The 115,343-nt window shown below is 36.8% G+C and carries 116 protein-coding genes (2 of these 116 only partly in view); 59 read left to right on the top strand and 57 right to left on the bottom strand.

Annotation, left to right across the window (positions count from 1 at the left end; translation table 11 throughout):
* A protein-coding gene (locus AACT42_RS13210; RefSeq protein WP_094133578.1) for a hypothetical protein crosses the window boundary here: on the top strand, positions 1-2,145 show its 3' portion. Its footprint begins 165 nt before the window's first position; the window shows 2,145 of its 2,310 coding nt (coding positions 166-2,310); its start codon lies off the left edge, out of view; its stop codon occupies positions 2,143-2,145.
* Here AACT42_RS13210 and AACT42_RS13205 read toward each other — a convergent pair.
* Complete coding sequence (locus AACT42_RS13205; protein ID WP_094133577.1) at positions 2,133-3,074, bottom strand: hypothetical protein; 942 nt, start codon at positions 3,072-3,074, stop codon at positions 2,133-2,135. The two genes, AACT42_RS13210 and AACT42_RS13205, sit on opposite strands and share 13 nt — an antisense overlap.
* 65 nt (positions 3,075-3,139) lie before the next feature.
* Positions 3,140-4,798 carry a DNA repair protein RecN gene (locus AACT42_RS13200; RefSeq protein WP_094133576.1) on the bottom strand — a complete coding sequence of 553 codons (1,659 nt, stop codon included), beginning with the start codon at positions 4,796-4,798 and terminating at the stop codon, positions 3,140-3,142.
* A 101-nt stretch (positions 4,799-4,899) separates the two neighbouring features.
* On the opposite strand from AACT42_RS13200, the gene AACT42_RS13195 reads away from it, so the two are divergent.
* Both AACT42_RS13195 and AACT42_RS13190 read left to right on the top strand, forming a co-directional pair.
* Positions 4,900-5,658 carry a hypothetical protein gene (locus AACT42_RS13195; protein WP_094133575.1) on the top strand — a complete coding sequence of 253 codons (759 nt, stop codon included), beginning with the start codon at positions 4,900-4,902 and terminating at the stop codon, positions 5,656-5,658.
* A 75-nt stretch (positions 5,659-5,733) separates the two neighbouring features.
* Positions 5,734-6,039, top strand: coding sequence for a hypothetical protein (locus AACT42_RS13190; RefSeq protein ID WP_094133574.1), 306 nt, complete (start codon positions 5,734-5,736; stop codon positions 6,037-6,039).
* Between the two features lie 139 nt (positions 6,040-6,178).
* Here AACT42_RS13190 and AACT42_RS13185 read toward each other — a convergent pair whose 3' ends face one another.
* The 3 genes from AACT42_RS13185 to AACT42_RS13175 form a co-directional block, all read right to left on the bottom strand.
* Positions 6,179-7,069: a hypothetical protein gene (locus AACT42_RS13185; RefSeq protein WP_094182857.1), complete on the bottom strand. Its 891-nt coding sequence runs from the start codon at positions 7,067-7,069 to the stop codon at positions 6,179-6,181.
* 58 nt (positions 7,070-7,127) lie between these two features.
* Positions 7,128-8,009 (bottom strand): hypothetical protein, encoded by an 882-nt coding sequence (locus tag AACT42_RS13180; RefSeq protein ID WP_094132624.1) that lies wholly within the window; start codon positions 8,007-8,009, stop codon positions 7,128-7,130.
* Between the two features lie 124 nt (positions 8,010-8,133).
* Positions 8,134-9,573 carry an HD domain-containing protein gene (locus tag AACT42_RS13175; protein ID WP_094132621.1) on the bottom strand — a complete coding sequence of 480 codons (1,440 nt, stop codon included), beginning with the start codon at positions 9,571-9,573 and terminating at the stop codon, positions 8,134-8,136.
* Between the two features lie 127 nt (positions 9,574-9,700).
* Between AACT42_RS13175 and AACT42_RS13170 the strand changes: the two genes are divergently transcribed.
* The 5 genes from AACT42_RS13170 (at position 9,701) to AACT42_RS13150 (ending at position 16,449) form a co-directional block, all read left to right on the top strand.
* Positions 9,701-10,924 (top strand): hypothetical protein, encoded by a 1,224-nt coding sequence (locus AACT42_RS13170; RefSeq protein WP_094132619.1) that lies wholly within the window; start codon positions 9,701-9,703, stop codon positions 10,922-10,924.
* A 262-nt stretch (positions 10,925-11,186) separates the two neighbouring features.
* The gene (gene secA / locus AACT42_RS13165; protein ID WP_176432224.1) at positions 11,187-13,820 is read left to right on the top strand and encodes a preprotein translocase subunit SecA; all 2,634 of its coding nucleotides are present in this window, start codon (positions 11,187-11,189) and stop codon (positions 13,818-13,820) included.
* 68 nt (positions 13,821-13,888) lie between these two features.
* Complete coding sequence (locus AACT42_RS13160) at positions 13,889-14,227, top strand: hypothetical protein (protein WP_038129952.1); 339 nt, start codon at positions 13,889-13,891, stop codon at positions 14,225-14,227.
* A 10-nt stretch (positions 14,228-14,237) separates the two neighbouring features.
* Positions 14,238-15,581 carry an adenylate/guanylate cyclase domain-containing protein gene (locus AACT42_RS13155; RefSeq protein ID WP_094132613.1) on the top strand — a complete coding sequence of 448 codons (1,344 nt, stop codon included), beginning with the start codon at positions 14,238-14,240 and terminating at the stop codon, positions 15,579-15,581.
* On the top strand, positions 15,574-16,449 hold the full coding sequence (locus AACT42_RS13150) for a YkgJ family cysteine cluster protein (RefSeq protein WP_094132610.1): 876 nt from the start codon (positions 15,574-15,576) through the stop codon (positions 16,447-16,449). Before AACT42_RS13155 ends, AACT42_RS13150 begins: the two co-directional genes overlap by 8 nt.
* Positions 16,450-16,470: 21 nt before the next feature.
* Here AACT42_RS13150 and AACT42_RS13145 read toward each other — a convergent pair whose 3' ends face one another.
* From AACT42_RS13145 to AACT42_RS13115, 7 genes are all read right to left on the bottom strand, one after another.
* Positions 16,471-16,938, bottom strand: a complete 468-nt coding sequence (locus AACT42_RS13145; protein WP_094132608.1) for a hypothetical protein — start codon at positions 16,936-16,938, stop codon at positions 16,471-16,473.
* A gap of 63 nt (positions 16,939-17,001) precedes the next feature.
* Positions 17,002-17,595, bottom strand: coding sequence for an ATP-dependent Clp protease proteolytic subunit (locus AACT42_RS13140; RefSeq protein WP_094132605.1), 594 nt, complete (start codon positions 17,593-17,595; stop codon positions 17,002-17,004).
* 11 nt (positions 17,596-17,606) lie between these two features.
* Positions 17,607-18,062 carry a hypothetical protein gene (locus AACT42_RS13135; RefSeq protein ID WP_094132602.1) on the bottom strand — a complete coding sequence of 152 codons (456 nt, stop codon included), beginning with the start codon at positions 18,060-18,062 and terminating at the stop codon, positions 17,607-17,609.
* A gap of 117 nt (positions 18,063-18,179) precedes the next feature.
* Entirely contained in the window at positions 18,180-18,569 is a 390-nt protein-coding gene (locus AACT42_RS13130) for a hypothetical protein (protein WP_053318352.1), read from the bottom strand.
* Between the two features lie 115 nt (positions 18,570-18,684).
* A complete protein-coding gene (locus tag AACT42_RS13125) occupies positions 18,685-19,170 on the bottom strand; it encodes a hypothetical protein (RefSeq protein WP_094132600.1) in 486 nt (161 codons plus the stop codon).
* A gap of 145 nt (positions 19,171-19,315) precedes the next feature.
* A complete protein-coding gene (locus AACT42_RS13120; RefSeq protein ID WP_094182856.1) occupies positions 19,316-20,185 on the bottom strand; it encodes a prepilin peptidase in 870 nt (289 codons plus the stop codon).
* 95 nt (positions 20,186-20,280) lie between these two features.
* On the bottom strand, positions 20,281-20,934 hold the full coding sequence (locus AACT42_RS13115; RefSeq protein WP_094182855.1) for a hypothetical protein: 654 nt from the start codon (positions 20,932-20,934) through the stop codon (positions 20,281-20,283).
* Positions 20,935-21,002: 68 nt separating this feature from the next.
* On the opposite strand from AACT42_RS13115, the gene AACT42_RS13110 reads away from it, so the two are divergent.
* Positions 21,003-21,503: a hypothetical protein gene (locus AACT42_RS13110; protein WP_094182854.1), complete on the top strand. Its 501-nt coding sequence runs from the start codon at positions 21,003-21,005 to the stop codon at positions 21,501-21,503.
* Between the two features lie 85 nt (positions 21,504-21,588).
* Complete coding sequence (locus AACT42_RS13105) at positions 21,589-22,155, top strand: DUF3592 domain-containing protein (RefSeq protein WP_053318357.1); 567 nt, start codon at positions 21,589-21,591, stop codon at positions 22,153-22,155.
* A 30-nt stretch (positions 22,156-22,185) separates the two neighbouring features.
* On the opposite strand, the gene mfd is transcribed toward AACT42_RS13105, so the two are convergent.
* The 7 genes from mfd to AACT42_RS13070 all read right to left on the bottom strand — a co-directional run bounded on the left by mfd (position 22,186) and on the right by AACT42_RS13070 (position 32,759).
* Positions 22,186-25,647: a transcription-repair coupling factor gene (mfd, locus tag AACT42_RS13100; RefSeq protein WP_094132939.1), complete on the bottom strand. Its 3,462-nt coding sequence runs from the start codon at positions 25,645-25,647 to the stop codon at positions 22,186-22,188.
* Positions 25,648-25,748: 101 nt separating this feature from the next.
* Positions 25,749-26,987 (bottom strand): DUF6638 family protein, encoded by a 1,239-nt coding sequence (locus tag AACT42_RS13095; RefSeq protein WP_094131984.1) that lies wholly within the window; start codon positions 26,985-26,987, stop codon positions 25,749-25,751.
* Between the two features lie 48 nt (positions 26,988-27,035).
* Entirely contained in the window at positions 27,036-28,940 is a 1,905-nt protein-coding gene (locus AACT42_RS13090; protein WP_094131985.1) for an ATP-binding protein, read from the bottom strand.
* A gap of 97 nt (positions 28,941-29,037) precedes the next feature.
* Positions 29,038-30,153: a hypothetical protein gene (locus tag AACT42_RS13085; RefSeq protein WP_094131986.1), complete on the bottom strand. Its 1,116-nt coding sequence runs from the start codon at positions 30,151-30,153 to the stop codon at positions 29,038-29,040.
* Between the two features lie 64 nt (positions 30,154-30,217).
* On the bottom strand, positions 30,218-31,297 hold the full coding sequence (locus AACT42_RS13080) for a hypothetical protein (protein WP_094131987.1): 1,080 nt from the start codon (positions 31,295-31,297) through the stop codon (positions 30,218-30,220).
* Positions 31,298-31,558: 261 nt separating this feature from the next.
* Positions 31,559-32,398 (bottom strand): hypothetical protein, encoded by an 840-nt coding sequence (locus AACT42_RS13075; protein WP_094182853.1) that lies wholly within the window; start codon positions 32,396-32,398, stop codon positions 31,559-31,561.
* Positions 32,399-32,486: 88 nt separating this feature from the next.
* Positions 32,487-32,759, bottom strand: a complete 273-nt coding sequence (locus AACT42_RS13070; RefSeq protein ID WP_038129974.1) for a hypothetical protein — start codon at positions 32,757-32,759, stop codon at positions 32,487-32,489.
* A 67-nt stretch (positions 32,760-32,826) separates the two neighbouring features.
* Between AACT42_RS13070 and AACT42_RS13065 the strand changes: the two genes are divergently transcribed.
* The 4 genes from AACT42_RS13065 to AACT42_RS13050 all read left to right on the top strand — a co-directional run bounded on the left by AACT42_RS13065 (position 32,827) and on the right by AACT42_RS13050 (position 36,972).
* Positions 32,827-34,101 carry an RNase H family protein gene (locus AACT42_RS13065; protein ID WP_094182852.1) on the top strand — a complete coding sequence of 425 codons (1,275 nt, stop codon included), beginning with the start codon at positions 32,827-32,829 and terminating at the stop codon, positions 34,099-34,101.
* A 419-nt stretch (positions 34,102-34,520) separates the two neighbouring features.
* Positions 34,521-35,030: a DUF3592 domain-containing protein gene (locus tag AACT42_RS13060; protein WP_094131749.1), complete on the top strand. Its 510-nt coding sequence runs from the start codon at positions 34,521-34,523 to the stop codon at positions 35,028-35,030.
* Between the two features lie 25 nt (positions 35,031-35,055).
* Complete coding sequence (locus AACT42_RS13055) at positions 35,056-36,018, top strand: hypothetical protein (RefSeq protein ID WP_094131748.1); 963 nt, start codon at positions 35,056-35,058, stop codon at positions 36,016-36,018.
* A 90-nt stretch (positions 36,019-36,108) separates the two neighbouring features.
* Entirely contained in the window at positions 36,109-36,972 is an 864-nt protein-coding gene (locus AACT42_RS13050; RefSeq protein ID WP_141194976.1) for a hypothetical protein, read from the top strand.
* Between the two features lie 21 nt (positions 36,973-36,993).
* Here AACT42_RS13050 and AACT42_RS13045 read toward each other — a convergent pair whose 3' ends face one another.
* The 3 genes from AACT42_RS13045 to AACT42_RS13035 are packed head-to-tail and all read right to left on the bottom strand — an operon-like array spanning position 36,994 to position 40,571.
* Positions 36,994-37,731 (bottom strand): SIMPL domain-containing protein, encoded by a 738-nt coding sequence (locus AACT42_RS13045; RefSeq protein WP_094131746.1) that lies wholly within the window; start codon positions 37,729-37,731, stop codon positions 36,994-36,996.
* Positions 37,721-38,320 (bottom strand): hypothetical protein, encoded by a 600-nt coding sequence (locus AACT42_RS13040; protein WP_141193145.1) that lies wholly within the window; start codon positions 38,318-38,320, stop codon positions 37,721-37,723. Before AACT42_RS13040 ends, AACT42_RS13045 begins: the two co-directional genes overlap by 11 nt.
* A gap of 43 nt (positions 38,321-38,363) precedes the next feature.
* Complete coding sequence (locus AACT42_RS13035; protein WP_094182849.1) at positions 38,364-40,571, bottom strand: LysM peptidoglycan-binding domain-containing protein; 2,208 nt, start codon at positions 40,569-40,571, stop codon at positions 38,364-38,366.
* A 175-nt stretch (positions 40,572-40,746) separates the two neighbouring features.
* Here AACT42_RS13035 and AACT42_RS13030 point away from each other — a divergent pair, with 175 nt between their 5' ends.
* Both AACT42_RS13030 and AACT42_RS13025 read left to right on the top strand, forming a co-directional pair.
* Complete coding sequence (locus AACT42_RS13030) at positions 40,747-41,511, top strand: hypothetical protein (protein WP_094134099.1); 765 nt, start codon at positions 40,747-40,749, stop codon at positions 41,509-41,511.
* A gap of 122 nt (positions 41,512-41,633) precedes the next feature.
* On the top strand, positions 41,634-41,969 hold the full coding sequence (locus AACT42_RS13025) for a hypothetical protein (protein ID WP_094134100.1): 336 nt from the start codon (positions 41,634-41,636) through the stop codon (positions 41,967-41,969).
* 110 nt (positions 41,970-42,079) lie between these two features.
* Here the strand turns inward: AACT42_RS13025 and AACT42_RS13020 are convergent, their stop codons facing one another.
* From AACT42_RS13020 to AACT42_RS13010, 3 genes are all read right to left on the bottom strand, one after another.
* Positions 42,080-42,487, bottom strand: coding sequence for a hypothetical protein (locus tag AACT42_RS13020; protein WP_094134101.1), 408 nt, complete (start codon positions 42,485-42,487; stop codon positions 42,080-42,082).
* Between the two features lie 62 nt (positions 42,488-42,549).
* Positions 42,550-42,924, bottom strand: coding sequence for an oxidative damage protection protein (locus AACT42_RS13015; RefSeq protein ID WP_094134102.1), 375 nt, complete (start codon positions 42,922-42,924; stop codon positions 42,550-42,552).
* 23 nt (positions 42,925-42,947) lie between these two features.
* Entirely contained in the window at positions 42,948-43,415 is a 468-nt protein-coding gene (locus AACT42_RS13010) for a DUF1064 domain-containing protein (protein ID WP_217899654.1), read from the bottom strand.
* A gap of 205 nt (positions 43,416-43,620) precedes the next feature.
* Between AACT42_RS13010 and AACT42_RS13005 the strand changes: the two genes are divergently transcribed.
* From AACT42_RS13005 to AACT42_RS12985, 5 genes are all read left to right on the top strand, one after another.
* Positions 43,621-44,115: a DUF4402 domain-containing protein gene (locus AACT42_RS13005; RefSeq protein ID WP_094134103.1), complete on the top strand. Its 495-nt coding sequence runs from the start codon at positions 43,621-43,623 to the stop codon at positions 44,113-44,115.
* A gap of 71 nt (positions 44,116-44,186) precedes the next feature.
* On the top strand, positions 44,187-44,690 hold the full coding sequence (locus AACT42_RS13000; protein WP_045592833.1) for a hypothetical protein: 504 nt from the start codon (positions 44,187-44,189) through the stop codon (positions 44,688-44,690).
* Entirely contained in the window at positions 44,687-45,403 is a 717-nt protein-coding gene (locus AACT42_RS12995; protein WP_094134104.1) for a hypothetical protein, read from the top strand. The genes AACT42_RS13000 and AACT42_RS12995 overlap by 4 nt, the downstream gene beginning before the upstream one ends.
* Positions 45,404-45,418: 15 nt before the next feature.
* Positions 45,419-47,779: a hypothetical protein gene (locus AACT42_RS12990; protein WP_094134105.1), complete on the top strand. Its 2,361-nt coding sequence runs from the start codon at positions 45,419-45,421 to the stop codon at positions 47,777-47,779.
* A gap of 64 nt (positions 47,780-47,843) precedes the next feature.
* Complete coding sequence (locus AACT42_RS12985) at positions 47,844-49,676, top strand: DEAD/DEAH box helicase (protein WP_094134106.1); 1,833 nt, start codon at positions 47,844-47,846, stop codon at positions 49,674-49,676.
* Positions 49,677-49,695: 19 nt separating this feature from the next.
* Here AACT42_RS12985 and AACT42_RS12980 read toward each other — a convergent pair whose 3' ends face one another.
* On the bottom strand, positions 49,696-50,034 hold the full coding sequence (locus AACT42_RS12980; RefSeq protein WP_094134107.1) for a hypothetical protein: 339 nt from the start codon (positions 50,032-50,034) through the stop codon (positions 49,696-49,698).
* A gap of 98 nt (positions 50,035-50,132) precedes the next feature.
* The gene (locus AACT42_RS12975; protein WP_133297330.1) at positions 50,133-50,486 is read right to left on the bottom strand and encodes a hypothetical protein; all 354 of its coding nucleotides are present in this window, start codon (positions 50,484-50,486) and stop codon (positions 50,133-50,135) included.
* Positions 50,487-50,688: 202 nt separating this feature from the next.
* Between AACT42_RS12975 and AACT42_RS12970 the strand changes: the two genes are divergently transcribed.
* The 4 genes from AACT42_RS12970 (at position 50,689) to AACT42_RS12955 (ending at position 53,268) form a co-directional block, all read left to right on the top strand.
* The gene (locus tag AACT42_RS12970; protein ID WP_094134108.1) at positions 50,689-51,978 is read left to right on the top strand and encodes a WGR domain-containing protein; all 1,290 of its coding nucleotides are present in this window, start codon (positions 50,689-50,691) and stop codon (positions 51,976-51,978) included.
* Between the two features lie 78 nt (positions 51,979-52,056).
* On the top strand, positions 52,057-52,617 hold the full coding sequence (locus AACT42_RS12965; protein ID WP_094182848.1) for a 3'-5' exonuclease: 561 nt from the start codon (positions 52,057-52,059) through the stop codon (positions 52,615-52,617).
* A gap of 2 nt (positions 52,618-52,619) precedes the next feature.
* Complete coding sequence (locus tag AACT42_RS12960; RefSeq protein WP_094132140.1) at positions 52,620-53,039, top strand: hypothetical protein; 420 nt, start codon at positions 52,620-52,622, stop codon at positions 53,037-53,039.
* A gap of 43 nt (positions 53,040-53,082) precedes the next feature.
* A complete protein-coding gene (locus tag AACT42_RS12955) occupies positions 53,083-53,268 on the top strand; it encodes a hypothetical protein (protein ID WP_094132139.1) in 186 nt (61 codons plus the stop codon).
* Between the two features lie 39 nt (positions 53,269-53,307).
* Here the strand turns inward: AACT42_RS12955 and AACT42_RS12950 are convergent, their stop codons facing one another.
* Together AACT42_RS12950 and AACT42_RS12945 are read right to left on the bottom strand one after the other, a co-directional pair.
* On the bottom strand, positions 53,308-54,258 hold the full coding sequence (locus AACT42_RS12950; protein WP_094132138.1) for a hypothetical protein: 951 nt from the start codon (positions 54,256-54,258) through the stop codon (positions 53,308-53,310).
* A gap of 13 nt (positions 54,259-54,271) precedes the next feature.
* Positions 54,272-54,835, bottom strand: a complete 564-nt coding sequence (locus tag AACT42_RS12945; RefSeq protein WP_094132137.1) for a hypothetical protein — start codon at positions 54,833-54,835, stop codon at positions 54,272-54,274.
* A 286-nt stretch (positions 54,836-55,121) separates the two neighbouring features.
* On the opposite strand from AACT42_RS12945, the gene AACT42_RS12940 reads away from it, so the two are divergent.
* On the top strand, positions 55,122-56,537 hold the full coding sequence (locus tag AACT42_RS12940; RefSeq protein WP_094133523.1) for a hypothetical protein: 1,416 nt from the start codon (positions 55,122-55,124) through the stop codon (positions 56,535-56,537).
* On the opposite strand, the gene AACT42_RS12935 is transcribed toward AACT42_RS12940, so the two are convergent.
* Together AACT42_RS12935 and AACT42_RS12930 are read right to left on the bottom strand one after the other, a co-directional pair.
* The gene (locus tag AACT42_RS12935) at positions 56,467-57,237 is read right to left on the bottom strand and encodes a hypothetical protein (RefSeq protein WP_094133522.1); all 771 of its coding nucleotides are present in this window, start codon (positions 57,235-57,237) and stop codon (positions 56,467-56,469) included. The genes AACT42_RS12940 and AACT42_RS12935 overlap by 71 nt on opposite strands.
* 55 nt (positions 57,238-57,292) lie before the next feature.
* Positions 57,293-57,895, bottom strand: a complete 603-nt coding sequence (locus tag AACT42_RS12930; protein ID WP_094133521.1) for an outer membrane beta-barrel protein — start codon at positions 57,893-57,895, stop codon at positions 57,293-57,295.
* Positions 57,896-58,199: 304 nt separating this feature from the next.
* On the opposite strand from AACT42_RS12930, the gene AACT42_RS12925 reads away from it, so the two are divergent.
* A complete protein-coding gene (locus AACT42_RS12925; protein ID WP_094133520.1) occupies positions 58,200-58,520 on the top strand; it encodes a hypothetical protein in 321 nt (106 codons plus the stop codon).
* Positions 58,521-58,620: 100 nt separating this feature from the next.
* Positions 58,621-59,835, top strand: a complete 1,215-nt coding sequence (locus tag AACT42_RS12920) for an IscS subfamily cysteine desulfurase (RefSeq protein ID WP_094133524.1) — start codon at positions 58,621-58,623, stop codon at positions 59,833-59,835.
* Positions 59,836-59,869: 34 nt separating this feature from the next.
* Here the strand turns inward: AACT42_RS12920 and AACT42_RS12915 are convergent, their stop codons facing one another.
* Complete coding sequence (locus tag AACT42_RS12915) at positions 59,870-61,231, bottom strand: hypothetical protein (protein WP_094133519.1); 1,362 nt, start codon at positions 61,229-61,231, stop codon at positions 59,870-59,872.
* A gap of 63 nt (positions 61,232-61,294) precedes the next feature.
* Positions 61,295-62,314, bottom strand: a complete 1,020-nt coding sequence (locus AACT42_RS12910) for a hypothetical protein (RefSeq protein WP_094182847.1) — start codon at positions 62,312-62,314, stop codon at positions 61,295-61,297.
* A gap of 135 nt (positions 62,315-62,449) precedes the next feature.
* Between AACT42_RS12910 and AACT42_RS12905 the strand changes: the two genes are divergently transcribed.
* The 7 genes from AACT42_RS12905 (at position 62,450) to AACT42_RS12875 (ending at position 70,035) form a co-directional block, all read left to right on the top strand.
* Positions 62,450-64,471 (top strand): ATP-dependent helicase, encoded by a 2,022-nt coding sequence (locus AACT42_RS12905; RefSeq protein WP_176432223.1) that lies wholly within the window; start codon positions 62,450-62,452, stop codon positions 64,469-64,471.
* A gap of 41 nt (positions 64,472-64,512) precedes the next feature.
* Positions 64,513-65,037: a phosphatase gene (locus AACT42_RS12900; protein WP_176432222.1), complete on the top strand. Its 525-nt coding sequence runs from the start codon at positions 64,513-64,515 to the stop codon at positions 65,035-65,037.
* Between the two features lie 67 nt (positions 65,038-65,104).
* A complete protein-coding gene (locus AACT42_RS12895) occupies positions 65,105-65,620 on the top strand; it encodes a hypothetical protein (RefSeq protein WP_094131937.1) in 516 nt (171 codons plus the stop codon).
* 98 nt (positions 65,621-65,718) lie between these two features.
* Positions 65,719-65,976: a hypothetical protein gene (locus tag AACT42_RS12890; protein WP_094131938.1), complete on the top strand. Its 258-nt coding sequence runs from the start codon at positions 65,719-65,721 to the stop codon at positions 65,974-65,976.
* 130 nt (positions 65,977-66,106) lie between these two features.
* Positions 66,107-66,850, top strand: a complete 744-nt coding sequence (locus tag AACT42_RS12885) for a hypothetical protein (RefSeq protein ID WP_094131939.1) — start codon at positions 66,107-66,109, stop codon at positions 66,848-66,850.
* Between the two features lies 1 nt (position 66,851).
* Positions 66,852-68,222, top strand: a complete 1,371-nt coding sequence (locus tag AACT42_RS12880; RefSeq protein ID WP_094131940.1) for a glutathionylspermidine synthase family protein — start codon at positions 66,852-66,854, stop codon at positions 68,220-68,222.
* 79 nt (positions 68,223-68,301) lie between these two features.
* Positions 68,302-70,035, top strand: coding sequence for a hypothetical protein (locus AACT42_RS12875; protein ID WP_094182846.1), 1,734 nt, complete (start codon positions 68,302-68,304; stop codon positions 70,033-70,035).
* Positions 70,036-70,061: 26 nt separating this feature from the next.
* On the opposite strand, the gene AACT42_RS12870 is transcribed toward AACT42_RS12875, so the two are convergent.
* From AACT42_RS12870 to AACT42_RS12855, 4 genes are all read right to left on the bottom strand, one after another.
* A complete protein-coding gene (locus AACT42_RS12870; protein WP_094133440.1) occupies positions 70,062-70,757 on the bottom strand; it encodes a hypothetical protein in 696 nt (231 codons plus the stop codon).
* 69 nt (positions 70,758-70,826) lie between these two features.
* Positions 70,827-71,480 (bottom strand): metal-dependent hydrolase, encoded by a 654-nt coding sequence (locus tag AACT42_RS12865; RefSeq protein WP_094133441.1) that lies wholly within the window; start codon positions 71,478-71,480, stop codon positions 70,827-70,829.
* Positions 71,481-71,571: 91 nt separating this feature from the next.
* Positions 71,572-72,039, bottom strand: coding sequence for a 5' nucleotidase, NT5C type (locus AACT42_RS12860; protein ID WP_094133442.1), 468 nt, complete (start codon positions 72,037-72,039; stop codon positions 71,572-71,574).
* Positions 72,040-72,066: 27 nt separating this feature from the next.
* Positions 72,067-73,296, bottom strand: a complete 1,230-nt coding sequence (locus AACT42_RS12855) for a hypothetical protein (protein WP_094133443.1) — start codon at positions 73,294-73,296, stop codon at positions 72,067-72,069.
* A gap of 148 nt (positions 73,297-73,444) precedes the next feature.
* On the opposite strand from AACT42_RS12855, the gene AACT42_RS12850 reads away from it, so the two are divergent.
* From AACT42_RS12850 to AACT42_RS12835, 4 genes are all read left to right on the top strand, one after another.
* On the top strand, positions 73,445-74,071 hold the full coding sequence (locus AACT42_RS12850; protein ID WP_094133444.1) for a hypothetical protein: 627 nt from the start codon (positions 73,445-73,447) through the stop codon (positions 74,069-74,071).
* Positions 74,064-74,420: a hypothetical protein gene (locus tag AACT42_RS12845; protein WP_094133445.1), complete on the top strand. Its 357-nt coding sequence runs from the start codon at positions 74,064-74,066 to the stop codon at positions 74,418-74,420. The genes AACT42_RS12850 and AACT42_RS12845 overlap by 8 nt, the downstream gene beginning before the upstream one ends.
* Before the next feature lie 154 nt (positions 74,421-74,574).
* A complete protein-coding gene (locus AACT42_RS12840) occupies positions 74,575-75,354 on the top strand; it encodes a hypothetical protein (RefSeq protein ID WP_094132114.1) in 780 nt (259 codons plus the stop codon).
* A gap of 13 nt (positions 75,355-75,367) precedes the next feature.
* A complete protein-coding gene (locus AACT42_RS12835) occupies positions 75,368-76,054 on the top strand; it encodes a hypothetical protein (protein ID WP_094132113.1) in 687 nt (228 codons plus the stop codon).
* Between the two features lie 32 nt (positions 76,055-76,086).
* On the opposite strand, the gene AACT42_RS12830 is transcribed toward AACT42_RS12835, so the two are convergent.
* Together AACT42_RS12830 and AACT42_RS12825 are read right to left on the bottom strand one after the other, a co-directional pair.
* Positions 76,087-76,554, bottom strand: coding sequence for a hypothetical protein (locus AACT42_RS12830; protein WP_094132112.1), 468 nt, complete (start codon positions 76,552-76,554; stop codon positions 76,087-76,089).
* A 39-nt stretch (positions 76,555-76,593) separates the two neighbouring features.
* Complete coding sequence (locus tag AACT42_RS12825; RefSeq protein ID WP_094132111.1) at positions 76,594-77,379, bottom strand: hypothetical protein; 786 nt, start codon at positions 77,377-77,379, stop codon at positions 76,594-76,596.
* Between the two features lie 590 nt (positions 77,380-77,969).
* Between AACT42_RS12825 and AACT42_RS12820 the strand changes: the two genes are divergently transcribed.
* Both AACT42_RS12820 and AACT42_RS12815 read left to right on the top strand, forming a co-directional pair.
* Entirely contained in the window at positions 77,970-78,473 is a 504-nt protein-coding gene (locus tag AACT42_RS12820) for a hypothetical protein (protein ID WP_141193179.1), read from the top strand.
* Positions 78,474-78,544: 71 nt separating this feature from the next.
* Positions 78,545-78,883, top strand: a complete 339-nt coding sequence (locus AACT42_RS12815) for a hypothetical protein (RefSeq protein WP_094182845.1) — start codon at positions 78,545-78,547, stop codon at positions 78,881-78,883.
* Between the two features lie 77 nt (positions 78,884-78,960).
* Here the strand turns inward: AACT42_RS12815 and AACT42_RS12810 are convergent, their stop codons facing one another.
* Entirely contained in the window at positions 78,961-79,950 is a 990-nt protein-coding gene (locus AACT42_RS12810) for a hypothetical protein (RefSeq protein WP_094132109.1), read from the bottom strand.
* A 122-nt stretch (positions 79,951-80,072) separates the two neighbouring features.
* The gene (locus AACT42_RS12805) at positions 80,073-80,663 is read right to left on the bottom strand and encodes a hypothetical protein (protein ID WP_094132108.1); all 591 of its coding nucleotides are present in this window, start codon (positions 80,661-80,663) and stop codon (positions 80,073-80,075) included.
* Positions 80,664-80,871: 208 nt separating this feature from the next.
* On the opposite strand from AACT42_RS12805, the gene AACT42_RS12800 reads away from it, so the two are divergent.
* The 4 genes from AACT42_RS12800 to AACT42_RS12785 all read left to right on the top strand — a co-directional run bounded on the left by AACT42_RS12800 (position 80,872) and on the right by AACT42_RS12785 (position 83,915).
* Positions 80,872-81,654, top strand: a complete 783-nt coding sequence (locus AACT42_RS12800) for a hypothetical protein (RefSeq protein ID WP_094132107.1) — start codon at positions 80,872-80,874, stop codon at positions 81,652-81,654.
* Between the two features lie 638 nt (positions 81,655-82,292).
* The gene (locus tag AACT42_RS12795) at positions 82,293-82,817 is read left to right on the top strand and encodes a hypothetical protein (RefSeq protein WP_094132105.1); all 525 of its coding nucleotides are present in this window, start codon (positions 82,293-82,295) and stop codon (positions 82,815-82,817) included.
* Between the two features lies 1 nt (position 82,818).
* On the top strand, positions 82,819-83,415 hold the full coding sequence (locus AACT42_RS12790; RefSeq protein ID WP_094132104.1) for an esterase/lipase family protein: 597 nt from the start codon (positions 82,819-82,821) through the stop codon (positions 83,413-83,415).
* A 212-nt stretch (positions 83,416-83,627) separates the two neighbouring features.
* Positions 83,628-83,915: a hypothetical protein gene (locus AACT42_RS12785; RefSeq protein WP_094132547.1), complete on the top strand. Its 288-nt coding sequence runs from the start codon at positions 83,628-83,630 to the stop codon at positions 83,913-83,915.
* A gap of 167 nt (positions 83,916-84,082) precedes the next feature.
* Here the strand turns inward: AACT42_RS12785 and AACT42_RS12780 are convergent, their stop codons facing one another.
* From AACT42_RS12780 to AACT42_RS12770, 3 genes are all read right to left on the bottom strand, one after another.
* A complete protein-coding gene (locus AACT42_RS12780; protein WP_094132550.1) occupies positions 84,083-85,300 on the bottom strand; it encodes a hypothetical protein in 1,218 nt (405 codons plus the stop codon).
* An 85-nt stretch (positions 85,301-85,385) separates the two neighbouring features.
* The gene (locus AACT42_RS12775) at positions 85,386-86,090 is read right to left on the bottom strand and encodes a hypothetical protein (protein WP_094132552.1); all 705 of its coding nucleotides are present in this window, start codon (positions 86,088-86,090) and stop codon (positions 85,386-85,388) included.
* A 68-nt stretch (positions 86,091-86,158) separates the two neighbouring features.
* Positions 86,159-87,046 (bottom strand): hypothetical protein, encoded by an 888-nt coding sequence (locus AACT42_RS12770; RefSeq protein ID WP_094182844.1) that lies wholly within the window; start codon positions 87,044-87,046, stop codon positions 86,159-86,161.
* A gap of 312 nt (positions 87,047-87,358) precedes the next feature.
* On the opposite strand from AACT42_RS12770, the gene AACT42_RS12765 reads away from it, so the two are divergent.
* A complete protein-coding gene (locus AACT42_RS12765; RefSeq protein WP_141193134.1) occupies positions 87,359-88,219 on the top strand; it encodes a hypothetical protein in 861 nt (286 codons plus the stop codon).
* Positions 88,220-88,248: 29 nt separating this feature from the next.
* Here AACT42_RS12765 and AACT42_RS12760 read toward each other — a convergent pair whose 3' ends face one another.
* The gene (locus tag AACT42_RS12760) at positions 88,249-88,941 is read right to left on the bottom strand and encodes a hypothetical protein (protein WP_141193133.1); all 693 of its coding nucleotides are present in this window, start codon (positions 88,939-88,941) and stop codon (positions 88,249-88,251) included.
* A 152-nt stretch (positions 88,942-89,093) separates the two neighbouring features.
* On the opposite strand from AACT42_RS12760, the gene AACT42_RS12755 reads away from it, so the two are divergent.
* Together AACT42_RS12755 and AACT42_RS12750 are read left to right on the top strand one after the other, a co-directional pair.
* Entirely contained in the window at positions 89,094-89,561 is a 468-nt protein-coding gene (locus tag AACT42_RS12755; RefSeq protein ID WP_094182843.1) for a PH domain-containing protein, read from the top strand.
* Positions 89,562-89,576: 15 nt separating this feature from the next.
* Entirely contained in the window at positions 89,577-89,960 is a 384-nt protein-coding gene (locus tag AACT42_RS12750) for a hypothetical protein (RefSeq protein WP_094182842.1), read from the top strand.
* Between the two features lie 54 nt (positions 89,961-90,014).
* Here the strand turns inward: AACT42_RS12750 and AACT42_RS12745 are convergent, their stop codons facing one another.
* Positions 90,015-90,353: a hypothetical protein gene (locus AACT42_RS12745; protein WP_094182841.1), complete on the bottom strand. Its 339-nt coding sequence runs from the start codon at positions 90,351-90,353 to the stop codon at positions 90,015-90,017.
* Between the two features lie 248 nt (positions 90,354-90,601).
* Here AACT42_RS12745 and AACT42_RS12740 point away from each other — a divergent pair, with 248 nt between their 5' ends.
* The 8 genes from AACT42_RS12740 to AACT42_RS12705 all read left to right on the top strand — a co-directional run bounded on the left by AACT42_RS12740 (position 90,602) and on the right by AACT42_RS12705 (position 100,896).
* Positions 90,602-91,198 carry a hypothetical protein gene (locus tag AACT42_RS12740; protein WP_094182840.1) on the top strand — a complete coding sequence of 199 codons (597 nt, stop codon included), beginning with the start codon at positions 90,602-90,604 and terminating at the stop codon, positions 91,196-91,198.
* Between the two features lie 21 nt (positions 91,199-91,219).
* Positions 91,220-91,411: a hypothetical protein gene (locus AACT42_RS12735; protein WP_094133646.1), complete on the top strand. Its 192-nt coding sequence runs from the start codon at positions 91,220-91,222 to the stop codon at positions 91,409-91,411.
* Positions 91,412-91,564: 153 nt separating this feature from the next.
* The gene (locus AACT42_RS12730; protein ID WP_094133647.1) at positions 91,565-95,224 is read left to right on the top strand and encodes an ATP-binding protein; all 3,660 of its coding nucleotides are present in this window, start codon (positions 91,565-91,567) and stop codon (positions 95,222-95,224) included.
* Entirely contained in the window at positions 95,224-95,865 is a 642-nt protein-coding gene (locus tag AACT42_RS12725) for a condensin complex protein MksE (RefSeq protein WP_020331331.1), read from the top strand. Before AACT42_RS12730 ends, AACT42_RS12725 begins: the two co-directional genes overlap by 1 nt.
* The gene (locus AACT42_RS12720; protein WP_094133648.1) at positions 95,862-97,088 is read left to right on the top strand and encodes a hypothetical protein; all 1,227 of its coding nucleotides are present in this window, start codon (positions 95,862-95,864) and stop codon (positions 97,086-97,088) included. The genes AACT42_RS12725 and AACT42_RS12720 overlap by 4 nt, the downstream gene beginning before the upstream one ends.
* A gap of 44 nt (positions 97,089-97,132) precedes the next feature.
* A complete protein-coding gene (locus AACT42_RS12715) occupies positions 97,133-97,984 on the top strand; it encodes a DUF7281 domain-containing protein (protein WP_094133649.1) in 852 nt (283 codons plus the stop codon).
* Positions 97,985-98,203: 219 nt separating this feature from the next.
* The gene (locus AACT42_RS12710) at positions 98,204-99,580 is read left to right on the top strand and encodes an RNA-guided endonuclease InsQ/TnpB family protein (protein WP_094133650.1); all 1,377 of its coding nucleotides are present in this window, start codon (positions 98,204-98,206) and stop codon (positions 99,578-99,580) included.
* Positions 99,581-99,954: 374 nt separating this feature from the next.
* Complete coding sequence (locus AACT42_RS12705; RefSeq protein ID WP_094133651.1) at positions 99,955-100,896, top strand: hypothetical protein; 942 nt, start codon at positions 99,955-99,957, stop codon at positions 100,894-100,896.
* Positions 100,897-101,098: 202 nt separating this feature from the next.
* Here the strand turns inward: AACT42_RS12705 and AACT42_RS12700 are convergent, their stop codons facing one another.
* The 3 genes from AACT42_RS12700 to AACT42_RS12690 all read right to left on the bottom strand — a co-directional run bounded on the left by AACT42_RS12700 (position 101,099) and on the right by AACT42_RS12690 (position 104,283).
* On the bottom strand, positions 101,099-102,688 hold the full coding sequence (locus AACT42_RS12700; protein ID WP_094133652.1) for a hypothetical protein: 1,590 nt from the start codon (positions 102,686-102,688) through the stop codon (positions 101,099-101,101).
* Between the two features lie 477 nt (positions 102,689-103,165).
* Positions 103,166-103,690 (bottom strand): RES family NAD+ phosphorylase, encoded by a 525-nt coding sequence (locus AACT42_RS12695; RefSeq protein ID WP_141193250.1) that lies wholly within the window; start codon positions 103,688-103,690, stop codon positions 103,166-103,168.
* 47 nt (positions 103,691-103,737) lie between these two features.
* A complete protein-coding gene (locus tag AACT42_RS12690; protein ID WP_094133655.1) occupies positions 103,738-104,283 on the bottom strand; it encodes an antitoxin Xre/MbcA/ParS toxin-binding domain-containing protein in 546 nt (181 codons plus the stop codon).
* Between the two features lie 205 nt (positions 104,284-104,488).
* Here AACT42_RS12690 and AACT42_RS12685 point away from each other — a divergent pair, with 205 nt between their 5' ends.
* Positions 104,489-105,067, top strand: coding sequence for a hypothetical protein (locus AACT42_RS12685; RefSeq protein WP_094132078.1), 579 nt, complete (start codon positions 104,489-104,491; stop codon positions 105,065-105,067).
* Between the two features lie 1,179 nt (positions 105,068-106,246).
* Here the strand turns inward: AACT42_RS12685 and AACT42_RS12680 are convergent.
* The gene (locus tag AACT42_RS12680) at positions 106,247-107,044 is read right to left on the bottom strand and encodes an alpha/beta hydrolase (protein WP_094132076.1); all 798 of its coding nucleotides are present in this window, start codon (positions 107,042-107,044) and stop codon (positions 106,247-106,249) included.
* 26 nt (positions 107,045-107,070) lie between these two features.
* Positions 107,071-107,793 (bottom strand): hypothetical protein, encoded by a 723-nt coding sequence (locus AACT42_RS12675; protein WP_094132075.1) that lies wholly within the window; start codon positions 107,791-107,793, stop codon positions 107,071-107,073.
* A 129-nt stretch (positions 107,794-107,922) separates the two neighbouring features.
* On the opposite strand from AACT42_RS12675, the gene AACT42_RS12670 reads away from it, so the two are divergent.
* Positions 107,923-108,261 (top strand): hypothetical protein, encoded by a 339-nt coding sequence (locus tag AACT42_RS12670; protein ID WP_094132074.1) that lies wholly within the window; start codon positions 107,923-107,925, stop codon positions 108,259-108,261.
* A gap of 296 nt (positions 108,262-108,557) precedes the next feature.
* On the top strand, positions 108,558-109,109 hold the full coding sequence (locus AACT42_RS12665) for a hypothetical protein (RefSeq protein ID WP_141193176.1): 552 nt from the start codon (positions 108,558-108,560) through the stop codon (positions 109,107-109,109).
* Between the two features lie 127 nt (positions 109,110-109,236).
* On the opposite strand, the gene AACT42_RS12660 is transcribed toward AACT42_RS12665, so the two are convergent.
* From AACT42_RS12660 to AACT42_RS12635, 6 genes are all read right to left on the bottom strand, one after another.
* Positions 109,237-109,596 (bottom strand): hypothetical protein, encoded by a 360-nt coding sequence (locus AACT42_RS12660; RefSeq protein ID WP_094131927.1) that lies wholly within the window; start codon positions 109,594-109,596, stop codon positions 109,237-109,239.
* 61 nt (positions 109,597-109,657) lie between these two features.
* Complete coding sequence (locus AACT42_RS12655; protein WP_094131928.1) at positions 109,658-110,281, bottom strand: hypothetical protein; 624 nt, start codon at positions 110,279-110,281, stop codon at positions 109,658-109,660.
* 103 nt (positions 110,282-110,384) lie between these two features.
* Positions 110,385-112,973: a TraM recognition domain-containing protein gene (locus AACT42_RS12650; RefSeq protein ID WP_094131929.1), complete on the bottom strand. Its 2,589-nt coding sequence runs from the start codon at positions 112,971-112,973 to the stop codon at positions 110,385-110,387.
* A gap of 156 nt (positions 112,974-113,129) precedes the next feature.
* The gene (locus AACT42_RS12645; protein WP_094131930.1) at positions 113,130-113,327 is read right to left on the bottom strand and encodes a hypothetical protein; all 198 of its coding nucleotides are present in this window, start codon (positions 113,325-113,327) and stop codon (positions 113,130-113,132) included.
* Between the two features lie 47 nt (positions 113,328-113,374).
* The gene (locus tag AACT42_RS12640) at positions 113,375-114,670 is read right to left on the bottom strand and encodes a secretion/conjugation apparatus DotM-related subunit (protein ID WP_094131931.1); all 1,296 of its coding nucleotides are present in this window, start codon (positions 114,668-114,670) and stop codon (positions 113,375-113,377) included.
* Positions 114,671-114,698: 28 nt separating this feature from the next.
* Positions 114,699-115,343, bottom strand: the 3' portion of a protein-coding gene (locus AACT42_RS12635) for a hypothetical protein (protein WP_094131932.1). It continues 195 nt past the right edge of the window; the window shows 645 of its 840 coding nt (coding positions 196-840); its start codon lies beyond the right edge, outside the window; the stop codon is at positions 114,699-114,701.

Genomic DNA, 115,343 nt, shown 5'->3' with positions numbered 1-115,343 from the left:
AAGGCGAAACAGGCTTGTACTGCAACGAAAGATAACGGTAAGGATAAAAGGGAAGGGGTTCTCCTATTTACCCGTTGCTTTCTAGATGAGAAAGATTACAACAATAATGAAACCAACTATGTTGCTAAGTGGGCAACTGTCCTTTGTGAAGACAAGGATAGTAATGAACCATTAATAGGTTTTGGTCGATTGGTTATTCCTAAAGATTTCGAGATCTACAAGTCATTAGCAGAAAAACTTCAAGTGGCATTAGAAAAAGAAGAAGATGATGAAATAGATTCCATCAAAACTGAAATGGCTAAATATTCTAGTTTTTCATTCCCTGGCATTATATATTCACACGATAAAATTAGAACCTTTATCAGTAGCGAAATTGAAGAAGCCAGAAAGTATGTAAAAAAATCAATATATGAGACGTTTCAATCTGGAATGGTTGGTGGCTTTGCTATTCGTTTGCTCACAAAAGACTATAAAGTGATCCCAAACTCCTATTTGGAGGTGTACCAAAAATATAACCCAAAAACAAAAGAATATATAACAGCTAAACAAACAGCAGACATGTATTTTGATTCAGACCATGCAAAAACAGCGTTTAAGAGTAATGAGTTTTTGATTGATATTATTCCTTTAAAGAGGATGAATTCAGGCAAATTTACAACTAAGCATTATTCATCCAAAAATGTTTACCCAATGGTCAAATCTCTTTATTCAACGATTAAGGGGAATATAAAAATCTGTAAGGTTGTAGCTAAAACCTACAACTTTGTAAACCCTCAAAATTTCGATGAGACAAAAGTTCTCCTTGATAGAATGCATTCCCTGTCAGAGCCGCTAGGTCATCCCATGAGGCTATCTAAAGACGGAACGATGTCTTTGTTGCTTAGAGGTGAGACAAGTGACTCTATAAACACTGATACTGAAAAGTTCTACTGGGTTGGAAATGATCCCTCAAGAATGTCTATGACTAGAAATCAAAGGATTCTGTACCTTCTTGATAAGGGACATATGCCAACTTCTTCAAAGGGTAGAGTAAATGACACCGTTCAATTAATAGAAAATGACTCATATCCAATCAATAATGATGACGATGATGATTCTTCTGAAAACATTCAAAATTCTTCAAGTGAAAACATTAAATCCAATAAAATGGAAATAGAGGAAGACTCTCAAATGATTGAGGAAATTGAAACGGATTCTGGTGAAAAAGATTTAGGCAAGGATACTGATTGCAAAAAAGAGATGGATGGAATCGTAAATCATGTTAAACAATCAGAAAACGAAGTAGAAGCGGAACTTGGCTCAGATGAAGAACTGGAGCAATCAGAGCCATCTCAAGATTCAACTTCTCCACATATTTCAGATGAAGAAAATTTTGTCGATGAATGTCACGTAGATACTGAATCTAAAAGTGATTCAAATGATAATGAAGGCATTAATTCAACAGATATAGATATAAATGACGTTGATGAAAATAAAATCCAGACTTTAGATGATCATATACAAACTGAATCAACTGTCACTCATGTTGATTTTGGTTCTCTAGTCGAGCTAGAGGATTCGTTATCAACAACTCAATCGGGAAATCACGAAGATACAAACTCCGAGGGAATTGTTGATGTATCCCCTGAAAACTCATTTGTACAAGATCACGAACCAATAGAAGTACGTAACGATTCATATGAAATCGTTGAAGAATCTGATTCTACTGATAATTCAGATGAAAGTGTTGAGGAATATGATTCTACTGATAATCTAGATGAACAAGTTGAAGAACCTAACACTACTGATAATCTAGATGAACAAGTTGAAGAACCTAACACTACTGATAATTCAAGTGATGAAGATCTACGCCTCACTGAAGAAGAAAATGAAATCGAACTTCAGGAAGATATTCAAGATGACTATTCATCAAAGTTCATGGAAAGTATCGAGCAGATCAAAAAAGGAAAAGCGTCTGACGTAATACCTGATGAGCAAGATCCTACTGACATATTGGCTAGATGGACAAATGGTTCTGTAGATAAGAGGGATGTTGAACCTAAGCCATCAGAGGTTGAGCCAAAAGAGAAGCCTCAACAAATTGAGGCTTCTGGTGAGGAAGAACTAACAGGCATGGCTGCGTTCATGAAAGGCTATCTTGAGTAACCAGTTGTTTGATTTTTTTCTTTAACAGGCTGCAATCCGAAAGCTCTATACCCAGTGGTTACATCCATTGGGTATTTTTTGGACTCTTTATTGATATCTAACAGCTCTTCTCTAAGAAAATGATATTCCTGGTGCTCGTTAGGATCTATATTGAACTGCTTGCATTCAGATAAAACGATATTGATTTTTTCTTTAATTTTTTTAACTTTTAACGCTTGTTCATGAGTAAGAGTTTCAGTGATAACTTTATTTATTTCAGCGGTAGGGTGGAAATATGCAGTAATAATTTCTTCTCCACCGTAAAGCTCAGTGAAGTATGCAGCTTTAGTGTTTTTTGCAGGGTAAAAAACACCTTTCGTGCCATCCTTACCGTTTGTTGATTTGTTTTTTTCTTTAATGTTTATATAGCAAGAAAACCCCTCATTTTCTCGCTTGTTCTGTACCTTTAATTCTATTTCGTAAGTTTTCTTTAGAACACGAATGGAGTTGCCATCAGTTACAGCTATGTTACCAAAGTCATCAAGCTCTATAACTCCATTCATTGGAATGAAGTACTCACCAACTTTAGCAATGTGTTGCTTTCCACTTGGATCCGTTACCTTGTAAGACTTACCTGTACTTTTCTTAGCGCTCCATCCAAAAAGCAAATCTTTACCTTTTTGAATTTTGTAGTCACCAATGATTAAGTCTCCAGTCTCATCTTGTGCTATCACACCGACTTTTGGTAATTCATCACCAACTTTCAGGAGGCAGTGATCATTACTGGCTTCTTCAGAGGCGGAAGGTGGTTCGACTTTCGTACCGTTACTACGGGTAACGATGTACTTTCCACTTTCTACCTCTTCAAATTTCCAGCCATTAAGGATTTCTTTGTTTTGTCCATGCTCAACATACGAAGCTTTGGCTAATAGTGCGTTGTAATTTGACATAATTAATTAAATCAATGATTGTTTTATATCATTATATCAAATTGGCTTTATCCTTACACTAAAAATTAACTGCGACTAATCATACTCTTAGCCAATCCTATGGACTCCTGTGAATTTTCATCTCCGTTTAACATACGCGCAATCTCTTTGATTTTTTCTTCATCAGATAACATAACAATCTTATTTGATACAGTATCTTGCGTATTGTCTTTAGAGACTACAAGATGATGATCAGAATAAGAAGCAACAGAAGGTTGGTGTGTAATTGAAACCACTTGTGCGTTAATTCCTAACTGCTTAAGCATAGCGCCCACAGAATCCGCTGATTTACCACCAATACCGACATCAACTTCATCGAAAATCAAAGTAGGTAGCGAACTTCTTTCAGAAATTGCAACTTGCAAGCATAGTGAAACCCTTGAAAGCTCACCACCAGAAATGGCTTGCGAAAGTGGTTGCTTCTCAGTCCCTTTATTCGCGCTGAACAAAATTTCACAAGAAGTTAAACCTGTACTTTTAGCTGCGTCTGTCATTTTTAGCTCAAATGAAATTTGAGCAGTTTCAAGCCCTAAGCCTGGCATCATCTCCTGCATTTTAGCTTCAATCAACTCTGCCGCTTTCAGGCGCTCAGAATGGAGTACTAATCCATGCTCTTTAAACGCTTCAAATTTTTGCTCTGATTTTTCCTTAAGTTCGATGATTTCTTGCTCTACTTCATCAAATCCATTCACATCTCTTTCTAGCCTAGATTTAACGCTTAAAAGATCATTAGGGTTAACATCATGCTTTTTCGCGATGCTTTCAAACTTGGCGATACGAGAACCAGCTTCATTGATATCAAAGTCATCCATTTCATAGTTATTCGATAAGGCTGAAAGATTTGATACTGACTCTTGAACGTTAATTGAAGCTTCTTCAAGCATTCCATAGACATCATCAATCACCTGATCTGTACCTAGTAGGTGATTCAACTTTTTCTGCGCTTCAGTAATTGCTGACGCAACTGAGAAATCCTCATTTTCTAAGACAGAAGCTGCTGAACTTATATCAGATAAGATCTTTTCTTTATTACTATGCTTAGTAAAGGATTCTTTTAAGTTGTCATACTCATCATCATCGGGATTTAGTTCTTCTAGCTCATTCAGATAAAAGCGGTTTAGTTCTTGCTGAACCTTCATAGCTCCCAGTCTGTCTTTAGCTTCTTGCAGGCTCTTTATGGTAAGCATGTATTCCTTATAACTGCTTTTCGTAGCTGCAAGGGCGGAGCTTTCAGCCAGGCACGAATCCAAAACGCTCAGACCACTTTCTTTTTTAGTGAGTTGGTGATGGGAATGTTGAGCATAAATTGAAACCAATTGATTACTTAACTCTTTGAGTTGAGTAGTAGATATTGGTTCGCCATTAATCAATGAGCGGCTTTTTTTATTCGATTTTAAAATTCGCTTAATGATAATGTTTCCGTCATGAGAAAAGCCGTTAAATTCAAGCCATGAGATAACCTTAGGGTAGTTAACTACATCGAAGGCTACCGTGATAGTGGCTTGTTCTTTACTGCTCATGATTTTGTTATAGTTTGCTCTTTCACCAAGGGCGAGCGCCAAAGCGTCAAGAATGATTGACTTACCAGCGCCAGTTTCACCAGTAAGCGCGGTAAAGCCTTTATCAAGCATAATGTTGGCATTTTGACAAATTACGAAATCGCCAATAGAGATTTGAGTTATCACATTAGTTACTCCTTAAACTTTTGATAAAAAATAGCATTATTACTTGTCACTTGCAATAATTTTGGTATTATTAAGGCAATTAAAAAAGAAAGGTTTACGTTATGCATTTGGTGATTTTTGATGGACAATATTTGTTTCAAATGTTGAAACAAGAGCAAGCGCAGGTTAGTCATACTGCTATGGCTGATGTTGCGGATAAAATCGTCAGCTCAATTGGTGCTACACATGCGCTATTCGTTTTTTCAGACATGGTAAATAGCTGGAGAAAGGAATTAGTTGAGACCTATAGCATTAAAAAGCACGACTTTAGCTTTTCGGATTTGGCACTATTGGGTAAGCACAGAGCTTATTTAAAGCAATGTGGATACGCATCTGTACAAGTCTCTAAACTTGAGGTGTTTGATATCAGTAGCATTATCTGCAATAAAATTGGTACTGGCAAATGCAAGGTTACGCTGATAACCAATTGCCCATTGTGCTTCTCACTAATAAGCGAAAGTGTCGAGATTAAAGATGCCGCTTTGACATCCACGAAGAATCAGGGGTGGCTTAAGTCGAGAATTGCGTTACCAAAAGCAATGCTTGGTGAATACTATTCCATTCATGGCCTTAGTTCGCTTGGCGTTCCTGGAACCCCTGAAATATCAAAGTCAGAAGTTATTGAAGTCCTAAAACAATACAACGGACTATACAACATTCAGAAGATGCTTGGTGAAGAAATTCATGATAAAAAGCTTAAAAGTGTCGTGGATAACTTCGATCAGATTTCGAGAAATTACGGTGTAACTCTTGCTAAAACTGATGTAAAACTAGGGACATCTATGCATGTAATGGAAGTGCGAAACAGAATTGCAGCATAGGATATCTAAATTGAAAAAAAAGAGGCTTAACCACAAGCTATTTCGCTTTGTGTGTTAAATAAAAGGAATTAAACAATGTTTCTTAATGATTTAGTTAATAAGATTACTGAATTAAATACCTCAATAACTACGGAGCTAGTATCACCAAGAAAGGTGATTATTAAACCTGATTCAAACAAAGAATCATACATTGAGGTTCGAGACAACTTAGATGCAAACTTTGAGGTTATGTCATACACCATTCAAGTATTCCTTCATACTAAAAATGGCTATGAATCCAGAAATTATTTTGAACCTTGCACAAAGAGAAAAACAAGTACGGCAATTGAGTATATCAATAGGTACATTAATTACATTGCTGACAATAACTGCTGGAAGTAAGTTAATAGAGTGCATTGTATTTTGTTTTATGTAAACCTCCATCACTCTGAACGCATATCCAATATAATAGAGGCTTTCTGAGCACCATTCTAGGCAACTATAAGACGAAAGCGAAATGTCTTGGCTTAGATACCTTTTGTTAACCTATATTGACAATTTTAGAGTAGGGCAGTTCACTAAATTCGAACTCTTGTAGATCAATTTCTTTATGCATTAACAATGTAAAAAAGAGAGGATCTCCAGATTTAATGATATTAATCATACTGTCAGACTTTGATAACCCACAATATAATTTATCTTTGTCTACACAAATTAAAGATGCCTGGAACCCATCTATATCCACAACTTTATTAAATAATCCAATCTGATAGTTTTTAGAAAGATAGATTACTATTGCTAAGTCACTATCAGTTTTTGAGCAAGTATGCGCTGCAATTCCTGTTATTTCACAGGATTCCTTCTTTATGGTAGCACTACAAAATGTAGCTCTTTTATCACCTGAGAAAATAGTAATCACATTCTGAGAAATAGTTATTGCGAGATCATTTTCCTGATATATGAATGAAACTCCACAGGAGTTAAGCACAATCAATGAATCTTCTTTCTGTAATAAAATGCAATCATCTTCTTTCAGATCATAAAATGGAAATGAGTCGAGCCTATCTCTTTTTCTATTGAGATTATCTATAGCTGGGTGAGATTCGGTTTCCATTATGAAATGCATGTTTGACTTTGATAGATGTTTCTTGAAGTTACCAAACGAATATATCTCATCAAAAGTATTGTTGAAGTATTTATATGCAGATAACAATCCATTAATAATGCTTACAAGGTCATCATTTAGAGTTGAGAGGGAAACTGTATCTTGGATAGTATAGTTTTGATTAAGAGTTGTAACACATTGCTCAATAGTTTTAAAAAGATTGATAGAACCAAAGATCGATAAGCTAATGTATTGTTGTTTGATATTTTCTCTGTTTTCAATAAATAAAGATATATCTTGTTCAATTTCTTGGTTATTTATTCTCATTTCATTTCTCTATAACTAAAAAAAGCCATCAGGTTGATGGCTTTTTTAAAATGCTTTGTTATTTTTTGATTTCTAGGTTTAGTGCATCAAACAATGTAAGGCTATCAATTGCTTTAAGTTGTAAGAAATCATATGGCGTTAAATCAGCAGTAGGTTTGATGGATATACTAAGTGTCTTTTGATCCTTCAAGAAGTCCATCATATCCATACCTGCTTTCTTGGCTTTAGGGTAGTGGTGTTGAACAAATTTTACAGCGTAAGCATTCAAATCAGATTTGATAGAAGGGTATTCTTTAATTAGCTTATTAAAGGCTGTTACGTTTTTAACGTCAAGATTCACTTCATTAACGACACCCTTTTTAAGCCCATCATAGATTTGATTGTTGTCAACGCTTGCCTTGTCTAATGTAGACTTCAAAGAAACCGTCAACTGATCGCCATCAAAGGTCGTCAATCCACTATCTAACTGAAACTTATCATATGCTTGTTTAACTTGAATGTTCATATCTGCATTATCAATTAAATTTCCTTTACCATTGATAGTAACGCGATTCAGAGAAATGGAGATATCTTTGTCTTTATTACCTAAATTAAGATTGTGAACATAAATGTTTTCAGCATTACCAGTGTAATCAAAATACTTAAAGTTTGCGTTTTGAATACTGAATTTTCCTTGTTGGATATCATTAAAGTTAATCGTCGCATTGCTAGATTGAACGCTAAGATTCTTTGAAGTGATAGATAAATTCTTGATGGTAAATACATCAGATCCAAGGGATGTCATTTTTACATCATCATAGGTTACTGCAAAACTATTACCGTAACTATTAAGGAAAGCACCGATTTGATCCGTTTTTCCTTTGTAATCCATGAATGTGTTGCCTGTCACGCCTACGATTATTGCCGTAACGATAATCGCAATTATCCATTTTAACTGCATTGTGAAGCCTCGTTATTTTAATTATTTAAATATTTTTTGTTTATTGACTCAAATATAATGCTAAAGGCATGAAGAGTCAAAAGTTTTAGAATTGATTAATGAAGGCGACTTGGTCGCCTTCTAATTAAGTTTCATGGAAGAAGATTTCTTTCTTATTTGTATGCTTCCCAAAGAAACTTGAAGCTTCTCCAATATTTACAAGAGACACAGAGTTGTCAATTGGACACTTGCTTGAAACTTTGATCTGATCGTATTCTTTGTCAATGCTTGAGAATTTTGTACTAATAATTCTGTAGTTTACGTATGAACCAGTTTTTGATTCAAGCTCACTAATCTTAGCTTTAATGTCGAAAGAATCTTTATAGTCGAAATGACCAAGATACTTCAATCGCTGCCTTCTGATTAGTTTTCGACAGTAAGAATCCACAAATTTCTTGCTATGAGTTTTGATTTTCTGCCATAGGTAATCATCTGTTAAATCCGCAAAGCTTTCGATACAGGTGAAGCAACCTTCAATTTCTTTTCTGGTTTCCTCATCGGACATTACTTCTTCAATAGCCAAGTTCAATAGCAACTCAAAACCGTTTGAAGTTTTGTGGTTGTATACATGTTCAAACATCGAGTATCTGGAATAAACAAAGTTCTGTAGGATACCTAGAGCTTTTGAGTTAACTGTCATTCCAAACCAGCCAGATTCCTCATCATAATGAGCGCTGATATTTTGGATGATAATTCCAAGATCTACTGTGCCATGCGCGACACCACAATAAAAGCTATCTCGATTTAGATAATCCATCTTATCAATATCAAGCTCACTTGATAAAATTGTTTGCAATAGACTAAGGATTTTTATTGCTTTCTCTTTAGAGGACAACTCAGAACATTTTCCTGGATTAAAGGACTTCGCTGAGAAGATCTCCCATAGAGCATCAGAGTGACTGATTAGAGTTTCGGATGGTTCGTTTTTTGTAGTCTCTAGTACACTGAGTACATCTTTGATGCGGATACCAAGCCTTTCAGCATCAATATCAGTCATGATCTCGTATGCGGCTCTTACACTGTAGTGTTCATGCTCAATAGTTGCAGGAACTTCTTCATAGAACTGTTCGAAGTCGATACCTTCCCATAGTTTTAGGAAAGTCGATTCATTCTCGAAGATATATTGAAGACAATTCGTTTTTTCAATCTGGTGTGAAAATGCTGCATGTCCTGTGTCATGAAACAACGCAGCCAATCTAATTACATTAATAAGGTAATCTGATGCTAACAGATGCTTTTCGCTAACAGAAGATACATTATCAGCGAACCTCTCTTTAAGGTACTCGCTTGTCTTGACAGAAATAATCTTACTGATTACACGACCTGCAATATGCATTGCACCAATTGAATGAGAAAATCGGTTATGGGTTGCGCCAGGGAAGACATATTGAAGGACATCGTTTTGTAGAATGTGTCTGTTCTTTTGCATTAAGTAATGGTCAATCACAGCAGATTCACAACTACTGATTTCAATTGCTCCATGTACTGGACACATCACAAACTTTGCTCTGTTTGTTTTACTCATTTACTATTCCTTTCAATAAAAATCTGTTACCATTTCGTTTAGTATTGTTGTGATTATACGCAAATAAATATAAAATACAAGTTCCAAATCGAAAACAACTAATTTTTATTAATGAAATAAATAGATTATGAATGACAAAAGCATAAGTGAAAAACTAAAGCCTCTACACGGCGGTGTAGTGTTTTATCCAAGGGAATATGTTCTGGATAATCACGACTTTCTTAAGTCATATGCTGACGGTGTGACAGAGGGTGGTAAAGAGGTTCGAGTATACATTGTTCCAGAAGAAACTTTGATTAAAAGGGCGCAAGACACCACTAGTGGTACAACCATTCCTACAATTGATTCATTTGCTGAGACACATCGTAATGCTCACAATCCTTGTCTAGCAGATCCTAATAATTCTAAGGAAACACCAACTGGCATTCTTTTAATTGAACAAGCATCAGTCGATGAAACTTCAATCTCGCAAATTGGTAAGCCTACTATCATTGGTAAATGGGCAAGTGTTATACAGATCGGTGATGAAGGAAAACTTTCTGAAATAGGGAAAGGGTATTTAGAAGTTACCATGAGTCCAAAGCCAACAGGATTGATGCTTGAATTAATGCCAAAATTCAGACAACTAAATGAACAGGTAGCTCAGGGCATGAGAAACCCTCTTGATGTAATTGAGGAAAAGAGAATGCTCTATTCTCGCATCATGGGTGAAAGAAAAAAATTCTTTGTTGCAGTTATCATCAAGCATCAAGAATTGATGCAGGTAACAGATTACAACATACAAAACTTTAGAAATCTTCTCGCTCAATTGATCACCAGATATACTTCTGAAGGCATGTATGGTGGAGCAATGATTCGCGTAAGAAGTGGCAATGAAGTCTTGAGAAGATTTTGCTACACATGCAACCACAGTTACGATTATCGAAAAGGTGATGGTTCTTTGGCAGATCCATTCGAAAAGGTTGATGAGTTTCTTAAGTACGGTGGTAGACAGTTACTAAACCATTGTCAAATAAACAATACTTGTGTGTTAGAAGTTATCCCTACTCAGCGTATAAACTGTGCTAGAAATGGTAATGACAGATATTCTAAAGACATTAATAATTCACCTATGGGTGAATCGAAAATACTGAAAACGTATGTGGAAAAGAACCTTCGTGAAGTTCCTGATGTAAATATCGAGAGAGAAAAGGGTTTTGTTTTTTGCAATGTAGCCCTGAGATTGAGTCTGTTAAGAAAGGCTGGTTCTAAAGGGAATAAAGTCTTGAGCGCCATCCACGCTTTTAGTAGACCGCTTGGAAATATCTATACTATTGACCATACAGGTAAACCTCTTTACAAGATTGTATAAACCTTATCTTTCATATTTGGTTCATTGCTTATATGGTTTGATCATATACTCAATCACTTACAGTAAATTTTGGATGTTTCTCAACCTATAACGATCATCATTTAATCAGAGGGCGTTTAAATATTGCCCTCTGATTTTTTTATGCTTTTCTTTTGCCTTGCGTAAACTTCAAGATTTGGTATTATCAACTGACAATTTAAATAACAAATAAAAAATTGAATAAAGGTTAATGATGTCTAACTCACGTAAAGATAATGCTGCCGTGAAAGTCTTAAAAAAGGTTTTCGGGACGCAAAATGATCGAATACTAAAAAAATACAATAAAAAATTACCTGAAATTGCTAAGCATTATGAAGAATTCAAAGATTTCACTGATGAACAGCTTCTAAGCAAGGCAAATGAATTAAGAGCCGAGTTCAAGAAAGATGGAAGTATCGATGCCATAGCAACGCGTACATTTGCACTATGCCAAGTGGCAGGTGAGAACAAGTTAGGTATGAAGCATTACGATGTCCAGCTTATCGGTGGACTTATCCTTAACGATGGTAATGTCGCGGAAATGAAGACGGGTGAAGGTAAAACATTGGTTGCAACCTTGCCTGTAGTATTGAGAGCGTTTACTGGTCATCAGGTTCATGTTGTTACTGTTAATGACTATCTGGCAAGCCGTGATGCTGAGATCATGAGACCGATATATGAGTGCCTTGGACTTTCCGTGGCTTCTCTAAACAACAAGTTAGGTAATGAAGAGAGACGACCAATTTATGCTTGTAATATTGTATATGGTACAAACTCAGAATTCGCATTTGACTACCTGAGAAAAAACATCGCCCCAGATGTTTCCCAGCAAGTTCAACCAGAGTGTTATTTTGCTCTAATCGATGAAGTAGACTCAATCTTAATTGATGAGGCTAGAACGCCACTAATTATCAGTGGAGCTAGCGATGTTGACTCTCAAGAGGTTGCTCTAATGAAGGAACTTGCAGAGCACTTCACAACAAAGATTCAAGAAGAAACGACTGGTAGCAAACAGGTTGAAGAAGTCGATGCTGATGCAGCTCTTATCCCTAAAACGAAATCAGCTCAATTAACTGAAAAAGGTTACGAGAAATTTGAGCAGTTACTTCTTGAGCACGGTGTAATTGATACCGTTGGTCGCCTGTATGAACCTGACAAAACATACATGGTTAAGTCAATGGAAACTGCAATTCGTGCAAAACATTTGTATGAAAATAACGTAGACTATCTTGTGTCAGACGGAAAAATCAAAATCATCAATTCTTCCACAGGTCGTGTTGAAGAAGGGCGTAGGTGGTCTGAAGGTCTACATCAAGCTATTGAGGCTAAAGAGGGTGTTGAGATCAATCCTGATAACAAAACGATTGCAAGCACATCTCTACAAAACTTCTTCAGACAGTATGAATCAATTGCGGGTATGACTGGTACGGGTGATACTGAAGCGCATGAGTTCAAAGAAGTATACGGCATGGATGTAGTGGTGGTTCCTTCTAACAAGCCTCTTCAGCGTCAAGACAAGCAAGATAAAATCTTCATGGTTAAGGAAACAAAGTACAAGGCGATTTTAGAAGATGTTATTGAGATCCATAAGACTGGCAGACCAATTCTTGTGGGTACAGATTCTGTTCAAGAAAGTATCTTGATTTCAAATATATTTGAAAAAGCTGGTCTTAAATTCAATGTTTTAAATGCAAAAAACCATGAAAAAGAAGCTAGCATCATCGCACAGGCAGGTGAGAGAAATGCAATCACGGTAAGTACTAACATGGCTGGTCGAGGTACAGACATTTTGCTTGGTGGTAACTGTGAGGCTTATATTGAAGCCAATAACATTGTAGATGAAGAAGAAATCAAACAAGTTAAAGCAAGATTCAAAGACGAGTCTGAATATATTAAGAGCATTGGTGGTCTTCATGTTGTAGGTACTAGTCGTAATGAAAGTCGTCGAGTTGACCTTCAGTTGAGGGGTCGTGCTGGACGACAAGGCGACCCTGGCAGCTCTCAATTCCATGTGTCGCTAGATGATAAGTTAATGCTAAACTTTGGCGGTGAAAGCACAAGAAGCTGGATGAGAGCGGCTGGTTTCGGTGATGATGATGAACTTTCGCATCCATTACTAGATAGAGCAATAGTGAAAGCTCAGGCTAAATGCGAGGGATTAGGCTCGAACATGCGAGCAGAACTGCTCAAGTACGATGATATCATCAATAAACAACGCTTACAGATGTTTGCAATGCGTCAAGAGTGGCTGGGGATTGCAACAAAAGATGACTTTAACCCTGACGAATGTGTTGAACGCGTTAAAGGCATCGTTGCTAGCGCAGTATATGCTCTTGTAGACAAGTACCTTCCAAGTAACAACGATTACACTTGGGATGTGGATTCACTTGATACGTTCTTGCAAGTTGAGTGGGATGTCAAACCGATAGTTAGCGATCTCATTGACAAAGGTTATGGCATTGAGAGCATCAAAGAAGAGTTGCTTAAACTCGTGTATGCAAGGTTTGAAGAAACGCTTAACGAGCTGAATATGCTTCATAATGCTCGTGCTGATATCATGCTTTACAAAACGGTGATGGTTAAAACTTTAGACTCATACTGGTTCGAACAAATTGAGCTTTTGGATGATCTAAGGGAAGGAATCCACTTAAGAGGTTACGCTCAGAAAAACCCTCTTCAGGAATTTGGACTTGGCGCTATTGAATTCTTCAAACAAATGATTGAATCAATTCAAATGGATTTCACAACAACCATGTTCAGCTCAATTTACGGCTCTATCAATCATCAAAAGCGTGTTATTGAACACATGAGACAGATAGAAATGCAAGAGCAGATTGAGAATAGCAAATCTGAAGAAGACGCCAAAGCTGTGAATTAAAAGCATATAAATTGATATGCTTATAATGGGGTGGTAGAATTAACAAAAAAATGAATGGATTAAATAAAATGAAAAAGTTAATTCTCTTTTTGATGTTAACAATCTCCACCTCATCATTTGCTAGTGACATTTGCTATAAAAAGCATGACCTTCAATCTGATGAAAGCGCTCAACAATCAGCTCAGCAATATAAAGACAATGAAAACATTCTTGGTGTTTTTATGACTTGTTCTGGTGTGTTTTTAATGGCAATGTCACCACAAGATGTCGTTAAGCAGCAATGTCCTGATGGTTCAAGCCCTTGTAAGACAGCCGTAAAGAAATTCTGTAAAAAGAACAAATTCGGAGCGCCAGTTGGCAATGGCGTATCAAGCGCACTATGCGCCCCATTTTTATTCATGCTATAAAACATGAGATATGAAAACTAACAACACATTTTCAAGACATGAAACTGGGTTGGTAAGGGTTCTTGGATTTATTTATTTAACAATCATATTTGGTTCTTACTATATTGAGTACGAATCAAATCTTGGAAATAAGTTCAGCCCTAAAATTGACATGCTCGCTATGTCAATTTTTTTCTACCTGGTTGTATCGTATTTTCTCGATTACATGCTTACACCAAAGATTGGTGATAAATTTCATAGGCTATTATTGTTCGTAGACTCAGTTTTATGTGGCTTAACCTTTAGCCACTTGAAAAGCGATCCACTTTTAGTATTTATGCTTTTAATTATTCAAAGCTATATATACATATCAGCAGGAGGGCTTAAATACTGGTTCTACTATATGACGTGGTCGTTATTTGTGGCTTTAGCCGCTCAAGGATACAACTTACTACCAGAAATGGACAAAACGTCTACGCTAATGCAGTGGGCTGGTGGATTCTATTCAATGATATTCATTGTCATCGTTTCACTACAGAAGCACGATAGAACAAACAAATTGATAGCGATACGTGAAGATTTGTTGAAAAAAGGAAAAAAACAAAAGCAGCTTTCAAAGATACTTTCTAATTACTTGTCTCCGCAGATAGTAAGGATGTATGAAAAAGGTGATGATATAAGCACAAATCTGCAACGAAAGAAAATATCTGTATGTTTTATTGACATAGTTGGGTTTTCATCATTATCTGAAACTTTAGAGCCTGAGCTTTTAGCTATAATTCTGAATGATTTCTTTTCAAAAATGACCGAAATAGCGTTAAGACATGGCGGGACGGTAGATAAGTATATTGGAGATGGCATGATGGTGTTCTTCGGTGATCCTGTCACAAAAGGTGCTTATAAGGATGCCTATAATTGCATTCAAATGAGCATTGCAATGCAGAAGTCTATGGACGAACTAAATGACAAGTGGCTAACTCACGGCATAAAAAGAAACATTCAAATTCGTGTTGGCATTAACAGTGGGTATTGTCATGTCGGTAACATTGGTTCTAGCCAGCGTCTTGCATATACGGTTATCGGAAGGGTCGTTAACATTGCGGCAAGAATCGAATCATTGGCTGAGCCAGGGTCTGTATACATAGCTCAAGAGACATTCAACTTGGTTAACAATAAAGTCGAAGCGATTTATAAGGGACACAAAAAGCTGAAGGGTATAAGCCATGAGGTAGCCGTGTATGATGTTATGCACTTTACAGAAGTATCTCACAATGAAGTGTTGTATATAGACGATAGCAAGATAACAATTTCTGGTGTATCCAGAGATCGGGTCGATTCGATAATTAAAGCTTTAGAGGATTTGAAAGTTGATTAATTTTAGCTGTAATGGTTGTGGAGCTTGCTGCTACGGTGGCATCTCCTTAACGCCAGAAGAATTTTTCTTCAAACATTATGATGATTTTGCTGTAAATCTATCACTATCAGCATACGACATACGAAACCTTGTAAGTCCTGAGTTTCCCGATAGAAGTTACAAGAAACAGAAAAAATATCTTTCTGACAATTTCTTTGTATCAATAAAAACGAAGTCTGATCGTAAAGTCGCGGTGTTCTTAGAGTTTATTTCTGTTAATCCCGCAATTGTTCCGTGCCGAAATTTAAATGAATTTAAACAGTGCAGCATCTATTCAAGAAGACCAAAAGTTTGCTCTTTGTATCCATATAGAATTGATACAACTCCAACTGAATTAAAGCATGGTCTTCTAATGGAGAAATCGAGAGCTATTGAAACGACAGGTGAGATAAAAGCTTGCGAAGGATTTAAAAATACTCAGGAAGTTATTTTTACAGACAAACCAACAGATCCAAGCGTTATCCCTTTATTGAACGAACGTACAATGGAGCTGAGAAGGTATAAGGCGCTTATCAAACAATTCATTCAATACTTAATGACAAATGAAAGCATTAGCCAGCAGATTGAGAAAAACAGCGCTTTCAATACGCCAAATGGTGGAAGAATTACTTTATCTCTTGTGGATTTAGCAAAATTCTACATTAGTAAGGATGGGTATTTAACGTATAATATGGAGCGTTTATTGATAGCAAATAGTAAAATGCTAAAACGCGAAGCAGTTCGAATAAATGAAATTGGAGATGATAGGTTAAGTAAGTATGCTGAATCTTTAATGACAGACCACGTAGTGCATGAAACATTGCTCGAACTAAATAATACCGCACCGTAAAAGGTGCGGAAATTCAATCGTCTAATCTGCCTTTCTCGTGTGCTTATGATTTTCTTCTCCGAAACCAGAATCTGAATCAGCTTCCTGATCTTCAACATCCTCCTTCACATTTCTTTCCCCATAGGCTATCTTTTGCGTTTCTGCTACGGCACTATCTACTTGCTTACCCATCGCTTCAATCACATCCTGCTGCGCTCCTGAGAGCTTTTTGAGGCTAATATATAGCGTTATGGCAATTACGGGGGCAACGATGTAAAAAGCGTCTTCTACAGGCTTCTGGATAATGCTAGATATCAATGCCCCAAGAGGGTAGGCAATAAAGAAAGCAATGACAGGTGCTGCTTTGATGCAAATTCCTAAGTTTCTTGCTTTCTTGGATAAAGAGATGTTTTTCTTTCTCATTCTTTCTAGGATATCTTCAGACTCAATATTGATGTAATAAGCTCCATCTTCAGAGACTCTGAAGCCTTGCTTTTGTTCTAATTTCATAGTTTTTCCAAATTTAATATAAAAAAATAGAGGCTTTAAGCCTCTATTTTATACAAATGTTTTTTATTGTCTATTTAAAACATCCACGCCTTTCATTGCATCAACAAGACCATATTCAATCGCAGCTCTTGCGCCCATGAAATTATCTCGGTCTGTATCTCGTTCAATCACATCTAGCGGCTGACCTGTATAGTGCGCTAAATGACGATTGAGATTATCCTTAATTGAAAGGATTTCTTGAGCATGGATCTGGATATCAGATGCTTGACCTTGGAATCCGCCAAGCGGCTGATGAATCATAACTCTTGAGTTGGGCATAACGAAGCGTTTACCTTTAGCACCAGCAGCAAGAAGGAAGGCTCCCATTGAGCAAGCCTGTCCGTGACAAATAGTTACGATGTTAGGCTTAACTGAATTCATGGTGTCGTGAATGACCATGCCAGCAGTTACGCTACCACCAGGGCTGTTGATGTACATGTAAATATCTTTGTTTTCATTCTGCTGTTCAAGCCAATAGAGTTGCATCGAAACTTCATCAGCCATATCATCAGTAACTTGACCAGTTAAAAATACGCTTCTCGATTTAAGTAGTCGAGAAGGCATATCATAAGTAAACATTCCATCTTTTGTTCTTTCAACGACTGTAGCAGCTCTCATTCAATATCATCCTATTTTGCTGATGAGTCATTAAGTGACTGGATTGCCTCATCAAGCTTTTTGTAAGTTAAAAGCAGTGCCGTACCTGGAGAAGCGCCTTCTTCGACAAAGTAGTCGAACATAGCAATTACATCTTCAGATGGCGGAATAAACTTTCTAGCGTAATCGACATCGTTATCAATCTCTTCAAACATGAAAGCTTCTTCTTTATTTGTAGCGAAATTATATAGAGACATTTGTTTTTTTGCAACAGTATTCCTAATAAAATCAGATTGTTGCTCAATATTTACCCTATTATGATCGTCAATCACTTCTGATTGAGTCTCTGACTCGACTTTAACTGGCTCAGCGTGAGATTCTGCTACTTTTACCTCAGGAGAGCCTGTGTTAACAGTAAAGAAATCACTTGCATAGGAATTGACTGACAAGGCAGCACCCAAAGACAGTATTAATAATTTTATTTTCATTTTTTAATCCTTAATTTAAATAAATAAGAAAGGACATGTCGCGCTATCTGATCTTAAACTTTGAACCTGTTTTTCTGTTCTTGTGAAAAAACCAGTTTGCTCGTTTTGTTCTTTTCATTATTTTCTTCTTTTTATCTTTGAGGTGAATGATACGTTACTTTTAGTCGGGATTTCAACATCCAAACCTGTAATCTGGAATTGTTTAAATAAGAAGTACTTGATAAGTCTTTGCTTGTCTTGGCTAGCAACTGCGGTTGCAATGTCAGGAGCGGGATAGGTAACAGGTTCTCTTTGATTGTTCAGAAACTTGATATTGAAGTTTTCATTGTCAATGAAATCGACTTTGAATATTTTTTTTATGAGATCTTTAATGGATTCATGGTCACTGCCTGAATCTAGAACCAATCTTGATTGCAGGATGGGGGTATAACCTGATTCATGGGCAATTGAACTTGGGTTTGACTCGCTTATTGCAAGTGAGATTGACTGAATATCCTGTATTTTCATTTATTAAAAGATTCATTGTTGATTGATTCCTCAATCTTATCATACGTTTGATTTTATTGTAAGCGTAAAAAAGGCACTTCCTAGAAGTGCCTGTGCTGCGATATGTAAGATTATGTCATTTTTTTAGTAAGTAGGAGATTTCACTCTTTACTACAGATATTGAAACTGCGGTTGACAGTAGTGTGCTTAGGCTAAACAGAGCGATTGTGTACATGCTGTTGTGAACCACTTGACTCATAACAGTAGGTACTGCAATGCCAGTAAGCAAAAGGATGGCTGTCACCGTAATTAGAGGTACTCTTTTTGCTAAGCTAATTGTGTCCAAAAGATTTGATAACTTGGATTCATCTTCCAGGCTTATGCTTTCCATACAAACCTTTTCAAGAGCTTTGATGTTTTTAGTTACAAGAACAATAAAGCCAGAAAGAAGAAAAGCTAACATACAGGGGAAAATCACGACATTGCTTGCAAAAGTCGCATCGCCAGTCTGAAACTTTTCAAGCCCTGAAACGTAAGACATAACACCCACAAACGCGAGCATTACTGTAAATATAGAACCGAGACCTATTTGTATCTTGGTTTTAGATATATGCTCATTCATAATCTTTACTCATCGCAATAACACACTATTACTTATACCACAAGAAAGGTAGTAGTCAATAAAAAATGGTAAATAATATCAATTGTTTTGCCATCTTTGCAATAAATAATTAAATAAAAACCCCCTATAAGTAAGGGGGTTTGATTTATATAACTAAACGGGTGAATCCTGCGAGTAATAGGGCTGGAGCAAAAGGAATCTCAGCCTCTTTTTCCAGTTTGTAACCTTTAGCAATTAGACCTTTAAACACAAATGTCAAAATGCCGAACAAGCAGGAAAGTGCAACTACATTTAATGTGCTTGATAAGCCAGTCCATGCAATGATTGCTGCAAGTAACTTGAAATCACCACCACCCATACCATCAGTATTTCGAATGCAGCAGTAAAGGTAATTAATCACATACAAAAAGCTGTAAGCAACAATCACCCCTGACACGCTTGATTCTAAACTGGTGTAAGTACCATTGTAGTTAAAAATAACACCTAACCACAAAAGTAAGTAAGTGTACTCATCAGGTATCATTTTAGTTTTGATGTCTATATCGGAAATAGCTATTGCTAAGTATGAGAAGAATACAATACCTAGCGCCTGATAAAACCCGAACATCGCGAATGCAGCACAAGCATAGGCAGAAAATAAGAACTCGACCAAAAAGTAGCGAATCGGGATTGGTTGCTTACAGCAACCTGATTTACCTCTTAACAGCAACCAGCCTAAAACAGGTATGTTGTAATAAAATGGTATCATCGTTCCACAGGTGGTGCAGTATGATCTTCCCATTAGGGTATTATACTTGTCAGCACCGCACTCTATCGGATTGTGCTCTATTTTCTTTTCCTTCAGATAGAACTTAACGTTTTCAACAATATCGTGCTCCATAATGACTGGCATCCTATAAAGCAATACGTTTAAGAATGTAGCCATAGCAGAGCCAAACATGAATACTATAGCGTAAAAGATCCAGCTATTACTCTCATGCATTTGCATTAATATTTCTAGATAATTATTATTCATTTCTTGTTATTCCGTTTATTATAATTTATTTGTTATCATTCATTTGACGTTATTATATTTCCCGAAATAAATAATTCAACCAAAAAAAATGGAGCTTATCGCTCCATTCCACTAACATTTTCCAGATTTTTTTGTTTCTTGTTGGCAGACTCCAACTCAAGTTGTCGCTTCTGCTCTTTATAGATGGGCGCGAAAACAGCACTGTCAAACTTAACCATTTCAGATCGATTCTCAGTCCCATCATTATTAAAGGTGAAATGAGTATTTTCGCTCTCAATGACTTTTTGACCATTCTCATCTAGCTCATGAACAACAATCCAGTCTTTGATCATTTCAGGGATGATAGCATTAGGGTCAACAACAATTTCAAGCTTCTCTTGCTCATCAACGTATCGCTGCCACTTGTCAGTTTTAGTAAAAGCATCCCAAGATTGTTTCAGGGTTTCAGCATGATTAACTTTATAAATAGTTTCGATTACTTCAATTCGACCCCTGCGACTTAGTCTTACTGGGTTATTAAGTATTTCGTATCTATCATCATATGTAGGAACATCTGGAAAAGGGTATGAAACTTCAATCTGTGTTCTACCACAATCAGAAGTCCAGCGATAACAACCTTCATCATTATCTTCGTAATCTGAAGAGTAGGTGCCGTTTGCCATCACAAACCTTTGAAGCACATCAAAGATTACGCCATTTTCATGCTTAAATTTGTTTTCCTGCCACTCTTTAATGAAGTTAGGTCTCATATCTTATTTACCGTTTATTTTTCTTTTTTATAATAATACCATTCTTTAATAATAAATAAAAAGACCTCATGAATGATATGGAAGAAGTTTTCTTATACACGGTAAGACAGTTTAACGAAAAGGATGAAGAGGTTTCACTACTTGAAACAAGCTCTCCCGTTGTGGCAATTTCTGATTTTACTATAAAAACAAAAATGTATTACAAAAATGATTTAAGTCGAGAAGTCACAGTTCAGCAAATGCCTGGAACTAATCGTTCTGAAATCATAAAGATGATATCTATTGTAATTGATAAGGAGAGTGAGATTAGGGAAAGTGTGATCTATCTAGAAACTAATAAAGTTTCCACAGATAGCGAAATAACGGAAAGATTTTCGGAAGAAACAATTAAAAGATATAAATCAGAATCATATGTAATTGCCTTATCAGAAGTTGCAAGCAATTTATTGAAGCTTTCTGGTGGAAATATCGAGATCATGAAGATAATATCAGTAATTGCTAGCAAAGATCCTTCACATGAATTGTGGCGACCTAGAAAGCCTGGTAAGAAATCTCTTTCTTTAGGGTGATATAACTCTTAAATATCAGTAGATATTGTAGGCTGTTTGATTATCTGTTAGGATTTCGAAAAATTTAATAATAAAAAGAGGCACTATGTTTTTTAATATATTAATAAGTGGTGGCTTACTGGTTGTTTTCTTTAATTATTTAGATACTAAATACACTGAGATATTCACCCTCGCACCAAAAGAAGTCTTGATAGCCATGATGATTGCCATGATTCTATCTGCTGTAAATCATATTGTCAGAAGCTTTTATGTGTCTAGAGCAAAGGGGTGGCCTTCAGTAACTGGAAAAATTCTTTATGTCACACAAAAGAAAAATGCATTTTCAGAACGCTTTCAGATTGTGTATTCATATGAGGTAAATGGAGTAAGGTATCGAGGCGATCAGTTTGATTTGGCTTCAAGTTACGCAAAGTACGGGTCTCTAAGACGATACTGTAGAATGAAGAAAGAAGAATTAATGAGTAAGGCAGTGCAGGGTAGACAAGTGAAGGTGTTTTACAATCCAGAATTGTCTAGCGATTGTGTGCTGGACAACAATCCAACATTATCATTAGTGGTTAGTCAGATCCCTTCATATACAGTAATTTTCATATCGATGTATTACTTAGCAGCGCTAATTATTGATGTCTTACAACACAATGGAATTATGTAGAGGACTGCTACGGAGCAGTCCTCTAAACATTTACAGAAGTATCTGTCTTATGTACCCAACGCGATCTTTGGTGTTAGGTAACTTCTTGTTAAAATGTATCATTGCCTTTTCACCATGCACAGCAGATATTTGCATATTCTCAGGGTCTTTAACGAAGATGTTGAGGATGGAATCTCTGTCTTTCACTGAGCGAGAGAAGATAATCTTGCCACCGTCTTCATTTGCATGAATACCAACAATCTTCAGTCTCTTCGCTGCCATTTTAAGCTTAGTGATAAATATTAGGTTTCCGACCAAATATGGAGATTTACCAAATCTATCCTCCATTTCTTGGAATACATCATTTACCTCTGATACCTTTTCAGCCATAGATATTCTTCTATAGTAGTAAAGTCTTAAATTAGGATGAGGTATGTAGTTTTCAGGAATACTGTATTTAACTCCAACGTCTATATTAATAGACTCATCACCTTCTTTAAGCGATTGTAATTGGAAGTCACTCAAGCTTTCAAAATTATTACTCTTAAGGATCTCAATACATTTATTCAAGATAAAGTGATACAGAGAGTAACCCATTTTTGAAATGTGACCACTTTGGCTTTCACCAAGTATTTCACCAGCACCTCGAATCTCAAGATCGTGGTTCGCAAGCTTGTAGCCCTCACCAATCTTGGATGTTTTTTCCATAGCATTTAGTCGTTTCATACCTTCTTCAGTGATGTTGTTCCCTGAAGTAAGTAGATAAGCGTACCCTTGACGAGTAGAGCGACCAACACGACCCCTTAACTGATGCAATGCTGCCAAGCCAAAGGCGTTCGCATTTTCAATAAGGATAGTGTTTGCATTAGGAACATCGATACCGTTCTCAATGATTGTTGTAGCAATGAGCATGTCAAATTCATGCTTATAGAATGCTGACATCACTGCTTCAACTTCTAGAGCGTGCATTTTACCATGAGCAATACCTATCCTTAGATCAGGGAATAGATTTTTAAGATATTCAGCTCTAGCATATATAGAAGTTGTATTATTGTGTAAGAAAAATAACTGACCATTACGAAGCATTTCACGCTTAATGGCTTCAACAATTAACTGATCATTAAATTCAGACACAATTGTTCTGATATTCAATCTATTTGCTGGTGGCTGTCTTAAAGTACTAGTGTCCTTAATTCCACTTAGAGACATATTTAGTGTTCTAGGAATAGGTGTTGCTGTCATGGCTAGTATATTAATGCCTGAAAATCTACTACGTATATTTTCTTTATCGTTTACACCAAATCTATGCTCTTCATCTATAATAACCAACGCTAAATTATGGTAATCGATAGCTCGTTTTATGGCTTTATGAGTACCAATAATGATATGAGCCTCACCATTTTCTATCTGTTGGATAATTTCCTTTTCAATTTTCTGTGTGCCTGATGTTAGCTCTACAATATTGATTCCAAACGATTCAAACCTAGCTTTAAAGCTTCTATAGTGTTGCTGTGCAAGGATGGTTGAGGGAGCTACCAGGACAACCTGAGCACCAGCAGAGGCAACAATCATAGATGCGCGTAAAGCCACTTCAGTTTTACCAAAACCAACATCACCTGCAACTAATCTATCCATAGGTCGTGCAGAGACCAAGTCGTTTTTGATATCTTCAACTGCTTTTAGCTGATCATTCGTTGCTTGATATGGAAACTCACGACAAAAGCGGTAGTAGTCGGCTTTCGGCTCGGGTATCTGTATACCCACCATTTTTTCACGCTGAATTTGAGCTTCAATAAGGGTTAGGGCAGTGCCTTCGATATCATCGACTACTTTTGCAATCTCATCTTTCCAAGAGCTGCCTTTTTCATCTAACCTGTCAATTTTTACAGATTCAGGGTTTAGTCCATTGTATTTATTTACTAAGTGCAAATCGCTGATTTGCACAAAAGCAAGTGCCGTGTCTTGGTACTCTATTGTGAAATACTCATTACCGTCCGTTTCAAGAGATAGTTGCTTAAGACCTTTGTATTTACCGATACCGTAATGTGTATGTACAACTAAATCATCGATTTCAAGATCTTTAATAAATTGGTGATTGTTATCCTCATCAACTACCTCTGATTCATCCTCTATCTTAGCCTGTATAGGCATACCAAAGATTTCTTTTTCGGTAACAACTAGGATTTTATGAGTATTATCGAAGTAGCCTGTGTTTACATTAGAGTAAACAATCACTGCTTTTTCAGGAGCGTTTTTTGCCTCATCCCACTTTTTAGCAAAGAGGGATTTCATTCTTAGTAGTCTGGATATTGCTACTATTTGGTCGCTACGAGCCTCAGAGTGAAGCACAAAAACGACCTTTTCAGCCTTTTTCACATAAGGAGAAAGCATAGACATGATATCACTCAAGCTATGCTTTTTGCTAAAACCTGTATTCTCAGTATCGTATACTGTATCAAAACCTTTTTTATCTTCAGAAAGAAAGATGCTGTTTGTTCTAGAAATACAGTCAATTAGGCTCTCTGAATTTAGCCATACCTTTTGTGGCGGCGGGATTTTTCGCTTCTTATCATCCTTTAACTCTTCATATCTCTCTTTAGCTGTTGAAATAACTTGAGAGTAATGAGAGCTAAATCCACTAGTTAGAAATACATTAAACTGCCTTTCAGACAGTTTTTCCATTAGTGTTGTGTGCTGATCATATAAATAAGTGTAGAACTCAATCCCTTCAGGAGTTTCACCTGCTGAAATTTGTGAGTAGGTTACATCACCTGTTGCTGATGAAAATTCTTTCCTGAAGTTTTTGCGAAATAGGATGCTTGATGGTTTATCAAGCGGAACCTCTCTTGCTTGAAAAATTTGGATAGACTCAAGTGTAGCAATGCTCTTTTGAGTAATGCTATCGAAAGTCTTGATAGAGGTAATGTGATCACTGTCTGAAACTGCAATACGTGCAGGTTTATCATGTGATAGGGGGTAGATATCAAGAATGTTATTGATAACCGTGAATTCACCTGGTTTGGTAACTTCAAGATTCGCTTTCTCGTAACCTACAGCAATCAGTTTTTCTTCAACTTGTTGAATTGATACTTGTTCATTAACTTTTAAATTAATCTGAGTATTTATCCAGTAGTCGAAATCCATTATGTACTGGGTAGCTGCCGCAGCAGTGGTAACAACAAGACGTTTGTCACCATTCATACTCGCAAGTTTGTTGAACGCAGAAATTCTTAATGCGGAAACTGACGCGTTCGGTGATTCTGTATCATATGGAAGAACTTCAATCTCTGGAATGTGTATGATTTGGTCTTCATTGACAGCAGAGAAGAATCTCAACTGAGACAAAATCTCAGAAGCTTCATTGTTATCCTTACAAACAATGATTGAGCTTTTTACTAAATCACTAAATATTTCGGAAATTGCTAATGATACAGATGAGCCGCAGAGACCCCCGATTCCCTTTTTACAAACATTTTGAATGTTTTTTAGTTCGGAGCACCCAGTGTTACTCATCGTTAAACCTCAGATAATAGACCAGCATATAATTTAAAAAATATTATGTTTGATGTCAATGATCTGAGGTTTTTTATTTGTAAATTAAAGAGATGCGCCGATTAAACTTTTAAGCAGGAAAGCACATATGCTTTCTTTGCATCAGGCCATTTCGCAAATCTTTCTTTGAATGCATCCAAGTTATATTGAAACAACTTATTGTAAGAGTAATTCATGTAATTAGACATTAAGTGGTTGATTAGGTAGCTACCTTCCTCACCCTCAAGCAAAGTACCATTAACTTTGTGAGTATACAGAATGTACTTACTAGTTACTTTGATTCGCTCTGATCTTGTAAGCTTCGAAATGATTCGACTGATCTCATGAAACTCAACAGGTAAGTCATCAGGATTATCCCTAACCATTTGGTTGATTAGATATGAATCAACGCTTTCATGGTTAACGCCCTGGCTACTAGCAAGGTGGTCAATGACGATACGATCACGGATTTTACTAAGATGCTCTTTCACTTCTTGCAATTCAGAACCATTTCTATCAACAAGAATTCTACTTTTTAGAAGAATTTCAATAACCTTGTCAATTTCTTGGAAGTTGATGCACTTAATGCCTTTAGGCACTTGGTCGTGAGGAAACTTCTTCTCATCCATAAAGATGACGTATTTATCACCATTCGTCAGATAGATTCGATAAAATCCACCGTAGTGATTTGTAAATACTGAAGTCTTCTTATACTGATTCTTTTTAGGGATATAGCAATCGTAAGAAATACTTGGTGTCTTACGACACAACGAAGCAAGGTCTTCAAGCTTATTTTCCGAAAGAAATTCAATACTATCAGAGTTTCTCAGTTCTGATACTTTACCCGCGATTTCTTGGTTGGTTTTTATAATTTTTTTCGGTGTATCACAAACAATTGATAGTTCGTGGATATTTAAGATGTCACTTAAACACTCAACGCGAATAACATTATTTTCGATTTCACCAAACACACTATCCAAAGCAGTTAACGCCATGATTTCATTTTTATTGTCGTTAATAAACTTTTTGATAACGAATGGGGTAGATGAGAAAGATAAGCTAATAGAACGCAAGTTAGCCTGACGAACATCAATGATGATGAACTGGCGGTTTACACCATTAGGGTTCAAAAAGCTGCTATCTTCCATCTCAGCAGCAATCTCAGGGCTGTAGCCGCAAATATCGATGTGGAACTCGGTTAGAGTAGAGCGCTTGCCTGTAAGCGCTGCTAGAGCGTTATTGTAGCGCTCTACCATATGGGGTTTATTAACTAACAGTAACTGACTGTTAATCATGCTTTCAAGTTGCTTAGTGTAATTCATAAAATATTCTCATTACTAAAGCGGGTGACTGGCACCCGCTAATAAGACTTACTGATTGTTCTCTGCTTCTCGTTCTTTTTGAAGAAGCAAGGTGGCTTTTTCATTCAGACGGGCTTGACGAACTCTTTCATTAACTTCTTCATTATCGCTCTTGTTCTTAGAGCGGAATTCAGAGTCCATGTAAGCATTAAATTCTTGAAGAATTAGTGAAATTTCAAGTTTCTTCACGTATGACTTGATCATTTCCAGCTTTTCTTCGTAAGACTTGTCGATAAACACTGAGCGTTCTTCGAACCATTCATCAGGAAGGTCTGCATCTGAAGCACGACCAAGCGCAGATGATGAAATGTTAGCTACTGATCGACCAGAGAAGTCTGGGTATACTGAAAGTACGTTATCACAGTAAATCGCTACATCTTCAAAGCTTTCAAATTCATGACCAAGCTGCTTGACGGTAGCTTCGTAAACTTCAAGGAGTTGTGGCTCTTGAGGTTTATTGTGCTGCTCATAGCTTTCTTGAACTGCTGTTTGAATTTCTTGAGTGCTTAGTGGCTCATTATCGCCATATGGGATCTCTGTTTTGTTCTTCGATAGAATGTAAAACAGGTCAGCAAAATCCTCTTTGGTCTTAGGGCCGTCAATCAAGAAGCGTGTAATTGCACGTTGGCGAAGTGCTGGATCCATATTTTCAGCATGGTTAGTAAACATGCCAAAGATGCAGTTACCACGAACAATTGTTTTAGCGCCAGCAAAAGACTCCATAAGAACTGCTGTCACTTCTTGCTGACCAGCAGAAGATTTACTATCACCACGCTTACCTGCAATCTGGTCGATATCATCAATCGTACCAAAGCCTAGACAGTAGGGATTCATAACACTGTTGATGAATGCTTTAGCATTCTGAGCAGATTTACCCTGATACTCACTGATATTGTCAGTACTGAAGTTTTCGTAGTAGTACGGTAGACCTAGTCGCTCACAGTAATCAGATAGTAAAGTTGAGGTCATCTGGATCAATGTTGTCTTACCAGTACCAGGCTTACCGTCACCAAGAATAGTGAATGGGAAACCACCAATCTCAACAAACGGGTTCATTTCACGCTCAAAGTCGTAACAAAGAAGTTTCTTAACGATTTTCAAGCAGTGTTGCTTTGCAATAGCGTTACCAACAACCTCATGCGGCTCAACACGTTTCATTTGAATTTTTTTAGTTGCGTTCTTGGAGATTTTATCAAAACCGTGAACTTCAAACTTATCTTTTTCAATAAAGAAAGTGTTGCTCTCATAGGCAGATAAGTGTTTTAAGCCTTCAACGTGACGCTGATTGTTTGAAATTACTTTTTCAAAGTAATCAACAACAACGTTGATTAGGACTTCATCCGACTTAGCCTGGTTCTTAACGTTTTCGTTCAAGCCATTAAGCATTGAGTATAGAGCGTTAAGATTTGAGCTTACATCAATGGTGTAAGTTTGCGCTTCAATATTTGAAGTTGTAGTGTGAGCACCTAGAGCATGAACAATGTAAGATGCAATTACATGAGTACCGATAATCGTGAGAGTTTTGCTCATCTCAGAACGGCGCGTCTTCTCTTCATCAGTTAAGTATTGATTGCGCTTAATCTTTTCTTCTAGATCTGAAAGACCTGAGAAGTTTGTGTATTGTTCATTGATAGCCGTTGATACAGACAGTGCGCGGCGTAATGCATGAATTACTTTGTGCTGAGATTCAGACGCAAGGGCATCATTTGGAGTCACATTCAAGATTGACTTGTTTAGTTCAACAAGAGTGTTGTTTGAAAGTGATGATGTCATTGAAAAAGAAGAGGCACTCGAATCACTCGCACTATCTTTGTTAGAGTAGTTGAATCGATTAATCAGATTCATCGCGGTAGTGTAGTGTTTCTCGATATCCTTCTCATCTATCTTGATTAGGTTTTTATTTGATTCTGTCATCTTTTACTCGTTAATTCATTTATTGATTAATTATTTTAATAACCAAGACTTTTTATATTGGTTATTAATACGGTAATCTACATTAAATATCAGGTGTTTACAACCTAATTAATTCACCATCATCGCCAACCACAAACTTTCTTTCACTTAATAAAGCTTTTTGGTCAGAATCTGCAAGAGCTTGGTATGCGCGGTAAGGGATAATCATACAAACAGCATAATTTGAAATACCGTTATCTACGCAAACAGCATCATGTCTTGGAATGTCGTAAATTTGAACTTCTTGTTTTGAAGATAAAATTCCTCGACTTTTAATTTCCGAACCTTTTGATAATAAGGTTTCAACTTTCCATTGGAATAACCAGTTATCATCAGTGTCAGCTACTTTTTTAAGCACATTTTCAATAATGTCATTATGCTCTGTGATACCACTACAGTAAATTGGACCCAGAGAGACACGCTTCAATTCAACAGGATGAAGGTCGTCAAATTCGCCATCAATGGTTTTAGCAATCTGTAGAAGTTTGTAAGCTGAGATTGTGTTGTCCTTAATAACTTGCTTTAGGCGATCAGTATGCTGATCAACGAAATCTTCAACTTCGAAATCTCTTCGGCTTACTTCAGCCTTCATGATGTAGATGGTTGGGATGCCTCTATCATGGTCGAAATTAGCCCAAGTCATAAGAATGGTTGGTCGCCCTGTCTTTTCGTTGCTTTCAATTAAACCCCAAGAAGGTTCGTTGTAAGGCAAGAAGACATCATTAGACTCAACCCAATCCAAGTACAATCTGTATGACAGGTTCTTTTGCAAAGCATAAGGAGCTTCTTTCTTAGTCATGACATGTGAAAGAATTTTCTCTTTTAATTGCTCAGCAGAAGGGTAGTTTGCTTGTTCTTTTTCAATATTCTTTTTGATGGAATCTAGAAAAATGAATTCTTTCCTGGTCGGGAAGCCGCTACCGTCTGTCTGGATTGTAAGTCTTTCAACGCTTTCATCGCGTTCATCGCCGTTAAAGTAGTACTTAAGAGATAGAGCGTTAACCGAACGATAGAAAAGATTAATGTAATGATCTACACCTAATCCATCAGGAAGTTTTGAGCTGCTTCTGAATAAGTTTTCTACTTTTGGTAATACGTGGTTTAGGACATTGAAGTAATGGCGTGTACGTTCATTACATTCAACTTGAGTCCCTTTATTAATTAAATCAGACATTTGATAAACCTTTGAAAACAAATGCCTGATTTAACAGGCATTTGGAAAAGTAGAAACTTTACAATTAGTTGTAATTTGCAGCTTTGTGGTCATCAAGAACTTTACCAAAGCGCTCATAGAACTCTTTGTCAGCAGCTTGTTTCTTACGCAAAATCTCAGTACTGTTAGCCATGTGACCTTTATGAGATTCAAGAGTCTCAGCCATGCGGCGGTTAGTCGCAGCACCAATAGCAGCCATGCCTTCTTGAGTTTTGTTATCCACTGCTGCACCAATATCATTGATTGCGTGAGCAATCATTTGCTGGTCAGCAGTTTTTAGTGAGTGCTCGAATTGATCGTAAATTACTGTACGGTGCTCAGTATCAGTGGTCAGTTTTTCAATTAGAACAATCTGGTTGTTTAGCTGGTTGCTTAAAGAGTCAATCGCAGTTTTATGCATTGAGATGTACTTTTCAAGTGACTGACCTTTTGAAGTAAGTTTCTGAATTTCATTATTTGCATCATTCAGTTCAATCTTAGCTTTAGAAACTTTTGCTTCAAATTCGGCGCGAGTAGTTTGATCAGCAGCTTCACGCATTTGAAGTTCAAGCTCAGTAAGGGCAGGGGCAAGAACGTCTCGAATATTCTTCTCTGCTTCTTCACGCTTAGCAACCACTTCAACGAAAGTTTTCTGCGCATTTTCAAGGGTGGCTAAGCCAATTTCACGTTTTTCACGTAGAATATCGCGTTGACCTTCTAGGATGTGCTTAATTCGGTTTGATTGGTTGATCAGCTCGTTGAGGTTGTCCGAAATATCATTTGTTTTGATACGTTCAGCTCGCATTTCACGCGCTTTTTTCTTAAAGAAAACACCAACAATCTTTTCAGATAGTTTTTCTTCTTGAAGACTAGAAAGTTGAGCGCCAACCTCATTGGTTTGATTATCAAGACCGTGGATCAGGTTTACAATGTCTGCGTTCATTGAATCGCCAAACTTTGACACTTGGCTCAGAGATGCGTTTTCAACATCAATCATAGAGTCAATTGCTACTTGATCAGCGCCCTCGATAATTTGCTCAACAACTTTTGCTGTGTTTTCAGCATTACGAGCAGTTTCTATAACGCTTTTGGTTTCAGCTTCTAACTTATCAAGATTCGTTAACATTCGTTAATTCCTTCGCTTTTATTGATTGATTTAGATTTATTCTAAAATTTCATTTTATATTACGTATAAAAAACATTCTGTCAACAGCAAAAGCCTTTATTTTTAAGCGTGTTGAGTTTTTATCTGTGATACAAAATAATTCTTTGAGCGGATTGTATACGCAAGAAAGCGACAAGTGCAACGATTTTTTTGAAAAATTTAAGGTGCTGTGAAAAAAGGGGAATTTTACGGTCTACTGGGAAGCGCAGTAGACCTTAATAGCTATGGCTTTATTTTTCTATAGACAGAAATACTAGGTAGGAACGGTTCAGGTTCAATGGTTGAGTCGGATCGCGTAGAAACGTTTCTGTTTTTCATGGATGGAGCGAATGAAACCTTAAAATCACCTGTCGAACGCACAAATATGGGCATTTTAGTTTTAATGGTAAGTGGGGCTGTAACATCGTCAAAAAAAATGTTCGCCTTTATTGTTGGGGCGTTAGTTCTCACTTGAACAAGTGGGATTGAAGACGGGTGTTGGTATAGCTTCTCTAGCTGAATCTTGATATGTGGTGGCTTAGATTTGTTTAAAGCTATAAGATCAGCTTCTGCTTTCTCTTTGTCATACTTAACGATGGATTTACCTCGCTTGTAATGTGAATAGGCGACACTCTTCACATTACCATCAACACTGTAAATATGACGATATACTTGCTTTATGTGGATGCGGTTCAAACCCAGCCTTGAAAGCCTGGCATGAATTGCACCTGATTTACAAAGAGTAACAAGAAAATTGTCCATCTCAAGCTTGGATATTTCATTAAGCGAGTTATATAGCTGGTGGAATTCAACCTTCTTTTTATTCAAAAGGTTTAAGAACTGAATAGTTTGGCGATTGGCTAAAACGATTCCAACATGACATGATGTGAAACGAGCATCTCCTTCACCTGAGTGCCAATAATCATTGAGAGCAGAAGTCAAAAACCCGATACCAGAATTGTGGTTTTCAAATTCAGGCAATATCACAGATTCTTCATCAACCGACTTGACGACAAGATCTGAAAGAAAAAGAATGTCAGTGAAACACTTCTTGAATCTAATCGATAACTCAGAAAAGCTCATGGTATCCATCCCTCTGATAATAATAGTTAATTATTGCAGGGGGGTTGACATAAGGCAATATTTTTTCTTTAATTCTTGTGTTAAATAATTAAACTTCGTATCGCTCTTTGATCTTAACAGACTCAAACATGAGTTGCTGGTCATCGATGAGAGAGCTGATAAAAAAGTAACCTTTACTTTTTAATATTGATAAATATGGAGCAGGAAGAAAATCTAAAAGAATTCCACTCTCACCAATAACAAGACAGACTGATCCATCATGATAAAATGCTGAAATAGGTTTGTTTTTTGCGAGTTCAGAAGGTAGTCCGATTATCAGATCGCCTTCCTGAGATAGTACATATTCTAGTTGATAGTTCATATTATTTATTTCTTATAGTTATGATATAATCGAAGTATAAAACAAACAACAAAGAGAAAAAAGCATAATGAAAAAAGAACATAAAGTTCCTGCATCTGAAGTAATGCAGAATTACAGGGACTCACAAAAAGGAATTAATCATACAATTGAAGTTCACAGGAAATCGATTCCATATGCTACAGAAAATATAACCATTTATACTGATGGTTCTGCTAAAGGCAATGTTCTTAGTTCTGACCAAAAGGGGTTTTGTGGTTGGGCATGGATGGCAGAACGAGCTGGTGGTGAGCAGGGCATGAGATTTGGCTACCGAGATAATGCTGACAACATTGAAGCCGAATTACACGCTATCTTGAACGCTGTCGCTGCTGTTGAAGTACCCTCAAGAATTTTAATTATTACTGATTCTCAAGATTCCATGTATTACTTAAATTCAATGGATGAAATACTTGATGCAACTGGCGAAGAACAGTATGAAAGAACAGGTTTAACTGAATTTGGAATTTCAAGAGAGCTTATTGATGAGCATATTAATGTTTTGTCAAAAATCAGAGAGACATTACAATCCAACCAAATGATTGAATCATTAAAAGCTCAATGGGTACGTTCTCATGTTTTAGATGAATATAGAGGGAAAAAGATCTACATTGATGTTGAAGCAGAGCATCATCGAGAGCTTGTTAACCATTTAATAGGTAATTCGGAATGTGACCATTGGGCTAGTAAAGGGACAGATAAAGCCATTGAGAATGCTATAAGCTACACTCTTCTGAAAAACTCTGAAGGGAAGCATCATACTTATGATACAAGCATTGGCAACCCAGAAAAAATTATTAAGAAGAACTTTTCAGGCTCGTTCCATTCAAGAAGTTACGCTATCGACTACATGATCAAAAGGGGGCTTAAAAAATTCAACTTGGATAAGGTTGATGAGATTATTGGTAGTGGTAGTTTAGATAGACTTAATAAAGCCAATGAAATTTGGAAGAAAGCCAGATCAGTATCGAAGGGTATAGATTACAATCCGCAAGATATGGACTTACGAAATCAAGAGAAGCTATTACTAAAGGAGTATCGTTCTGTATTGGGTTTGAAAACAACGAAATCTGTCTTGCTGGAAGGAAGAAAAACACCGAGAATGCTAGCTTCAGTTCTACAGTGGAATGAGAATGTAGAGCTTGTTACTAAGGAAGTAGCTCAGTCGAATAGCGCGTCTGAAAAATTTTCTAATCGGTTCGGCGCGTTTAACGCTGTTTCTTTATCCAAAGTAAATGTTGACGTAATAAAGCAAAAACTGGAAAATACCTCTGAAAATGAAAGAGAACCAGGCTTTATCAGGTAAACGGAATATAAATAAATGAATATTTGGCTGCTTTTATGGGTAGCCTTTTTAATTTTAGCATTCTTTTTTAATTACTATAAGATTCATAAACTCCATACGATCAAGTCAAGTTATGGGAATGCTATAAAGGGAAAGGTTATCCACTTAGATATAGAAAAGAACGAAATAGTTGTAGAGACAAAATTTAAAGGCAAACGCATTCATGTGTCACTAGCATTCAAATACGGCAAGCTATCAAGCTCAAAGTATGAAATTGAAAAGGTGATTGCAAGCGAGAGCAAGTTTAGACAGGTCTACATTAATAGAAGTGACTTAAGACTGTCCTCTTTAACTGACCCAAGGAATGTAATTCCTTTTAGATATTATGGATACTGCACAATCATATTTTGTGTGTTCATTTTTACTTTATGGGTGCTTGTATGAATGTTTTGATTGGGATTTTTGCGCTTCTTCTGTTTGTCTTTCTAGTTAATGACATTAGAGAAAAGCTCATCGACATGAGAGATGTTGTTGGAGACTACCAAAATCAGTCTAAAAAATTAATAAATTGGTCTAAGAAAAGAGCTGTCATCACAGATGTTCTTATGAATGCGCATTTGATGGAAAATGACGATGCTAATCTAGAAAGATTGGTTTTAACTGAAAACATTAGAATTGATTATGAGTATTTTACTTCAAACGGCAAGACATCTTCGATGTCAGTTACCAACTTTCCTTTGTCTTCCGTTTATGAGCGATTAGTTAAGTTAAAGATAGGTTCTGATGTGCCAGTATGGGTAAATCCAAATAATGAAAATGAATCTTACCTTATCATTCCAAATAATGATGATTTTTCAGACTTTAAAGGTAAACTCATATCAGAAATGCTTCCTCAAATAGCTATTGCTCAATTAATGTTGTTTTTGCTATTGTACCTGATAATTAAATAAACAAAATGAATAAGGTTTGACCCATATGAAAGCCGTAATAGTAAGTTTAGTGTCGATTATCATCTTAATCGGTATTGGGTTAGGTGTAACACATGTTATAAACCCTGACTTAATTGAAGCAACAATGAATAAGTTTAATAAGACAAAAGTCCTTACCATACATGACGCGTACAAAGACCCGTCAGATGCATCAACACTGGAAGAGGAACTTTATGTTCATTATGATGGAGCGGTCGTCCCTCTCTTTTTCAGCGAGTCTGATCTTAGCAGGCTACATTCTCTTGATAAAATCACGTTCGGTAACTCTGACTTAACTGAAGTAGAAGGTAAACTTAAAGAGGCACTTAATGCATACCCACCAAAACCTTATCTTCTCGCGTCAAATTCAGAAGGCAAGAATCGGTGTTTTATGACTGCTCTAGATGACAGAGACTCATCTTCTAAAGCACCATTTTACTACCAGTCTTCAAAGTGCAAAATTGGATTTGAAAACTTTAAAGTACTAATCGAGCCAATTATTCCAAGAGAAGAAGTGCTTGATGCTGCTTACAAATACAAGGAGTTCTACAACCAGAAACAAGATGTAGAGCAAATTGCAGATGAAACCCTATATGAGTATTACTTCAATGTATACGCGGGTATTGACGCCTCTCTGCAAGCAATGAGAAAGGGTGAAGGTCTAACTGATATTGTTCATTACCTAGATCAGAAAGAGAAAAATGTTGATGCACCAGCTTATATGGTGAGTGACTTTGACAGACCTTTCACTATGAGATTAATCAGAGAGGTGCAGGCTGGAAACATTCCGCTAGAAATTGACACTCTTACTGCTTTTAAAATCACTTATGAATCTCTGAAGGGTAGTGTGCCTCATTACATTGTATTGTCAGCAATCATGAACCAAAAAGAAATCGAAGACAGAGGCAACTTTGCTAGGGAAACAGTGCTTCAGTCTGATGAATTTAAAACAATTAAAAGCATCAACTAACAAAACCCGCTTTGCGGGTTTTTTATTGACTTTAAGCGTCATTTTGGGTATAAGAGAAAATATACTTTATTCGAGATGACAGGTGTTAAGATGTTTAGATTCATATTGGGTTCTCGAATATACTCGCTGTCAGCAGTAGTACTAGCATTCGTCATATTGGCTCATGTTAATGAGCTTTTTAAGACGACAAATTTCGAAGAAGCCTATCCAAGAGGTGCTCGCGCAGAAGTTGCGGAAGCATACAATGTATTGGGTGGTAAAATAATCCCTGTAATCAAGGTTGGTCTTAACGACAATGCTTACCTAAAAGAACTGGACAGCAAGTTTATTAATGATTTACCTATTTCTATTGCAGAAGATGTAACATGGAAGTTTAAGAAGATATCTGATCATGGAGCTTCCGCTGCTAGTTTAAATTTTAAAGGTGGCAGATACAGATATTGCTTCATAGTTTCAAAGTCTGAAGCGGAGTTAAAGGATAGATTCACATATCTACATGAATTGGGGCATTGCTTCAATTTTATACGTGATAACCAAGATATTCCTTCTGAATACTATGAGAGTGAAAGTGCTTATTCTGACGCTCTGCTTTCTTACTTTCCTGAAGATAGATGGGAAAAACTAGAGTCTCCAGTAAACGCGTTAGTCGAGAAGTCTATACGCATACACAAAATGGAAGTGTTTTCAGATGTGTTTTCACTTTATCATCAGCATGTGCTTGATAAAAAAGACTTCGCAACAGCAGTAGATGAGATATTAAAATTCAGATCTACGATGAAGAATGAGATGTCTGTGATTTACGACTCTTCATATGCGATAAAATATGCAAAAACTCATCCAGTGAAGCCTGGTGAGCGTTTCATAGATTTTTATGATCGAATAATGAAGGGGAGCAAGCCAGATAGACTTACTCCCAAAGATTTCATGGTGTCAGTTTACCAAAAATTACAGTAAGCCCCGAGAGGGGCTTATTTGTTAGAAGTACTTCTTATCTAGGTAGGACGTTCCATCTGCTTGATAAACAACTTCTACGGTGTCTCTGAATGTAATCGTTGAGTTTGAATAGGAGTTGGACTTAGCTTCTGAACTCATAGCGAAATTAGCTTTAAGGTTCATAGGCTGATATTGCGGTGAATTGCTTTGGTATTCTACGCGATATGCTTTATATCTTGAGAAGCCGAAGTTATCTGAAATAGTCTTGGCTTTGTTAAGTGCTGATTTAAAAGCTAACTGTCGCGCTTCATCACGGTACTTATCTTCATCAGCAACTTTTAGCACCATTGAAGATAACCCGTTCATTCCTGAATTCACTCCAACAGATATAATTCCGTTTAACTTTTCTAAGTCATCTGTTTTCAAAAGAACATTTCGAACAGACTCGTAGCTTTCTAAAACCCTCTCACCTTTATCTGGATAGCTGTATATTGGATTAATACGAATGTTCGCGCTTTCAATTGAGATAGTTTCATCAATATCCTTCACATCATTCATAAACTTATTAACCGCCAAGTCTACTTTTATTTTTGCTTGTTCAGGTGTTTTAGCTATGTACTTGGCTGTCATTGTGATCTCAGCCTGGTCAGGCACTGCATGAACAACACCTTCACCTGAAGTTATAAAGTGAGGAAAATCGTAATTTGAGTTATCTGCAAATGCAGTTGAAACAGCACTCATGCTGATCAGTAGAGCTAAACATGATTTTTTAACGTTCATTTTTTCTTTTTTCCAAAAAATTATTTAGGTCTTTTATAAATTCATTTACCATACATAGATCTTTAAAGTCAATTTCATTCACGATCTTTTCGGGTATTTCATAATTTCCACATTGGTTAGTCTTAATGAAATCCAGCTTTTTCATGAAGCCAAAAGAAGACTCTGAATCCAAGATTGTGAAATCATTCCATTCATCATCCGAGACAGTCAGCACCATTATGGACACTTCCAAAAGATGTATCTTTACTATGTCTGGGATATTAGATTTTAAAAGCTCATAGCCAACACTTCCAAGTTTCGATGCCACTTCAATAGTCATATGATATTTTTGATTCATAGCGCCTTTGAAGTTCACGGACAAGTAATATTTGATTCCATTATCACCATCCTCAATCGACAGTCTTGACTTCCTATCTACAAAAACCTCATCTTTCGCTGAATAGTCAAAAAGCGGGATCATTAGTGCATTTATTAATGGCTTAAGACCAGAATTAAAATTTCCTAATCTGATATCTAAAATTCTTTGTTGAATTTTATTGCACATAAAAAATGTCTTACTATTTAAAAGTCTTTTTATTTCTTTATTCATTTTATTCACATTAAAAAAGGGCGGATAATCCACCCTAACTTTACTATATCGTATAACCTTTGTCATTGGCTTTACTTGCCATTTCAAGGGCTTTCTTCTTGATGTCTTCTGCTGAGATTCCTTTATTAATTTGAACCGCTTCAGAAGGGGTTTGTTGGTAAACCTCAACATTCGGTGAATCAACGCCATTAATGTGCGCTTGAATCTGATCCATAGTAGGGAATGTTACATTCGCAGAGAAATACTCTTTGTTTTGAAGTCTATCAAGTTCAGGGTTCATATCCTTAACAACATCCATGAACACATTTGTATCTAGCAGCTCTGGAACACCGTCAGGGTAAGCAGCATTCAATACATGCATTCTGATGTTATTGTGATTAACACCTGAAATGGTCGTTTCTGTAACCGATGGGTTCAAGGCGTTGTAGTCAATAGGAGGGATTTCTAGCAATCCGTCTTGAGCTAACAATGAGCCAATGTCTGAGTTGCCTCCAAGCGTTTGGAAGCCAAATAAACCTTCAGACAAGTCTTTGTCTGGATTTGCCTCTTTTACCATATCAACAAATGCATCGGTATCGATAAAGTCAGGAGCACCATATTTACCGAAAGTGGTGTTGATAATAGCATCGCTAACATCAGGTACTGTATAAACCATATCACCAAGGATAACTTCATCACCAGGACTTAGGTTCGTGATGTCTAGCCCTTCATTCATTTTTTGAATGGCTTCAATAGTCTGACCAGAACCATATGACTGATTGATCATCTCTATATTGTAGAATGATTGAATGCTTGTGACACCACCAGCGCTAATGTCCGCAACTGCTGTAGCACTAGCTGCTGCTGATTGTGGCTCTATCAACCAATCCGCTTGCACCTTACCCAATGAATCAAGAGCATATTTGTCAAAGTTCGTCGGAACCTCAATGACTTGCCCTGGCATAATTTTGTTAGGATCGTTAAGACCAAAGTCATTTACAATCGCAACGATTTGCTGTTCGGTAGGGTAGGAACCCGTAGCATCGAAATAGGCTTGCTTAGCAATGGTCATTGCTTTGTCACCACTCTGAACAACATGTTCAGTCACTTGTGGCGTTACTACTTCGGTTGTTACGCCGTCACCAGCTCCATCAGCTTTTACTTCAACACCATTTGCGCCTGCACCATCTGTTGGAGCACCATCTGTAGGCGTACCATCTGCACCACCAAGAGCATTTTCAAAGCTGTCTTTCAGACCAACCGCATCTAATGGACCGTCTAGCGCTTGCCCAACTAAATCAGAAACTTGACCATCGGTTACAAGGTCTGCAACAGAGCCTACACCAACAACTACGCCAACAATCATTGCAGCTTTAACAAAGCGACTATTCTTCAGACCGCCAAGGAAACCACCAGCTTTTTCAGCAATCTCTTTTGCAGGAGTGATATCGATACCGCGTTTAGCAAATTCACCTTCAACTTTATCGGTAAAGTTTTTGAAAATCCCTTTTACAGTTTCATTCTGCATAGCCATGCCTGCAAACTTGATACCCTGCATAATAAGTGGAACAGTACCGCCAGAGCTAACAGCTAAAGCCAGACCCATTGCATTCATAGCATACTGAGTATTCTTGTTACCCAAGAATCCCATGATCGCGTCTTTATTGACTTTAAGGGCATCAATAAACTGGCGACCTTGTGCAATGTTAGCCATGCCTTTGCCGTTATGTTCAAAAACCATTTCATTGAAGAAAAGTTTTTGCACTTTTAGAGATTCAATACTCTCTTTATCGAATTGAGCGATTTCGTCTTGAGTAAAGCCAGCACTTTCAAGGTTTTTCTTGATGTGGGAATCACGGATCTTGGCAAGATTTTTATCCACCTCTTTACGGATTGAGGCGAACTCTTCATCTTCTTCAATGATATTGTATTTAACAAGTGATTTCACAAACTTGTCATTACCGAAATCATCTTCTTCGTCAGCAAGAGATTTATCAACATGTTTAGCAATCAACTTGCTGTAAAGCTCTTCATTCTCAGGTTTTTGAATTTCTTTTAGGTACAGAGCACTCTTGTAAAATTGAGGAAGATCTTTAAACTCTTCGATCATATCATCAGAGAATGTAGCGCCATTTGCTTCAGCAAAAGTAAGAGGCTGCTCTTCAGGTTGAGCAGGAATAGGTGCAACTTCTGGTTGCTCTTGTTTAGGAGCAATCGGCTGTTCAGCTTGTTCTACCAGCTCTTCAATTTTGGATTTTTGATTGTCGCTCATGCGAGATGCCTTTTTTATTTTTTATTCAGTTAATAAAATTATATCAACATAAAAATAGAAATAAAAGATATAAATAATTGAGAAACCCAAAATTATAAACCAATTTTGTTGTTTTTATGATTCCACTTATAGCACCATGTTAGTATAATGCATAAAAAACAAAAAAGGATTAAATATGAAAAAGGTAACAACTGAAACTGATACCAATTTAAGCACCAATTCTAATAAAGAATTCTACTCTGAAGATGATTCCAAACTGTTCTCAGATGCGCCAGCTCCCGTAGAGCAACCAAAAGAGGAAGTTGTAGAACACAATAGCAATGGCAATGGCAAGATTGAAGTTAACGTCAGTATTGATGAAGACTTAAGGAAGCTAAGTTTTTGGTCATACATGAAGTCGATGCACAGCCATCCAATAAAAACACTGCAAGAAGGAGTGTTTCATAAACTTACTTTTGGTATCTATCACATGCTGATAGGGGCTTTTGTCGTAGGTCTAGCCGTAACTATAAATGCTGATTTCAAAGTAGGTGTGCATTCCTGGGAAACCATTCCTTCTTCAATTGTTCTATGTGCTATCGTTGCATTGGTTCCATTTGGTGTGTCTTTATTTAATAACTTTTTTATTGGCTCATTCATTTTCATTTTTGCGAAGACTCTTAGCGTTCATTACGATAATGGCGATTATCAAAAAATGCTCGGGTATCTTTTCCCTGCAACTGCACTTATTTCATCACCATTAACGCTTATTATGATGTTAAATATAGATTGGTCTGGCATTGAAATGCAGTTTGCTATTGCAAGCAGTATCATTTCAATGATCCCTGCGATAATTTCTTACAGCGCATTGAAAAGCATAGGCAAGAAAAGCACTCTCGTTTACATCGTTCTCGCATTTTGGGTTGTAGTTTGCTACTTCGTAATGAAGTATGCATTCTAAAATGCATGATCATGAAGAACAAATAAGCTCATAACGAGCAGGTTAATCACCATAACCTAGAAATCCGCACAGAAGTCAAAAAATTAGACTAACGTGCGGTTTTTAGATTATTCAACTAAATTATGGAAACAAAAATATTTAAAGATAAATATCCTGAGTTACTAGTTTCTCATTGTATAAAAATGAAAACAGGTCAAACAATCAAGATTTGTGAGAAGAAAAGTCATAGTAGCATATGGAGACATGAGCTTGAAGACAGCGCGTACTTTTTTAATGAATATTTATATCAAATTCCAAAAAGTCTTTTAGATATAAACATTGATGAGAAACCGCACCCAATAGATAGAGAGCTTGTATTAATTGATAAGAGATTAATAGAAAAATTACTTATCGTTCATAAATACACAAGCTCAAAAAACTTAGAGGAATCGGTTTTGGAAATTGATGTTAGCATGTAAGCGAACATTTTTCATTTTTTCATTAGGCATGATAACTATTGTGGTTCATTAGTACGAAGTGTGTATAGAGCCACATTCTTTGAAGTGTTTAAATTCCACACCTTTACTTCTTACAAAAACTCAAAAAGTGCTTTAACGGTCTTTTCTGGTTCCCATTGAGACTCCCAAAACTTTCTTCCTTTAAAGTGCTTGACTCGCTCTTTGTGTATGAGTCCATGTCTCTTCTGATATTCGAATTCATAAATCGTGTCTTTTTGTGGCTCCAATACGTGAAGTTGACCCTTATCATGAAATACAAATCGGTAATCTGGATGAACTGCATGAAACTTAACTTTCCATTTCTTTTCACTGTTGATTGCAATATCGGCATGAGGTTCCATTTCAGAAATGAACACCAGTTCTCTGCCTTTATACTTTATGGTTTTTACATAGTTTTCAGCTTCGAAAGGATTGCTCTTTCTCGACTGATGCCTTTCAAAAAAAGAATATTCTTCATTGGATAAGGCTTTCAGTTCCATAACGAACCTATCGATATATTAAAAAGTAAGCCCTATTAATGGTAATAGGGCTGTAATTAATTTTATGCTTCGTAGAACATGTCTTCTGGTTCGAGCTTTTTATCATCCGATTCATCTAGTAAACCGCGCTCTTTCGCAATGGCTAATAGATCATCTGGCAACTCAACATCTTGTTTAACTAATTTATTTAATAGTTCTTTCTCAATCTCATTGCTTTCAAGGAATTCGCTTAGTGATTCCATCACATGAGCAATGGCTCCATCTTCCATCAAGTTTAGACCTTGGTCGTTGATGATAATGGTTTGGCACATTTGCCATAAACGCCATCCTTTAGCGCTTAATTTTTGGTAAACCTTTTCACCTAACTCACCCTTAACTGGTGGTTTAGGAAGAGCCTCAAGCTCTTTACCGTACTTTGCACATAAAATAGTTTTCATTATTAAACCTTTTATTTGTAATGTTATTTTAATTTCTTTTGGTTGTGATAATACTCGAAAATGTCAATACCGTAAATGGCTTTCATCATTTTTTTCTTTAGATTGTACTCTTTCGTTCTAAAGCCTTTTACGTCCTCAACAACTTCCTCACCATCCTTCGTATAAACGAAATCCGCATAATATTTACAGATAAGAATCCCATTTACCTCTAGAGAGTAGGCGACTTGAAGCCTTAAGTTCTGAATCTCTCCAACCCGCTCCAGAACTTTTAAATCCCTATATCTTGCACCCTCATGTCCAGAATCAAACGTAACCCCGTCAATCTCTACCTTCTTGGCACGATACTTACTGTTTTTGGGTTTTTCTTTCTGATCTGGTTTAGGGGATGTTTTTATGCGAGCTTTAGATAGCCCACCCATAGCATGAAAGTCTTTCAGGGAAACCCTCTCACCAGATCTCAGTTCACTGATTTTTTTGTTAGTAGATGTCATAGCATTAATACCTGAAGGATATTTAATTTATTATATTTGAAAATGAGTACTGCATTAAATTTAATCATAAAAAACCTTGCATTGAATAAGAATATTCTTACAATATGAGGGGTGAAGCAACCACTTTGTGATATGCTTTCCAAAATCAATTATAATAAAAAAGAAATAAATAATATCAAATAAACAATAATAAAGGTAGCACGCTATGAAGAACTTTAAAAAAATCGCATTATCCGTTGCATTAACATCAATGTTTGCAGGGTTTGTCGCAACAGCCCATGCAAATGCAGATGAATCATTTGACGCAACTTTAAGTCTTTTGGCTCCAATTGATCTGACAGAAGTTAAAGGTTTGGATTTCGAACCAACTCTTGCGAATCAAAACGTGAATTTAGTGACCGCACCAACTTCTGTTGATGCAGCAGTATTTACTGCTCGTGGTACTGCAAACTGGGAAGTTAAAGGTCAAGTTGTTGAATCATCCATTGCGATGACTACTGGTGATGGTTCAGATGATACCAAGAAAATCACAGTAGATACATTCACATACGGTGGTAGCATGGACGCAAGTGGTAATGCACAGTTCAGTAGCTCTGGTGACTTATCTAACCTTAGGGTAGGTGGTACGGCACACGTACAAGCTAACGATATCGCTGGCGAGTACCGTGGTACAGCAACATTCCGCCTAACTTATCTGTAATAGATAATCTCCGAAGAAAACGCTCCCAGTGTGGAGCGTTTTTTTATCGTTATAAAAAATGGAGTCATAATATGAGACATAAATACTTGGCTAAGTTTTGCGCTGTAGGGCTATTTACGCTGGCATTCCCTATAAGCTCATTAGCTCATGGATGCAATCCGCCAAATTACCCAAGTAATTCATATTGCAATAGGAATAATCTTGACATTGATAGTATAAAAGGTATACATTTCGATGGCGTAGGAGGTTTTAACCAAGTTCTTACGATACAACCTGATGATTCTGGAGCTGCCATATTTTCCATAACATGCGGAAGACCATATCAGCGGTTTCGGTTGAAGGTTTCAAATAAAAATAAATTTATGTTTCCTTACCCTTATCCTAGTCACCCAAGTGATAAAGTTATGCTTTTCAATTATCGCTTTGGAGGCAGTGTAACCAGGGATGGATATGGAATACTAAATAGATATGGCTCTTTGTCAGATATTCGACTTGGAGCTTCAGTAAAAATAAAGAGTAAAAATCAAAAGAATTTTTATGCTACAAGACCTGAGATTAGGGTAGAATTTTTATGAGAAATATAAAACGCAGCTTAATTGCAACCGCGCTTCTTTTGTCATCTGCGGCAGCATCAGCAAGCACTAGTTTTCTAGTTGCTCCAGGACGCTTAGAATTTGACATCGACAAGCCACTAACAAAAACATTCATTGTTACTAACACGGGTAGTGAGCAAATCCGCCTCGAAATTGATCCACAATACTTGGAAATTGGCGAGGAAGGTCTTCGTGCAGGTGATCATATCAAAGATGGCGTAGCTGAGATCGAAAATATTGAGTCTGACATTAGGGTTGCTCCGAAAGTTTTAAACCTAAAGCCTGGTCAAAGACGTGACGTAAAAGTTCGAATCGTTTCCAAGCAAGAAGATGCAGGCGACTACCGTTCACACATCATTGTAAAAATGAAAGAGAACGCTGCTCAAGCTTCAGTTGGTACAGAAACTGAAGGCGTAAACATGAACTTAGATATTAAGTTTGAAACAGCAATTGCTGTTTACGGTAGAAAAGGTGACATTGTCACTGATTACGCTATGAACTGCGGCAAGGGCGCAATCGAAATTAAGAACAACTCCCCATATAAGCTTGATGGTGAATTTAAAGTGGGCGATGAAATTCGCAACACAACCGTTCTTCGAGAGAGTAAGAGAACACTAGGATTTGCTTCTGGTGACAAAGTCACCTTTACGCCAGTTGACGCACCAGCAAAAGCTAAAACCTGTACGGTTCTATAGCGTCAGGTCGCGGGTATGAAAAAGCGACTAGTATTAGTAAGCGCATTGTTTTTATACCACAATCAAGCTCTCTGTTCTGGAGAGCTTGATGATTCATATATTGATATTCTCTTCAAGAAGCAACTCTACACATTCCATCATGTGAAAATGGATTATGATGAAAATCCATTTGTATCACTATCAAATCTATCAGACTGGTCAGATACTAACATTGAGTGCAATCCATCATCTAAGATGTGCATCATTGAAAATAATGAATTCCAAAGAATCGTCTCTTTTGATGCTATGGAAACTTACGATGAATTTGGTGATTCTGTTTGTCGATTTGATGAATCCGAATTCCTTGTGGAAGGTGAACAATACTGGTTTAGATTTGATTCTATATCTAAATGCTTGCCTTACAACACAACGTGGACGTTAAGATCATACGAGCTTTTTCTACAGCCGCTATTTAAGCTTAAAAAAGAACGTCTAGATGAAATCCAAAAACAAAGAACTCAAATGATGAGTAATTCAGATGCAAAACGCAAAGCTTCTGAGCAACATGATGCAATCGTTGCTCCTAGTGAGTTAGAGAAGGAATTGATGTTGGAATATTCAGTAAGATATGACAACGGAAGTTTCTCTAACGGCTTTTCTTCTGAGTTTGTCATGGATGTTGAAAAAGGCTCTCTATTTGGCAGCTTACAGGTCGTAGATGGCGCGAGTTCGTTCGATTGGAACTATGAGAAGCCAAATGGTCGGGTATTTGATTACACCTCATATGGTAAAGGCAGAAGCCCTTCCATACCATTAACCTCATTACAGGCAACCAATGCGTCAATTTATATCGACAAGATCGAGCTAAGTGAGAGCTTGAATACTTTTGATTTGGATGAGTATGTTGGCGTGGACTCTGAAGTCGATATTTTCAGAAACGGTTTCTACCTCAAAACAGTTCCCGCAGACAATGCTGGTCGAATTCAGGAAAAAGAGATATCGGCTTCTATCGGTGACAACATCACTTTAAGAATCCTTTCTAAAGAGGGCACGTATGTTGAGCGTACCATACAGGTTAATGGTGAGCGCGGATCATTACTATCTAAAGGGGAATGGGACTATGAGCTATTTGCAGATTTCGAAGGCAATAACTTTGCTTTGAAGAATAGTTTCGGGCTTTCAGATGGTATAACAGCAGGTGTAACTCTACTCAATTCTGACCAAGTCAGTGATTATGTTGCTCACGCAGGTTGGCAACCATCACCTTGGCTCATGACTCAAGCAAACATTTCTTCTGACAAGCTCCTATTAAAAGGGTACTTCAACTATTTTAAGTCATCTCCATTTTACGTTGAACTTTTGGATGTTAATGAAGAAAACTCATTTGATGATAGTTACTTAAAGCTCACTCAGAACTGGGGTTTAAGTAAATACCATCAGGAAAACACTTTTACACTAAAAGAAGAATCATATGAATTCGATACGATTAATCGATACAAATTCAACAACAGAGCAACACTTAAGTATGAATTTTCTTTGGAGTCAGAAGATATTGTCCGCACGAATCACAATCTTGGATTGAACTACAATCTTGGCGACGAAGGCAGCTTGGATCTTGCTTACAATTACAGTGAAACCAACAAGAACCTGACTGCCACGTTTCGGTATATGTATACTGGTAAAATTGGCTATATGACCAATGACCACAGAAACAACTTTGTTAACGCCAGGCTTAAAATCTCAGATGAGCAGATCGATTATCGCTTATCAGCAGATTGGAATTTCACGCCATACCTAACAGGTGAACTTGGATTTAGTAACGATGCTGTTTTTGCATCTCTGTCACTATCAACAACCATTAAGCCAAGTCAGGACGTAAAGCATAAGAGCAAAGATGCTTTTGGCAATGCCAAAATAGAAGGGATCCTTTACTACATGCAAGATGGCAAGAGAGTGCCTGTAGAGGGCATTACTCTCTATGCTTCAAACTACAAAACCGTTTCAGACAGCAATGGACACTATGTTTTTGAAAGGATCCCCTCAGATGATGAAGTAAAGGTGTTTATCGATGAATCTGGACTAGACGTAAACATGACTCCTAAAGAGAATGAGGTGTATGTTCAGTCGCGTCCCGCGACAGTTACACGAGTTGATTTCTTGCTGCTTCCTGTTGTCGGTGTGGACGGATACATTGTTGATGTGATTGCTGATGAAGTAGAATTCATATCTGGCAATAAGACGGTAAAAGCCAATGTTGATGAAGATGGATTCTTTCTATTTGAAATATTATCGTCAGGCACTAGCTACGTAGTTAAAGCATACAGTGATGGTAAATTAGTAAAAGAAACAAAATTCACTGTAACAGATGACTATTGGGAATCTGACGTAAAACTTTGATGATCTATACAAAATTTCGCAGAAATGCTAATATTTATGCTATTAAAATAAATTAATAAATACTATGTTGACGAATTCTGCAAAAAGAGAGCGTCTAATAAGAAAAATTGATGCGCTACAAGCGCAACTTTCTTTAAACGACATTCAACAGCTCATATTTCAGGTTGTTTCATCTGGTAAGAATGTATTCATCACTGGTTCGGCAGGCTGTGGTAAATCGTATCTATCAGAGACAATAAAAAAATCCATCCCAAACCTTGTGGTCTTGGGACCTACTGGCATGTCTGCCTTGAATGTAGGAGGACAAACAATACATTCGTTCTTCTCATTTCATACTGGGTACATCGACCCAATTGATTTCATTAAGAAGATTAAAAAAGAGAAGCTTCAACTCTTAAAAAAGGTTAAGTACATTCTGATTGATGAAATTTCAATGGTTAGAGCAGATGTCTTTGATAACATCGATGTTGTCTTAAGAAAGCTAAACAAGAGCAAAAAGCCTTTCGGAGGGTGTCAGATCATCTTAGTTGGGGATTTCTGTCAGCTTGAACCTATAGTGAAAACTTACGAGGAAAGAAAGGCGCTGCAAGAGCGCTACGGTAAGAATGTGTACGCATTTAATGCTGATGCATGGCTGACAGGTAAATTCGTTTGTCTAAGTCTAATCAGTTCAGAGCGTACTTCTGACTCATATTACATTAAGTCTCTAAGAAACATCCGTATGGGGCATGAGATTGAACGCTCTCTGAATACAATAAATCAAATTACAAACAAGAATCCACCACCTCCAGGAACGTTACGGCTGTGTACGACAAATGCGCAGGTGAATAAATATAATGGGTATGGTCTTGATTCTGTCGCTGGCTTTACAAGGGTTTATACTGCTGTTGTTAAAGGGAACATTAATCCTAAAGATTGTATCGCTGAGAAAGAACTAGAGCTTAAAGTTGGGTCACGCGTAATGGCTATTGCCAACAAGACAGGTTCCTACGTCAATGGTGATTTAGGCGAGGTTATTGAGCTAGGGCAGAATTACGTAAGAGTCAGGTTGGATAGAGGTGGAGACGTAAAAGTCACTGAGCATGTATGGAAACAGCTCAAATACACTGTGGGTAAAAGCGAAGAAACCGATGAGGAAGTTGTTAAGCCAAAAGAAGACGGTAGTTTGAAGCAAATCCCGCTTAAGCTGGCATACGCAATGACCATACATAAGTCACAAGGGCAAACGCTTGATAAAGCCATTCTAGACTTAACGCAAGGTACATTTGGTTGTGGACAAGCATATGTTGGTCTATCAAGGATGACTAAAGCTGATGGTTTATACCTGGCTGCGCCATTAGATGAAACCTTGGTTTTGTACAATGAGGAAGCTGTCAATTTCTCTAAACAAATTGGGTACGAAATGCTTGAAATGATCCCAATCTTAAAAGAGAAGTACAACCTTGACTCGATACGGGAAAAGCTTGCTAAAGATATTCGTGATGCTGAGGAAGAACTTAGCAATATCGCGATTGAGAACCCAAAAGAAAGAAAAGCTTTAGGGATCCACTTTATCAAAGAAGCAGTAAGAAGAACTGAAATTGGTCTACAGGTCGGTTTGATAAAATACACCCAGATGCTTAAAGCGAACAACATCATTCCTGAGGTAAGTTTTAAGAATGGTAATATTACCAATATGACATTCATTTATGATGACATTACCTACAAATGGAAAGAGGTTGTTAGTGATGAAACTTTTGTGGAGTATTTGGAGCGCAATGAAGTTGATACCGAAGACTACCCAGAAGATTTCATCAATAAAGTGAACAGCTTCAGTAATGCAATCAAACAGGAAGAGGAAGACAAAAAGCAAAGAAGGGAATCTTTACTCAAGAAATTCTTGGGTGGTGGACTATAAAAAGGGAGCCTGGCTCCCTTTATTCTTTTACCGCTTTAAACTTGTTGTGAATGGCTCTGAATCGCTTGCCTCTAGGCAACATTTCCCCCTTTTTCAGATTGATATACCACGCCTTGTAAGGTGTTCGTTTCTCGTAGAGTTCTTTAATTAAGAAAAGCCGCTCATAGAGTGAAGGGTCTGCCTTGGGATCAATAAATCTTACACCTTCAGCAAATGCTGGCGGTACAAAGCGTGACAACAATCTCCTCATATCAATCGTAGTAAGTAAAGGGAATGGATTAATGGTTGAAGAGGGTACAAGTATATCTTTTACCTCTTCTGTATTAAAAGGATTGTATTGGACAGTTTCTTTATTCACATTGACTACCTTTATTAATAAGAATAAAAAAGGTCACTTCTGAAGTGACCTTTTTTATTTTTTGTTCTTCACAATGAAATCTTGTAAAACCACAAGATTTATCGCCAACTTCTACTGCCGTGACAGTTATTATGGCAGTTCGTATGGCAGTTCGAATGACAACATTGAGCTGTACTTCCTGCTGTTGCTTCAAATTGATTATTAGCGAGAAACGCTTCTATGTCAAGCCCTTCAATCTTACCATCAACCGCGAACATTTCCGCAATATCTCTATCGATAAAGAATTCAGATTCGGATTCAGTTGCATTTAATGCGCCAATGATATCATTAACCATCAAATCATCAACTTGCTCTTTATTGTAATCATTATCTACCTTCACACCTGCATGAGCAAGCTGTGAAATGGCTATTGTGGATGCTGCCACAACAGAATATGGGATACCTTTCATCATAACACCTTTATTATTTATTTTATTAATTTATTGTTTAGTATTTTTCTAAATCATAACAACTAACAACTTGGTCAGCAAGAGTTTTTGTAAGATTGAGCCAGTTTGAATGATTGCATTTAAATGACAAATAAAATATAATTCGTTACTAATAAAGCCCGCAGCGGCAAAAGTAAGCAATTAATAAATAAAATTGGAATTAAAGATGATAGTACTTGTTAAAACTGATCTCGATAATAACAACAACAAATTCTGGAAAGCTTGGACTGAAGGCTCCAGTTTTTGTGTTCATAATGGACGAGTAGGTACGAGAGGTCAGATTCAACATCCCAAAATGATGGGGTCTGAATGCTCTGCGGAAAGAGAGCTGGAAAAGAAAAAACGTTCTAAAATCCGTGATGGGTATCGCGAACTGCAAGTCATTGACCAGGCACATCTTGTACAAAGCAACTTCAAGCCAAATGACATTATTCGCAAAGCTGCTCGCGAGCAAATCCGCACAAATAACAAGTATGTCATTTTTGAACTTATCGATCAGCTAATCGAGAAGAACATCCACAACATCGTGTCTAACACTGAAATTGAATTCGATGATGAGCTAGGACTATTTAAAACGCCACTTGGTTTCGTAGATGCACACATTATTGATGAAGCGGAAAAGCTGCTAAATCAAATGGTTCCATTCTTCAAAAAAGGTGATTTTAGCTCAGATAGCGTAAGAACGATGTTTTGTGATTACCTAATGCTTATTCCTCAAAGGGCTAAATCAAAACTCGCTATCGAAACATTCTTCGATACAGAAGAAAAAATCGATAAGCAATTTGGTATCATTGCCGACCTTAGAAGCTCAGTAGAGCAGCTTGATGAAATCAACGAGCAATTACTGAAAGAAGTAAAAGAAAAACGCGAGAATCAACCAACACCTGAACTGTTTGGTTGTTCAGTTAATCTTGTTGAAGATCAGACTGTAATCGATGAAATTAAGAAAATTTACCAATCAAATCAATCGTCATACCACAGCTCTTCAAACATGCGTGTTAAGCGCGTTTTCGAAGTTACTATTGACCATATGACGAAAGGCTTTGAAGAAAATAAAATGTCTGAGCAGAAAAACGTTTGGACGCTATGGCATGGTACTCGTGCTGGTAACGTGGTATCTATTCTTAAGAATGGTCTTATTATCCCACCAGAGACTGCGGGTCACGTAGTAGGGCGCATGTTTGGTAATGGTGTGTACTTCTCTAATAACTCAACTAAGTCATTGAACTACTCAGCAGGCTTCTGGTCAGGCAAGAAAGAGTACACATGCTACATGTTCCTATGTGATGTAGCGATGGGTGAGTACTTTGTCCCTGAATATTCAGACTCTAGCCTACACAAAGACGGACATGACTCAGTATTCGCGAAAGCAGGTGAGTCTTCAGTAATGAACAATGAAATGATTGTTTTTGATCTGAATCGAATCCGACCAAAATACCTGGTTGAATTTAATTAACAAATAAAAAAGGCTGGATTTTTCCAGCCTTTTTAAGTATATAGGCTAATTGAAAAGAGAATTAATAAAGGCAGGATTGTGAGCAATAAAGATAACTACTTAGTCATTGATTTAGAGATGACCTGTGAAGAAACCACACCAAAAGGCTATGTGCCAGAAATCATTCAAATTGGAATTGTTGAGTTGAACGCTCAAGGTTCACTTGTGTCTGAAAAGATGCTGTTCGTAAAGCCAACCATTAACCAAGTAAGCGCATTCTGCACAAAGCTTACAGGCGTAACTCCAAAACAAGTTAAATCTGCTAGTCCTCTAGTCATGGTGATGAACACATTAGTCAAATATGGCATCAAGAATAAAAAACTTGTTTTTTGGGGGGTAGACAACCTTCAGTTTCAGAATGAGTGCGAGTTGAAAGGAATTGATGTACCAATTTCAACATCAATTATAAACTTAAGCTTGGTTCACTCAGCATTGATGGGAACCAATCAAAAAATAAAGCTTAATGATGCACTGAAGCAATGGGGCATTACTCCTGAAGGTAAGGCTCATGATGCATTAGTGGACGCGAAAAACACGGCTAAGCTCTTTACAAAGCTTATTGGTGTCGCTAACAACATTAACAAACAACAAGGTGAGTAATTATGAAAAAGACCATTTTAAGGCTGAGCGCCATACTAGCAGCAACTTTTGCTATTAGCGCTTACGCAGAAAGCCCTGTAAAAGACCAGTATACCGATTTCAAAGAGGCTGTTGATGAGCTTAATTGGGATTGCAAGATTGATGATAATAGCTATTTCTACAAAGGGTTAGATCAAAGTAGTGAAGAGCCGAGGATAATCTACAAATTCGTTTATGATGGTGAAACCATCTGTGAGTCAGAAGATCCTCAAAGCCTCTGTAACAGCTACGTGGTTGCTAAAACACCGTGGGCATATAAGAAAGGCGTTATTACGGATAATGCAAACGGTAATAATTACTACCGCATCTGTCGCACAGACAGGGAAACAATACCTGGCGCTGTAGATAAGAAGTTTGAAGTTGGTCTTGATTCCAATAAGTAAAAACAGAGAAATTCAATAAATTAACAATAAAAAGGAAATATTCATGGATAAGGAAGCACTTTTAAAAGTATATCTCGATGAAGTCTATGATAAAACGGAAGAGATAGACCCTACAGGAAGCCAATACTGGTATTCAATTGTATTGGGATGGGCAATAGGCAAGGGATTAGAACCAGAAGCTGCACATGAGTTTGCGTACCATGTCATTTATGAAACAGCCTTTTGTTAAGCAAAAAGCGCTATAAAATGTTATAGCGCTTTTTTATAATCATGAAAGCTTGTCACTATCAAGCATTACAAAGAACATATTCACATCAGTGTTGTCTTTTAATCTTGAAACAAAAAAACAGTCATGTTTTCTAAGGTTCTTAATATCGCGACTATCAATACGTGAAACATACTGATTCAATCCAGAACAAGAATGACTATTATCACGCCTTAGAAAGTTATGAGAACACATTTCTTCATAAGGGTCATCCATCCTAAAAAGTGCATAGTGACCGAAAGAATTAACGATTCCCCTGTATCTTCTTGTGTCATCTGTAGATACAACTAATCCAAAACCCTTTCCTTTAAGCCAGCACATTGCTTTCTCAAGCTCATCTCTGGTTGATTCATTTAAGGGTTGCGATTCTTCAAGTATCACAACGACTTCACGTTTGTTTAATGGTGTATCATGGCTTGCTATACCAGACTCTGCAATCTTATTTAAAAGAGATATAAGTTTAGTGTTGTATAACCCCTTTGCCATATCGTCTTTATATTGCCATCCTGGATTAGTTTTTATGATAGATAACTTTACACCCTTATCAAAGGTTTTTGGATCGAATTCACCAGAAAGCTCAGATATCAAAACCTCGTCATGTTGAAGATTTTTGAATCCAATTTGCTCATGCATATTCTCTAATATTTCATTACCTTTCGAATCACTGTTTAGTCCTGATAATGATTCAGTGATATAGATAACTCTCGCTCCATAATCAAGCAAGGTTTTTGCGTAAGCATTAGTAAACGTTACCCGCCCAGAGTTTCCCCAGCTATCACCGATAATAAATAAACCCCGATCAAACAATCTGATTGGCAACTTCCAAGTTTTTGATTTCTTACAAAACAATGAATCATATAATGAACGCTTTCGAATCGTATCGTACCTACAAATTCCAAAATCTATCGTTGGCTGCTCGCAATCACTTTTGGATGAGAAAAATTTATTAAGCATTATAAATATCCTTTTAACAGTCGTTAAGATCTAAAAATTCATAGTCATGATCAGCACAGAAGTCTTCAAACGCTTCTACGAAGCGAGAACCAATGTGTCTTCCTTCCTTTGATGCGTATTCTGCGTGATATGCAAACTGGACATTAAAGAATCTTGAGCAAATGAGATCATTGTGTAAGTCTTCAAGGAAGCAGTCTAAGAACGAATCAATAAATGCACTAAAAAACGACTGTCCTCGATGATCTGGAAGGATGTAGATGTAGTTAAGCTCAAAAGTTAGCTTTTGTTGGTAATACCCCTCATCCATATACTCTGAACCCCAATTGAAGGTGAATACCATATATCCAATTGGGGAATTATCTTTGCATAGCATGATGCAAGGTTGCCAAAATAAACCATCATCCGATGATAAAGAGACAGGGATATGAGAGTATTTTGATGTGGTAATGACGGAATTTACAAGCATAGAATTTTGTATATCAGGATCAGTTTCTTTCAATAACCTGCAACTCAAACCATTACCAATCTTTATACCGCCTGCAAGAGAGTAGTAGGCTGATTCAATATTTTGTTTCATTATTATTCTTCTTTTTTTTATGTTTTTAATATTTTTCAGGGAGTATACTAATTTGTAAGTAAAGATCAATTTTATTTGTTTTATTTATGCTCGTATGGTTGTAAAATAGACAAAATTTTTAATATTAAATATAATAAATCTGGAAAAAGTTATGAATAACAACGCCTTGAATGAGTCCTACGATAACAATGAACAAGATCTACCTGAGATCAATGTAGAAAGTAATCCTGATATATTTGAAAATGAAATTGTAGATGAAGAATAACTCCTGATTTAGGAATGCAACATGGAAAGCTCAAGCCTCTTTAACAAAACCGAGCAGGAACTTATCGGTATAGCTGTTAATCAACTATCTTCTGTTTGCGACATGGCAGCAAAAAAAGATGGTTTGGGCTTCAATAAACCTGACGCTAGAAAGGGGCATCATCTTGCGGCACTACCATTGGATGAGTGGACTGAGCTTGACTACGCCTTTTGCTGGGCAATCCTTTTCAAATATCAAACTCAACTAGAAAGCATCTTCAAGACTAGCATAAGCGAACTTTACAAAGAGAAACTCAAAGGCGTGAAGAAAGAAGACATCCCAAAAGTACTTATGGATGTTCGAGATAAGCTGCGAGAAAGAATCAATGAAAAGCACTTGGTGCTATTCAGTGAAGATGCATTCATCCTGGTATACAACGACATCAAATACTCCCCAAATGTCGATGATGCATTCAAGTTCCTTAACGCAGAAAAAGTTGAAGGCGAAACCAATACAAAATGGATAGTCAAAAATACGTACTGTAGGGGCTTTGAGTACATTGCTAAGAAGCTTATTGGGCTAGATAACCTCCATTTTTGTAAAGGCGCATATAACCGTTTGCGTGAAGGATTTGAAGGAGAGTTGACCCTAAATGACTTACTACGATCTGGATTCGATGAGAGAGATGTCATTTTCCTCAATACTTCTGAAGATTCTGAACCTGTCACTTTAGAAATCAAAGCGAGAAATTCTTACAAGGAAGCAAAGAAGCTTACTCGATACGAATACATTAAAGACGAGAATAAGGCTGTTGCACAAATAGCTTTCCTTTCAGATTATAGAGTCATAATAACATTGGCTAATGCACTTAAATTTAAGCTCAAAGTTGATGGTGAGCCTGTCAACCTAAGACAATTCATGGACATAGCTAAACCTAAGATGGTTAAGCCTGATTACTTCCATAAAACAGTATCAGGGAAAACTGTCACGATCACTGACGAAAAGCAGTATTTATCCATCCCTAAAGCTCCAGGAAAGGGCTTGTCAATGAAGAGAGATGGTAACACCTATACATTTGCTGTTTTCAGCGAGAAGGGACTTAGGAGCATATATTCGTTTATGCAGAGTATTAATTGCGATCTGAGGGATAAGGATATAGTTGAACTCAAGAACAATCTGTTAAACAAAGATATTGTAGCTGATGGAAGCTCTGGAAAATCCGCACCTAAAAAAGATGCGAACAAAATACAAAATCTAAAGTCTTTGCGTAGAGAAGGGGGTAACGTCTATGTTAAATTCCCGTATTCTCCAATGCTGGTGGACTTAATTAAGAAGAATGTTGATCCAAACAGTAGAAAATACGAGCCTTCAACTCAAGAATGGAGAATTAAAGATGATCTTTTGACTTCAAAGTTCGTTCAAAGTTTGCAAGAGGATCATGGATTTCAGTGGTCTTAGAGCGCTCTTGCTCCAGTTCTAGCTTTTCTTTCTCAATTTTACTTAAGATTTTATTGATGCTGGCAAGAAACAACTCTTTACGCAAAAAGTCATTCATCTCGATAAACTCTTTAGTTTTCATAGCTTGCATTTCAGCATTAAACGCTTTCGCCTGATGCAGCTTTTTAGTAAGGCTGATCATCAGAAATGCGCGGATAGTAACTTTCGAGTCTTCGAGATTATCCATCTCTTCATGGAATTGATTTACTACCACAAATCCTTTAGCAAAAGCTTGAGCAATCCACTGCTTTACTGCCGTAATGGTCTTCTCAACCTTAGATAGCTGTAATGGATCTTTGAACTGTCTGATCTTAGTTCTTTGAAAGTTAGAGGATAACTCAGCTATTTTATGTCGCATCAAATCAACCTCTTTCTCAAGCTCTTTATTGCATTTATGAGAAATGGATTCTTCTAGGAGAAGAATCATACGAGCATAAATGGCAATCTCAGGCACGGTGCCGAAACCAATCACTTTAGCTTCTGTCAATGACCGCATAAGATTATTAACCTTTAGATTAATATCTCTAACACGAGAGTCTACTTGCTTAGATTTTTCTTGTCTTTTGGATAAATAAACAGAAGACCCAATCGTAACAACGACCAGGCTAGCTGAAGCTAGGAGAATGGAATAGTTTAAGATAAAAGAAGTATCGGTGCTCATTTTTTATACTTTATAAAAATAGAGGGGATTAATCCCCTCCATTAGGTTAACAGACTTAGAAGTTGTAGCTTGCTACGAATGAAACCCTGCCAGTTGCGTCATCCGAACCATCAGTATGGAATAGACCATAGTTGGTTAGGTATTCTTGGTGGCTGTACTCAACACCAAACGCAAATTCATTCGACACGAAGTATTCCATTTTTGCAGTAAGATCTTTCTTCTCTGCATAATCAGATCCGAAAGTGCTACCGTAGGATACATCAAAATTCAGATGCTCAGCGGCAATGATTTTCAAACCTACACGAGCAAAGCCAAGGTCTTCATCGTATTTTAGCTCATCAATAGTTTCATTGAAGATACCCGCTTGAGTGTAAAGATCGATGTTCTGATGGATGCGAGTATGGTAGCCAAGACCAAGCTGGTAGCTATCAGACTTATCAAGACCTTCCAGGCTATCGAAATCTACATTTGTGTACTCAGCAATACCGTAAAAGTTATGAGCAAGCTCTTTTGACAGACCAATAGTGATCGCTGTTGGATCTGCACCATCTGCATTGATTGTGCCAGCTTTCGCGTAAACGCTATCATAACCAAGATTTGCTGCCATAGAAGTTGCACTAACCATAGCAAGAGCTGCTACTAGAAATACTTTTTTCATAAAAGAACCTTTTATTGTTAATTTTAAATTTGTTTAAGCTTTGATTTTGAGTGAATTACAAGATCAAGTCAACAAAATTAGTAAGAGCTTATGTACAGTAAAGCATAGAGAGCCACATAAAAAATGTCGTTATAACATCAGATTTTGCATTCACTTTATTTTCGAAAACAGATTTTGATGTAATCACAATATTATGTCAACTGTCGATCTGAAAAAGATCAATAAGAACAAGTAGAAATTGTTCATGTATGGCATTTATGTCATACTAAAAACCCATTCAAAGGCTTTGATAAAATGGAGTAATATGGCAATCCGAAGAGATATACCTGAAGGTCATCACATGAATGATTACCTGATGAAATTTCGTAGGGCTAAGCAAGAAGATACGCTTGAAAAAATGGTTGAAGGCGCAATTGATGCTGTAAAAGACCATCAGAATTTCGACGCTGGAACTAGGTTTCGTATAGAGCTTGAAATTGAATCTGCCTACGATAAGCGATTAAAAGAAATGGCTTTAGGTAATGTAGAGCACCCTGAACCTTCTACAACATGCGCAAGTGAGAAAAGCCAGGATAAGTACGATCCTGAAAAAATGCTAAAAAAGCAGCTTTCCAAACTAGGATAAAAATAGCGGGAAATTCCCGCTTTTTTTTGAGATTAATATTCGTTATACTTCCAAAAATAACCGACTAAATTAGTCAAGTATTAAAGGTGAGTTTATGAATATTAAAAAAAGAATATACCTGGATTATGCTGCAACTACTCCAGTAGCGCCAGAAGTTATCGAAGAGATGGTCAAGCACTTAGGATACTCTGATAACTTCGGAAATCCAGCCTCAAGAAGCCATGATTTTGGTTGGAATGCAGAAAAAGTAATTGAAGAATCAAGATTACAAATAGCAAACTCTCTTCATACCGATCCTCGAAGCATCATTTGGACTTCAGGCGCTACAGAAGCAAATAACTTAGCAATTCGTGGCGCTGCGCTGTTTTATCAAAAGAAAGGTAAGCACATAATCACAAGCAAGATAGAGCATAAAAGCGTTCTAGACACCTGTCGTCAGCTAGAATCTGATGGCTTTGAAGTGACATATATCGAACCTGACAAAGATGGTCGGGTAACGGTAGATCACGTACAAGACCATATGCGACCTGATACAATCCTAGTTTCCATTATGTTTGCAAACAATGAAATTGGGACTATAAACGATATTGAAAGGATTGGGGTTCTAACAAGATCTGAAGGAGTAATTTTTCATGTTGACGCAGTTCAGGCATATGGTAAATTACTCATCGATGTTGAAAATCTAAAAATTGACCTTCTCTCTATTTCAGCTCATAAAATTTATGGACCCAAAGGAATCGGTGCTCTCTATGTAGGTAGAAAACCTCGCATTAGAATAAAGCCTCAAATGCTTGGTGGTGGTCATGAGCGAGGAATGCGCTCTGGAACGCTTCCAACGCATCAAATAGCAGGGTTTGCTGTAGCCTCCAAAATCGCCTACGAACGGATATTTGAGGATAGAAACAAGTATCTGAGATTACGACATAAACTATTGACTGGAATCAGCGACATAGAGCCTATTCAGGTCAACGGTTCAAGTAAATACTATTTGCCTAATATCATTAATATAAGCTTCCCATTTGTTGAAGGGGAGTCATTACTAATGGCAATTGACAAGTTCGCAGTGTCTAGTGGCTCCGCATGTACATCGGCATCACTAGAACCATCATACGTATTAAGGGCGCTTGGCTTGGATGATGAAGTTGCACATAGTTCAATAAGATTTAGCTTTGGACGAGAAACAGTCGATAGCGACATAGTAGAATTAATTAAAACAATAAAAAGTGCTATTAAAAGATTAAGAGAGCTATCGCCTTTGTGGGATATGCACTTAGATGGTGTTGACCTAAAATCAGTTGAATGGGTTAATCACTAAATAAAAGGGCTGAGAATAATCTCAGCCTTTATCTTTACATGCCTAAACCAGCTTCAGCAGTTTTCTTTTTGGCTCTGGTCTTTTTAGGAGCCTTAAACTCTGGTGTCGGAATATCTGGTGACGCTTCTTCCAACTCACTAATCCTGGTAATATTCGTAGACTTTCTTCCGTCATCGTGCGTGTAATGTCCCTTAACCGTTGCTTTCATTGTGTATGTTTTACCTATATCCATTTCAATGTAAGACTGGAAATAGGATTTAGCAGAGAATCTTAATCCGCTATCATCAACAAATGAGTAAGAGGTATATGGGTACGCAGTATCATACCTATCATACTTTTCAAGCAGTTTAAGCTTTAAGACTCCACGGTCTTTTTCGTTGCCAAAGAATTCTTCTTTGAAGGTTAGGTCGGCTTTAGCCTTATTCGTATAAAAGTCTTTTGGCAGTGATACAGCAATGCCTAACGCGCTACCTGTCATAATATCCACATACCCTGTTTTCATGATCACTTTTGAATTGTGGATGTAGTTATTTTTAGAAGGGTTATTTAAAGTTTCCTCAATAATTTCCTTAGCATCATTCAAATATTGGTTTTCAATTTCAGCGGCGTAATGATAAAGAATTTTAAGAGCTTCATCATCAAAGTTCTTACCTGAACGCATCAAGTGATTCATTACTCTTTGTTTTGTTGACGGTTCCTCATCAGATTTTGCAAAACCATATTCCTTAATAAAATAACAAGCTAATGCCATTACAGGCTCGATATGATATCTATATTGACCACGACCATAATCATAGTCTCCTTCATATTCATCGATCTCATCGAAAAGCTTATTTAGGTTAAAGTGGAATAGGGCTTTAGACAAAGTATCATCATCAAGGAAATCGTCCACACAAGTACTACCTACTTGTTTGATTTCTTTGGTTTCTATGTTGCGTAAGAGGAATGTGGTACTTCTTCTTCTCACCGTATCACAATGTTGACAATTGGGTGCGCATCCTTGATGTTCCTGAATGCTTGATTCGAATTCAGCCTGCTGACCAATAAATGGTGAAGTTTCAACAATGTTCAAATATTCACCGTTTTCTTTATCTTTACCCATATGGTTGATCTTGGCAAAGAATTCCCAGCCTTGAATAACAGGCATGATTCCTTCGATTTCCATTTCAATATATGGAATACCAACAAATGGTCTACCATTGATTCGCGCAAACCTTACATCATCATCCCAACCATTACTAAGACTTCCACGCTTAAAGGCGGAGTAGTCAAGTTTAGTTTCACCAGTCGGCGTAATAGTAATGGGTTCAGAGCCGATTTTATTCGCTCTTTTAATTAGCTTATCTGCATTTTTAAGAAGCTTAGGAACTAAGGCTTCTCTAATCCAAACTTTCATAAAATTGATTCCATTTTTATTTAATTGTATCAGAAATAAACACCTGCATAAAGCAGGTGAATATCAATTCAATCTCTCTTGTACTCTGTCGTACTTTTTCTTGAGTTGAACAATTAAATCACGATCATATGCCATCGCGTGAATCATAAGCTTATGAAATTTTTTCGTATCTTCTAAAGAGGTGATAATAAATAAATCGGAATTCTTAAACACGTTAACAACATCAATATTATCAAGGTTTAGTTGATAAAGATCATCAGTAATAACAAGACCTGGAAATGACTTCAAAAAATGGTCTTTCTGAGGTAACTCTGAAGCAACATAAGGTGTGAACCCTGATTCAACATAAAGGTTATTGTCCAACATAATCAAATCTGAGCTATCAAATCTTTTAGAGATATGATTAAGCATTTCTGAAGATTCTGACTCAAATTCACCTGTAATGTATTTCCCATACTCAACCTCAGAGTATCCCATGCTGAGACTTTCTGGATTTTTAGCCCATTTCTTCTTAGCTTCATTAAAGCTTTTCGATTCTTCATCTGTCAATTCAACAAATTTATTGGGAGGGTAGTGTTTATATGTAATTTTAACACCAGAATCTTTATTTGCTTTTACAAATGCATCAATATGCTTTTGATAAATTTTATCATTTTGAAAATAGCTTCTATTCCCGTAACCAAAATCAATGATTGGTGCCAAATTAACATCTATGCAGTTATTAATCTTCATCTTAAACATGATGTCTTTTACCTGTGTGTAATAGAGATCTGGCTCCATTTTTACTGCGGCTTTAGGTGATGGTAAGTCATATCCTGAGAAAGTATTAACTTTACCACCTTCGACATCTGCAAATACGAGCTTCCCCTTATCGCTATGGTCACAGGAGAACATTGATTCACCGCCTCTGAAGAAGATCATTTTATTAAGATGCTGACTATTAAATGCGTATGGAGATACAATCAGTGACGATAGCATGTTGGCAGGTGATGGGTAGCTCTTTTCAATCTCAACTTCGCTTTGGGCATTGGTGACTGAAGCAAAGCTGGCTAGGGCTAATAGTGTTATTCTTGAAATTTTCATATTGATAATTTTATTGTTTTAAGTTTTGTAAAATATATCACGCGCACAATTAATATGCCATATAAAAAACAATTGATTATGAAGGCTTTATGATATAAATTAATGGGTAATAACGTATACCAAAGAACGAACGAAATGTTATCGAACAATCAATCGACAGTAACTAAACATAGAGATGGACACGCGCTCATAAGTGCTGCTCCAGGTTCTGGTAAAACAACAACTTTAGCGCATACAATTCACTGCATGTTCAAAGATGGTTTTTCAGATAAAGATATGCTGATTTTAATGTTCGGTAAAGATGCAAGTGAGCATTTTGCAGAAAAGTTAGCATCATTGTCGGCAGAGTATGGCTACAAAGGTGATATTCCAACAATTAGAACTTATCACTCTCTATGCTTCAGAACACTTCAAGCTCTTGAGAAAAAAGGGGTTATACCACCTCATAAACTAATAACGTTTGAAAAAGCTCGTGAGTTGGCAGCATTAAAAGCTCTGAGAAAGTCATGTGACGAGAAGAAGTTTAAAGAGCTTCAAGGTAAGTCAAGTAAAGCTGCTGACGAATTCTTAAGTTTTGTAGATTACGTAAAGGCAGAGTTACTGCCACCAGACGAAGCATTTGACGCTTTTGATATCAAGAAAGAGTTCAGATTTTTTGTGGATGCCTTTGATGTCTTTGAAGAAGAGCGAAAACAAAAGAGAGTGAGATACTTCTCTGATTTGATTTACGATCTTGTACTGTTTTTGAAGGCAAACCCCATTTGGGCAGCATGGATTTCGAACAAGAAGAAGTTTGTAATCGTAGATGAATATCAAGATAGCAACAGGGCGCAAAGCCAGTTACTCGATTACATTGTTGGTACTGAAGGTAATCTAATAGCATGTGGTGATGTTGACCAATCTATCTTTACTTTCGCTGGCGCAGACCCAAGTATTATGCTTAATGAGTTTAAGATGAATTACCCTAAGCATACATTTTACAATCTGCCTCAAACATACCGTTACTCAAGTGCATTAGCAGATCTTTCGAACAATCTGATTCAGAACAACAAAGAACGATTTGATTCTGAGTGCGTCTCTGCTTTCGATGAAGGAACCAAGGTTTTCCTTCGACTTAGTAACAACTTTGGTCGTGATTTTATTGATTTAATCAATGAAAAAATAAAAGAAGGGTATGAGTACCAAGATATTGCTGCTCTTGTGCGTGTATATTCTAACGCAGTTAAGCTCGAACTAGAGCTTATTAAAAGCGATATACCATACAAGATCACATCAGATAATACATGTCTAAACTCAAGAGAGTTTCGTGGTGCTACAGCGGTATTTGCAAAAGTCGCACATGAAGACATGGCTTTAGAGCACAAAGCTAGACTTAGACTGTATCAAGATATTCTTAAGTTTCCAGTGTTATCAATTGAAGCTCAAGTTTATGAAAAAGCTCTCAAGAAAGCTGAGGATATGCCAAACATAAACTTTGAAAGATTGTGTCAGCTTCTGATTGATGAAAAAATTCACAGCTACATGCGGATTAAGCTGCTAGATTTGATTAAAACTTTTAAACAGTTATCGATAAAATGCAATAACCCAAATACAACAGCTTCCAGTATCTTGCGGGAGTATGCAAAAGACACAAAGCTTGTAGACGGAATACGTTACGCTTCAATTACTGCTTCCTCTCAGGAAGAAGCGATTGACAGATACATGGCAATATTGGAATACATTGAAAATGACAAAACTTCAGCTAAAGATTGCTACAAATCGTTGTCTGAAATGCGTTACAGGGTACAGTCATCAAGCGATAGTGTTAAAGGTATCGTGATAAGCAGTGTACACAAAGCCAAAGGGCTTGAGTGGCCTGTTGTGTATATGCCAGAAGTTGTTCAAAACGTATGGCCTTATGAAAAGAAAGACGTTAGAACAGACTATGAAACTGAGCGTAGACTTTTCTATGTTGGCATGACGCGTGGAATGAAAGAAGTTCATCTCGCAACAGTAGCTGATGGAGTCATGGCATCGATTCTACCTGGCTGCAAGGCAGACTGGAGAGTTGATGATGATTCTAGTTACTTCCTAGAAGAACTAAACTTTGATGCGCTTAAGGTTTCTGATGGTAAATACAAAATTTACGCACAAGGAAAAACATACAAAGGCTATTAAATTAGCCCGTTATCCATATTAATAAATAGAATAAAAATACCATGCAGAAACTAAAATATATGAAAAAAGACATTCTGGATGCATTGCTTATCAAGGATGAAATAGACGTACTTGTGCAAGGTTGCAACTGCTTTTGCAGCTTTGGCAGGGGTCTAGCAGAACAGATACTTGAGAGAGTTCCAGAAGCACTTGACGCTGACAAAAAAACAACTGTTGGTGACAAGAAAAAGCTAGGCTCGTACACATACTGTGAAGTAAACGGAAAAGTTGTTGTAAACGCCTACACCCAATACCACTTCATTGCCAGGAGAAACAATGAACCAAAAGTGAAGGGTGGTAGGGGATATGTCTTAGCCGATTACAGAGCAATCAGAAAAGCATTACTACAAATCAGTAAGGATTTCGAAGGTAAGCAAATCGGCATCCATTTGATTGGCGCTGGATGGGCTAACGGTGATTGGATAGTGATAGAGAAAATAATTAAAGAAGCATTTAAAGACAGCGATCTTACCATTTACTACATCCCAAAAGATGAAGCTAAATTGAAAGAGCTAGGTTGCATCTAAATTATGAACACTTACATTTTTAACAAATATAGACCTGGATAAACATTCCCCATACGGAGGAATGTTTATGAAAACACTTAATGATTTTTTAGAATATCTACTGTCAAACGAAGTAATTGACGAAATCTCAACAACAGGTAAATGGTCGCATCATGGAAGCTCAATATATGAGTATTTTGAAGATCAAGAATTGACTGACTTTATCGGAGACTCTAAGCTCCGAAAGCAAGAGATTCACAATTACCTTAAGCAAAAAGCAAATGAGATTTTCCGAGATATCCAAGAGGAAGATCCAGACTATCTCTATAGAAGCGTGTATACAAATTCACCAAACAAGCTCAAACTACAGGATGAATTTGGTATATTCTGGAGTTCTAACCCTCAAACTACACCGTGCGTAAAAAAAAGGGATGGTGATTTTGAAGTGTTAATCACAATTGAATATGACCGTGAGATTATCAATTGGGAAGAAACATTAAGATCACGCATCGATTTTCTTTACGGGGATCGTGAAAAGGAATACCAATTACTTAGCGGTAAAAAGGTAGCAAATAAATCATTTGAACTATTGGAGGTGCCTTAGCGCCTCCTTTATTTATGAAACTTTCCCCATAGTGGACTAATCTTAATATAAATGTAATAATCCGCGCCTCTCGATATTCATACCTACTGTTCATATTCATGCTTGACAATAGAATCAAAATTGAAATCTTCCTTATGGACGAGGGTTACTCAAAATGGACTTGGTATCAAATACAACACCCAAACAGCAAACCAAGCTTCATAATGAAGGTTGGTGACAGAGACTATGTTTACACAGTACTGGATGAAAACTATTCCATATGTACCACAGGTGTTGGTAAAGTATGGTTTCAAACAGACAATCCAGACATCACACTTAAAAAGCTTAGGTCTTACTACAAGACTCTTCTTTCATAAAGCCGCACTAGCGGCTTTTTATTTAACATATAAAACCACAAAGGGTTGAACTTTACCTAAAGACTAACTTATAATCATCGAAATTAATTAATAAACCAAATAAATAAAGTAATAATAAAAGGATCTTACGATGAAAAGGCATAAGTATAGTTCTTCACACCCTTCAAAAAGAAAAGAGGGTGGTGGTTTTGGCAAAACGCTATTTTTAGGCGGTGTAGCGACAGCCGTTGTTGTTGGCTCTATAGCGGCGATAGATAGTTTTTCTGAAAAGCTTAAAAAGGAGAAGGAATTTGAGCGTAAATTTGATTATGATTTGAAAAAAGCAAAGTCTGAAATAATGTCACTAGACAAGGAATTTGTTACTCAGTTTAATCAAATTGCAAGAAGCAACGTTAAAGATTACTACCTTTCCTATTGGGGCGTTGATAAAAACGGTAACAGAGCGCTAGTTGTTACATTTTATAAGAATAATAAGTCCATCCTTACTTTGTATAAATACACAACAAAGAGTCTAAAAGAGATTAGTCCATTAAGTGATGAGATGAAAAAGTTTGTTGAAATGGATGATAAAACACAATCACCAATTTACAAGAAAATCATAGATGGTCGAATGATATATGCAGAAGAAACAAAGGTGACACGTTTGACTGATATGAACGGTATTCTTGTAAATGACAATGCCGAATATCATCATTCTGGTTCATACAATGGCGGATTACATTATCTCATGCATAGTAATGGATCAGCTTACTACTCGAACAATGCTGCTTATCAGAACAAGGTTAAATCGGTAGCTTCACAGAAGCTTTCATCGAATAGAGCCGCATTTTTCAAATCAACAGCAAGAGCATCAGCATACGGTAAGGGTAGCTAAAATGTCTAAATTACTACGATTACCTCTAAAGTCCACCGAAGATGAACTTTATGAATTGTGTCCAATTACAGCCACGATGCTGATTGCTAGCGGCTATGAGCACGATCTTTATGATCAGTTCTCATATCCAATCGAAAACGATCAAATTAGGTTCTACAATCTTTCAAAAAAGGAAATTGACGATATTCTTGATCAAGCGCCAAAAATGTACGGTCTGATTGTTGACTCCTTAGAGATCTTATTTGAAAGACATAAGCATAAAGTATCCAAGTATTTCGGAGAAATCTTCAATGAAGCTAAGTACAAAAACTTCTTAGATTATGCTGCTTGGACGTATGAAAATGATCATGTAGCGTTATATGGTCGATTCGACATTCCATATGACTATGAAAATTGCAAGATTAAAGGATTTTACGAATTTAATGGTGACACACCTGTAATGATCCATGAGTCCGTTTATGTACAAGACCTATTTTCGAGGAAAATAGGACAACCCGATTCTCAGGTTAATCTTCACTATGAGTACATGAAGGGGTTTATCAGTAACCACCTAAAGAAAGAGAAAGTTAAGGGTGTTGGTGTATTTGCTGATATGGCGTATATCGAGGATTCATTAACGGCAGAGTACTTCTTTGAGCTTTTTCATAGTGAATTTGGACAAGATAAAACCGTCATTGGTCAAATAAGCGATTTAGGATTTGATGACTGTTCTCTTAGCAATCCTTTCAACGCTTATGGTAAGGAGTTATCACATATCTTTATTTTGCAGCCTTGGGAAGATATGGTGGATGGTTCACCAGAAACATTCAGAACCTGGCGTAAATGGAAAGATAGCGTGAAGTTTTATGAACCTGCTTGGCGTTACTTTATTTCGAATAAAGGAATCTGGGCTTGGGTATGGGATGTGATGAATTCTGAAGAGTTTTCTAATGAAACGGAGTTCAGGAAAAAGTATTCAGATGTGTCAGGTTTGTTGCTTGAGACACGTCTAACTACTGATTCTCACAGCATGAAAGATTTTTGTCGAAAACCTCTGAACGGTAGATTAAGTAATAACATCGAAATCTACAAGTCATCCAAGCTTGTCACTAAGACAGAAGGATTTTACGCAAACACCGAGACTGTTGACCAGAGACTTTGCATGTCTGGCTCAATATCTCCAAATGAGCCAATGGCTATCTTGGGTGTTTGGATGGCTCCAGACCCCTCCATTGATGATAAGCTGACAATGGAAGGCGTTAACATATCATTCAGGGAATTTGATGATGACATCAACTCCATTGTTAATGAAAAATACATTCCCCATTTATTTGGTGATATAGAAATTGAAGAAATAGTTGGTGAAGAAAACCTCAAAGCTCTATCTGCATAGAAACAACCTGCCTTATGGCAGGTTGTTTTTTATTTTTTATTTGATATCATGGCGAAAATACTAAATTTAAGAAAGAAAAATGGTAGATTTATTAAACAAAATTAGATCTAATGATTTAATTACAGAACGTGTTATTTCAATAAGAAGCATTTCGAATGATCTTCACTGTGCCTCATTATGCTCAAGAGATTTAAATAAAGATGAGATTGCAGATTTAATAAAAGAAAGCGTGGATAATTTAAGAGCGAAGCTGAATTCATATGACGAGTCACGGGTGGATAAAATTGCACCACTACAATTGGTTACTTTAAGAAACCATATCAAAGATTCTTTAATTAAACTTTCTGGTTGCACAGAAATCCACCTGCTATCAAACAACTGCCTTAAAACTTACAATATTCTAGACAACGAAATTGTAAAAAGGAGAAATAACTATTTTGATGTAAGTGCTGGATTGCCGTTAGCAACATACTTATATTATTTACCATTGATTCTAGATATCGATTTTTACGTTATTAACGAAGAATATGAAGTAGATGGAGATGGTCTTGATAAATACGCTGATATCTTAATAGAAAGATCCAGTAAGTTCAGTCATGCAGGTTTTCTAGCACAATTTCCAGAGGATGGGAAAATACCTAAATTTGTTTTTTCTAAGATACACAAAAGAAATGAATTCCCTGAATTACACTCAGCTTCAAAAACAAAGTTTGTGAATGATTCTTCTGAGTCATTTATTGTTAAATTAATAAAGGCGCTGTACTTCAAAAGCATCTCAAAGCAAGAAGTTATTGAGAAAATAAAATCAAGATTGAAAGAAGAGCAACAGTACTTCGATAAGGTCTTCAGTCTGAGTAAATCTGAGGTTTCGAATCCTGAAGCATTCTTTGTACAGCCTTGTAACTTCAAAATCAGCAAATCTGACCTAAACGCTAGAAGAAAAATGTTTGAACAGTTTTCCACTAGTCGTTACCCTGTAACTCTAACTAATCCTCGTAGAAACAAGCCAGAGACTTTATACCAGCATATGCTTGATTTAGTTAATCCAGGGAAGTTAGTAGATGAAAGTGTGAAGCTATCCAATGTTGAGCTAACAAGCAACCTGAGAGTGATAGGTACAACAGGGTCAGGTATTTTCAATTGCTCGAATATTTTATCTGAATTCGCCATATTCAATGATAAGTTAGCAGTTTATATACTTGATTGCGAATCATGTATAGAACCATTAATCTATGCCAAAGCAATTATGGCTGGTCGATCATCAGATATCATTACTATTAATATCTTCGAAGATGAAAAGTTTGATATTCGAAAATATGTCGAGCAAGAAAAGATTCTAATATTAAGGGTTCACTCTCAAGTGAAGGAGAAAAACAAAAAGTATCATTGTCATTTGAAAGAAATATTTGAACAAATAGATTCTAATTCTAGCGAACTTGATTATTCTTGTATCACTGTAATGGACTTTATGAATATTGATGAAAACTCTTATGATTGCAAAGATATGGAAAACCATATTCAATCTATAAACAAGAAAAATGGATGCGTAATTTGGTCAACATACTCAATGTTTGACACAAAATATAATGATGCTTTTGAATCCTTATTCAAAACCACAATTTTAATGAAAACATATGAAGCTCCAGATAATTTAAAGGTTGAACCTAATCATCTTCGTTCTGCAAGTGGGCTTAATCCAGGACAGGCATTTATATACTTTAATGGCTTACCAATATCGTATAAGCCATACATGATGAGGTACAATGATGATTTCATCAATAGCATGGAAATCATTCATAATTACCAGCAATGAAAGAAGGCTCCCAATGGAGCCTTCTTTTATCGTTCTAAAGCAGATTCTTTCTTCTTATCCAAAATCCCATTAGACTTTTCATAGACTGATTTTGTCACTGCATGAAGACTTGTATCCTTAAGAATTTCGGAGATATCATCATATAAATGATCAGCAACAACTATACATTGCACGTCTCTCTGTGTAAGCCCCATTTTGGGAACCATTGTCACATCAGAAGAAACAACATGATTTAGCGATATCAAGAATGAATCGATTTTGGTTGCAAATCCTTTTATCTCATTTGGGTTAGAAATCTTACCCTGTAATGAGTACAGTCCATCCCTTTTATATGAGGTAATAACCTCAGACATACTCAAGTCTTTTGCAGTAGGGGAGGATATGTTTGAGAACGCATACTCTAATTGTGAAAGTTTTGCTTCTGCTTGTCTTTCGGTCTGATTATTTGCAGAGTTTGAGTTAACTTTATTCAGATATTGTTTGAATATAAAGTCATCCTTTATACAAACCCCCATCAATTCACGGAACTCATTAAGTCTTGAGCCGCTGTGACGATCATAAGGGTAAATATCGACCTTTGAACTCTTTTGTGAGTTTTGGTTAAGAACTGCTGATATGTCACTTTCACCCACAGCATGAGCCGTTGAAAAACTCTTTTCAATCGGTAAGTCCTGTAAAAGGCTTAGCAAGTCTCTTCTGCTAATGTTTGCAGTCAATTTCATAAAGGTGTCTCTTTGATTTATTCATTAATATATAATATCACAAATATAAAATCTTATGAAACTGTTGATTTAGACCGTTACCTGATTTTTTGGAAAAAACTCAACAATTAATTCTGAGATAAACGCGTACCATTCTAAAAGCTTATCAAGGGTGAGCAAGTTTGCTTCTATTCCCACAAGAATGCATGTAACAACACCCACTAGAAACATCATGAACTTTTCTTTTTCTCCACTATTCCACAAGTTTAAGCAAAACTTAAAACCAAACGGGATAACTGGTATGGATTTTTTATTTGGCAAATCACCAAATAGATGAGTAAGACCACCAAATGCGTACCCTAAAAGTAGTGATAGGATAATCTTTGAATCATGAAGCTCGGAAAGAACACTAAATCTGTCAATAAGCTCCTGAAACCATACCGTTGGATTGATAAGTAGATAGGAAAGTATAAATGCAGTAAACCAATAGAGAATTGTGTGTGTCACACCTCTGTGTGCCAATACAGTTTTAGAAACTGTAATTTCTTTTGGTTTTTGAAAAAACCCACTCTTCTTCACTATTTTCTTTGTATAACGTATTTCAAGATAATCTGGTGCATTAGCGCCTGCAATTGTCATTAAACATGCAGCGAGTGAATAGGGTAGTCCAAAAGAATTAAGCGCTATAAACGCAGGATAGATTGATGCTATAGCACCAGTAATCAAATGCCCGTTTTTCGTCATTTTATTTATTTGCTTTATTAATTAATTGATAGGATATTAACATCGCAAAAAAGCAAAAAACAGGCATTTAGTCAGTTAAAGTATTCGAATGTTAGTTTTTTGATCGATATTTATTAATTAAATATTCCGTTACAGATTCCCAATCTGGAAACTCTTCGCTTCCAAATCTTATAAGCTCACCTTCAAACTCACCCGCACCATTTGCCAACCTATCATCAATTAAATATTCGCCGCGAAGATTATGCTTATTGTGAGTAAGTGTCAGCCTTTTATAGAAATCTTTAGGGAAGTAGGTCTTGATGCAAATAAGCTTATCTGACCATGCACTCGGATTTTCCCAAGGTGATGTGGATGCAACATGACATTCAAAGTATTGAGAAAGCTTCTTTACTGCTTCAATAGCTCCAGGCATCGGCTTCATAAGCGAAAAGATACCTGGAACTTCATCTAATCTACCTTCATATTCACGCTTGATTTCATCAGATAGCTCATCAATTGCAGATTCGAAATCAATCAATGTATTGTCCATATCAAAATGGATTATTTCTTTTTTATTCATTTGATTACCTTATCCCTTTGGTTATATTCACTTAGTTAGAGTGACAAGACCCAAAATAACTTGTTTATTAATTTCTTTAGCATGAGCTACTAAAATACCTGCTAACTTTGGAAAGTCGCAGCTCTCTTTATCAAGCAATTGATTGATAAGATCTAGAGACTCGTTTACTTCTTCCGAAAGGCAGCTATGAAGATTAAGAAAGTTTTCGTTCAAAATGTACAAGCATCGGGTAGGAGAAGAAATATCAAGCTTGATATTGCATTCGATAGAATGCTGATCCACCAGCTTTTGAACCCAACCTTGGTATAACTCATTTGCAATGAAGAACCTATGAACAGAAGACAATGCGTCTAAATCGAAATCTCCCTGAATGAATTCAGTGTCAGCGTAGTCATATAAGGCTATAGACTCATCCTGGCTTGAATTAGAAACTTCATCAAAACCTGCATTTAGTGAAACGCACAAGCTAGATACAATGGAAGATGCTGTTTCAGAGGATTCCTTAACGGAATCCAAAACCAATGCGGCTTCTTTCTTCTTTACATCAACTTCTTCCAATTCCTTTTCAACACCTATTAGACCATTGTGAATTTCTGAGAAACCTTCATTGACTGCTGACAATGAGTTAATGGTAGCCTGAGAAATATCGACATATTTATTTGCCAATTCTTTCGACTCTTGAGATAGGTGAGTTAGGTCAATTAACTCAGAGCTGCTATCTTGCTTTACTGTGCCAATTGCAGTATTCAGAGCTATCAAGTTCGCCTGATCAACTAACTCTTTAAGCATATCTTTTGCATTACCAAGAGATACCGACTGTTCTTGAAATTTGTCCACAATCATACTTGCATCAAACAGCAACTTCTCGGACGCTTCTAAGCGTTCAGAAATGCCTTCAAACAGAAAATCAGCTCGGCTGATCCCAGAGTTAATGCCATTAACGGCAGATAGCAATTCTAAAGTTTCGTCCTTAAGCGCGTTTTTTCGTGAAATCATGTTATTAACAATGGCTTTCAATTTAACGCATTCTTTATCAAGCAGCTCTTTTTCTAGCTGAGTTCTTAAAGCTGAAATTCTTTCTTGATGCTTGTTAATCTTAGACTTTATCAGTTGATCAATTAGGTTGCTTTCACGAGCTTTTTGTCTAACTTGTAACTCTTGAACCCTAACAAGCTCATGCACCTGCAATTTCGCATCTTCACCTAAGCTAAGAAGGGCATCTATATCATTTTTTATTGTTTTATCTCTTACAAACATGACCCTACCAATATTATTATTTATTTAGGTTTGAATTATCTGCTATTTAGTAATGTTTTTCAAGAAAATTACCTGAAATCTTGCCTTTATGGTTTTTGTTATATATTATTTACCAAACTAAACATCAACATATAATGGAAAACAAATTATGAATCTTGATAAAGGTGACTTAGTGCTTAGGCATGACGGAGCTTGCATTTACATTCTTGGTTCTGACAATCGTTCGTTTCATGGGATTTGCTCTGCAAGAAATGAAAGCTTCATCTCTTACACAAGCATCTTAAAGCATGATTTGAAACCTGAAAGCCAGTCCGAAGTGGTTTTGGACGTTATCAAGTATGCTCATCCAGATATTATTAATGAGGCATTATCAGCAAGAAGGGCAAGCAAATCGCAATTCAGTGAATGGTCTTTGAAAGAGCCTGTAGTAGATAACAATACGCTTTCTGGAGAGCATAAATTAAAACTCAAAGCGGGCGTGACCATAGTTGATAGATTTGGTAAGGCATATTTGATTCTTCATGTAGACCAAAACATTGCATATGTTTTTAGGCATGGTACATACAAACAAATTGATTTGAGTGAGTTTAGAGAAAACCTAAAGCATAGATACGCGAGGCTTGGAATCCGCTGTTACTTTGGCTATCTACCGCGTTCAGCGCAAGCTATGGCGCTATCTGTTGACTATTTATCAAACAAAGTCATCGAACAACTGCTGCAACATCAAGGTGTAGACTTGAGAACTGATAAAGATAAGGGGATTATTCATGAATAATGTGGTTTGCAGAGATTCAGTTAGAGATCGATTTAAGACTGCTGACATAGGACGTGACAATGTAACGAAAGAGCACTTGCTATTAATCCACAAGCTCATCAATAGCCGAATGATGTCTTCAGATTTGTTTGAAGGCACATTGCGAATGACACAGCCGTATAACGGTGAAAAGTATCTCCATTGCTGTTCCAAGCAATGGGACAAGAGGGAAGCTGTATCATTCAATACTGACGGTTTTATAGGTATTGCTGGATGGGCTAGCGATAAAAGTGTTGAACCAATAATTCAAGGCTTATGTGATTTCTTAGACCAGATTGGAACTAAATCTAAAAGTGATACAAGAGGTTAATTGACTATTCTCCTTGCTCTCATATACTTTGCAAATGGTGTGATTAGCCCGACCAAGTCGCAAAGGCCAAGTAATCAAATTTTTATGTCAATGGTAGTAACTCTCACTATCCAGACAAAAATGTAGCGACAGCATTTGTGAACAAGGAGTTACTATGTACACTTTAAATCCGTGCTTTAAAAATCTCTACACACTACAAGCTTCATTCATATTTTATCATGTAGCCATACGTTCTTATTGGGATGAGATAAACCCATCTGTTTATGATTTTGAATTCAAAGAGCAAAATAAAGCATTCCCATTGAGCAAGCGTCAATGTGATAATTTTGTAGCCAGACTCTTAGGTCATGACTCAAATTCATCAGTTATCGCCTTAATGAATCCAAACTCAAAGCATTCTCAATGGCTCTTTGATGCATTTCAAATGAACTTTGATTTCAAAGCTCAAGATCCTAAGATAGGCTTTAAATCCACTGAAGTTGCTGAGTATGTAGCTAACAACATTCCTAACAACCTATTACTCGATGCTGAATGTAAATCAAAGCTCATTAAATCTCTTCAGGTAGCCATTTATGAAATGCCATCATCAGAGCAAATTGATGAGCTTAGACGAGTTAGTAGAAATGACTTATCGGATGAAGCTTGTCTAGTTCTGTCCTGCCTTGGTGACTGGACTGATTGCCAATTTCAAAGTTCATATGAAGGAATAGACGAAGATGGTGACAGTGTCACTATTGATGGGTATTACCTTACAGAACTTTCTTCGATGGGGGATTCTGAGTTTAGAGTTCCATTCACCCCTGAATTTGACACCATACAAGAGTTTAGTGAGCACCTAGCATCAAATGCTCAAACATACCTTAAATACGCACTTATCGATCCAGGCAGTAAAGACTGGCGTAACGTTGTTGATTCGGTGAATGCTCTAATCTAAGACTGGTTTATAAATGAAAGACGAAATCCTAAAAATCAATGCTCTAGTCACTGAAGGCTTTTTACAAATAAACGCGATAGAACAACGATGTCTAGCTCAATGCGTGACGCTGTCACACATTTTGAGTTCCAAAGGGTACACCGTAGAGCTTTTACCGTGTGAGGTTGTAGGCAAGAGCAAAAAGCTTATTAATGCAGAACGAAAAGGGATGCCTAAAAGCGAAAGGAAAATTCAGAGACTAGCCCAAAGCGGTGCTAGGCAGATCATGATACGAAATGAAGCTAAACCTGGCACTGCTGGCATTGACCGACCTCTAGGTGGACATGTTGCCATGTTTGCAAGCAAGGATGGTCAATGTTACTTCATTGACCCTACGTCTTTTCAATTTCAAAGAACCAAGAAACAGAATGGTTGGTTATTTGATTGCCCTGATTGCATTATCACTAAGTGCGACCCGCACTATCTTTGTAACACAGCAGAGTTCAATGAGCGCTTTACGCCATCTGAGAAGAAGTTGGATGGCTCTACTTTTATTGCACTTAACATGGAATGCGGGGGTGCTCTGTATTACATACAGTCAAGGGTAGATATTCTTATGGAATATCGCGATAACACTAACTCATCAGAGTGCAATAATTCAGATTTGAATCTAGAGCGCCACAAGTCTGTAATAGAGCATGTGAATAACAGCCTCAAATAATGAGAAATCCAGTCATCAATGACTGGATTTTTTTATACTTTCAACGGTAACGTTCCTTTGATTTGCAGATCAAAATCCTGTTCTGTATGCCAGCCAAAAGACCAATCAGACGATTCCAAGCTACCTTTAGGGAAAGGGTTGTCAACGAATAAGATACCTTCCTTATAAGACTCAACACCAATATCAAAACAACTTTTTTCTGGAGTGGATGGAGACCTTATATATTCAACGACATATTTTGATGTGTGATCTATGAACTTCCTTGATTTAACGTTTACTTTAGCTAATTCTCGATCTTCAATTATGTATGCAACCTGATCATCGACATTATCCTTGATGTAGTAGCCTTCATTCTCACAACTCTCGTACCAGATTAGTAAATCGACTTGCTCTTGCAAATCTCTCCTTCCATGCGCAACCATTCCACCATCACCACTGTGAATGGAGTACCTTGAATAAATACAACTACTGTCATTTTCTTTACTGAGCTTATTCTTCATTTCGGAAACCTCATTTAACAAAAACCCCCTATATTTTCTTTACATAGAAAGTTCCGATATCGACTCTCTTTCTTTTTGAGCCGCTTTGTTTTTGAATAAACCCCAAGTAAAGTCTGATATATCGATAGTGACCTTACTTGTAATAGGATCACTAAAGAGATGCTTTTTAACGTCTTCCAATCCAGGATGCCCAAGACTCATAGCCAAAGACCTCATTTCTGGGGCAGCAATACTCAAAACGGACTTGGATGGTTCGTCAAGTGATCTGATGAATCTTACGCCACCGTCATATTTCTCAATATTGTGGTTTATACCGTTAACCGAGCACATGAATTGAGAATCACTGATATCACCCAAGCAGTCCAAATACTCGGCTATAGCATTCAATTTTGCAGAAGGAACACCTTGAATGCAGCCCTCATCAATCTCAATAGCTGTTGTTTCAAGAAGCTCTCTGATGCCCTGACATTTGTTGTAATAGTGTTCTTTTTCAGTAGCAAACTGCTTAAGGGACACTTCATTGAAATCTACGCTGGTTGGAGAAATTGGTTTAACCTTAGGAACCTGAAGAAAATGTTCTTTTTTCAGCTTACCTGGTACATCCATTTGAAGTTTTGAAGGCTTCTCAGACAGAAGGTTCGTGATAATCCTAACTGCATCAGTAAGACTCGCTTTGGATACAAACTCATGGTCAATAATTAGCATGTTGGCATCAGGATTGTCTGAGAAAGACACTGCAATCGCTGAGTTTTCGTTCAAATCTTCGAAAACCGTTGCGTCTTTCAGCTCCATTTCTAATTCTACAATTCTGTTTTGTAAATTCATAAATCACCTATGATTGTTATTGTTTATTATCAATTTCAAATGAAGTAGTATGTCTTCTTCGTTAAGTGAGGAAATCTCTATTGTTAGTCAGAGCCTGCGTCAATTCTGGAATGTGTTGTAAAAAAGGACCATGCGCATACGGCAAATGGGACTCAGAAAAAGGTCAATGCGCATACTTAGCCTTCAATGAGAAACAACATTCAAGATGCCTCAAATACGATGAGATCAGTCAAGATCCCGCCTCATACTACAATCCTGCGTTTGGTCAAGGTTGCTGCATGAGTCTTTTCAACGAGGCTAGGGATTCCATCATTAAACGAGATTACAATGGCGTAATACCAATGGTAGAGATAGAAGGGTACTAGTTACACTGTAACAAAGTATCCTTGACTACCACCATGCCGATTGAAGCTCTATTCAGTTAAATTCTGTTTTTTAGTTTTTCTTTTTATATGATTTATATTAACATTAATCCCAAAATTTAAAAAACAAAATAAATTAAGAAAGGATTAATGATGCACAATTATATTGAGATGTTTGTTGCCGCGCAGCACATTCGAAGCGACAAATTTTTTGTCAGAGGTGTCGCAATGAGCATTAACCTCATGAGACTATTGAGAAAGCACAACAACCCATTCATTCAAAACCCACTCTGGTCAAATGACATAGAAAAACTTGACCTAGACTTTTTAATCAAATCCTACAAAGACTGCCCAGCATTAAAAATGTACCTTGGATTAATGCCTGGTATAAAAACCGAACATATTGATCCAGATAACATTAGTCAAGCCGCATATGAAAGTCATGGCTATACGCTATTAGGCTTCTTTGAAATTTCACGTTTCAATGATGAGCTTAAGAAAAATTACATGCGTAACAGATCAAAGATTAAAATATCGTTAGATGACGTGTTTGATATAAGTAGGCTCCCTAGTAAAAAGGTTGCAAGACATGCCAATGCATTGATAGGGCGTGATTTTATATATAACAAAAGAAAGAATGTGCTTGTTCATGTTGATGGAAATAAATTACTCGTCTACAGAATCAAAGATGGAAAAACATTTGATGTCGAAACTTTTAATCTCATAAGTTAATCAGTTTAACTTCAATTCATTTGACAAACAATTTTAGTTATGATTTAAATATTAATAAAAGATCAAACAACATGAAGTATTTAAAAATCAGAGAAACGTTTATAGATACCAGATTTATAGAATTTATTAGAGAAGAATCAGAAATAATTAATTCTTCAAATAGAGAATGCGGACAAGATGATAAACAAAAAATTCAAATCTTAACGGCTAGAGGAAAATTACATCAAAACATTAATGTAAGAATACCTGTTCTCTTTTCCGCAATTGAAGACTTAAATAAAAAAAATGATAAAGAGCTATATATTTGTGAATTTTCTGAAGATGGGGAGTCTTACATACTTAACAAGCATGATAAAAATCCCTCTGAAATCTCATATGCTACATCACTTATGTTTAAAACTAAAAAATAAAATCTAGTGAAATTCGAAAACCAGTCATCTCCTTAAATGACTGGTTTCTTAAATATGATGTATATTTTAACAATGCTTTAATATAATAATTCAGCATTAAATCTTTTTTGTCTTGAGAAATACTTAGAAATGTAAGACTCCATAGCCTCGTAGTCATTATTGAAAGACCATACCTGTATTCTGAAGGGTAAATCAGGATCAAACGACCTCTTGTGCAACAACTCGTAAAATTTTCTTCCAGCATCTGTTACAGCATAGTGATCATTAACTTTTTGAATCAACCCTCGATTTAACAACTGCTCCAATATTGCACTTCTACTCGATGGCGATGCAATGCCTTCAAATGCCGAAAGGGATTCATATCTATCTTCTTTGCAATCTGAAAAATACTTGCCAGTACCTTTATAGTCTTGAAGGAAGCTAAATATATAAACATCCATGTTTGAATGAGGCAGTTCATTATAAATGCAATGAAAAGTCATAAGCTCATATTTTGAAAATATGAGGTCAGATTTAGCCCCAGCCATAGCTAATGCCTTACCAAATACTGGCGCTGAGTTTATGTTCCATAGCCAATCAAAATAGTATTTGGCTTTAGCCCTCTGGAACATTTCATTATCGAATACATAAACCTTTCTGTTTTCCCACGACATTCTGAGTGTTTCTTTATCAAAGGACACTGATCCTAAAATAGTCACCTTACCAGTAAATCCACTATCTCTAAGAAGTTCTGTTATCGAAAGTTGACTAAAGTAAATGCCTCGGTTATCCATATCGCAAACGATAAGGATTTCATTGTAATCATTGAGCTTCGAGCGATATTCTTTTATCAGTGAACGATAATCAATAGTTAAGTTACCATTAGGGATATGACGCGTTTCCTTAACCTTGTATATTACAGGAATTATTATTGGGCAACTAGATATAGGAAGGTGTCTAGGATAGTCGTATTCAAAGAAGCCTAAGCCATAAAAGCTGACAACATCAGAGTCAGTAAGTTCAGGAACTGCTCTCATGAGATCTTTTGCCATTGCGTTCTTTTCGCAAAGGATAAGTACATTATTCATTTTGATTACTCTTTTTAAATTTTATTAAAAGGTTGAAATGCAGAGGCTTAGCCACCACCTGCATTTATATACCAAATAAAAACAAGAGACAAGGAAGAATTCGACAATGGCTTCGAAGAAGCCTAAATTTCTAAGGATTGGACATTCTTAGGGGAAGGGCTTTTAGGATGCTTTACAATTCCTAAAATTGCTTCTATCGGAACATCATGTGCGATAGATACTTCTCCTTCCTTCGATAAGTACCACAACGCGAATGGTTTGTAGTCAATTGCGTTTTTGTTGGACAGTTCGAATGTTTGCTCAATTAAATATTCAGCTTCTTCAATTGGTATATCAAACTCTTTTATGACATCTTCCACATCGGCAAACAATTCCTCTTGAACTATGCCAACATAGAACGAGTCATCAGGGTATAACTGATCCAATTTTAAATACGAAGAATCGATTTCGATAATCACAACTTCTTCGCTGTCAAACAGATTTGTATGCAAATTGCTACTTTCTTGATGTTTGGAGAAATATAATGTTTTCTCTTCTGGTCTACACTCCATCTCTCCATGAATCAATCCGCAATGATCTCGTTTGAAACCTTCTTTCAAAATTTTCAAAGCATTACTTTTTGTTGTTGCGTGATAGAGCGATTTTGAGACATCGCTGATTGACTTGTAGGCAGAAAGCTTTTCTTTGAGGACTGGGGTTTTATTAATGTTCATAGTTTAATTTATGTGTCATACAAATTTACATTTTCATGGTTTTGAATACTAAAATCAATAGCGCTCCATTGAGCGCAGTCATCAACTCGCTTTCGTTTTTCTTTGTGGCAAGCATAAACCCTATAATTTTCATGACAGTCATTAAAAAATGATTTAAGATACTCCCAATTAATTAAATTAAAGATAAAAAAAGAAAGTTACTTATTTTATGAATACATTACTTAAATTTGATTACATTTTATCCTTTGGTATCTATCAGCACATAGAGCCAGGAAAGAGCAGTGAAGTTGATGGTGCAAGGTTCGCTCATAGACTATTAAGAAATAGATTAGGTAATACTAATCTTCCTGATACGCTTCATGAAGTCTTAAATGTCGTTTCGACTGAAATGAGCATCATTCTGGGCTGTGACTTTAAAAACCTCTCTGATAGCGGTGTTTCAAAACATGAAGAAATTCGAGAGGTTTGTTCCGATCAGATAAGACGGTTACTAAGGGACGATTTTATCAACAAGCTCACGCTTAAATTCCAAGCTTTCAATCTAATTGATTGGCATTCCTTTGAAGAAGAGGACAAGCATGTATTTGATAAATTCCTAATAAAGGAAGGGGATGATTATGTAGTTACCAGCGATTTTACGGAAGATACTGCGTCCCAAACAATTCTTGGTGGATTTTCAAAGGAGGTTGAGATCCAACCACTAAGTTACAGGGTAATGATTGGTGATTACAGTGTAACAATTGATGCTGCAAGAATTGATGGAAATGGGGATATAGCCGCATACTTCATAAAAAACTCATCTTCTGAAGTGTTAACTAAAAATCTTGAATGGATTGACTACCTGAGACCATCTGGCAGAGATGAGCAATATACTTCTCTGTGCTATTACAGCAGCCCTGAGAGCGCTAAAGAAACAATTTTACAACTTATCCTATCTAAGGATGTAGATAGTGATGCTCTGATTTCTCGCCATATAAAATTACCCAAATAGGAAGAGAAAGTAGAATTAGAAAAACTAATTAATAATAAAAAATTAATTGTCAAAAAATTTAATCAATAATTAAATGGTATTTGCTACAAAGGAATTACAATATGAACGAAATAATAAACATCATCCTTTCTGTATTATCCATATCTTTAGTTTCCGCTATAGCACTAGCAAGCTTATATTACGGAGGATATGTTTTCGAGGGTGAAAATGCGACCCACAAAGTATTTGTAAATAGAGTTAAGCGCAAGAATTTTAACAAAAATAATCATAAATTACATAATAAAAACATGCGAAAAAGCTAAGAGGTGTGATTTGTACTGTTTAATTTTATCGGTAATAACATTTATTTTGCTTATCCCGATTATTGTATCTTTATTAATTAAAAAAGACCAATAAACTAACATATCAACACTAAGGTTTACCTAATGTTTAATTTAATAATCTCAATAATAGCCACTACATTAATTGGCATTTTGTTTTGTAGCTCATTGAAATATTCCGAGGAAGCTTTTGGTTCCGAGCCGATCTCAATTAGGGATTTAATCAGAGAGTTATTTAGCGCATTCTTTAAATCAAGTGATATAAAGAATAAAATTTACAACAGAGCGAATAGAAAAACTGCATAAGAGTAACTATTTATGAAAAAAAGCGAAAACTTGGATAATTTAATCGATGTAATAAAGGTGGCTCAAAGATTACAGAGTAAAGTTGATGGCATACCTAGAAATGAACTAGGAATATTCCATACAGTTCAACATTCTGATGCTCTTTCAGTTAAGTTTAGACAAGCGCATACACTGGCTTGTGAAATGCATATGCTTCTCCCACTTTATGAATTTCTTCCTAAGCTCGGGAGGGAACTTGAGCAACAAGGAAAAATTGATGTAGAGATAGGCGACAGCTACATCGAAAAGGCTATTCAATACATTGCCATGACATTTGGCATGGATGATCTTAGCTTAACAAAACTAAATCCTGAAATCGGTGACAATGTAACAGTTAAATTGTGTGATGCATTTGAAGAGTTATCTTCAACGCAGAGTTACAAGGGGAGTTTTATTTTCAATAGCGACAAGCAAATAGGTTTTGTCGAAGAAGGCTCAGGAAAACTTTTTGCTATCAATAAAGAAAACATTGAAACTCTAAAGAGAGTTGATAACTAAAATGAAAGCAGTGATTCTTCATGGGCTTTACATGCATGGTATTGTAATGATGCCCCTAGCTAAAAGGTTACATGGATATGGTTTTGATACTGAAGTACTTAGTTACAACTCAGTATCAATTTCTGAGAAGAGTATTTTTGAATCTATCGATAAATCCTTAGACCCTTATGGTCAAAATATCCTCATTGGTCATAGCCTGGGAGGTATCTTAATCAAGCGTTATTTAGCTTCAAGAAAACCGAGCATTGATACCATTTCCCACATAGTAGCTCTTGGCTCGCCAATAAATGGATCGTCCATAGCAAGAAAACTGTCAGATATTGGGGCTTCATTGGTTTTGGGAAACGCAATAGAACACGGCTTGATTGAAGATGACACGCAGTGGCATTTCCCTCAAAAACTCTTCTCAATTGCTGGTAGATTACCTATTGGGATCAGACCAATCCTCATTCGTGATGGGGAAGAGTCTGACGGAACTGTGACAGTAAATGAAACGAAAATTGATGGGATGTTTAAGCATCAAGTCATTGATAGCAGTCACACCAGCATCATTTATAGTAAGCTAACCGCTGAGCTTATTAAACAATTTGTCATATAGTAGAAAATTTTTTACTTACTTATAGGGAATTAGATAAAGCGGTGCGCTTATGTGCCGCTGTTTGGAGTATTGTTTTGATTATGTTCTAGGAGTCTGAAGATCAATTAATGAATTATTTAACTCGATAATAATTATCTAATAGAAAATATTTGTTTATTGCTCTTTAATATATTGCTATTATAAAATCTCCACAAACAATTAAGAATAAATTTATGGATATTAAATTTAAATACGCTATCATTTTTAGTGCAAGTGACGAAGCAGATGTTCACGATGCAGCAATCTACTTTGAAAAAATAGGTTACAATAGTCACTTGGATAGCCACAATGGTATTCTAGTAGCGCCAAATCAATCCCCTGTTGAGATAGTAATAGAATTCCAAAAGTACATGGAAACGAAAGAAAAAAATCATGAAATACTTTCTGCGCGTTTAATTCGGTTTTATGATGAGGGTGATTTACTAAATGCCAAGCTAGGCTATACTATAAACAATAGTTAGCATAAAGCTGATATATCATCATGCCAGTCGTTAAGTGACTGGTATTTTCATATTTACATCCTTGAAATTTAGATGATTTTATCTACATAAAATCTGTTACTGAAATATAAAATCGGTGACTTAACACCGATTTATATTAGACCTGCAACTTACTTCTTCAGATATGATCACCTGAACGGTACTACATTATCTGAGGTTTTTTGCTTTTCTGGTTCTTTATCCGCATTTATCGTCAGTGTTACTGCTGCTCTTTCAAATGGGTTCAATGAATTTAGTTTTTGCTTAAACATAAATTGATTGTTTTCGTTATGATATGAGACTGCCTCATTAACGTTTGAATCAAACTCTTCAGATAAGGCATCAAAGTCTATATCAATTGACTTTATCCTGTTATTTCTAGCCTGGCGCATAAAGTCAATATGACCACTTAAAGTACTGGAATTTTCGAAAACCGTCTGAATAAATTCGATAGTGCAGTTTCTACATACGACATTATCTGAAAGGGTGCTTTGAAGCTCTGATATTATTTCCTTTCGCCAATCAGCACCATGTTGATACATATGCTTTTCACTCAGATCTGAAACCATTTCCGCATTTTGAAGTAATGGCATAACTACATCTTTTGGAAATAGTGATTCTAAATCATCTGCGAACTGAGAAAGCACTTTTGAAATATCTTCATAGTCCTTATTTTCATCTTGAACTTTAATTAATTCATTTTTGATATTTAGAGAGGCATTGTAAACTGCTACCATTTCTCTCGTGAATTCCTGATTTAGTTCAGAGTTGATGAAATAACCGTAATCTTCAAAATCAATTGAAATGTGGTCATCTAGAACTCTTACAGTGTCATGTTTGACCTGCGCATTGAAAACAGCACCATATATATTCTCGTAGCCATTTTCTGATCTTACTGAATATTCCGTTTTATCTTCTAAAGTAAAATCCTCAAATTCAACCGCTTTTATTGCCCCGTTGAATCTGAAGTCATATTCTCGGAGAAAGTTATATAGCAACTCTCTCTCCAAAGATTTACTTTCTTGAAGCGCTTCAGTTAACTTTTTCACTTTGGATAAATAGAGCTTATTTAGAAATAAATCTCTTTTATTTTCAATACTTCGCATCTCCATCAGGTTACTGATAACATCATCTAGAGTATCAGCACTTAAAAGGGGATTTTCCCTTTCAGAAATTTTGTTAGACACCTGCTTTTCAATCAATTGCTGTAAGGTCTGCTTATCTTGAATGGTAAAATCTTTACCACACATATTCGTGAATAATGTCACTTTGACTTGGTGAGCAGAGCTTTCGATAAACTCTTTATCAAAGTTTTCTAAAACACTTCTAATTGCTGAAGCATGAGATGATATATCTTTCAGATTCATGATTTTATTCTTTATTATTGATATTGGATTAATTATATCATTAATAAAATTAAAAGAGGATAGTGTGAAGCTATCCTCTTTTAATTTAACAATCCCAAATAAATACTCTATCTAACTCAGGCATAGCAGACCTACTATAAATTTGACCATCTAAATCAAATTCTTGATGCGGCAACTCCATAATTGGATTGTTCTTGTGCGTATTTTTGTTTCCAACAAGTATAAGTCTCTTCGTGTGGTTTCTATCTAAAATCCACTTAAAATCGACTCCAAACTTGTTTCCACCAAGATGCATTTTTATTGGATTGTATTTATGTGTAACCCAAGAGCAAACAACCGTCTCAGCTTTATATTTTCTAACAGCTTCTCTACCATCAAGCTCAATAACGTTATCACCGTATGGAACAACCTCTTGACCTAACTTAGAATACTCAGAAATCACACCAGAAAACTTGCTTGCTTTCCTCGGATCTTGCATAAAGTTGTCAGTTGCAATAATCCCCAAAGAACGACCATAAACACCATTACCTGAACCGATCTCTATGGCTTTTTCAATGTTTAAAATCTTGCCCCTGATGAACTCTATTAGTTCAAGAGTTGGAATGCTGTAGAATCCATGCTTTATGCAGAAAAACTGGAACTGCTTGCGCGTAAACTGAGACAGCTCTTTTTCACTGACAATATTTAACATCCCATCACTATCAAGCAACAACATCTCTAAATCAAAAATGTTTTGTGAAGTGATAACCTGACCTTGTCCAATGGTATGGTTAATTTTATTGCTGAACATACATCACCCTCATTTAGAGGGGTAATGTACGCTATTTTGAACAAAATATCCAACTGGTTGGTTGTGATTTAACGACAGCTTAAAATCCATAGGATTACAGCGAGATAGGGTAGCATCGCACATGAAACTCCAGCAAATAAACAGGCGTGATATGACGATTTTTTCTTGAAGACAAATGACTGTTCAATCGCAGCCCTTTGCGCTGTTTTGCGAATAGAACTGGCGTAATCTGCTAACCATTCTGGAAGCTTGTCTCTGTTCTCGACATACCAATCAACATCGCTATTATGGATCTCTCCAACAAATAAGCTCGCAGTATCTTGCCCTTTGCTTTTAGAATGCGCTACTACATATTCAATCATGTGGATTGAGCGTAGTGGTATACATGCATTAGGTTCAATGTATTCTAACCATATCCAGTCAGGGTCAGCAAATCTCATGCGTTTATGAAACACACCCTCTCTTCGTAAGACGTTCAATTTCATGTATTCTTCAGGAGAGGGGAAGCCACACAATTCACGCCTTAGCTCTGGCGCAACACTATGGAACTTCAAAGAAGACGCGACATCATTAACAGAATAAATTCCGTGAATACCGAAACGATGGCTTTTGGTTGTCTTTTCGGCAATCGATGTCTTAATCAGAGAGTAGATAAATCTTGGATGGATCATCGACCTAAATGCAAAGTTAAATGCTTCTTTAGGCTTAAAAACCATCCAGTCGCTAACATCAAAGTCTAGCCCATCATACATTTGCTTCATTGACTTCTCGCAATACTTTGCGCCTGGTGCAGATTTAATGGTTTCATTTACAGCTTTTACATAGTCAAGATTTGGACCGCCTGTGATTCCATGAAGAATACCATATACATGCACTGTCACCCCATCGATTGTCACCACAACGCTATCAAGTCTCTCTTGTTTTTTATCTTTAATATTATTTAGAATTGACATCATTTTTTCTCTTTAGATTTTTTCTGAAGTTATTCTGTTTTTTATCGAATATCAACACCGTTCAGTGCTTAACCTTCAAGACTATTTCTAATTTTCAATGAAAATTTGCGTCAATACGCTGTTTTTGTGTCGTTTTTTATTAAACAAAACATTTTTGGAAACATTGTTGTGTACAATTCATGAAGTGAAAGCTATGATTCTAAAAACAAAAACCTTAAAAAAAAACAAAAGAATAAAATTTCAATGATATCTAAACAGACTCGAATTGAGTTTTTCTCGCTAGCAGTAATGCATCTATCTATGGTGTACATTCTAATGCTAGCTAATGAAAACGCTACTTACATCGCTCTTGATTACTATGGGCTATACGTATTTGCTACACTTGCCGTTATTGGCACATTCAAAGACAAGTACGATTTCAAGTATGGTGTGATTTCACTACTGGTTGGGGGAAGCCTTGCTTACTTTATCGATATAAAGGACGTAGTGGTCTACGTCATGGAACAAATGGGTATACACTTCCAAAACCCTAACACAATTGGCTTTTTTACATACTTGTCAGTATCTATCATTTCGATATGGAACATCCTAGGAATCATCTTGAAAAAGATTAAGTTTTCATTTTTCAAAATGTTCTCATCAATCATGTTCCTTGCATCATTTACTGTCGCTATATTGTTCCACCAGCTTATCGTGATCAATCAATTTAATTTCTCTCACGATACGAGAAGTGTTCAGACAAAATCAATTTTATCTGATATTCATAAAAAGGAATTCTTTGACGGATACTGTCAGGGCAATTACTTATTATGCATATCAACAACAGGTGAAGAATTCGAAGACTCAATCAATCATCTAGCGAAAAGAGTGCCGAGCATCAGCGAGACTAAAGATGTCATTATTGATGTCCATAACACGCTGAAGAAAAGTGAAGTAGGGTATTTCTCATACACTTACAAAAACTTAATCGATGAATTCTTCATCATTGAAACATACGTAAATAAAGACGCTTCTTACCTTGTGATTGATAAACCCACACATGAAGCCCACGTTTTCTTTGCTTCTAAAATATTCATGTATTTATTCCAGGCTTTTACTACTATTTGGTTTTTATTTGGCACTATGCTAATAGCGATGCACCAAGATGTAATAAACAGGAGGAAAGCAGAAAGTTGAGAATTGATGGAGCCTGAAGGCTCCATTTTTTATCTGAAAAGGACAGTGCCATCAAGGTATTCTCTATCCATTTTTTGGATTGTATCGATTGGTAGCTTACGCCTCTCATTAATTGGGAGTCTCATTATATCTTTCTTATAAACAGGCACCACCTTTAACACCTTTACATCAGAAGTCCTGTATACCAGATACTCGTCATTTAAAGCCTCACCATTTTCCATCGCAATAGCAATTGAAGTACCGCACGTATCAATAATGGGCGAAATAAGCTCATCAAATTTCTCTTTTGATAACTCGTAATCATTCCTTAACTCATTAATATCTTCTATTAAATCAAAGACAGAGTCGAAGTTATTAGCATACTCAGAGAACTGTTTAGTGTCGCTAAAAAGGGTATCATCAATGTCATTGAGCAATTGGTATACAGTCGGTAACACAATGCAAACAGAATCAACTGGAATGTGGTTTAACATTTTCGGTTCTCTATCCTTGTACTGACACTGATACAAAACGCCTTTTTCCACCCATTCTGACTCTTCATCAAAATCCAGATCTTCTTCAAATATATTATAATTAGTCAAAGCGTATACCAACGCAGAGCTTCTGCGCTCAAAACCTAAAAAGTATACAGCTCCATTATCACCACCAAGTTTATCATGCCTAGCTTTGGTCGGTTTGAATCCTGTATCTGAGTTTTGACCTCTAAAAAGTAGCATATTCATATCTCATGTTTCTTCTATTGCATTAATTATATCAAAATTAAGCTTATATAACATCAGTTAGTTCCCGACTAAAACCACTATCTATCACTTTACAATCGCTTAAATTCCTTTAAAATCATTGAAAATTAACTAATAAAAGAATGAAATTCAAAATGTATGCATTATTTTTTCCATTGGCTATAATAATTTGTTTAATATTTTTATTTACCAAGCATAATTCAGATAAAAAGAAAGATTTTATTGAAAGTAGAAAAAGAAATTTCTATAACTTTAAATCTGAACAAACAGAAAAAACAGCATTTATACCTGACTTTGAGTTTGATAACGAATCACTTGTTAGTGTATCATCTCAAACAAATGAATTTATTTTCATGCGCGGCAATAAGGCTGATATCTGTAAGTTTGAAAAAATATCCCACATTAGTATCGAGGTTAAGATTTTATCAAAACCTAGCGCGGATATTACCGTCTACTTTATAAATGGTGATTCCATTACTATTCCATTTGCAAATGATATTAGAGACGCATTCAGATTTTGTACGTTGTTTGAAAACAATTTAGGAAAAGACCCTTTCTCTAAAGATGGGGCAAAAGTAAAGTCAGTATCAATAATTGATTAATAAAAGAGGTAAATTGTGAGTTTATATTTACAAAGATCTGTCAATAGAATCTCTACTCTTTATGGAGCAGATACTAATGGCAAAGAAACATGGGAATTGATCGACAGTATCGATAGAAAACTGAACGAGATTGCTTCAAAATATGGACACTACTTTGATAGATGTTCCATAGGTGATCACGAACAATCCGTACTCGTTTTGCACGACAAGAGACATGGTTCAACCTTCGTTTATAGTGGAAAAGCCTTTAACTATAAACTAATTGAAATTCCAGACAATCCTGAATTCCTTGCAAATTCGGAAGCGATTATCGCTGAGATTAATGCTTGTGAAGATCTAAAGTGTATTCACGGTATTCAGTTTGACGAACCACAAAAACGCATATTTGTATTTTCGTAAGTCCGTCTCTTGTTGATAAATTATAAATGCAGGTATGAACAGCCTGTATTTTTTTCATAAATAATTTGCTATAAAAACTGGTTTTTGATTCATTATTAGCACATAAACACGTTCATTCTTAATAATAGCTTTCACGTAATCTTTGTTTAAGTTGTCAAAATATTCGCCTTCAAAACCTATCAAAAGCAGATTTTTTATCCAAGCCACTTTCTCAGGCTTATCTGGCGTTATAAAGCCTCCAAACTGAATTAGCTCAGATTCATCATTTTCCTTCACAACCTCCAAATGGTTTTGAATCAATGAGTTGCCGTACAGCGTTTCCCCCTGATCATCTAAAGTAACGGTTTCATAACCGCTTAGATGAACGACAAAACTAGGTGCGTCAAAGATCATTATCCCCTCATGGTGCACTGTATGGATGTACAGTATTATGCTGATCATTTCACAATGGTGTCAACCCTAACATTCAGTTATTTTATTTGTTAAAGATCGCCTTCATGATAAAATTTGTTAAAACGCCAATTTAATTGGCGAATATTCGAATTGTTTTCTCGCTCTTTGTGGGTTTTGATTTTCAGAATATTCTGAACACTCGAATTTTGTATGTTTAATAAATAAACTAATTAATAGAGATATTATTTATGAATAAGTATTGTGAAGCTTGGGCGGAAAAGCTTGGAATTGAGATCGCTGAATACATGGGTGCTGGTGATAATGGAATTGCGTTCAAAACCAGTGATGACAAGGTAATGAAAATCACAGGCGATGTGGGAGAGTTCCTACATGCTCATAATCTTAAAGGAAAGTCTCTAAAGCACTTTGTCGAGATTTATGACACACGAATATTTCTAGACGGTAGTATGGGCATACTAATGGAAAAGCTTGAAATATGTGAAGAGCTAAAAGAACAATTCAAGACACTCTGTTCAATTGCCAAATCGAAGAATATGGGGATAGAGGAAGTCGATATCGATGAGGATGAATACTTCGACAGCATTTACGATCTTCAGCAAAACATCGCTGATCTATTCACCGAAGACCACAAAAACAGACTTTTTTCAAGTGATCTACATCATGATAATATTGGTCTTAAGGAAGATGGGACGATTGCGGTTTTCGATATGCGGTATGATGAGCACATATTGAGAAAGTTAGACATCGAAACGGAGCTTAACAAGATTAAACATGAACAATACCATTCTTTACATCAAGATCGCTCTTACGTTATAGAGAGGTGAGCTTCATGAATATTACTGATCTTGCTCAATAATGAATGCTTATCTGAATTTGAGCTGCTTCCTGATAATGATGTGGGCGAAAGTAACGGCTACGAGACATGGCAAGAGTCTTTGAAAGAGATTGGCACACTTATCCTGGTAGGCGACACACGAAAGCTTAAGTACCATTCTAAGATTCTTAAGCTAACTCAATCTTCTGACCTTGCTCCTTAACCATTAAGTATCAACATCCACTTGCATCAAGGATGATGCAACATAATACATATCAGTTTTTTTCACCTAAATACTTGATTCTTATTATTGAAATTGGACTCAATTTATTGTCTAATTGTTTTTTATTAATCAATAAAAAGATAAGCATCAAATATGAAAAAAGGTCTACGAAAAATCATACTGATCAATTCCTACCTGAAGGAGCTTGTATCGGAAGTTGAGATTGGTAACAACACCATGATTACGGGTGATAATGGCGCGGGTAAAACTAGCTTTCTTAAGCTAATTCCAGCCTTTTTCGGCATGAAAACATCTAAAATCTCAAAGAAATCTGAAAATACTGACAATTTTGTGCAGTTTTACCTTCCATATAAAAACTCATACATTGTCTATGAGTACGTGACACATTTAGGCAATGTGGCTCAAGTGGTTCTATCTAGACACCATACCACCAGCATCGAGCCTAAAGTTCAGTATCGTTTCGTAGCCAAGCCGTTTGATGCTTCTGATTACCTTAATGAAGAGCAAGAAGGTAAGTTCATTGCGCTCGAACCGCATGAATTGCATACGTTATGGTCTGAGCGCCTTATTAACTTCACTAAAGCAGTGCCTACACAGTCAGACTTCCGTAAGGTTATGCAAAATGATGAGTTAAGAACCGTTGAAAAAGACTTCCATCCATACTCACTAACAGGTGGTCGAAACAACCTTAAACACATCGATTACATCGTTCATGCCTTGATAACGGGTAAGGTTAGCATTCCTGATATCAAATCATTATTAGCCAAAATCATGCATCAAAGCGGTGGAGACTACAAACTCCAGTTTAACCCGAATGAGGCTGAGCGTTGGATTGAGCATTACGAAGTTGTCAGCAAGTTCGAGTCTAAAAAAGAGTCTTACATGACCACTCTTGAAAACGGCAATGAACTGATTGAAAACGAAGACCAGCTTGAAGTTCAAGCTAAGTACATCGAATCTGCCTTGCAGGTAATTACTGAGCAGTTTGTAGAGCTTCAACAATCGGTGCAGAGCAAGAAGTCGGTACTGAAAGAAGCTGAAAACGCGAAGAATCAATTAATTGAGACAAGCAGTGAATCGCTATCCAATCTAAAGGGTCGCATTAGCGGTGCTTCAACTCAAATCGATAAAATCAACCGTCAGCAAGATCACTTCATCGACCAGGAGATTGAGCACAAATTAGCGTTGTTTGAGTCCATTCCTGAAAAAGAAGCCGATGTTGCAACGATTCAGTCTGATCTTGATTACTATAGCTCTCACTCTAAAGATATTGAGCAAATTAATACTGAGTCAGAGCTTCGTGTTAAAGAAAAGAATGCAGACATTAAGCGCGAACAGAAAGCGAAAGAGTCCGCATTAAAAGCAATTGATGGAGAGCATGAGATTGCCAAGTCTTCTCTAGAGCAAAATCATTCGAAACTTATCAGTCAGATTGAAAAACAATACTCTCAAGAGCGCGAAATTTCGATTGGTGAAAAGCACAAAGTTGAAGCAGAGATATCCTCATTAAGCAACGCTATCTTATCCGTAACTCTCGATGAAGAAGTGGTAGCAATAGCGGCTGAAATCTCTAAGACTCACACTAGAGAAGTTGAGCTTCTTAACGAGAGTGGCAGCTTGAGTAGCCAAAAGTACAGCATCCAGAATTCAGACCTGTTGAGTGAAAAAAATACAATCACATCACAACTTAAAGAACTTCTGAATGAGAAAAACGCTCACTTAAAATCTATTGAAACACTGGATGAATTGAAGAACGGACTAAAAGGCTCTGCTCTTAATGCGATTCGCGCTATTGATCCAGAACTAATCAACAACCCAATCATCAAGGTGCTTGGTCATAAACTGCTTCTCAGAACCGATTTAAGTGCTCATATTGATGAAATCGATATTGATGCTGGCATCTACGGTCTACAACTAGATATCGACTCTCTTCAGTCACCAAGCGAATTCGAAGACATGGATAACCAAATCATTATCCTTGATGAGAAAATCGCAGAAATTGACGCAAAAACTGAAGCTATTCGCCAACGTTTAAAAGATATCGAAGCCAAAATTGCAACCAACAACGTTGAGCTTAAGCGACTTGACAAAAAACTTGATGAAGTAAGAACTCTGATCGATGAAAACAAATCGAAAAGGGAGTTCTTGTCAGATAAGAAAGCTTCTCTTATCGCGGAAAAAGAAGCATCACTCATTAAGCGAAAAGAAGCCGCTGAAAAGATGCTTCGTAAGGCTGAACGCAACATTACTGCTATCGCAGAGAAAAGAGATGAAAGCATTGAAGAGCTTAATGCTTCACACCTTACTGCAAAGTCAGACTGCGACACCATGTTTTCTGAAAAGCGCGAAGCAAGTGAAGACATTTTTGAGCAGCGCATTGACCGTTTAAAGAAAGACATTAAAGCGATTAGAGAAGACGCTAACGCTCGCATCAATGACATCGATTTCGACAATGAAGCCTACCGCGCCGTTAAAGCAAGCTATGACAAGCTCATTGAAACGATTGAAGAGTACAGAAGCTACGAACCTTTAATCAACAGCTATACAAAATTCAAAGAGGACGACTTAACGCGTCTCGATGATCTAATAGCTGAAAAGCAAAGCTTACTGCAAGAGCAATCACTTTTGACTCAAAAAGTTGAAATAGCGAAGCAAGACTACGCTCGTAAGAAAGCCGATATCGAAACTGAAGTGTCAGCACTAAACAGAAAGATTGATGCTTTGACAGAGCTAAAATCAAACCTAACATCTCTAAGCTCAAGCTTGAGTGATATGGGTATTGAAACAGTCCACGATGCTGAGCTTCCTAATGGCTTTGATATTTCGGACTTTGTAGACACCAACCAGAAACTTGTCAGCAAAACAATTACTATGGGTAAGAGTGTTAAGCGCGAGCTTTCTTCAATTCAACAAGAGTTGGTTAGTAATGGCAGCGAAGATATCCGTAAATGTTGGAATGATGAAGTCGGGATGATGACCACGAGCAATAGTCACAGACTTTACCGCGCTCAAATTGTCGCATTTAACAAAATCGTTCATGAAATCATTCCAGGCTTCAAACAGATCGTGATCAGTAATGCCTTAGCTATGGGGCATGGTGTAAATGAGTTCAAACTCCAGCTAAATGGCATTTCTAGAACGATTAACGACCTTGGAAGAAAAATTTCGGATGCAGTAAACGGGTGCTCAAACTACGACTCTATTACAGATATCAGCATCAACCTAGAGTCCGTAATCCATAAAATCCACGGGTGGGGAAGCATTGTTGATTTTTGTGATGCCTACACAAGCTGGCAAGAAAGCGATTACAAAGAGAATATTCTACCTGGTGAAACATTCAAAAATCGCCTGAAGCAAATCATCGATATTAAACGTATCGGTAACTCAGACGTTAAGATTGAAGACTTGTTTAATGTCGTATTCGCTGTAACTGAAAATGGCAGAAGAAAGACCGCTCGCACAGCGACTGACCTTGAGAAAATGAGTAGTAACGGTCTTACATTCCTATTCATCTCAACACTGTATCTAGGCATGATTAAGGTGCAGAGGGGCGCTAGCCTTGTCTCTATCCAATGGCCTGTAGACGAATTAGGCAAGCTTTCTACTGAAAACACGCTGAGACTTATCGGCATTCTTGAAAATAACAACATAGCCATCGCTACAGCTCTACCAGAGCCGAATATCGATTTGATGAACTCCTTTGGCAAGATGTATCACATTAGCAAACATGGATACTTAGTAGAGAACAACGTTGAAAAAGATGAGCTAGCACTAATGATGGAGAATGCGTAATGAGCACACTATTTGAAAAAACCGTGAACTTACTTTTGAGTGGTGCATTCATTTGCAAAATCACCGAACCTGAAGCACATAACTATCTTAATGACAGCCAAAATCAATACAGCGTAGATGTATTTGTTAAGCAAATTGGTAAAACACTGAAGAGCAGCAACAACGAAAATTGTTTCTATCTAGCATATCAAGAGATAACCTCAGAAAACCGCGCTCAAATCGCCAAGAACATCGAGCAGGCTAGAAATAGTGTTAAGCCAGCCGTTGAGTCAATTCGCGTCATTCTGGACGGTTTAAGAAGCGATATGGGCTTGTACGAAGGTCAAGAGATCGTTGAGGCTACAATTGAGAGCTACGCAGAAAATAATGACTCTTGTAAGGAGAGATTCCGTATCTTGTCGCAATCTCCAAGCATCAAGAAAGGCTCTAAGCTGAAAGACAACCTTCACGACCAAATCATGATGGTGTTGCAGTACCTTGTTCGTGAAGGATACCTTGTTCAACCTAATAAAAATCGAAACATCTTCCTGGTCACAGGGAAAATTTCATTCTTAATTGATTACCTTGATTTCATCAATGAGCGAGAAAAAATTATCGAAAAAGTTCGTGATGAAAGTGCTAAGCAAGGAGTGTTGTTTTGAGTGAATTATCAACGCTTATCAATCTTTTAAAGAAGAACTCTGACATTCTTGATGACGTATACAATCAGGGAACAAAGATTGAAGAAACCCAGAATAGGGAAAGAGCATTGGAACTGACTACCCAACGGGTAGTCTATGCCACCTCTGAGGGGTATCGCCTGAATCCGAAATTGAGAAACTTTTTTGACTCAATTTTCGGCAAAGAAACCAGCTCATACATTGATACTGATTTCAATGAACGCAAAAAGGTGATCCTAAATCAGATCAGTGCATATTCAGTTGCTAAGTACAACAATGACATGATCGGTATGGATAATGCCTTCTTCCTGATAACGGATGAAAGCTTTGCTACTGCGCACCAAGCGAAAGATGTAGTCGCAAAACTTCGTAGACGCGCAAATAGTGAGTTTTCTCACATCAAGCGTCTGGAGGAAAAAATTAAGCTCAATGAAGATTCAGCAAGGATTAGTCGCGATGTAATTGAAGCATTTAGGCAGTTCAGTTCAGATGATTTTCTATTGGCACCAAATATCGACCATAAAATTTACAACTTCATCAAAAAAGAACTGATAGATCCTGTCATCAAGCTATGCGCTGAAATGACAGAAATCTTGAACAAACTTGCTGAAAACTCGATCAAGTTTAAAGAGTACAGTAAAAGCAATGAGCTTATCACCGCATTCTCTGACTATTGGATGCTTAGTCCTTCATATGAAATTGATGAGTTTACCAATGAGCAGTACGGTGAAAGCCAGTTCTTGATTCCAGACCCAATAATTCAAAGTGCTGTTATCGATATAGATTCTGATGAAAATGACGAGTTTGTGACAGATACGATTGAGAAAATCAAAGATGGAAACGATAAGTTAACGAAGGTAAAAAGTGAAGTCATTGAGGCTGAAAGCGTTGAGGCACAAGAGCTGCAAACCGAAAAGATTGTCACATTACATCGAGGTCAGTTTGAAGTTGATTGCCGCAGCTTCCTCACAGAAGTTGTCAAAGAAAAAACCCGTACCAATAACGGATTGTCAGCGAAGAAATATCATAGTGAGAAGGGGCTAGTCTATGACCTAGACCAGTGGCTGTTTGGCTTAACCATGTATCACGCCAAGTTGAATAATCTTTATAGGAGCAGGTTTAAGATAGAGCTAGATGGCGATAAACGCTATGACACTTTCGGAAACCTACTTTTGAAAGAGGTATCTGTAGAATACCAACCTTAACAGTATCCCGCTAAGCGGGATACCTTAAATTCTGTAGAAATAAAATGAATAAATTAACGAAATCAGACATCAATAGACTGCACGGAATAGTCAACAAAACTACTGATAGCACCTGCATGGCTACCAATGCCATAAAGTCTTTGCACGAGGACTTCGGGATTGGGAAAAGAGTGTCGAAGACGCATGTTAAATTCAATTCAAACGACAAAATAAAAATAATTAACAATATAAAAAGTCGTTTTAATTTAGATTTAAGAATAGCGTTAGAGGGTGACAGGACTACATTTTCTAATAAATCTGGCAATGAAAAGCTCGCTACTGAATCGCCAAAAGAGAAGAATATTGAAGTCCGATCTTTAACGGGAATCGTGAAGATTAATGGCATTGAATCTCACTTGTTTGAACCGTCAATCTCAATAGTTATGAACTCTGAGCAACTTAAGTCAGTTGAGCATACTTCAATTATCATTGTGGAAAACTATGTTGCCTTCAAGAAATTGTCTTCATCTATTCTTCCCAAGCATCATGATTTTACAGACCCTCTTATTGCATACAGGGGTGATAACACAAGGTCTCCGATTGATGGGGCTATTGAGCGTCTAAATACCATTACTTATAGCTGGATGGATTACGACCCACAAGGTTTCAATTTAGCCATTGCTAAAAAAGAAATTACAAAGGGAACCTTACTACCTTCAAACCCTGAGCAATTATATTCGCAAAATTACGGTAAAAAGGATGTTTTTAATAAACAGTTACGATTTGTTGATGGGCTTAAGGATAAAAACATTGAGTGGGTTAATGATCATATAAACATAATGACGAACAAACTCATGGTACTTACTCAAGAGGGCATCATACACTCTGAGCAGCCGCTAAAACTAAAAAGCTGGTGAGCATTGACCGAAGTCATTAGTGTTTATGATTGAAACCACTATCGCTCTTATTAGATTTTGAACAAGTGTGAGCGCATTCCCCTTCCTTCAGGGAGGGGTGAGCGAACATGAAAACAAACTTGATTTAATTCTTGTTTTCACAATAAACTTTGTTGCCACATAGAGTAATGCTTGATACCTTAAACTTTCGATTAATCTAATGATTTATTGGGATTTACCTTGGCAATATTAGGCTTTAGCTACAATATTTCTGATAAGCTTAATCCAAAGCAAGCAACGCTTTTTGCTCAATGGATTGGGTCTGCCAATGTGATCCGAAATCAAAAGATTAATGAATATAAAACCTTTCTAAAAAGCAAAACACCAGAGCTTATTGCTCAAGGTTACGCTTCCATTAAAAACAAACCTGAACTCTTATTTTTAAAAGACATTCCCGTTCAACTTTTACGCAATGCAGCAGGTTCTGTTTACTCTGATGCAGAAGCCGCGAAAAAAGGACTACGAAAGTTTCCAAAAATTAAAAATAAGTTTAAAAAACGAAGTGTTGTTTTAACTAAAGAAATGTTCTTTGTTGAGCCATTCCAAAATGGCTCAAGGATCGTAATTAATAATCACGCAAAAGCCAAAAGAAGCATTGTTTTTTCACTGATTGTTCCGCATAAGCCAGAAAAAATCGGCAATCAAATCAGGATCACTCGACAAGGCGCAAAGTTCACTTTGTCAGGTAGTTTTGATGATGGACGATTAGTTTTAGATGAAAAACAAATCCTTTCTGATTTATCTCACCTTTCTTATGAAGAACTTGAGCTAAAAACGACTGGCGTTGACAGAGGAATTGCGCTTCATATTTGTTCTAGCGATGGCTATTCAGTTACTTATAGTCCTGAAGAGGTGCTACGTAAAAAAGCGAGAGCGAAAAAGAAAGCGCATTCTCAACGCATTCTAGCTCGCAAAAAGCGACTGAATAAGAACAAAACCAAAGCTTGTGAAACAAATCAGCAGCGTATCGTACAAGCCAGGATCAGCAGACTGCAAGCGAAAGAGTCTGATTGCCGAAATAATCATAATCATCATATTTCAAAAGCATTAGTCGAAAGTGCCAATCAAATTATTGGTTTAGAAGATCTGAATTTAACAGGTATGACGAAACGTGCTGCGCCTAAGAAGAATGAAGATGGCAGAGGTTATGCGAGAAATCGAGCTAGAGCGAAAAGCGGTCTGAATCGTGCCTTACTTAGTGTTGCGCTTGGACAACTGGCGACTTATATCGAATATAAAGCCCGTAAAATAGGTAAAATTGCGATTAGTGAGTTAAACCCTGTTAATAGTTCAAAAGAGTGCGCTTGTTGTGGAAGCTTAAATACAGAGCGACTAGACCAAGCGACTTTTAAGTGCTTATCATGCGGAAATGAAGATAACGCTGATGCAAATTCATCAAAAGTGCTGAAAAAACGACTGATACATTACATTAAAGAGAATACGTTTGCTAAAAGCAAAACTCGTAAAAGTATCGTGAAAAGAAAGAAAAAACTGGCTGACAGAACCGACACCAGTATAAAAACGAGAGACAGAGAAAGCGCGGTGCTAACGTCCTAGCGGCGTTAGTCATAAGACCATAGAACTATGGCACATTTCGCCCGATATTTTATATCGGAGATGTTTCTAATAGGACGAATATTTGGGCTTCGGCATCAATTATTCAGAAACCCAGTCCTTTAGGGCTGGGAGGTTCATTATTGCAGATTAGCTTTTTCAACCATCCAATGGCAACCATTTCATTCATATTTGTGAATAAAAAGGCAATATACCCTGATATTACCCTCGGAGATTTTCCAATATCGGGGTTATTTATGCACACGTCATGAATACTAGCTAAAGCGTGTGTGCCACACGCAAACTTCAATGTCTCTCGCTTTCTTTTCCTGTTTTTTATATCATATAAAAAATAACAATAGAAAAAGCAGAAGAAAATGAAGAAGGTAAACGAGGTTCAATTTTATCAAAATGGTAAAGTTCAAGTACCTATAGCCATAGGTGTCAACAACTTAGATATTAGCCAAGATACCCTCACATCCACTCTCAAAAGTTTTGAAGAGTTTTTTGCCATTGAACTGGCAGGTGAGTACTTAAGATTTAGTGCAGACCGCTCGGAAACTTGGGACTACGTTGATGAAGGACTCGGCACACACGATTTCCCATCCGAAATTGATGATTTCACACTTGAGTGCCTGAACAATGGTGAAAGCAGAAGAATCTCTGTAAACAACATTGATGTTTTGAATCTGGATGAAGAAGATGAGCCATACTTCCATAATGGAGGCGTTAGGGCAGAGTGGATTGATGGGAAGCTTGACCGAGAAAAATGGCTCTATCTGGTTGAATCGAGACCTGATGAACCAAAAGATGGAGATAAGCCATTCATTGCCGCGATCATGACATACGCTGCGGCTTTCAACCAAAAGTCTTACCGTCCGAACTGGCAATCTTCCGATCAATGGAACTGGGATCTGATTAATGAAGATCACCCGTCATTAGATACGCTACGAAATATCAATGAGGCTCAATATTCAACCCCTATGGTGGTAGATGTTCCATTTGATGAGGTCAGATATCAGTTGTTTAGAGATCACATACACAATCAATATCCACACTTGGACATCAATTTTCTCGATTCCATTAACCAGGCAGTATTGAAGCTTAATGAGAGAATTACTTACGAGCATGATACCGACAAATTGGCAGAAAAATTTCTTTCCGTAATATCAAAATTCGATAAAGAAACGCAGAAAAACATGTGTTCTTTCATCAACAAAAAGAGCTTCAATGAAGCAAAATCTTTTGTTAATAGCTCACACAAGCGTATTTTTGAGCCAGAATTACCAGAAGTGTCTGACAGCTCCTTAACGATGTGAACTTCACTTTAGACAAAAAAAGAAAAACCAGTCATGGACTGGTTTTTTTCATAATAACTGTTTAAGAGTGATTCACAACGCAAATGATATAAAAGCACATAAGACTTATACATCGCTTGTAGGTTCTGAATGTTTTTTATTATACATAAGCTATTCGCGGTGTAAAGCATTATTTAGCTAAGGTTAACAGCACATTGACGTTCTAGAGTGATAAATCACCCATCCCTCTACCGATCTTGTTCAAGTTATCCTCTAAATGCTTAGCTAGCATGTTTCTTAAGCTTTGATTGTCACCCGTATCTTTGAGCAGATCCATAAGGTTATGCACCTTTGTAGCAGAACCAGACATAAGGGAATCGATCAAATGACTCCTGAAAGGAGTTTTAGGGTATCTGGTTAAAGTAGATGTAGTAGATTTATCAAAACCAGGGAATCTATCATCAACCCCCTTAATTTCATTAATGGCTGACATAACATCTGTAAGAACTATATCCGCCCTTATTTGATCAGCTTTAGGTAACTTCGGATATTGAGCCATAAGCTTGAATAAGTTTTTATTTCCCACCATAGAGCAGCCCAGCGACTCTGGAGCATCACCTATCGATTGATAGTAAGATGTGTATCGAAACAGGGCATTTGGAAAACCTGTGAGGGTATGGGCTTGCGTGGTTAACTCATATGACTGAGTATCTCTGTTCAAAACAACTACATTTTCAGACAAGCGCTCTTTGCCGCTCATTTTATCAAGATACTGACTAATCTCTTGCTGATGCTTTGTTAGCTCTTTTTTGAATAAGGCAGAAATAACATCAGTACGCGAATAACCGTAGTTAGCAATTAAGCTTATAGCTTTATCATGATCGCCAGACCTTAGCGTTTCTCCGATTGCTTTATCCATAAACTTTTCTTCAATGACTTGCATTTTATGGAGAGCATCGAAATCCTTGAGAGTGAAACTAGCAACAGAATGATTCTGTATAGAGTCAGATGCTATCCTTTTCATCGCGATCTTACCAATCTCAGAATTGATGATTTTCTTGTTCATCATGTCTTGTATTGCTACTGGTGAGGTAACAAAGCTTAACATTTCTGAATCCATAAATTTATTTGGCAGGCTTTCCAGTATCTTTACCGACTGCTCATAAGGGAGAGTATTCATTGCGCTTGATAGAAGCTTGCTATCTTCAATGGTAAGGTAATCAGACCATGAGGCAGAAATATGCTTTATCAGTAAGATATCACGCATCTCAAGTGCTTCTACGAGATGTTCATGCACACTTTTGTCTGACTCACTAATCATTCTGTAGAATGGGGTAATTTCATTTACCGTTACACTCATGGGAATTGCGGAATTAGGGACTAAAAATTCGCTTTCTGAAGAAGAGATAATCTTACTAACATCAAGTACGTCTGAGCGCTTAAACTTTGCTGAAACAACTAAGCCGCAATAACCAGTCACAAAATCCTGTCGTTGTTCCATAATCTGTTGAGCGTTCATGATTGACTCGGTAGGAAAGTTAGACATTTCAGAATGAGCAAACTGTGATGCAGAATCAACATCCGATGAAAAACTAGCGATTAGTGCGCCTTTTGTAAAATTATTGCTTTCAATTCCTGATAGCACATCATCTTTTATTTCTTTTGTTAAGCAGTTAATGCCTCTATGCAAAGTAATGACATCATCAGTCTCTTGCCCCTCAATCATTTTTAGCTTTTTATAATCAGAAGCAGTTAGGAATACATCATTTTGACTATATTGGTAACTGGTAAGTTTTGATATTACTTCATTCATGATTTGATACTTTTTTGTTTTTAATATTATATGATTATATCGAAATAATTTTCTTTACACTAGGGTCACTGTATACGGGTAGCTATTGAGCATGGATAAACATCTTCCTGATGCAACCTTGTTTGTTTAAGAAAAATTAATGAAGGAAGGAAATGGACTACATACGTTTTGTGCTTCTTATCTTGTAGACTTTAGAAAATTAATTCCAAACCCGTATCCACATCAAATGAAATTGTGCGATAAATTATTAGTTCTAGAAGCTAAAGAAGTTATTTTTAAAGAAATGCTTATCCAGTCCTTTTATTTCGGCCTCACAATATAATCCTTCTTATGCTAGCAAAGGTTCCGTTTTTGATTCCTAATCAAGGTGAGTTACATCATTTAAAAATAAATGAAGTGGATTTTACTACCTAGCCAAACATTCGTGTTGTCTATAAGAAAAAAACCGCTGATTAGCGGTTTTTTTAGCTTCTGGAATCATGTTAAACCAAACATTCGATCTGAATATATTGGCTTCACTGTATCAATCAATCGAATCGTATTCATGACACTCGATGTTGGATCCAAAATAATATTTGCATAACAAGAGCGACGAATGGCATTAAATTTCGACCTGGCAATGTCATCGTTTATCGATATTGATGGCGCAATAATTCCATCGATGTAAGGGTTTTTTAGAAGACTATCACCAAATAATTGTAATTGAGCAGGGTAAGGGTAGGTATTCCAATCATCATTAAGCTGATTTGGAATTATCTCGTGCAGCGCTACAGAGTCAGATAGCTCATAAACAGCAACCACAGATGAAACGTTAGCCATCTTTGGTGAGTCTACATAGTTCGCTAGCTCTAACATAGCGTTCTGCACATTAGAACTAAAATACAAAGCCCCAGTACCCTGGCTATTCCATCTGGCACCGTATTTGAAACTGCTGGTCTTCTCGTAATCAAGAAGCTTAGAGGGATCAGTTAAATCAGCTCTCATTGTCTTAAATAAGATCACAAAATCCCCTAACTTTCATTTTATTACAACCCATTAATACCTCCATTTTACGAGAAGTCGCCCATCTTGATTCTATCAATCATCTCCAAAACAGCCTTTCGACCAACCGCAATATCCATCAGATCTACAGGTGCCATACCGCAAAGAGGGCGCTTTTTACCAACTAACCACTCCTTCACGAGTTCAGTGTCATCACCAAAGAGAACCATTAACTCAGACCATATATGCAAGAACTCGACGATTGCTTCAGATTGCGTCTTATCCAACTCTTTTTTACGGTACTGATTGCTTAGGTTTGTTTGGCTGACACTGAGTGTTTTAGCCAACATATCCTTAGGAATAATGTTTGATAAAGCCTTAATGATTTTACCATTAAGACCTTGAGTTAATAACAATGCAGTATTTAGGCTCGATACTCTAAGCGTTGGTACTAGCATGTAGTTAAATGCCAATGCGTCAATATCCGTAAACCCTTCAAATACAAGGTCGCTATCAGTGTATTGGCTTTCGCGTACCAGCTTGAGATAAGCTAGACTAGACGCTGGTGACTTACAAAGACGGTCAACATCGACTTTTAACATTTGAGTTTGCATAGTAGAAATTCCATCTCGTTAGGTACATGATACGAATATAGCTCGTAATAACTACGAGCGCAAGAGGTAAGCAACTATGCATAGTGAAATATAACTCATTGCTAACAACAAGTGACAATCAAAATCTAACTTGACGGTATATCGGGCGAATGATTAAAATACAGATAAATAATTGAACAGTGTTTTAAATTAGAGATAATCAAGAATGAATAGAATTACACATAATAAACATTCACTACTGAAAGAGTTTCTACCTAGCTATCTTCTCGGTTGGGCGTTGTTAGCGATATCGATATACGCGTTTTCTTCGATATCAGTGACAGGCTACGAGCACTTTGGTGATTTTGTGTGGAATGTGATAATAGCTTTCTTGGCAATCGGCTTATTAATCTCGGCAGCAAGTGTAGCAATGCATGGGTTTAGTTACTTGCTAGGTGAAAAAGTTACTGTGAACACAAATGAGTTAATGATAGAACTTCCAACTCTAACTAACTTTAGGGTTAGTTCCGAATTTTATATATCATTACAAACTAAAGACTTACTCGTGTTTGAAGAGCGCTATGCGTGTCCAAATTTCAATAAGACAATGGCAAATATAGGTTTTAAATGCAGGCTGCTTGATGAACATGGTAAAGAACTACCAGTTACAATTAGCTGTCAGCGCGGTGAAAACTTTGTCTTGCTTGCATACCCAAATCACAGAGCAGACATTAAAAAAGCAAAGACATTAATCATGTCATCAGAGAAAGAGTTTGTTGCAGACATTTCTTTCTTAAACATCTAATAAAGATAAGGCACCGCTAAGGAATACATATGTCTAACGAAAATAATTAATTATTAATCAAAGAGTCATAGGTATCGCATAGAGATGCTTACCAATTATTCGCTTAAATACCGACAACTCATTTCAAGAAGATGAAGCCCAAAGAAAATGATTTATATTTTCTCTTCTAATCCAGAAGCGCTCTTAAGAGCGCTTTTATTTTTAACCAATATCAGAACAAAAGTAAATTCAAATCCTACAGTAGAACTAAATTCCGTTGCTTATATTGACTTTTGATAAATCCACCCATAAAATTAATTTGTTTGAAAGGGCACGAAATGCATAGCTCACTTGAAAAGCCTCAGCTACCAACTGAGGCTTTTTACATATATCGTGAAAATCAATTTAAACTCTGAATATCTATAATTACTCTTCCACAAACGAACAAGAAATAGTGTCTTTGGATTGTTTTCGAATGTTTCCACCCGCCAGTATTGAAAGTAAATGCATGGTATCAACAAGATCTTCTAAGCTACTCATTTTAATCTTTTTCTTAGTGCCATCAACAACCTCTAATTCTAACGAAAAGCTAATGGACAAATTCAACTGGCATTAAGAGATTTGGCTTCAAAGGGCATTTATTCTTTTGGTTTAACTGAAGGCAATGTGTGCTCACATAGACCAGACTTCTATTGAGAAAGGATTTAAATTAAACGAAAAATCAGGAGTTTTCGAATATGACAGCGATATCAACCTCTATGACAGTGAGACGTTGAGCTATTTAAAAGCGTACAACGAATTTGAAGAGTACAGTAAGGAATTACATATAAGAGATCACAAACATATCGAGAAAAAGAGGGTGAAATTCGGACTAACTCCCATAAAAGAATGGTTGTAAAAAATAAAAAACCAGTATGATGCTAAGCCGATAAATTGGGTTGTCGGCTTTACATAGAATCTCATAACATCATGATTTTATGTCGCTTTTGTTGTTATGCATTTATTGTGCCAAGTGCGTATTATATGGATTATGTTAAACTATGTGTGATCCGAGTCACACAACAAATGCAACGCTATGTAATCACAATTATGACCCGCCCCGCGCACTCGTAAGTCATTGAATATTAAGGTTATTTGACATAAAAACGGTAATCTGCATTTTTTGCAGATTACCGTTTAAATCTATTTCACTAAGATGTGTTAAAGCCCCATAAGCAGCTTAAAATGACTAAAGTTAGTCGAATTATGATCGCCGTTAAACTCAATGAAATTAACAGAAAAGCCATCTGCCATTAAAGCATTCTTAAAACTCACCGCAGACTCAATGCTAAACAACTGATCTTTATTTCCGTGAATTAAAGTAAATTTAGTATTTCTAGCTAAATCAGGAGTTTCTAATAACTTATTTAACGAGTTGTAATCCTCTAATATAAATGAGTTTATGAGGCTTTTCAGACCTCTTGATTCCGTCACTGCTACAGACAAGTCTGAAAATCCAGATTGGATAATTACATTGCTCACAGCAGAAGGATTTTGAACAAAAAGCTCTATTGCGTGAGCTGAGCCTATCGAACGCCCCCACAATATTAACTCGTTACCATCATAATTTTGCTCTAGCCATTTATTGGTAGCCTCTATGGAGCCTTTAAGACTTGGAAATCCATCGCTATTGCCGTATCCAGGATATTCAATCATAACTATGTTGTACCCAATCTCGCTTGAGAGGCTTTTAAAGATCCAAGCATAGTCGTCTACTAACTCCATATTTCCATGAAAAAAGACAATGAGTGGCTTTAACTCATCTCCTTTGAAGTAGAGAGTTTTAATCTGATTGTTATCAACCACTATCTTCCCAACAACCATGTTTTCAGTGTTGCTAACCTCATACTCTTGAGGTGATCGAAAATACGCTGGGTAGATAGCAACTTTCTGAATTAGAAAGAACAATGCCATTCCAATCATGATGAATGATGCAATGAGTGCAGGTTTAACTTTCATAATAAATTACGCATTACTACCTTCAATTAGAATGGCGATACTTTTAGGCTGACAGTATCAATATCTCTAGGCAAATTATCATCAAAAAAGAACTTAATTGTACCCACATAAGACTCTCCATCATGCTTGAAATCAGAAAGTAAAGCGCAAGAATGCCACTCATCAATCGCCCGACTCATCGCAGTATATGAAATTAAAGCATTTGTCTCTGTGATCACCTTAAACTCATACTTAGTTAAAACTGTGTCAATACCAAATACATCAGCATCAATCTTACGTGTGAACTCAATTTCAATATCTACGTTGTTGAAGTCATCTTCAGATAGTGGTTTATTTTCCGAATCTTGTTGGTTTACACGGCTAGCAAGTCTCTTCAACATTTGCTCTATTTCACCAATTGAATTCTCTGCATCATCGAGATCATATGATGATTCACCTACGTAACCTTTAGCTATCTCATTCACGTTACAGTCTTGGCATTCCAAAAATGCTTGTTCGCTACGAAAGGTTTGGTCTTTTCTTGATTTACTCAACTCATCACGAAGTGCATTCATCGAAAATACTAAACTTGAAAGTCTGGCTTTAATCTCTTCTCTTCGATCAGCAACAAGTTTGGCTTCTCGCTCTCTCTTTTCTCTACCTTGTAACTCCCTAATGTAGTCCATTATGTTGATGGAAATTACAAATACGAAGAATGCAATGACAAAAGCGCCAACTATAGCTACTACATCTAATAACCCCAAAACCATATCTAAATTCCTCAATTTTTTAGTGTGTCAGGCTTACATCTCTATGTAAATAATCCCGCCACTTGATTTATTTGTTTTATTCTTTCCGTTAAAATAGCACCATTAATTAAACAAATAAAAAGGTTTATTGTGGAAAACTCAAAAAAATTTAAAAGAATGGTAGCGAAACATCTTGTAGGTAGCTCGGTAAAATGTTTGGAATATCGTAAAAGTTTTACGAATGGGGAGTCTGTAACATTCATGTATGGAAATTATTATTCTGCGAGCAAGAAATTCACATTAATTCCTGAAGGTAACAGTCTGAAGATAAAAACTGGTAAAAACACATTCGAGCATGTCGCTAACTTTACGCCATATGATTCTATTGATGACGAATACTCCGAAGCATTCGATAAATCATTAACAGAGGATGGGTTTGCGATAGATGAAGATCTCATGGAGAGGTACTTCGAGCGATTTGAAGATTAGGGTGTCGTAAGCTCCCTACCCTTACTTAAAGCACTCATTGGTATCAAATGACACTGTATTCGGTAGCCAATACTGATATAATTAGATTAAACATTTCACACTCTTTGATATTGTTTATTTTATATTCGTTAAGTTATAACCCCATTAATATCATAAGTGAACAATATTCCAATATTTTTCTACACTTGAGTTAGTTTTGAACAAAAATTCATTGTTAAAACCAACTCCATAATGTACAATTTTCTCGAAATCTAATTAATTAAACTTTAAATAAACAAGTAAAAAGGAATAATAAAATGGCACTTAAAAAAGCACATGCTACCGCACTTGAAGATTTACTTAATCTTGCAAATCGCTTCTACAAGTTTTCTGGTGACGTAAAAGGCGTTGAAAGCGAGTTCGAAGCTGACTTCAATGATCTGATGAAAGAGTCAAACACAAAAATCACTCTTGTAGAGCGTGATGGTAAACTTGAAGCTGATGTTGTAGAGCTACAACGCGACTTTCTTAAAGTTGTACACAAAAACGAAGAAAACATCTCTATTAAGTCCAAAACCCTTGGCGTGGAAATTGAAGTTAAGGTTTGGCGACAAGATAAGTTTGAGCACACAAACGAACAAATTCGCACAGCTCTCCTTCAGCTAGCTGACCAAATCGAAATCATCCCTACTGAAGCAAAAGATATTGATGAAGATATCTTGATCAAGGGCATCGACTTGTTCAAAAAGACTGAAACAGAATCTGAAGATGAAGATCTTCATGAAGAAGAAGTAGAAGCTGAAGAGCTTGAAGAAGACCAAGATGAAGATCTAGAAGAAGAAGAGCAAGAAGAACTTGAAGAAGAGTAATTCCTTCTTGTTATGAGACTTTATGCTGAAAGGCTCGAAATCAACATTTCGAGCCTTTTAATATATATTTTACATTAAAATATACACCCTATTTCTTTTAAGTCTGAGTCTACCTCAATAAAAAACATTAGCACCCGATTTTAGTAATTATTAGTCGAGCAATAAGCGCCAGTAGTGCTATAGAACCAAGAACAATCAAGACTGGAAGGAATGGAACCATGAAAAAGGCTAAGAATAGAAATGTCACGCTTACAATTAACAACCAGTTAGCGCCATTTCTAACCTTAGATACCTGCTTTCCGCTTTGCTCGTCATCAAATGCATCTTCTACTTGTTGCACCGTCTTGTCACTTACAAATTTAATTTGCTTAGAAAACTTTTTTCCAATCTTATTAATGATAAAAATAAAAATCGCTGCTGTGATGATAAAAAATGAGAAAATAATGCCTAAATTTACATAGTCTTGGCTGGTAAGATTCGAAAACATATAATTCTCCATTAATTAAGGCTAGCACCCTGCTAGCCTTTGTATTTACTTTATATTAAGTTTATTTTTTTGATTTTACATCTGGTTCTTCATCATCAAAATCATGCGATGAGTCTTCTCCGTAACATTCTTCTGATTCGTCTGCTTTAGGCGCTACAGAAGCAAAATCAATCTGCTCAGCTTTCTCTTGATACTTAATTGAAATTCCACGGTAAACACCTTTCAATTTGGTAACAATTAGCTCTTTCAAATGAGCAACCAAATCATCAGAAACGTGATAGATAAAGCTAGGTAAGAAACCTAGAATCCAACATGCAATTTTTTCCTTGTTTGAAGTGATCTTCATTTGCTCTTTGATTTTTGCTGCTTGTGATTGAGCTTGAGATACACAAATTTCACCTGATGAGACACTTTCTTTCAACTGTTCTAGCTTTTGAATTGACTCAATATTGAGTACAGCATATCTAGATCTTGACCATAAGATACCAAGCGCCAAGTACCCCACTGCACAACCTATAATCTCATACCAGGCTAAATCGCTAGTACAAGCGAGCAGAACAAAACCGAAGAAAGACAGGGCTGCGGTTGTTTTTAGGTTTTCACAAAATGCCATGTAAATACTAAATACAAAGAGAACACCAAATATGACAAATGGCATTGCAAAAAAACCAAGTAAGGTTTCCATAGATTTTTCCTTTTTTATTGAAGAATTTTATGGAGTGTATACTCTGATTCAGCGCAATACAATTAAAATTACAAATAAAAAGCCCCTTTCGGGGCTTTTTTGTTTAGACCTTAATCTTAGAAGTTAAGTTATTAAGGAGCATTTTCAAACTATCTTGCGATTGCTTTTCAGGTATTGGTTCTTCAGCATAGTCATCAAATGCAAACTTTTTAGAAATAAACCCTATTCCTTTTTCAGCTTCGCTTTCACTTGCAACTACGTTCTTACCACCAAGCCTTTCCAGCTCAATCAACGTATTAGAAACATCAACTTTTTCGCCAGCACCTTGCTCGACAGTCTTCATTAACCTTTCAACAAATGAAGTTTCAATGCTTTCAACACTTTCCCTAATAGACAAATCAGGACGGTTTTGCTCTTGAACAACGTCAAGGTATCCTGACTCCATCTCTTCAGCAATTTCTTGTTCTTTAGTTTTGACTTCAGGAGAAGATTTCTCTTGCCCTTCACTCATCACCTTGCTTTTCGCAAGATCAAGAATCTCTTTAGCAGATGGTTCTTTTTCCGTACTAGATGAAGGATTCGCTTGCTTAGCTTCTGATGGCTTAGGAAGCTTCTCTTCTGCTTTGACCTTATCCTTTGAAGTAGCTTTCGCCTTAGGAGCAGCTTTAACAGCAGGTTTTGCTGTCTTCGGAGTATTGTCCTCTAGAGATTTAGCGTTAAGAATTTCATCACGCATAACTTCTCTTAACTCATACGTACCAATAGCCATTTGAGCTGAATCTGAAATTGATAGTTTGTGGTCAATACACATATTCAAATCAGAAATTAACTGTACGATACCAGGGTCAGACTCAAGATCACTAAAGTCTTGCTTTTCTTCTTCTTCCCACAGTCTCTTAAGTTTTTGGCAAGCATTGTTGTACTTATCCAAAATAGCTCTAGAAGGCTTATCAACCATCATAAACTTGTTTAGCTTGGCTTCTTCAACTTCATGAGGATCCGCAAAGTATAGAGAGCATCTTTCTAGTTTATCACCATTGATTACATGAGCTTTACCTGGTGACTGCTGAACCAAGTCGCGAAGACTCATACGTTTAACAAGTTCAACCTGAGTATTCTTCATTTGTTTGTACAGAGCACCAATAGCAGCATCATCTTTTCCTTCGTGACCTGGAAGCCTTGCTAAATAAGCCTCACCTGCACGATCTTGCATAATTTGAAGCGTCTCTTTTGGATCTTCAAGTTTCATACAGACTTTTATATTGGTATTCGCAACTGTTGCAGCAGCTTCTTCTTCTGATGCTTTCTTTAGAGACTGATAATCCTGTCCAGCGAACACAACCGACACCCCCAAAGATCGGGCTTGGGCGGCAACGACCGCAAAACCTTTTACCGCATAGTATCCGTATTCGTCCATTATCATTATGAATGGTACGGCACATTTAGTAGGCTTCTTATCGATAACATTTATCTTCAGACCTTCAAGCTCATCACCAAGTGCTGGAGCCAAAGCTGAACGAACACCAGCCACCACTAACTTGCCTAATCCTGCAAGCGCATCAGGGTCTTTCTCTAAACTTGGCAGTATTACAAACAACACTCGACGGTTAAACACGACATCTTTATAATCAACTTCGCCAAGCTTAGCTGAGAAGATATGACCATACGTCTCCGCCAAATCCGCCATTATTTCAGTAAGTTGCATCGTCAGATAACCATGCTGTTCATAGGCTTTTTGTTCAATTGTACCCATTAAAGCATCTTGCTCTTTGTAACCTGGCAAGTCTTGAAGGTATTTTTGGATGGAATTTAGAACACTTGGTTTGAAGTCTTCACGCATAGAAAGTTGCACAATCCTATCGAGAGGCATGTGGTCACGGATGGTGTCGATATCCAGATTTATCTCTCCAGAGTTCCTCATAGCAGTTAGCGCTTTAAGAAGAGTTCCTAACATTGATGATGCGCGACCTTTCCACATATCATCACCACCACCATCACGCATTAGACCTACAATCAATGATCTGAGCTGTTCTGAGGATCCGTGAGCAAAGGGGTTTGAAGTATTGGATTTACGCTTAAGGGACGGTTTACCATCCATCGTCGTGTCTTCTTCACCTGTTAAGTAGTTAATAACAAGCAAATCATCGACTTTATCGACCTTTCTACAGAAACTGAAAACGAGCCACCATACAGTATTGTCCCCTTTTCCGTCCACGTATAGACAGCCTGATCCGAACATCATGCTTTGGTATAATACCCCTAATAAAAATCTGGTCTTTCCGCTCCCTGTAGTCCCGAACACGAGCATGTGCGTTCTCAAATCATCATCTGAGAACCATAATGCGGATTTATCTATGATTGAGTTACCTAAGAGAAGAAGACCTTTACCACTGCCCTTGAGTGGCTTTTTCTTATCGTCTACAGCAGAGATGGGTTCATGAAAGATATAATCTTTCACTTTTCGTTTTTGATATGGGTAATACATCATTGCCAAAACAAACAATGCTTCAGCAAGTATGACATTTCCCATTATTGGAGCAGCTAAGATAAGCAATCCAAGACCTAGCATTACCTCACCCGAGTTGTTATAGGTAAGATCTCGGAAAGATTCCATTGTTGTTCTGGTATCTTTCTTTACTAGTCCTGGTTGCAAATCTTCGTTTGCAGTTACACCATGAACTTGTACACTCATTATTATGCCTTTCTTATAATTTATTTATTTCTTTATTATTTATTATTAAATAATCTTGTACGAGATTTATTTATTATAATTCAGTTAGGATTTTATATTGAAATCAAAACAAAATCCAGAAAGATGAGGTAAATGAATAAAATTTTGAAGGTCAGGTTATACCTGACCATTAAAACGACACTTTCCTTTTCTCACCTTTAAATTTCCGCTTCCAATTCTCCACATGTGCTCCCTTAAGTCTTCTTCAGTAAACCATATTTCCTGATTTGGATTTTTCATTAAATAGAATACATGATCAGACTCTTTCTTCCTGAAAATATTCAACTTTCCGATTGCTGATAATATTTTTTTCATAATTTATTCTCTAGATTTAAGAATACAGCCCCTAAGGGCTGCATAAGTTACTCTGAGTAGCCTTCTCGCTCATGAAGCTTAAGCTCAAGTTTTAGTGCATTAACTGCTTCACTGACTTCAGCATTCATCAATGGCTCGCCAATTACCTGTTCAACCAACCAATGTGCAAAAGGACCAGAACACTCAACAAACGATACTTTTCTACCGTGGGAAGATAAACAGTAGTACAGAACTCTATCGTGCTGCTTAACCCATCCAAGCTCACCCATATCAATTACACCAACACTTCTGGCTCTACCAAATAAACTCATCAAGCCACACCTGATAAATGCATGGTTTGCCAAAATATCTTGCGCATCAGCTTCTTTAATTGGAACAAAGTATTTATCATTTCTGATATACGTTAGAATTTTTCGCTTATCTAGGAACATGCCGCGTGTCATTTTTTGCTTCTTCTTCTTAGCTTCTGCAATTTCAGCGTCAATATCTTCCTTTAGAAGTTTGTATATTTGAGCATTAGGAGGCGTTAACTTCGAAACATTAATCTTTGGAGCATTTGGAACTTTGATGATCGAAGAAATATATTTTTTGAACTTTGGAATGTTCTCTACATGGTTAATTTCCATTCTCTTAATGAAGAAGTCGCAAACCCCTTTCTCAACATCATTTAGAGACTTAATACCAGTAAATCTATTACCCATTTGAGCTATAAAAGCTCTCTCAGCCAAGTCCATGTCAAAACCGACATCACCGTCCCAAATTGCTTTGAACTGGTTACTTTTCTTCGCTTCGTCTTCCAGACCCAACGGTGGAGATAAAAGAGCAAAATCTGATGGATCCAAGGAACATCCATATTGATATGTATCTTCCTTCATGTCCCTATCGTAGCGAACAGACTTGTATTCAGGTTTATCCTTCACATATGGCTTAAGGTGAGGGTAAATTTCTGAAAGCTCTGACAGCAATGTATCGTGGTTATAGATGGTATCGATCTTAGTCGTAGACATAGAACGTTTGAATCCAAGGTAAATAACCCAAACAGCGAAAGGCCAAGTTACCCAGCCAGATAAGTGATCATTGATGCTGAACACAGTATCTTTATGAATTAGGTCGTATGGTTGACTCCATATGTAATCAAATAGACCTTTTATTTCCATTTTTCCGTAGACTGGGAACCAATCTGGTAAAACATAGAATAATGAAAGTTCAGCAAGTTTTATCCATTTCCATAGAAAAACCAGCCAAGAATAATGCGTACTAACAAACCAGCAGAGGGCTAAAAAGCCCACTGCTGCTGCTATGTAAAACATATCATTGTCTTGTTGAGGATTTTGTTGACTCATTTTTTATTCTCTTTATTAATTATTCAATTTATCCACCAAATTTCGCCCCAAGCATTTCAAGAGGATCAATGAAATCGTCATCGTCATCGTCATCGTCATCGTCATCATTGAAAACATCAGATTCTCCATCACCTAGATCAAATCCGACAAACCCCTCTTCTTCATTTTGAATCATTAAATCAGGGTCGATAATCTCTTCATCAAAACTGACTGGTTTTACTGCTTCTTTCTTAATTACTTGGCTTTCATTTGATTTATTAATGCTTTCTTCATTTTTACTTATGCTTTTAGACTCTTGAACATGCTTATTTTCTTCTCTAACTGACTCATTAAATTGTCGAGAATCACTTTGCTTCCTAACATCCGATGGGCTTTCAGAAGCTGGTGGATGAGGATTTCTTTCCATTTCTCTCTGTTCAGAGCTATCCCTTACCTCAGTCCTATGCTCACTTTCTGGATAATTCATACCAGGTGGCATCATGTGCGGAGGATAAGGATATGGATAAGACGCGGGAGAAGGAAAACTTTGTTGATTGGCGGGGTTAACCCCGCCTCTCATCATCTCAAACATTTGCATCATTCTGAACATATCATCAGGGCTAGTTTGAGGCGCTTGCTGTGTAGCAGGCGCTTTCTTCATTATTCCTGATAGCATCTCAACGACCATTTTCAG

The organism is Vibrio sp. V15_P4S5T153, from assembly GCF_963874485.1.
GTDB classification, from domain to species: Bacteria; Pseudomonadota; Gammaproteobacteria; order Enterobacterales; family Vibrionaceae; genus Vibrio; species Vibrio anguillarum.
Note: the sequence above shows the minus strand (reverse complement) of the source record. Positions and strands in the feature narration are given on the sequence as shown.

What these genes read in the sequence shown, in the direction of transcription:
- AACT42_RS12740 (WP_094182840.1), top strand. Translation starts at nt 90,602, where the DNA reads ATGAATAAGTATTGTGAAGCTTGGGCGGAAAAGCTTGGAATTGAGATC.
- AACT42_RS12875 (WP_094182846.1), top strand. Translation starts at nt 68,302, where the DNA reads ATGGTAGATTTATTAAACAAAATTAGATCTAATGATTTAATTACAGAA.
- AACT42_RS13030 (WP_094134099.1), top strand. Translation starts at nt 40,747, where the DNA reads ATGAAAAAGGTAACAACTGAAACTGATACCAATTTAAGCACCAATTCT.
- AACT42_RS13000 (WP_045592833.1), top strand. Translation starts at nt 44,187, where the DNA reads ATGAGACATAAATACTTGGCTAAGTTTTGCGCTGTAGGGCTATTTACG.
- AACT42_RS12680 (WP_094132076.1), bottom strand. Translation starts at nt 107,044, where the DNA reads ATGAAAGTTAAACCTGCACTCATTGCATCATTCATCATGATTGGAATG.
- AACT42_RS12795 (WP_094132105.1), top strand. Translation starts at nt 82,293, where the DNA reads ATGAAAAAAAGCGAAAACTTGGATAATTTAATCGATGTAATAAAGGTG.
- AACT42_RS13110 (WP_094182854.1), top strand. Translation starts at nt 21,003, where the DNA reads ATGAATGATATGGAAGAAGTTTTCTTATACACGGTAAGACAGTTTAAC.
- AACT42_RS13015 (WP_094134102.1), bottom strand. Translation starts at nt 42,924, where the DNA reads ATGAAAACTATTTTATGTGCAAAGTACGGTAAAGAGCTTGAGGCTCTT.
- AACT42_RS13035 (WP_094182849.1), bottom strand. Translation starts at nt 40,571, where the DNA reads ATGAGCGACAATCAAAAATCCAAAATTGAAGAGCTGGTAGAACAAGCT.
- AACT42_RS12705 (WP_094133651.1), top strand. Translation starts at nt 99,955, where the DNA reads ATGAAGAAGGTAAACGAGGTTCAATTTTATCAAAATGGTAAAGTTCAA.
- AACT42_RS12925 (WP_094133520.1), top strand. Translation starts at nt 58,200, where the DNA reads ATGGCAATCCGAAGAGATATACCTGAAGGTCATCACATGAATGATTAC.
- AACT42_RS12685 (WP_094132078.1), top strand. Translation starts at nt 104,489, where the DNA reads ATGAATAGAATTACACATAATAAACATTCACTACTGAAAGAGTTTCTA.
- AACT42_RS12845 (WP_094133445.1), top strand. Translation starts at nt 74,064, where the DNA reads ATGAATAATGTGGTTTGCAGAGATTCAGTTAGAGATCGATTTAAGACT.
- AACT42_RS12780 (WP_094132550.1), bottom strand. Translation starts at nt 85,300, where the DNA reads ATGAATCTGAAAGATATATCATCTCATGCTTCAGCAATTAGAAGTGTT.
- AACT42_RS13160 (WP_038129952.1), top strand. Translation starts at nt 13,889, where the DNA reads ATGAAAAAGTTAATTCTCTTTTTGATGTTAACAATCTCCACCTCATCA.
- AACT42_RS13045 (WP_094131746.1), bottom strand. Translation starts at nt 37,731, where the DNA reads ATGAACGTTAAAAAATCATGTTTAGCTCTACTGATCAGCATGAGTGCT.
- AACT42_RS12715 (WP_094133649.1), top strand. Translation starts at nt 97,133, where the DNA reads ATGAATAAATTAACGAAATCAGACATCAATAGACTGCACGGAATAGTC.
- AACT42_RS12765 (WP_141193134.1), top strand. Translation starts at nt 87,359, where the DNA reads ATGCTAGCTAATGAAAACGCTACTTACATCGCTCTTGATTACTATGGG.
- AACT42_RS12950 (WP_094132138.1), bottom strand. Translation starts at nt 54,258, where the DNA reads ATGCTTAATAAATTTTTCTCATCCAAAAGTGATTGCGAGCAGCCAACG.
- AACT42_RS12990 (WP_094134105.1), top strand. Translation starts at nt 45,419, where the DNA reads ATGAAAAAGCGACTAGTATTAGTAAGCGCATTGTTTTTATACCACAAT.
- AACT42_RS13005 (WP_094134103.1), top strand. Translation starts at nt 43,621, where the DNA reads ATGAAGAACTTTAAAAAAATCGCATTATCCGTTGCATTAACATCAATG.
- AACT42_RS13080 (WP_094131987.1), bottom strand. Translation starts at nt 31,297, where the DNA reads ATGTTAACGAATCTTGATAAGTTAGAAGCTGAAACCAAAAGCGTTATA.
- AACT42_RS12650 (WP_094131929.1), bottom strand. Translation starts at nt 112,973, where the DNA reads ATGAGTGTACAAGTTCATGGTGTAACTGCAAACGAAGATTTGCAACCA.
- AACT42_RS12955 (WP_094132139.1), top strand. Translation starts at nt 53,083, where the DNA reads ATGGATAAGGAAGCACTTTTAAAAGTATATCTCGATGAAGTCTATGAT.
- AACT42_RS12830 (WP_094132112.1), bottom strand. Translation starts at nt 76,554, where the DNA reads ATGAAGAATAAGCTCAGTAAAGAAAATGACAGTAGTTGTATTTATTCA.
- AACT42_RS12815 (WP_094182845.1), top strand. Translation starts at nt 78,545, where the DNA reads ATGAAGTATTTAAAAATCAGAGAAACGTTTATAGATACCAGATTTATA.
- AACT42_RS12885 (WP_094131939.1), top strand. Translation starts at nt 66,107, where the DNA reads ATGAAAAGGCATAAGTATAGTTCTTCACACCCTTCAAAAAGAAAAGAG.
- AACT42_RS12805 (WP_094132108.1), bottom strand. Translation starts at nt 80,663, where the DNA reads ATGAACATTAATAAAACCCCAGTCCTCAAAGAAAAGCTTTCTGCCTAC.
- AACT42_RS13095 (WP_094131984.1), bottom strand. Translation starts at nt 26,987, where the DNA reads ATGAATTACACTAAGCAACTTGAAAGCATGATTAACAGTCAGTTACTG.
- AACT42_RS12855 (WP_094133443.1), bottom strand. Translation starts at nt 73,296, where the DNA reads ATGTTTGTAAGAGATAAAACAATAAAAAATGATATAGATGCCCTTCTT.
- AACT42_RS13050 (WP_141194976.1), top strand. Translation starts at nt 36,109, where the DNA reads ATGTTTAGATTCATATTGGGTTCTCGAATATACTCGCTGTCAGCAGTA.
- AACT42_RS12975 (WP_133297330.1), bottom strand. Translation starts at nt 50,486, where the DNA reads ATGATGAAAGGTATCCCATATTCTGTTGTGGCAGCATCCACAATAGCC.
- AACT42_RS13130 (WP_053318352.1), bottom strand. Translation starts at nt 18,569, where the DNA reads ATGAAAATACAGGATATTCAGTCAATCTCACTTGCAATAAGCGAGTCA.
- AACT42_RS13185 (WP_094182857.1), bottom strand. Translation starts at nt 7,069, where the DNA reads ATGAGAATAAATAACCAAGAAATTGAACAAGATATATCTTTATTTATT.
- AACT42_RS12755 (WP_094182843.1), top strand. Translation starts at nt 89,094, where the DNA reads ATGTATGCATTATTTTTTCCATTGGCTATAATAATTTGTTTAATATTT.
- AACT42_RS12660 (WP_094131927.1), bottom strand. Translation starts at nt 109,596, where the DNA reads ATGTTTTCGAATCTTACCAGCCAAGACTATGTAAATTTAGGCATTATT.
- AACT42_RS12945 (WP_094132137.1), bottom strand. Translation starts at nt 54,835, where the DNA reads ATGAAACAAAATATTGAATCAGCCTACTACTCTCTTGCAGGCGGTATA.
- AACT42_RS13170 (WP_094132619.1), top strand. Translation starts at nt 9,701, where the DNA reads ATGAATGACAAAAGCATAAGTGAAAAACTAAAGCCTCTACACGGCGGT.
- AACT42_RS13055 (WP_094131748.1), top strand. Translation starts at nt 35,056, where the DNA reads ATGAAAGCCGTAATAGTAAGTTTAGTGTCGATTATCATCTTAATCGGT.
- AACT42_RS13010 (WP_217899654.1), bottom strand. Translation starts at nt 43,415, where the DNA reads ATGACATCTACTAACAAAAAAATCAGTGAACTGAGATCTGGTGAGAGG.
- AACT42_RS12910 (WP_094182847.1), bottom strand. Translation starts at nt 62,314, where the DNA reads ATGAAAATTTCAAGAATAACACTATTAGCCCTAGCCAGCTTTGCTTCA.
- AACT42_RS12645 (WP_094131930.1), bottom strand. Translation starts at nt 113,327, where the DNA reads ATGAAAAAAATATTATCAGCAATCGGAAAGTTGAATATTTTCAGGAAG.
- AACT42_RS13180 (WP_094132624.1), bottom strand. Translation starts at nt 8,009, where the DNA reads ATGCAGTTAAAATGGATAATTGCGATTATCGTTACGGCAATAATCGTA.
- mfd (WP_094132939.1), bottom strand. Translation starts at nt 25,647, where the DNA reads ATGAGTAACACTGGGTGCTCCGAACTAAAAAACATTCAAAATGTTTGT.
- AACT42_RS12700 (WP_094133652.1), bottom strand. Translation starts at nt 102,688, where the DNA reads ATGAATGAAGTAATATCAAAACTTACCAGTTACCAATATAGTCAAAAT.
- AACT42_RS12935 (WP_094133522.1), bottom strand. Translation starts at nt 57,237, where the DNA reads ATGAGCACCGATACTTCTTTTATCTTAAACTATTCCATTCTCCTAGCT.
- AACT42_RS12655 (WP_094131928.1), bottom strand. Translation starts at nt 110,281, where the DNA reads ATGGAAACCTTACTTGGTTTTTTTGCAATGCCATTTGTCATATTTGGT.
- AACT42_RS13105 (WP_053318357.1), top strand. Translation starts at nt 21,589, where the DNA reads ATGTTTTTTAATATATTAATAAGTGGTGGCTTACTGGTTGTTTTCTTT.
- AACT42_RS13120 (WP_094182856.1), bottom strand. Translation starts at nt 20,185, where the DNA reads ATGAATAATAATTATCTAGAAATATTAATGCAAATGCATGAGAGTAAT.
- AACT42_RS13085 (WP_094131986.1), bottom strand. Translation starts at nt 30,153, where the DNA reads ATGTCTGATTTAATTAATAAAGGGACTCAAGTTGAATGTAATGAACGT.
- AACT42_RS13075 (WP_094182853.1), bottom strand. Translation starts at nt 32,398, where the DNA reads ATGAGCTTTTCTGAGTTATCGATTAGATTCAAGAAGTGTTTCACTGAC.
- AACT42_RS12895 (WP_094131937.1), top strand. Translation starts at nt 65,105, where the DNA reads ATGAAAACACTTAATGATTTTTTAGAATATCTACTGTCAAACGAAGTA.
- AACT42_RS12915 (WP_094133519.1), bottom strand. Translation starts at nt 61,231, where the DNA reads ATGAAAGTTTGGATTAGAGAAGCCTTAGTTCCTAAGCTTCTTAAAAAT.
- AACT42_RS12940 (WP_094133523.1), top strand. Translation starts at nt 55,122, where the DNA reads ATGGAAAGCTCAAGCCTCTTTAACAAAACCGAGCAGGAACTTATCGGT.
- AACT42_RS13025 (WP_094134100.1), top strand. Translation starts at nt 41,634, where the DNA reads ATGGAAACAAAAATATTTAAAGATAAATATCCTGAGTTACTAGTTTCT.
- AACT42_RS13190 (WP_094133574.1), top strand. Translation starts at nt 5,734, where the DNA reads ATGTTTCTTAATGATTTAGTTAATAAGATTACTGAATTAAATACCTCA.
- AACT42_RS13125 (WP_094132600.1), bottom strand. Translation starts at nt 19,170, where the DNA reads ATGAATGAGCATATATCTAAAACCAAGATACAAATAGGTCTCGGTTCT.
- AACT42_RS12860 (WP_094133442.1), bottom strand. Translation starts at nt 72,039, where the DNA reads ATGAATAAAAAAGAAATAATCCATTTTGATATGGACAATACATTGATT.
- AACT42_RS12730 (WP_094133647.1), top strand. Translation starts at nt 91,565, where the DNA reads ATGAAAAAAGGTCTACGAAAAATCATACTGATCAATTCCTACCTGAAG.
- AACT42_RS13135 (WP_094132602.1), bottom strand. Translation starts at nt 18,062, where the DNA reads ATGAAAATAAAATTATTAATACTGTCTTTGGGTGCTGCCTTGTCAGTC.
- AACT42_RS13205 (WP_094133577.1), bottom strand. Translation starts at nt 3,074, where the DNA reads ATGTCAAATTACAACGCACTATTAGCCAAAGCTTCGTATGTTGAGCAT.
- AACT42_RS12905 (WP_176432223.1), top strand. Translation starts at nt 62,450, where the DNA reads ATGTTATCGAACAATCAATCGACAGTAACTAAACATAGAGATGGACAC.
- AACT42_RS13145 (WP_094132608.1), bottom strand. Translation starts at nt 16,938, where the DNA reads ATGAAATTAGAACAAAAGCAAGGCTTCAGAGTCTCTGAAGATGGAGCT.
- AACT42_RS12790 (WP_094132104.1), top strand. Translation starts at nt 82,819, where the DNA reads ATGAAAGCAGTGATTCTTCATGGGCTTTACATGCATGGTATTGTAATG.
- AACT42_RS13060 (WP_094131749.1), top strand. Translation starts at nt 34,521, where the DNA reads ATGAATGTTTTGATTGGGATTTTTGCGCTTCTTCTGTTTGTCTTTCTA.
- AACT42_RS12865 (WP_094133441.1), bottom strand. Translation starts at nt 71,480, where the DNA reads ATGACGAAAAACGGGCATTTGATTACTGGTGCTATAGCATCAATCTAT.
- AACT42_RS12745 (WP_094182841.1), bottom strand. Translation starts at nt 90,353, where the DNA reads ATGATCTTTGACGCACCTAGTTTTGTCGTTCATCTAAGCGGTTATGAA.
- AACT42_RS13175 (WP_094132621.1), bottom strand. Translation starts at nt 9,573, where the DNA reads ATGAGTAAAACAAACAGAGCAAAGTTTGTGATGTGTCCAGTACATGGA.
- AACT42_RS12960 (WP_094132140.1), top strand. Translation starts at nt 52,620, where the DNA reads ATGAAAAAGACCATTTTAAGGCTGAGCGCCATACTAGCAGCAACTTTT.
- AACT42_RS12810 (WP_094132109.1), bottom strand. Translation starts at nt 79,950, where the DNA reads ATGAATAATGTACTTATCCTTTGCGAAAAGAACGCAATGGCAAAAGAT.
- AACT42_RS12995 (WP_094134104.1), top strand. Translation starts at nt 44,687, where the DNA reads ATGAGAAATATAAAACGCAGCTTAATTGCAACCGCGCTTCTTTTGTCA.
- AACT42_RS13040 (WP_141193145.1), bottom strand. Translation starts at nt 38,320, where the DNA reads ATGAATAAAGAAATAAAAAGACTTTTAAATAGTAAGACATTTTTTATG.
- AACT42_RS13195 (WP_094133575.1), top strand. Translation starts at nt 4,900, where the DNA reads ATGCATTTGGTGATTTTTGATGGACAATATTTGTTTCAAATGTTGAAA.
- AACT42_RS12675 (WP_094132075.1), bottom strand. Translation starts at nt 107,793, where the DNA reads ATGGTTTTGGGGTTATTAGATGTAGTAGCTATAGTTGGCGCTTTTGTC.
- AACT42_RS13070 (WP_038129974.1), bottom strand. Translation starts at nt 32,759, where the DNA reads ATGAACTATCAACTAGAATATGTACTATCTCAGGAAGGCGATCTGATA.
- AACT42_RS12930 (WP_094133521.1), bottom strand. Translation starts at nt 57,895, where the DNA reads ATGAAAAAAGTATTTCTAGTAGCAGCTCTTGCTATGGTTAGTGCAACT.
- AACT42_RS13140 (WP_094132605.1), bottom strand. Translation starts at nt 17,595, where the DNA reads ATGAGAGCTGCTACAGTCGTTGAAAGAACAAAAGATGGAATGTTTACT.
- AACT42_RS12870 (WP_094133440.1), bottom strand. Translation starts at nt 70,757, where the DNA reads ATGAAATTGACTGCAAACATTAGCAGAAGAGACTTGCTAAGCCTTTTA.
- AACT42_RS12900 (WP_176432222.1), top strand. Translation starts at nt 64,513, where the DNA reads ATGCAGAAACTAAAATATATGAAAAAAGACATTCTGGATGCATTGCTT.
- AACT42_RS13065 (WP_094182852.1), top strand. Translation starts at nt 32,827, where the DNA reads ATGAAAAAAGAACATAAAGTTCCTGCATCTGAAGTAATGCAGAATTAC.
- AACT42_RS12850 (WP_094133444.1), top strand. Translation starts at nt 73,445, where the DNA reads ATGAATCTTGATAAAGGTGACTTAGTGCTTAGGCATGACGGAGCTTGC.
- AACT42_RS12840 (WP_094132114.1), top strand. Translation starts at nt 74,575, where the DNA reads ATGTACACTTTAAATCCGTGCTTTAAAAATCTCTACACACTACAAGCT.
- AACT42_RS12725 (WP_020331331.1), top strand. Translation starts at nt 95,224, where the DNA reads ATGAGCACACTATTTGAAAAAACCGTGAACTTACTTTTGAGTGGTGCA.
- AACT42_RS13020 (WP_094134101.1), bottom strand. Translation starts at nt 42,487, where the DNA reads ATGGAACTGAAAGCCTTATCCAATGAAGAATATTCTTTTTTTGAAAGG.
- AACT42_RS12800 (WP_094132107.1), top strand. Translation starts at nt 80,872, where the DNA reads ATGAATACATTACTTAAATTTGATTACATTTTATCCTTTGGTATCTAT.
- AACT42_RS12785 (WP_094132547.1), top strand. Translation starts at nt 83,628, where the DNA reads ATGGATATTAAATTTAAATACGCTATCATTTTTAGTGCAAGTGACGAA.
- AACT42_RS12890 (WP_094131938.1), top strand. Translation starts at nt 65,719, where the DNA reads ATGCTTGACAATAGAATCAAAATTGAAATCTTCCTTATGGACGAGGGT.
- AACT42_RS12770 (WP_094182844.1), bottom strand. Translation starts at nt 87,046, where the DNA reads ATGATGTCAATTCTAAATAATATTAAAGATAAAAAACAAGAGAGACTT.
- AACT42_RS12775 (WP_094132552.1), bottom strand. Translation starts at nt 86,090, where the DNA reads ATGTTCAGCAATAAAATTAACCATACCATTGGACAAGGTCAGGTTATC.
- AACT42_RS12825 (WP_094132111.1), bottom strand. Translation starts at nt 77,379, where the DNA reads ATGAATTTACAAAACAGAATTGTAGAATTAGAAATGGAGCTGAAAGAC.
- AACT42_RS12835 (WP_094132113.1), top strand. Translation starts at nt 75,368, where the DNA reads ATGAAAGACGAAATCCTAAAAATCAATGCTCTAGTCACTGAAGGCTTT.
- AACT42_RS13155 (WP_094132613.1), top strand. Translation starts at nt 14,238, where the DNA reads ATGAAAACTAACAACACATTTTCAAGACATGAAACTGGGTTGGTAAGG.
- AACT42_RS12760 (WP_141193133.1), bottom strand. Translation starts at nt 88,941, where the DNA reads ATGAATATGCTACTTTTTAGAGGTCAAAACTCAGATACAGGATTCAAA.
- AACT42_RS12640 (WP_094131931.1), bottom strand. Translation starts at nt 114,670, where the DNA reads ATGAGTCAACAAAATCCTCAACAAGACAATGATATGTTTTACATAGCA.
- AACT42_RS12665 (WP_141193176.1), top strand. Translation starts at nt 108,558, where the DNA reads ATGGCACTTAAAAAAGCACATGCTACCGCACTTGAAGATTTACTTAAT.
- AACT42_RS13115 (WP_094182855.1), bottom strand. Translation starts at nt 20,934, where the DNA reads ATGAGACCTAACTTCATTAAAGAGTGGCAGGAAAACAAATTTAAGCAT.
- AACT42_RS13090 (WP_094131985.1), bottom strand. Translation starts at nt 28,940, where the DNA reads ATGACAGAATCAAATAAAAACCTAATCAAGATAGATGAGAAGGATATC.
- AACT42_RS12985 (WP_094134106.1), top strand. Translation starts at nt 47,844, where the DNA reads ATGTTGACGAATTCTGCAAAAAGAGAGCGTCTAATAAGAAAAATTGAT.
- AACT42_RS12970 (WP_094134108.1), top strand. Translation starts at nt 50,689, where the DNA reads ATGATAGTACTTGTTAAAACTGATCTCGATAATAACAACAACAAATTC.
- AACT42_RS12820 (WP_141193179.1), top strand. Translation starts at nt 77,970, where the DNA reads ATGAGCATTAACCTCATGAGACTATTGAGAAAGCACAACAACCCATTC.
- AACT42_RS12880 (WP_094131940.1), top strand. Translation starts at nt 66,852, where the DNA reads ATGTCTAAATTACTACGATTACCTCTAAAGTCCACCGAAGATGAACTT.
- AACT42_RS12690 (WP_094133655.1), bottom strand. Translation starts at nt 104,283, where the DNA reads ATGCAAACTCAAATGTTAAAAGTCGATGTTGACCGTCTTTGTAAGTCA.